Origin of the sequence: Streptomyces sp. NPDC004134 (assembly GCF_042874195.1) — a bacterium.
Classification (GTDB): domain Bacteria; phylum Actinomycetota; class Actinomycetes; order Streptomycetales; family Streptomycetaceae; genus Streptomyces.
On sequence record NZ_JBIAMS010000002.1, the window covers coordinates 225,696 to 340,152 of the forward strand.

At 74.5% G+C, this 114,457-nt stretch carries 90 protein-coding genes and 1 pseudogene (2 of these 91 only partly in view); 40 read left to right on the forward strand and 51 right to left on the reverse strand.

The genetic code is table 11. The features are described from left to right. Positions 1 to 615: the 3' portion of an HAD family hydrolase gene (locus tag ACFYVJ_RS04265; RefSeq protein ID WP_388886471.1), read on the forward strand. The gene continues 72 nt to the left of window position 1, outside the view; the window shows 615 of its 687 coding nt (coding positions 73-687); the start codon falls outside the window, past its left edge; its stop codon occupies positions 613 to 615. Positions 616 to 728: 113 nt separating this feature from the next. On the opposite strand, the gene ACFYVJ_RS04270 is transcribed toward ACFYVJ_RS04265, so the two are convergent. The 5 genes from ACFYVJ_RS04270 to ACFYVJ_RS04290 form a co-directional block, all read right to left on the reverse strand. Further along, positions 729 to 2,294: a DUF6851 domain-containing protein gene (locus ACFYVJ_RS04270; protein WP_388886473.1), complete on the reverse strand. Its 1,566-nt coding sequence runs from the start codon at positions 2,292 to 2,294 to the stop codon at positions 729 to 731. A 251-nt stretch (positions 2,295 to 2,545) separates the two neighbouring features. After that, positions 2,546 to 3,433: a hypothetical protein gene (locus ACFYVJ_RS04275; protein ID WP_388886475.1), complete on the reverse strand. Its 888-nt coding sequence runs from the start codon at positions 3,431 to 3,433 to the stop codon at positions 2,546 to 2,548. 67 nt (positions 3,434 to 3,500) lie between these two features. Continuing rightward, complete coding sequence (locus ACFYVJ_RS04280; RefSeq protein ID WP_388886477.1) at positions 3,501 to 5,747, reverse strand: PEP/pyruvate-binding domain-containing protein; 2,247 nt, start codon at positions 5,745 to 5,747, stop codon at positions 3,501 to 3,503. Between the two features lie 226 nt (positions 5,748 to 5,973). Continuing rightward, positions 5,974 to 7,029 carry an endonuclease/exonuclease/phosphatase family protein gene (locus tag ACFYVJ_RS04285; RefSeq protein WP_388886479.1) on the reverse strand — a complete coding sequence of 352 codons (1,056 nt, stop codon included), beginning with the start codon at positions 7,027 to 7,029 and terminating at the stop codon, positions 5,974 to 5,976. Positions 7,030 to 7,178: 149 nt separating this feature from the next. Further along, positions 7,179 to 7,601 carry a secondary thiamine-phosphate synthase enzyme YjbQ gene (locus tag ACFYVJ_RS04290; RefSeq protein ID WP_388886481.1) on the reverse strand — a complete coding sequence of 141 codons (423 nt, stop codon included), beginning with the start codon at positions 7,599 to 7,601 and terminating at the stop codon, positions 7,179 to 7,181. Between the two features lie 55 nt (positions 7,602 to 7,656). Here ACFYVJ_RS04290 and ACFYVJ_RS04295 point away from each other — a divergent pair, with 55 nt between their 5' ends. Continuing rightward, positions 7,657 to 8,811, forward strand: a complete 1,155-nt coding sequence (locus ACFYVJ_RS04295) for an NAD(P)-binding domain-containing protein (RefSeq protein WP_388886482.1) — start codon at positions 7,657 to 7,659, stop codon at positions 8,809 to 8,811. Here the strand turns inward: ACFYVJ_RS04295 and ACFYVJ_RS04300 are convergent. The 8 genes from ACFYVJ_RS04300 to ACFYVJ_RS04335 all read right to left on the reverse strand — a co-directional run bounded on the left by ACFYVJ_RS04300 (position 8,795) and on the right by ACFYVJ_RS04335 (position 17,868). Beyond that, positions 8,795 to 9,808, reverse strand: coding sequence for a LacI family DNA-binding transcriptional regulator (locus ACFYVJ_RS04300; RefSeq protein ID WP_388886805.1), 1,014 nt, complete (start codon positions 9,806 to 9,808; stop codon positions 8,795 to 8,797). The two genes, ACFYVJ_RS04295 and ACFYVJ_RS04300, sit on opposite strands and share 17 nt — an antisense overlap. A gap of 76 nt (positions 9,809 to 9,884) precedes the next feature. Continuing rightward, the gene (locus tag ACFYVJ_RS04305) at positions 9,885 to 11,330 is read right to left on the reverse strand and encodes an arabinose isomerase (RefSeq protein WP_388886484.1); all 1,446 of its coding nucleotides are present in this window, start codon (positions 11,328 to 11,330) and stop codon (positions 9,885 to 9,887) included. A 21-nt stretch (positions 11,331 to 11,351) separates the two neighbouring features. Continuing rightward, a complete protein-coding gene (locus tag ACFYVJ_RS04310) occupies positions 11,352 to 12,818 on the reverse strand; it encodes a BNR repeat-containing protein (RefSeq protein ID WP_388886486.1) in 1,467 nt (488 codons plus the stop codon). A gap of 12 nt (positions 12,819 to 12,830) precedes the next feature. Continuing rightward, positions 12,831 to 13,166, reverse strand: coding sequence for an L-rhamnose mutarotase (locus ACFYVJ_RS04315; protein WP_388886488.1), 336 nt, complete (start codon positions 13,164 to 13,166; stop codon positions 12,831 to 12,833). Beyond that, positions 13,166 to 14,239, reverse strand: coding sequence for a rhamnose ABC transporter substrate-binding protein (rhaS, locus tag ACFYVJ_RS04320; RefSeq protein ID WP_388886489.1), 1,074 nt, complete (start codon positions 14,237 to 14,239; stop codon positions 13,166 to 13,168). The genes ACFYVJ_RS04315 and rhaS overlap by 1 nt, the downstream gene beginning before the upstream one ends. 100 nt (positions 14,240 to 14,339) lie before the next feature. Continuing rightward, positions 14,340 to 15,323 (reverse strand): ABC transporter permease, encoded by a 984-nt coding sequence (locus ACFYVJ_RS04325; RefSeq protein WP_388886491.1) that lies wholly within the window; start codon positions 15,321 to 15,323, stop codon positions 14,340 to 14,342. Further along, complete coding sequence (locus tag ACFYVJ_RS04330) at positions 15,320 to 16,360, reverse strand: ABC transporter permease (protein WP_388886493.1); 1,041 nt, start codon at positions 16,358 to 16,360, stop codon at positions 15,320 to 15,322. The genes ACFYVJ_RS04325 and ACFYVJ_RS04330 overlap by 4 nt, the downstream gene beginning before the upstream one ends. After that, the gene (locus tag ACFYVJ_RS04335) at positions 16,357 to 17,868 is read right to left on the reverse strand and encodes a sugar ABC transporter ATP-binding protein (protein WP_388886495.1); all 1,512 of its coding nucleotides are present in this window, start codon (positions 17,866 to 17,868) and stop codon (positions 16,357 to 16,359) included. The genes ACFYVJ_RS04330 and ACFYVJ_RS04335 overlap by 4 nt, the downstream gene beginning before the upstream one ends. Positions 17,869 to 18,077: 209 nt before the next feature. Here ACFYVJ_RS04335 and ACFYVJ_RS04340 point away from each other — a divergent pair, with 209 nt between their 5' ends. The 10 genes from ACFYVJ_RS04340 (at position 18,078) to ACFYVJ_RS04385 (ending at position 31,567) form a co-directional block, all read left to right on the forward strand. Further along, entirely contained in the window at positions 18,078 to 21,263 is a 3,186-nt protein-coding gene (locus tag ACFYVJ_RS04340) for an alpha-L-rhamnosidase (protein WP_388886496.1), read from the forward strand. 45 nt (positions 21,264 to 21,308) lie between these two features. Continuing rightward, complete coding sequence (rhaI, locus tag ACFYVJ_RS04345; protein WP_388886498.1) at positions 21,309 to 22,466, forward strand: L-rhamnose isomerase; 1,158 nt, start codon at positions 21,309 to 21,311, stop codon at positions 22,464 to 22,466. Then, entirely contained in the window at positions 22,454 to 24,532 is a 2,079-nt protein-coding gene (locus ACFYVJ_RS04350; RefSeq protein ID WP_388886499.1) for a bifunctional aldolase/short-chain dehydrogenase, read from the forward strand. Before rhaI ends, ACFYVJ_RS04350 begins: the two co-directional genes overlap by 13 nt. Further along, positions 24,529 to 26,046, forward strand: coding sequence for a rhamnulokinase family protein (locus ACFYVJ_RS04355; protein ID WP_388886501.1), 1,518 nt, complete (start codon positions 24,529 to 24,531; stop codon positions 26,044 to 26,046). Before ACFYVJ_RS04350 ends, ACFYVJ_RS04355 begins: the two co-directional genes overlap by 4 nt. Further along, entirely contained in the window at positions 26,025 to 26,741 is a 717-nt protein-coding gene (locus ACFYVJ_RS04360; RefSeq protein ID WP_388886502.1) for a (Fe-S)-binding protein, read from the forward strand. Before ACFYVJ_RS04355 ends, ACFYVJ_RS04360 begins: the two co-directional genes overlap by 22 nt. Before the next feature lie 32 nt (positions 26,742 to 26,773). After that, complete coding sequence (locus tag ACFYVJ_RS04365) at positions 26,774 to 28,237, forward strand: lactate utilization protein B (RefSeq protein ID WP_388886806.1); 1,464 nt, start codon at positions 26,774 to 26,776, stop codon at positions 28,235 to 28,237. Between the two features lie 52 nt (positions 28,238 to 28,289). After that, the gene (locus tag ACFYVJ_RS04370) at positions 28,290 to 28,928 is read left to right on the forward strand and encodes a lactate utilization protein C (RefSeq protein WP_388886504.1); all 639 of its coding nucleotides are present in this window, start codon (positions 28,290 to 28,292) and stop codon (positions 28,926 to 28,928) included. Between the two features lie 96 nt (positions 28,929 to 29,024). Further along, complete coding sequence (locus ACFYVJ_RS04375; RefSeq protein WP_388886506.1) at positions 29,025 to 30,326, forward strand: exo-beta-N-acetylmuramidase NamZ domain-containing protein; 1,302 nt, start codon at positions 29,025 to 29,027, stop codon at positions 30,324 to 30,326. Positions 30,327 to 30,401: 75 nt separating this feature from the next. After that, the gene (locus ACFYVJ_RS04380) at positions 30,402 to 30,755 is read left to right on the forward strand and encodes a VOC family protein (protein WP_388886508.1); all 354 of its coding nucleotides are present in this window, start codon (positions 30,402 to 30,404) and stop codon (positions 30,753 to 30,755) included. Further along, a complete protein-coding gene (locus ACFYVJ_RS04385) occupies positions 30,752 to 31,567 on the forward strand; it encodes an APH(3') family aminoglycoside O-phosphotransferase (protein WP_388886509.1) in 816 nt (271 codons plus the stop codon). The genes ACFYVJ_RS04380 and ACFYVJ_RS04385 overlap by 4 nt, the downstream gene beginning before the upstream one ends. 16 nt (positions 31,568 to 31,583) lie before the next feature. Here ACFYVJ_RS04385 and ACFYVJ_RS04390 read toward each other — a convergent pair whose 3' ends face one another. Beyond that, positions 31,584 to 32,066: a hypothetical protein gene (locus ACFYVJ_RS04390; RefSeq protein ID WP_388886511.1), complete on the reverse strand. Its 483-nt coding sequence runs from the start codon at positions 32,064 to 32,066 to the stop codon at positions 31,584 to 31,586. A 17-nt stretch (positions 32,067 to 32,083) separates the two neighbouring features. Further along, positions 32,084 to 32,245 carry a hypothetical protein gene (locus ACFYVJ_RS04395; RefSeq protein ID WP_388886513.1) on the reverse strand — a complete coding sequence of 54 codons (162 nt, stop codon included), beginning with the start codon at positions 32,243 to 32,245 and terminating at the stop codon, positions 32,084 to 32,086. Positions 32,246 to 32,348: 103 nt separating this feature from the next. On the opposite strand from ACFYVJ_RS04395, the gene ACFYVJ_RS04400 reads away from it, so the two are divergent. Beyond that, the gene (locus ACFYVJ_RS04400) at positions 32,349 to 32,999 is read left to right on the forward strand and encodes a TetR/AcrR family transcriptional regulator (RefSeq protein ID WP_388886515.1); all 651 of its coding nucleotides are present in this window, start codon (positions 32,349 to 32,351) and stop codon (positions 32,997 to 32,999) included. On the opposite strand, the gene ACFYVJ_RS04405 is transcribed toward ACFYVJ_RS04400, so the two are convergent. Both ACFYVJ_RS04405 and ACFYVJ_RS04410 read right to left on the reverse strand, forming a co-directional pair. Next, the gene (locus ACFYVJ_RS04405; protein ID WP_388886516.1) at positions 32,973 to 33,839 is read right to left on the reverse strand and encodes an alpha/beta hydrolase; all 867 of its coding nucleotides are present in this window, start codon (positions 33,837 to 33,839) and stop codon (positions 32,973 to 32,975) included. The two genes, ACFYVJ_RS04400 and ACFYVJ_RS04405, sit on opposite strands and share 27 nt — an antisense overlap. A gap of 115 nt (positions 33,840 to 33,954) precedes the next feature. Beyond that, positions 33,955 to 37,350, reverse strand: coding sequence for a S8 family serine peptidase (locus ACFYVJ_RS04410; protein WP_388886518.1), 3,396 nt, complete (start codon positions 37,348 to 37,350; stop codon positions 33,955 to 33,957). 89 nt (positions 37,351 to 37,439) lie between these two features. Between ACFYVJ_RS04410 and ACFYVJ_RS04415 the strand changes: the two genes are divergently transcribed. Beyond that, positions 37,440 to 38,414, forward strand: a complete 975-nt coding sequence (locus tag ACFYVJ_RS04415; RefSeq protein ID WP_388886519.1) for a helix-turn-helix domain-containing protein — start codon at positions 37,440 to 37,442, stop codon at positions 38,412 to 38,414. 250 nt (positions 38,415 to 38,664) lie between these two features. Further along, positions 38,665 to 39,420, forward strand: a complete 756-nt coding sequence (locus ACFYVJ_RS04420; RefSeq protein ID WP_388886521.1) for a S1 family peptidase — start codon at positions 38,665 to 38,667, stop codon at positions 39,418 to 39,420. On the opposite strand, the gene ACFYVJ_RS04425 is transcribed toward ACFYVJ_RS04420, so the two are convergent. Genes ACFYVJ_RS04425 through ACFYVJ_RS04435 form a run of 3 tightly spaced genes read right to left on the reverse strand, consistent with a single transcriptional unit; the run spans position 39,404 to position 42,657 of the window. Beyond that, positions 39,404 to 40,180: a YqjF family protein gene (locus ACFYVJ_RS04425; RefSeq protein ID WP_388886523.1), complete on the reverse strand. Its 777-nt coding sequence runs from the start codon at positions 40,178 to 40,180 to the stop codon at positions 39,404 to 39,406. The two genes, ACFYVJ_RS04420 and ACFYVJ_RS04425, sit on opposite strands and share 17 nt — an antisense overlap. Positions 40,181 to 40,237: 57 nt before the next feature. Then, on the reverse strand, positions 40,238 to 40,753 hold the full coding sequence (locus ACFYVJ_RS04430) for an O-acetyl-ADP-ribose deacetylase (RefSeq protein WP_388886524.1): 516 nt from the start codon (positions 40,751 to 40,753) through the stop codon (positions 40,238 to 40,240). 59 nt (positions 40,754 to 40,812) lie between these two features. After that, a complete protein-coding gene (locus ACFYVJ_RS04435) occupies positions 40,813 to 42,657 on the reverse strand; it encodes an ABC transporter ATP-binding protein (protein WP_388886526.1) in 1,845 nt (614 codons plus the stop codon). Positions 42,658 to 42,747: 90 nt separating this feature from the next. On the opposite strand from ACFYVJ_RS04435, the gene ACFYVJ_RS04440 reads away from it, so the two are divergent. From ACFYVJ_RS04440 to ACFYVJ_RS04450, 3 genes are all read left to right on the forward strand, one after another. After that, positions 42,748 to 43,203 carry a MarR family transcriptional regulator gene (locus ACFYVJ_RS04440; RefSeq protein ID WP_326794680.1) on the forward strand — a complete coding sequence of 152 codons (456 nt, stop codon included), beginning with the start codon at positions 42,748 to 42,750 and terminating at the stop codon, positions 43,201 to 43,203. Positions 43,204 to 43,215: 12 nt separating this feature from the next. Next, positions 43,216 to 46,176: an FAD-binding and (Fe-S)-binding domain-containing protein gene (locus ACFYVJ_RS04445; protein ID WP_388886528.1), complete on the forward strand. Its 2,961-nt coding sequence runs from the start codon at positions 43,216 to 43,218 to the stop codon at positions 46,174 to 46,176. A 113-nt stretch (positions 46,177 to 46,289) separates the two neighbouring features. Continuing rightward, positions 46,290 to 47,726 carry a Gfo/Idh/MocA family protein gene (locus ACFYVJ_RS04450; protein WP_388886530.1) on the forward strand — a complete coding sequence of 479 codons (1,437 nt, stop codon included), beginning with the start codon at positions 46,290 to 46,292 and terminating at the stop codon, positions 47,724 to 47,726. Between the two features lie 26 nt (positions 47,727 to 47,752). Here the strand turns inward: ACFYVJ_RS04450 and ACFYVJ_RS04455 are convergent, their stop codons facing one another. Further along, on the reverse strand, positions 47,753 to 48,511 hold the full coding sequence (locus ACFYVJ_RS04455) for a L,D-transpeptidase family protein (protein ID WP_388886532.1): 759 nt from the start codon (positions 48,509 to 48,511) through the stop codon (positions 47,753 to 47,755). 160 nt (positions 48,512 to 48,671) lie between these two features. Between ACFYVJ_RS04455 and ACFYVJ_RS04460 the strand changes: the two genes are divergently transcribed. Next, the gene (locus tag ACFYVJ_RS04460) at positions 48,672 to 50,510 is read left to right on the forward strand and encodes an ABC transporter transmembrane domain-containing protein (protein WP_388886534.1); all 1,839 of its coding nucleotides are present in this window, start codon (positions 48,672 to 48,674) and stop codon (positions 50,508 to 50,510) included. Beyond that, positions 50,507 to 52,288: an ABC transporter ATP-binding protein gene (locus tag ACFYVJ_RS04465; RefSeq protein WP_388886536.1), complete on the forward strand. Its 1,782-nt coding sequence runs from the start codon at positions 50,507 to 50,509 to the stop codon at positions 52,286 to 52,288. Before ACFYVJ_RS04460 ends, ACFYVJ_RS04465 begins: the two co-directional genes overlap by 4 nt. A 97-nt stretch (positions 52,289 to 52,385) precedes the next feature. Here ACFYVJ_RS04465 and ACFYVJ_RS04470 read toward each other — a convergent pair whose 3' ends face one another. Continuing rightward, positions 52,386 to 53,180 (reverse strand): metal-dependent hydrolase, encoded by a 795-nt coding sequence (locus ACFYVJ_RS04470; protein ID WP_388886538.1) that lies wholly within the window; start codon positions 53,178 to 53,180, stop codon positions 52,386 to 52,388. Between the two features lie 148 nt (positions 53,181 to 53,328). Here ACFYVJ_RS04470 and ACFYVJ_RS04475 point away from each other — a divergent pair, with 148 nt between their 5' ends. After that, positions 53,329 to 55,857: a DEAD/DEAH box helicase gene (locus tag ACFYVJ_RS04475; protein WP_388886539.1), complete on the forward strand. Its 2,529-nt coding sequence runs from the start codon at positions 53,329 to 53,331 to the stop codon at positions 55,855 to 55,857. 36 nt (positions 55,858 to 55,893) lie between these two features. Here ACFYVJ_RS04475 and ACFYVJ_RS04480 read toward each other — a convergent pair whose 3' ends face one another. Next, positions 55,894 to 56,931, reverse strand: coding sequence for a DUF6397 family protein (locus tag ACFYVJ_RS04480; protein ID WP_388886540.1), 1,038 nt, complete (start codon positions 56,929 to 56,931; stop codon positions 55,894 to 55,896). A gap of 106 nt (positions 56,932 to 57,037) precedes the next feature. Here ACFYVJ_RS04480 and ACFYVJ_RS04485 point away from each other — a divergent pair, with 106 nt between their 5' ends. Further along, positions 57,038 to 57,466, forward strand: coding sequence for a PPOX class F420-dependent oxidoreductase (locus tag ACFYVJ_RS04485; RefSeq protein ID WP_388886541.1), 429 nt, complete (start codon positions 57,038 to 57,040; stop codon positions 57,464 to 57,466). A gap of 22 nt (positions 57,467 to 57,488) precedes the next feature. Here the strand turns inward: ACFYVJ_RS04485 and ACFYVJ_RS04490 are convergent, their stop codons facing one another. From ACFYVJ_RS04490 to ACFYVJ_RS04520, 7 genes are all read right to left on the reverse strand, one after another. Next, positions 57,489 to 58,103 carry an ATP/GTP-binding protein gene (locus ACFYVJ_RS04490; protein WP_101425706.1) on the reverse strand — a complete coding sequence of 205 codons (615 nt, stop codon included), beginning with the start codon at positions 58,101 to 58,103 and terminating at the stop codon, positions 57,489 to 57,491. Next, positions 58,084 to 58,503, reverse strand: a complete 420-nt coding sequence (locus tag ACFYVJ_RS04495; RefSeq protein WP_388886543.1) for a DUF742 domain-containing protein — start codon at positions 58,501 to 58,503, stop codon at positions 58,084 to 58,086. Before ACFYVJ_RS04495 ends, ACFYVJ_RS04490 begins: the two co-directional genes overlap by 20 nt. Positions 58,504 to 58,521: 18 nt before the next feature. Next, positions 58,522 to 58,959 (reverse strand): roadblock/LC7 domain-containing protein, encoded by a 438-nt coding sequence (locus ACFYVJ_RS04500; RefSeq protein ID WP_388886545.1) that lies wholly within the window; start codon positions 58,957 to 58,959, stop codon positions 58,522 to 58,524. Beyond that, positions 58,956 to 62,153 (reverse strand): nitrate- and nitrite sensing domain-containing protein, encoded by a 3,198-nt coding sequence (locus tag ACFYVJ_RS04505; RefSeq protein WP_388886547.1) that lies wholly within the window; start codon positions 62,151 to 62,153, stop codon positions 58,956 to 58,958. Before ACFYVJ_RS04505 ends, ACFYVJ_RS04500 begins: the two co-directional genes overlap by 4 nt. Positions 62,154 to 62,231: 78 nt before the next feature. After that, a complete protein-coding gene (locus ACFYVJ_RS04510) occupies positions 62,232 to 63,011 on the reverse strand; it encodes an MHYT domain-containing protein (RefSeq protein ID WP_388886549.1) in 780 nt (259 codons plus the stop codon). 178 nt (positions 63,012 to 63,189) lie between these two features. After that, entirely contained in the window at positions 63,190 to 63,372 is a 183-nt protein-coding gene (locus tag ACFYVJ_RS04515) for a hypothetical protein (RefSeq protein WP_101425701.1), read from the reverse strand. Between the two features lie 242 nt (positions 63,373 to 63,614). Next, positions 63,615 to 64,667 carry a fatty acid desaturase family protein gene (locus tag ACFYVJ_RS04520; RefSeq protein ID WP_388886551.1) on the reverse strand — a complete coding sequence of 351 codons (1,053 nt, stop codon included), beginning with the start codon at positions 64,665 to 64,667 and terminating at the stop codon, positions 63,615 to 63,617. A 241-nt stretch (positions 64,668 to 64,908) separates the two neighbouring features. Between ACFYVJ_RS04520 and ACFYVJ_RS04525 the strand changes: the two genes are divergently transcribed. Continuing rightward, positions 64,909 to 67,803 carry a DEAD/DEAH box helicase gene (locus ACFYVJ_RS04525; protein WP_388886553.1) on the forward strand — a complete coding sequence of 965 codons (2,895 nt, stop codon included), beginning with the start codon at positions 64,909 to 64,911 and terminating at the stop codon, positions 67,801 to 67,803. Next, positions 67,800 to 69,095 (forward strand): SWF or SNF family helicase, encoded by a 1,296-nt coding sequence (locus ACFYVJ_RS04530; RefSeq protein WP_388886555.1) that lies wholly within the window; start codon positions 67,800 to 67,802, stop codon positions 69,093 to 69,095. The genes ACFYVJ_RS04525 and ACFYVJ_RS04530 overlap by 4 nt, the downstream gene beginning before the upstream one ends. Before the next feature lie 195 nt (positions 69,096 to 69,290). Here ACFYVJ_RS04530 and ACFYVJ_RS04535 read toward each other — a convergent pair whose 3' ends face one another. Next, a complete protein-coding gene (locus tag ACFYVJ_RS04535) occupies positions 69,291 to 70,454 on the reverse strand; it encodes a citrate synthase (RefSeq protein WP_388886556.1) in 1,164 nt (387 codons plus the stop codon). Between the two features lie 95 nt (positions 70,455 to 70,549). Between ACFYVJ_RS04535 and ACFYVJ_RS04540 the strand changes: the two genes are divergently transcribed. The 4 genes from ACFYVJ_RS04540 (at position 70,550) to ACFYVJ_RS04555 (ending at position 74,367) form a co-directional block, all read left to right on the forward strand. Continuing rightward, positions 70,550 to 71,818, forward strand: coding sequence for a citrate synthase (locus tag ACFYVJ_RS04540; protein WP_388886558.1), 1,269 nt, complete (start codon positions 70,550 to 70,552; stop codon positions 71,816 to 71,818). Between the two features lie 133 nt (positions 71,819 to 71,951). Further along, positions 71,952 to 72,746, forward strand: a complete 795-nt coding sequence (locus tag ACFYVJ_RS04545) for a basic amino acid ABC transporter substrate-binding protein (RefSeq protein ID WP_388886559.1) — start codon at positions 71,952 to 71,954, stop codon at positions 72,744 to 72,746. Positions 72,747 to 72,808: 62 nt separating this feature from the next. After that, positions 72,809 to 73,570, forward strand: a complete 762-nt coding sequence (locus ACFYVJ_RS04550) for an amino acid ABC transporter permease (RefSeq protein ID WP_388886807.1) — start codon at positions 72,809 to 72,811, stop codon at positions 73,568 to 73,570. 5 nt (positions 73,571 to 73,575) lie between these two features. After that, positions 73,576 to 74,367 (forward strand): amino acid ABC transporter ATP-binding protein, encoded by a 792-nt coding sequence (locus ACFYVJ_RS04555; protein WP_388886809.1) that lies wholly within the window; start codon positions 73,576 to 73,578, stop codon positions 74,365 to 74,367. Between the two features lie 127 nt (positions 74,368 to 74,494). Here the strand turns inward: ACFYVJ_RS04555 and ACFYVJ_RS04560 are convergent, their stop codons facing one another. The 3 genes from ACFYVJ_RS04560 to xylA form a co-directional block, all read right to left on the reverse strand. Then, positions 74,495 to 75,388, reverse strand: coding sequence for an alpha/beta hydrolase family esterase (locus ACFYVJ_RS04560; protein ID WP_388886561.1), 894 nt, complete (start codon positions 75,386 to 75,388; stop codon positions 74,495 to 74,497). A 55-nt stretch (positions 75,389 to 75,443) separates the two neighbouring features. Continuing rightward, on the reverse strand, positions 75,444 to 75,893 hold the full coding sequence (locus tag ACFYVJ_RS04565) for a hypothetical protein (RefSeq protein ID WP_388886563.1): 450 nt from the start codon (positions 75,891 to 75,893) through the stop codon (positions 75,444 to 75,446). Positions 75,894 to 76,146: 253 nt separating this feature from the next. After that, positions 76,147 to 77,310: a xylose isomerase gene (gene xylA, locus ACFYVJ_RS04570; RefSeq protein WP_388886564.1), complete on the reverse strand. Its 1,164-nt coding sequence runs from the start codon at positions 77,308 to 77,310 to the stop codon at positions 76,147 to 76,149. Positions 77,311 to 77,412: 102 nt separating this feature from the next. Between xylA and xylB the strand changes: the two genes are divergently transcribed. Continuing rightward, positions 77,413 to 78,834, forward strand: coding sequence for a xylulokinase (gene xylB / locus ACFYVJ_RS04575; RefSeq protein WP_388886566.1), 1,422 nt, complete (start codon positions 77,413 to 77,415; stop codon positions 78,832 to 78,834). Positions 78,835 to 78,940: 106 nt separating this feature from the next. Here the strand turns inward: xylB and ACFYVJ_RS04580 are convergent, their stop codons facing one another. From ACFYVJ_RS04580 to ACFYVJ_RS04595, 4 genes are all read right to left on the reverse strand, one after another. After that, positions 78,941 to 79,732 carry a DeoR/GlpR family DNA-binding transcription regulator gene (locus ACFYVJ_RS04580; RefSeq protein ID WP_388886567.1) on the reverse strand — a complete coding sequence of 264 codons (792 nt, stop codon included), beginning with the start codon at positions 79,730 to 79,732 and terminating at the stop codon, positions 78,941 to 78,943. Between the two features lie 59 nt (positions 79,733 to 79,791). Beyond that, entirely contained in the window at positions 79,792 to 80,829 is a 1,038-nt protein-coding gene (gene pdxA / locus ACFYVJ_RS04585; protein ID WP_326794705.1) for a 4-hydroxythreonine-4-phosphate dehydrogenase PdxA, read from the reverse strand. 139 nt (positions 80,830 to 80,968) lie between these two features. Further along, positions 80,969 to 82,318, reverse strand: coding sequence for a four-carbon acid sugar kinase family protein (locus ACFYVJ_RS04590; RefSeq protein ID WP_388886569.1), 1,350 nt, complete (start codon positions 82,316 to 82,318; stop codon positions 80,969 to 80,971). Then, positions 82,315 to 83,808, reverse strand: coding sequence for a GntP family permease (locus tag ACFYVJ_RS04595; RefSeq protein WP_388886570.1), 1,494 nt, complete (start codon positions 83,806 to 83,808; stop codon positions 82,315 to 82,317). The genes ACFYVJ_RS04590 and ACFYVJ_RS04595 overlap by 4 nt, the downstream gene beginning before the upstream one ends. A 241-nt stretch (positions 83,809 to 84,049) precedes the next feature. Here ACFYVJ_RS04595 and ACFYVJ_RS04600 point away from each other — a divergent pair, with 241 nt between their 5' ends. The 5 genes from ACFYVJ_RS04600 to ACFYVJ_RS04620 all read left to right on the forward strand — a co-directional run bounded on the left by ACFYVJ_RS04600 (position 84,050) and on the right by ACFYVJ_RS04620 (position 89,317). Further along, complete coding sequence (locus tag ACFYVJ_RS04600; RefSeq protein ID WP_388886571.1) at positions 84,050 to 85,390, forward strand: ROK family protein; 1,341 nt, start codon at positions 84,050 to 84,052, stop codon at positions 85,388 to 85,390. A gap of 164 nt (positions 85,391 to 85,554) precedes the next feature. After that, entirely contained in the window at positions 85,555 to 86,142 is a 588-nt protein-coding gene (locus ACFYVJ_RS04605; RefSeq protein WP_388886572.1) for an N-acetylmuramoyl-L-alanine amidase, read from the forward strand. 161 nt (positions 86,143 to 86,303) lie between these two features. After that, positions 86,304 to 87,485: a mandelate racemase/muconate lactonizing enzyme family protein gene (locus tag ACFYVJ_RS04610; protein ID WP_388886573.1), complete on the forward strand. Its 1,182-nt coding sequence runs from the start codon at positions 86,304 to 86,306 to the stop codon at positions 87,483 to 87,485. A gap of 141 nt (positions 87,486 to 87,626) precedes the next feature. Continuing rightward, on the forward strand, positions 87,627 to 88,541 hold the full coding sequence (locus ACFYVJ_RS04615) for a dihydrodipicolinate synthase family protein (RefSeq protein ID WP_388886574.1): 915 nt from the start codon (positions 87,627 to 87,629) through the stop codon (positions 88,539 to 88,541). After that, the gene (locus ACFYVJ_RS04620; protein WP_388886576.1) at positions 88,538 to 89,317 is read left to right on the forward strand and encodes an SDR family NAD(P)-dependent oxidoreductase; all 780 of its coding nucleotides are present in this window, start codon (positions 88,538 to 88,540) and stop codon (positions 89,315 to 89,317) included. The genes ACFYVJ_RS04615 and ACFYVJ_RS04620 overlap by 4 nt, the downstream gene beginning before the upstream one ends. Positions 89,318 to 89,407: 90 nt before the next feature. On the opposite strand, the gene ACFYVJ_RS04625 is transcribed toward ACFYVJ_RS04620, so the two are convergent. The 3 genes from ACFYVJ_RS04625 to ACFYVJ_RS04635 are packed head-to-tail and all read right to left on the reverse strand — an operon-like array spanning position 89,408 to position 93,530. Beyond that, on the reverse strand, positions 89,408 to 89,740 hold the full coding sequence (locus ACFYVJ_RS04625; RefSeq protein WP_388886577.1) for a hypothetical protein: 333 nt from the start codon (positions 89,738 to 89,740) through the stop codon (positions 89,408 to 89,410). Continuing rightward, a complete protein-coding gene (locus tag ACFYVJ_RS04630; RefSeq protein ID WP_388886578.1) occupies positions 89,737 to 90,969 on the reverse strand; it encodes a family 16 glycosylhydrolase in 1,233 nt (410 codons plus the stop codon). Before ACFYVJ_RS04630 ends, ACFYVJ_RS04625 begins: the two co-directional genes overlap by 4 nt. A 32-nt stretch (positions 90,970 to 91,001) precedes the next feature. Then, a complete protein-coding gene (locus ACFYVJ_RS04635; protein ID WP_388886579.1) occupies positions 91,002 to 93,530 on the reverse strand; it encodes a hypothetical protein in 2,529 nt (842 codons plus the stop codon). 263 nt (positions 93,531 to 93,793) lie between these two features. Here ACFYVJ_RS04635 and ACFYVJ_RS04640 point away from each other — a divergent pair, with 263 nt between their 5' ends. Genes ACFYVJ_RS04640 through ACFYVJ_RS04660 form a run of 5 tightly spaced genes read left to right on the forward strand, consistent with a single transcriptional unit; the run spans position 93,794 to position 100,386 of the window. Further along, positions 93,794 to 94,663, forward strand: a complete 870-nt coding sequence (locus tag ACFYVJ_RS04640; RefSeq protein ID WP_388886581.1) for an IclR family transcriptional regulator — start codon at positions 93,794 to 93,796, stop codon at positions 94,661 to 94,663. Then, positions 94,660 to 95,631 carry a carbohydrate ABC transporter permease gene (locus ACFYVJ_RS04645; RefSeq protein WP_388886583.1) on the forward strand — a complete coding sequence of 324 codons (972 nt, stop codon included), beginning with the start codon at positions 94,660 to 94,662 and terminating at the stop codon, positions 95,629 to 95,631. The genes ACFYVJ_RS04640 and ACFYVJ_RS04645 overlap by 4 nt, the downstream gene beginning before the upstream one ends. Further along, positions 95,628 to 96,569 (forward strand): carbohydrate ABC transporter permease, encoded by a 942-nt coding sequence (locus ACFYVJ_RS04650; protein WP_388886585.1) that lies wholly within the window; start codon positions 95,628 to 95,630, stop codon positions 96,567 to 96,569. The genes ACFYVJ_RS04645 and ACFYVJ_RS04650 overlap by 4 nt, the downstream gene beginning before the upstream one ends. Before the next feature lie 47 nt (positions 96,570 to 96,616). Next, a complete protein-coding gene (locus ACFYVJ_RS04655; protein WP_388886587.1) occupies positions 96,617 to 97,915 on the forward strand; it encodes an extracellular solute-binding protein in 1,299 nt (432 codons plus the stop codon). Positions 97,916 to 97,917: 2 nt separating this feature from the next. Beyond that, entirely contained in the window at positions 97,918 to 100,386 is a 2,469-nt protein-coding gene (locus tag ACFYVJ_RS04660) for a hypothetical protein (protein ID WP_388886589.1), read from the forward strand. Between the two features lie 147 nt (positions 100,387 to 100,533). On the opposite strand, the gene ACFYVJ_RS04665 is transcribed toward ACFYVJ_RS04660, so the two are convergent. The 8 genes and pseudogenes from ACFYVJ_RS04665 to ACFYVJ_RS04700 form a co-directional block, all read right to left on the reverse strand. After that, a complete protein-coding gene (locus tag ACFYVJ_RS04665; RefSeq protein ID WP_388886591.1) occupies positions 100,534 to 101,334 on the reverse strand; it encodes an IclR family transcriptional regulator in 801 nt (266 codons plus the stop codon). A gap of 105 nt (positions 101,335 to 101,439) precedes the next feature. Then, positions 101,440 to 102,495, reverse strand: a complete 1,056-nt coding sequence (locus ACFYVJ_RS04670) for a LacI family DNA-binding transcriptional regulator (RefSeq protein WP_388886592.1) — start codon at positions 102,493 to 102,495, stop codon at positions 101,440 to 101,442. A 410-nt stretch (positions 102,496 to 102,905) separates the two neighbouring features. After that, positions 102,906 to 103,856: pseudogene (locus tag ACFYVJ_RS04675) on the reverse strand (ROK family protein); the annotation flags it as partial. After that, positions 103,853 to 105,565, reverse strand: coding sequence for a class I mannose-6-phosphate isomerase (locus ACFYVJ_RS04680; RefSeq protein ID WP_388886593.1), 1,713 nt, complete (start codon positions 105,563 to 105,565; stop codon positions 103,853 to 103,855). The pseudogene ACFYVJ_RS04675 and the gene ACFYVJ_RS04680, both read right to left, overlap by 4 nt. A 21-nt stretch (positions 105,566 to 105,586) precedes the next feature. Then, positions 105,587 to 108,826 carry an alpha-mannosidase gene (locus ACFYVJ_RS04685; protein ID WP_388886594.1) on the reverse strand — a complete coding sequence of 1,080 codons (3,240 nt, stop codon included), beginning with the start codon at positions 108,824 to 108,826 and terminating at the stop codon, positions 105,587 to 105,589. 106 nt (positions 108,827 to 108,932) lie between these two features. Further along, positions 108,933 to 109,745, reverse strand: a complete 813-nt coding sequence (locus ACFYVJ_RS04690) for a carbohydrate ABC transporter permease (RefSeq protein WP_101425670.1) — start codon at positions 109,743 to 109,745, stop codon at positions 108,933 to 108,935. Positions 109,746 to 109,759: 14 nt separating this feature from the next. Beyond that, complete coding sequence (locus ACFYVJ_RS04695) at positions 109,760 to 110,728, reverse strand: carbohydrate ABC transporter permease (RefSeq protein WP_388886595.1); 969 nt, start codon at positions 110,726 to 110,728, stop codon at positions 109,760 to 109,762. Continuing rightward, positions 110,725 to 112,089 carry an ABC transporter substrate-binding protein gene (locus tag ACFYVJ_RS04700; protein ID WP_388886597.1) on the reverse strand — a complete coding sequence of 455 codons (1,365 nt, stop codon included), beginning with the start codon at positions 112,087 to 112,089 and terminating at the stop codon, positions 110,725 to 110,727. Before ACFYVJ_RS04700 ends, ACFYVJ_RS04695 begins: the two co-directional genes overlap by 4 nt. 296 nt (positions 112,090 to 112,385) lie before the next feature. On the opposite strand from ACFYVJ_RS04700, the gene ACFYVJ_RS04705 reads away from it, so the two are divergent. Further along, positions 112,386 to 113,588, forward strand: a complete 1,203-nt coding sequence (locus tag ACFYVJ_RS04705; RefSeq protein ID WP_388886598.1) for an anhydro-N-acetylmuramic acid kinase — start codon at positions 112,386 to 112,388, stop codon at positions 113,586 to 113,588. A 59-nt stretch (positions 113,589 to 113,647) separates the two neighbouring features. On the opposite strand, the gene ACFYVJ_RS04710 is transcribed toward ACFYVJ_RS04705, so the two are convergent. Together ACFYVJ_RS04710 and ACFYVJ_RS04715 are read right to left on the reverse strand one after the other, a co-directional pair. Continuing rightward, positions 113,648 to 114,319 carry an ABC transporter gene (locus ACFYVJ_RS04710; protein ID WP_388886600.1) on the reverse strand — a complete coding sequence of 224 codons (672 nt, stop codon included), beginning with the start codon at positions 114,317 to 114,319 and terminating at the stop codon, positions 113,648 to 113,650. Beyond that, positions 114,316 to 114,457: the 3' end of an ATP-binding cassette domain-containing protein gene (locus tag ACFYVJ_RS04715; protein WP_388886602.1), read on the reverse strand. The gene runs 707 nt beyond the window's last position; the window shows 142 of its 849 coding nt (coding positions 708-849); its start codon lies off the right edge, out of view; it ends in the stop codon at positions 114,316 to 114,318. Before ACFYVJ_RS04715 ends, ACFYVJ_RS04710 begins: the two co-directional genes overlap by 4 nt.

The following is a 114,457-nucleotide window of genomic DNA, read 5'->3' on the forward strand; positions in this document are numbered from 1 at the left end:
TACGAGGCCGGGCGCCGTGTTCTCGAACAGCACGGCGTCACCGGCTTCACCTGGGAGGAGCACGCCGGCTTCCTGGGCGTCGGCACCCTGGAGACGATGCGCACGCTGCGCGAGCGGTACGCGCTGGCGGCGCCGGTGGCGGAGCTGATGGCGGAGAAGAACGCCGCGTACCTGCAACTGGCGCGGGCGTCGACCGAGGCGTATCCGCAGATGCGGGCGTTCGCCGAGATGCTGCGCACGGCCGGGTGCCCGATCGCCGTCGCGTCCGGCTCCTCCCGGACCGCCATCGAGGCGGTGCTGCCCGCGGCCGGGCTCGACGGGCTGTTCCCCACGCTGGTCTCGGCGGAGGAGGTCGAGCGCGGCAAGCCGGAGCCCGACGTGTTCCTGGAGGCGGCCCGGCGGCTGGGCGTACGGCCGGAGGACTGCGCGGTGGTGGAGGACGCGCCGCCGGGGTGGGAGGCCGCGCGCCGGGCGGGGATGCGGTGCGTGGCGGTGCCGTATCTGCTGGAGCAGGCGGACGAGGCCGTCGCGTCGGGCGCCGGGCTGGTGTTCCGGGGCGGGCAGCGGGAGTTCTCGGCGGAGCGCGCGTTCGCGTGGGTGACGGGCGGGTCGTGACCCGCGGCCGGGCCCCGGTGCGTACGGGCCGGGCGTGCCGCGCGGGCGGGGCACGGGGCGGTGCCGTGGATGCGCACCGCCCCGCTCCCCCGCGTCCCGGCGGACCGGGCCGGTCAGTCCTCCGCGACCTCACCCCTGACGTGCCGCTGCACGAACTCGTAGGCCAGATCGCCGAACTGCTCGCCGAACGGGATGGACCGCTCCGCGGTCTTCGAGAAGTGCACGCCGCCCCACAACCGGCTGTACGCGCAGTCCCTGACGAACTCCGTCCAGGTGTCCCAGTGCACCGCCAGGTCGGCGCCCGGGGTGACCCCCGGCTCGACCATCGTCGACCCGGCCGGTGCCCGGAACGTCCAGTCCAGCACGTCGTCGTCGAAGAACCGCCGCGTCGCCTGCGCCTGGGCCGCGCAGACGCCCCCGGATCCCGAGGGGTACTCGGGGTGGTCGCCGACGTTGAGGTAGCTCGTCCACTCGTCGGCCGGCATGTCGCGCACCCTGCCCTTGCCCACGCCGCCCCAGGAGGTGACCCGGCGGCTGCCGTAGACGTGCCGGACGGCGCTGAACGGCCGGACGGCGTCGTACGTGGCCTTGTAGTGCCAGATCGCCACGAGCGAGTCGTAGATCGCGACGGTGCTGCCGAAGAGCAGGTGGACGAGGTCGTCCAGGTCCAGCTCGGCGTGCGCCTGCGCCGCGGCGCCCACGGAGATGCCGACGCCGAGGAACTTGTTGTCGAAGATCTCCGCCTTGACCTTCTGCTCGTCGGTCAGGGCGGCCGACGCCTCCAGGATCTCGTCCACGGAGCGCTTGTAGTCCCGGGGCCTGGTGTGGTCGCTGAACTCGGGCGGCGCGAGCCCGAAGGCGCCGGGGTCGCGGAAGGTGTGCGCCCTGACCAGGCGCTGCTGCGGGGTGACGAACGACTGGACGGTGAAGATCCCCTTGTCGCCCGCGTTCCCGGCGAGGCGGCGGTTGTGGGTGCCGTGCTTGGGCTGCCAGCGGGAGGGGTTCGTCAGCTCGTACGCGGAGTTGGCCGGGCGGTAGCCGGTGTAGTCCTGGTACGGGCGGCCGTTGTAGGTGCGGCCGACGTCGCCGAGCTGGTTCATGCCGTCGTGTGCGGTACGGGCCAGGACGGCCTTGCCCGCCAGGTTGCCGATGCCGACGGGGCTGGTCGGGTTCTCCGACTCGTCGTCGGGGTCGAGACCGATCGCGGTCATGAGGTCGCGGAAGGCCGTGCCGCGGCCCGGCTCCACGCCCTTGATCACCCGGTAATTGGCGTACAGCGCGGCGATGTTCTTGTTCCGGTTGGTGGTGGACTCGCTCGAAGGGCGGCGGCGGATACGGGAGTAAACGCCCACGGCCGTCGGGTGATAGGGCGCCATGGCGTCGAACCAGGCGGCGGTCGACAAATGGATGAACCGGTGGAGCACGGTCACGTCCATGGGACCGTAGACGTCCTCCGCGGGACGGAAGGTGGCGATCAGATCGCGTACGAAGTTGCCCGTGTCGAAGTCGAAGTCGGCGGCCGCCGCCGGCGCCTGACCGGCCGGCTCGGCGGCGGTCGCGGAACCGCTGTGGCCCAGCGCGGCCAGGGCGGCGGTCGAGGCGCCGCCGATCCCGCCGAGCAGCACCGACCTGCGCCGGGGCGCGGATCCGGGGGCTTGAGGGCGTCTTCGGATCGTCATGCTGCGCATCCTCCCTCTTTCAAGTTTCTTTAAAGCTTCCGTCAATTCGAGGGAAAATGCGAAGCGCGTACGGGCCGCACGAATCCCCGTGAAAAGGCTACTGAGTTCGGCCGTGAGAGCCACCGCGCGACCGAGTAGTCCGCACTACTCGGATTGGAGCCTTCAAGGGAGTTGACCGCGACCTTTCCCCGGTATTCGGGGAGGGAAAAGCGGAAGCTGGGGGGCGGTTTCCTGAAATCACCCGCGTGTATTCAGCCGCCGACTTGGCCGTCGCCCAGAACCTTCGCCGTCGTGCGCTCGGCGGTGGCGTCGTCCAGACAGCCGCGCAGCCGCATGCGGTCGTGGTCGCCGAGCGCCGGGCGCACGCTGCCCACCCAGATGTCGCCCTCCAGCCGGCTCAGCGGGGCGTGGTGCGCGGGCACGCGGGTCGCGCGGCGGCAGCTCTCCCACAGGTCACGCGCGGCCATCCGGCCCGCCGCCGCGTCGCCGGAGCCGCGCACCGCGACCTCGAAGACGACCGACGTCGCCACCGCGGCGGGGCGCTCCTGCGGCCGGGTCTGGGTGGCGTCCGCGAGCCGGCCGAGGCCGAACACCAGGGCGGCCAGGGCCAGTACGGCGACGACGAGGGTACGGACCCGGGGCGGGCGCCGCACCGGGGGGCGGGACTCCAGCGGCTCCGCGCGCCCCACGCCGCCTGGCGGCGCCGCCAGGCCGGCGAGGCGGGCGGCCGTGCGGCGGTCCGCGGGCCGGCCGGTGGCGGAGGCGAGCTTCTGCACCGCCCAGGCGGCGGCCGACATCACCGCCCCCGCGGCCAGCAGCACGGGCACGAAGACGTACGTGCGGTGCGTGCCGTCCGGACGCCCGGCCTCCAGCCAGCGGAACCGCGGCGACGGCTCGGTCCTGATGCGCTCCAGGCCGCGCAGGATCTCCGCGGTGCGGTCGCGTCCCTCCGCGACCTCGCGGCGGAGCCGGGAGACGCGGGCGTGCAGCACGAAGCCGACGAGCAGCACCTCGACGGCCAGCAGCAGCACGCCGCTGATGAGCGCACGCTGCCACTCCCAGCGGTAGAGGTAGAGCACGAAGTAGCCCCCGGCGGCGGCGCCGGAGAGCCCGCCGAAGACGTAGCCCGCGTACTTCACGCCGCCTCCCCCGCCGCGCCCGCCGTGCGGTCCCGTACATGGCCGGCCGGGCACCCGCGCCCGCCGGTCACGCCGCTGCCTCGCGGCTGTCCCCGTGGGCCGCGTCGCCGCCGGTACGGGCCTCGCCCCCGGCGGCCGTCACCGCACCCGTCGTGCCGTCCACCGCCAGCGCCGTACCCGGCGGGAAGCGCTCCACCGCCCCCGGTACGCCCACGGCCGTCGGCACCCCGAACTCCCGGGCCAGCACCGCCAGGTGCGACAGCGCGCTGCCGGTCTCCGCGACCAGCCCGGCGAGCCCGGCGAGCTGCGGCGCGAGGCCCGGGTCGAGCACGGGCACCACCAGCACCGCGGCCCGCGGCCGCACCCCCGCGCCGTCCCACGCCACCCCCGCGCCGCTGCCGCCCCCGGCGCCCTGCCCGCCGCCCGCCGCAGAACCGGCGCGCACCGGACCCCGCGGCTCCGCCACCGGCCGCCCGCCGGCCAGCCGGAACGCCGCGGGCAGCCCCAGCCGCTCCGGCCGCGGCCGCCGCTCCGCGAAGTCCCGCGGCAGCCCACCGCCGTGCGCGAGCGCGAGCAACTCCGGCCACCGGAGCAGCGCCACCCGCGCCGCCCCGTCCAGCGCCCCCGCCGCCGTCAGCCGCTCCGCCAGCTCCGCGACGACCCGGCTCTGCATCTCCTGCACCCACCGGATCCGCAGCCGCAGCCCCTCCCGTACCGGCAACGCGCCCACCCCGCGCGGCACCCCGCTCCACCGCGTGCGTACGGGCAGCGCCGGCGCCGCGCCGAGCGCCGGGGGCAGCAGCGCCAGCAGCACCGGGTGCCGGGCGATCAACCCGGCGTCGTCGTACGCCGCGTCCTGCCGCGGCACCTCCGCCAGCACGGCCAGCGCCTCCCCCGCCGCGGTGGCCCCGGTGCCCGCGCCGGGCAGCGCACCGGCCAGCGACTCCTGGGCGTGCAGCGCGGAGAGCACGGTACGGCCCCAGCCCGCGGCGTCGAGCAGCCTGCCGCTGACCATCGCGGCCGGCTCGGGCAGCCCGGCGAGCTGCTCGTCGACCTCGGCCATCAGGTCGAGCGCGAGCACGGGCAGCGCGGTGCGCAGCCGCCCCGTGCGCCAGGCCGCGCCGAGCAGCCGGGCGCCGCGCAGCGGATTGACGAAGTCCCGTACCGGATGGGCCGACTTGACCGCGCCGAGCAGCCGCAGGTCGGCGGCGGCCCGGCCGTCGACGGTGGTGACGGCGGGCAGCGCGCGCAGGTGCCGCCGCGGCGCGGTGCCGGCGATGTCGAGGGCAACGGTCAGGCCGTGCGACATGGGCGCGACCCACAGGTCCTCCTCCAGCGGCTGGAGCACCGCGGGGAAGGTCTCGGCGACCGGCCCGGGGCCCAGCAGCCGGGCGGTACGCGGCGGGCGCGGCGGCATCGCCGTGATCGGCCGGGACTGGAAGAGCCACAGCCGCCCGTCGGCGTCGAAGCCGAACTCGACGTCCTGCGGCCCGCCTAAGACCCGCTCCGCGCGCCGGGCCAGCGACGCCAGCCGGGCCAGCCGCTCGCGGCCGAGCAGCCCCGCGCCGGGCGGCTCCGCGGGCTCGACGGCGACGCGCCGGCCGCGCCGGGTGAGCTGGTAGCGGACGCCCTGCGCGGTGCCGTCGACGAGGGTGTCGGGGCCGCCCTCGACGGCGCTGACCAGCAGCCGGTCGTGCCGTCCGGCGACGGGGTCGGCGCCGAACATCACCCCGCCGGCCGCGGCCCGCAGCATGGGCTGCACCAGGACGGCCATGCGTCCGGGCGCCCCGGCGCGCAGCGGCGCCTCGCGGTGCGCGGCGGTGGGGCCGACGAGCCCGCGGGCGGCGGAGTCGAGGACGCGGCGGACGGCGGCGGCGAAGTCGTCCCAGCCGCGGGCGTCCGGCACGGTCTCGAACCAGCCGGCCATCGAGGAGTCGGCGGCGTCCTCGTACGCGGAGGAGGACCGTACGATCAGCGGCCGCCGCCCGCCCTCGGAGAGGTCCCGCCAGGCGGCGCGCAGCGCGTCCGGCCCGGCGGGGGCGCCCGGGGCCAGAGCGGGGTCGGTGAGCACGAAGCCCGGGAGGACGGGCAGTCCCGCGGCGGCGGCGCGGGCCAGGCCGGCGGCCTTGGCCCCGGCGCGGCCGGGGTCCCGGGCATGTCCTGTGTGCAGCGGGAGCACCGCCGGCCACGCCCCGCCCGCGGCCCGTTCCGTACGCGCGCCGCGCGCCGGCCTTTCCGCATCCGCCGCGCGCGCCGCCCGTTCCGCGGGCGGCGCGTCCGCCGCGCCCGCCGTCCGCTCCGCTTCGGTCGCCATCAGCGGCTCCACCTCCGCCCCTCGTGCACGCGACCCTCGCGGGGGCCGCACGCCCGACTCGGTCCCGGGTAGCGGAGGGAGCCGGCCGGGCCGTCGCGGGGCAGTCTCAACGGGGAACCGCCGCGGCGACCCGGCGGGTTCGACCGGGTTGCTTACGAATCAGTATGCCGCGCGCGGCCGGAGGTATTCCTCAGGGATGTCCCCGAGTGGACCCCGGCCGCGCGGGCTACCGCTGCTCGTCGTTGTCGTCGTCCTGCCTGACCGTGGCGGAGCCCACGAGGGCGTAGTGGTCCGAGATCTCGCTGTCGCGCGGCAGCGCGTCGCCCCTGACGTTCCCGAAGTGGTCCTCGTCCACGAAGACGTAGTCGAGCTTCGCCTCCTTCACCTCCGCCGACTGGCGGACGTGCGTGGGCTCTCCCGACCGGCACGCGCGGGGCCGCGGCGTGGCGGCCTTGCAGGTGGCGTCGAAGCGGGCCGCGTCGGTCTCGTCGACCTCCATGAGCCGGCCGGTGCCGCCCAGCGCGGGCCGGTAGAACGGGTCGAGGTCGGTGGACCGCGGGCTGGTGTTGCGGTCGGGGATCGTGTCCGTGCGGTGCAGCGGGTTGAAGTCGCCGCCCAGGACCACGGGGGTGCCGGCGTTCAGCCACGGGTCGGCGGCCAGGTTGGCGGCCTGCCGGGCGTTGATGTCCGGCGGCTTGCCGTCGTACTGCGGGTAGAGGTGGACCGAGCAGCCGCGGGTCTTCCGGCCCCGGATCTCCGCCTCGACGCACGCCGCGTGCCAGGCTTCCGGGCCGGAGTACTTCCGGGTGTAGTCGTCGTCGGGGTCGATCGTGACGGCCTCGCCGGGGGTGATCGGCCCCTTGGCGTAGACGGCGATGCCGTACACGCCCTTGGTGACCGTGCCGTCCAGCCCCTTCACGTCGCAGACGCCGGGCCGCTGGAAGGTCTCGACGAAGTGCCCGTCGTAGCCGTCCCCCTTCAGGGCCCGGCCTATCGTCTCGAACTGCTGCGAGCAGACCTCCTGGAGGAAGACGAAGTCGCTCTTCCCCGCGCGGGCGTGCGCGACGACCGCGTCGCGTCTCTTCTCCACCTCGCGCGTCGCGGAGCAGTCCTCGGTGCTGGGGCTGTTGCCGCAGATGTTGTACGTCAGGAATCCGACGGGTGCGCCGGAGGTGGTCGCCGAAGGGGTCTCCGCCGGTGCGGGACCGGCGGCGGCGGGCGCCGCGGCGGCCACGGTGAGCAGCAGTGCCGGCAAGACGGCGTAAGCCCTGCGTCGCAGCATGGGAGCGTCCTTCCTTCTCGGCCGCGAACAGCCTTGCGGCGCGCGGCAGATGGGAGAGATGTAGCGCAGGTGATCGCTGGGAATGGTGTCATCGGAAGTGGATCAGCACCAGACGACCTCCGTGCCGTGCCCCCGGGCGGGAACCGCGGTCAGCCGAGAAACGAGAGCCGTACGCTGCGGTGCGGGTTGTCGCGGTTGGTGTCGACCAGCACCACCGACTGCCAGGTGCCCAGCTCCAGCCGGCCGCCGATCACCGGCAGCGTGGCGTGCGGCGGCACCAGCGCGGGCAGCACGTGGTCGCGGCCGTGTCCCGGGCTGCCGTGCCGGTGGTTCCAGCGGTCGTCGGCGGGCAGCAGGTCGTGCAGCGCGGCGAGGAGGTCGTCGTCGCTGCCCGCGCCCGTCTCGATGATCGCGATGCCCGCGGTGGCGTGCGGGACGAACACGTTCAGCAGCCCGTCGCGGCCGTCGGCCGCCTCGCGCAGGAAGGCGTCGCACTCGGCGGTGAGGTCGTGCACGGACTCGCCGGACCCCGTGGTGATCCGGAGCGCGTGGGTCGTGAAGACGTCGGTCATGGGGCCAGCATCGCGCATGGGGAAGATCGGTGCCGCCACGGGCGTTGGCGCACACATGAGCGGCATCGTACGGACGCAGGTGGTGGTGATCGGCTCGGGCCAGGCCGGGCTGTCGGCGGCGTACTTCCTGCGCCGCGCGGGCCTGGACTCCGTGGTCCTGGACCACTCCCCCGGGCCGGGCGGCGCCTGGCAGTTCCGGTGGCCCACGCTGACGTACGGCAAGGCGCACCGCGTGCACGACCTGCCGGGCATGCCGCTGGCCGCCGCGGAGGCGGACGGGACCCGGCCGGCCGCGGAGGTCGTCGCGGAGTACTTCGGCGCGTACGAACGCGCTTTCGAGCTACCGGTGCGCCGGCCGGTGAACGTCGCCGAGGTGCGCGAGGGCGCCGGGGCGGAGGCCGGGCGGCTCCAGGTGGTCACGGACGCGGGCACGTGGTCGGCGCGCGCGCTGGTCAACGCCACGGGCACCTGGGACCGGCCGTTCTGGCCGCGCTACCCGGGCCAGGAGACGTTCCGCGGCCGGCAGCTCCACACGGCGCAGTACCGCGGCCCGCAGGACTTCGCCGGGCAGCGCGTCGTGGTCGTCGGCGGCGGCGCCTCCGGCACCCAGCACCTGCTGGAGCTGACGGGGACCGCTGCGGAGACCGCGTGGGTGACCCGCCGGCCACCGGTGTGGCGGGAGGGCCCGTTCACCGAGGACTGGGGCCGCGCGGTGGTCGCCAGGGTCGACGAGCGGGTACGGGCCGGGCTGCCGCCGAAGAGCGTGGTCGGCGAGACCGGTCTGGCGCTGACGGACGAGGTACGGGCCGCGCAGGCAGCGGGCGTGCTGGCGCGGCGGCCGATGTTCGAGCGCATCACGCCGGACGGCGTGGCCTGGGCGGACGGGACGGTCTTCCGCGCGGACGCGATCCTGTGGGCCACCGGCTTCCGCGCGGCCGTCGACCACCTGGCGCCGCTGCGGCTCCGCGAGCCGGGCGGCGGCATCCGCATGGAGGGCACCCGCGCGGCCCGGGACCCGCGGATCCACCTCGTGGGCTACGGCCCGTCGGCGAGCACCATCGGCGCCAACCGCGCCGGCCGCGCGGCGGTCCGCGAGCTGACCCGCCTCGTGGCCGACACGCCCGGCCCTGAGCCCCGTCCGGATTCCGGCCCGGACGCCGGCCCAGGGCCCGTACCCGCGGAGCCGGGCGCCGTCAGCGCTGCTGTCTGAGGCTGGAGCTGCGGACCACCAGCTCGGGCTGGAGCACGATCCGCTGGTGGTCGTGGTCCTCCACACCCCGTTCCGTCTCCTCGATCAGCAGTTCCGCGGCCTCCCGGCCCATCCGGTGCGCCGGCTGCCGCACCGAGGTCAGGGGCACCGCCGCCGCGGCGGCGAACTCGATGTCGTCGTAGCCGACGAGCGCGATGTCGCCGGGCACCGAGACGCCCGCCGCGAAGAGGGTCTGGAGCACGCCGAGGGCGAGGAGGTCGTTGGCGCAGAAGACCGCCGACGGACGCGGCGACATGCCCAGCAGCCGGGCCCCGGCGTCGCGGCCCGCGGCGACGTCCATCTGCTCGGTCTCGACGTGCAGCAGCGCCTCCGGCCCGAGCCCCTCCTCGGCGAGGGCGGCCAGGGCGCCGGTGTGGCGGTCCTGGCACTGCGGGAGCTGCATGGGGCCGCTGACGTAGACCAGGGAGCCGTGGCCTGCGCCGATCAGGTGACGGGCGGCGAGCACGCCGCCCTGGACGTCGTCCAGGGAGACCGAGCAGGCGTCGGCGCTGGCGACGGTGCGGTCCACGAAGACGTACGGGATGCCGTGCCGGCCGAAGGACTCCAGGGTCCGACCGCTGGTGTCGGCGGGCGTGACGAGCACGCCGCGCACCCGCTGCTCGGCGAAGAGGCCCAGGTACTCGGCCTCCTCGGCGGGGCTCTGCGCGCTGTTGCACAGCATCACGCCGAGTCCCGCCTCGCGCGCGGCGCGCTCGGCGCCGGTGGCGACGTCGACGAAGAACGGGTTGGTCATGTCGAGGACGAGCAGCGCGATGATGCGGCTGCGTCCGGCGCGCAGTTGCCGCGCGGACTCGCTGCGCACGTAGCCGAGCCGGTCGATGGCCGCCTGCACCCGCTCGCGGGTGGCCGCGGCCACGCTGTCGGGCCGGTTGATGACGTTCGACACGGTGCCGACGGAGACGCCCGCGTGCCGCGCGACGTCCTTGATGCCCACCATGCGCCCCACGCGCGTTCCCCTTCAGCCGTCCAGCCGGTCGTACGCGGCGCGCCCCGGCCGCGGCCCGTCGCTCATGCTACGCATCGCCTTCGCCACTCCCCGCAACCTCCACCAGGTCGAGCCCCGCGAGGTCCGCGAGCGCCCGCAGCTCCGGCAGCAGGTTGCCGGTGGCCAGCGCCCAGTGGTGGCCGACGCCGCTGGCGCTCCACTCGTCGCACCACTCGCCCGGATCCCGGCCGAAGTCGACACGGGAGGTGGTGTTGCCGATGGCCAGCAGCGGTCCCCCGGTGACGGTGCCGGTGGAGGCGATGAGCCGGTAGCGGCCGTCGCGGGTCTGGCCGAGGCCGACGGCGGTGACGGGACCGTGCCGTACGTCGAACTCCACGGACACCCCCCAGCCGCGCTTGCCGTGGTAGACGCCGAGGCCGCGCAGCAGCGGCCGGCCCTCGCTGATCGCCAGGTGCCCGGGACCGTCGTGGCCCATCTCCACCACGCCGTCGCGGAAGTTGAGCGCCTGCATCTCGGTGAAGGAGCCGCCGGCGCCGAAGCGGTCGGCGACGAGCATGGCGAGCGAGGTGCGCAGCTCGTACTCGCCCGCGGCGGGGATGCCGCGGGCGGTGAGCAGGGAGGCGCCGAGGATCATGCCGGCGCCCAGCCGCTCGTGCGTCTCGCCGTCGAGGCCGCGGTGGTAGTACGCGAGGGAGTCGAGGTCGAAGTCGGCGGCGAGCCGGTCGAGCCCGACCGACACCCGCGCCGCCCAGGCCAGGTCGTCGGGGTCGACGGTCGCGTCGAGGTCGAAGACCTCGCGGGTCTCGGCGAGCTTCGCCGTCACCTCGGCGTCGCCCGCCTTCTCGGCCCGTACCCGCAGGTCGTCGAACTCCAGCACCTCGACGTGGCCGCCGAGGTTCGCGGTGACCATGGTGAGGTCGGTGGAGACGTCGTACATGCCCGGGTAGAGGTGGCCCATCAGCCCGTGCCGGCCGCCGCGCAGCACGGCGCGCACCCCCGCCGCCCGGATCCAGCGGCCGATCCGGGCCCACGCCCGCTCGTCCTCCAGATGGCCGGAGACCGAGCGGAAGGGGACGCCGCAGCGCTCGAAGGCGTTGGCCATCTCGGGCAGCGGGCAGGCGCCGCAGTAGGCGAGCCACTGGCCGGTGTCGAAGCTCGCGTGGTCCATCGCCTCGGTGGGCTGCAGGTTGATCAGCAGCACGGGCGCGCCGCTGCGCTGGGCGACGGGGACGAGCATCGTCGCGGTCATGTACGTGGTGAGGAAGCCGACGATCAGGTCGCAGTCGGCGGCGCGCAGCTTCTCCGCGGCGGCGGCGCCCTCGGGGGCGTCGGAGATGAAGCCGACGTCGACGACCTCGGCGTCGAACCCCGCCATCCGCTCGGCCACCCGGGCGGCGGAGCGCTTGAGCTGCGGCAGCAGGTCGGGGAACTGCGGCCAGTACGCGCCGAGTCCGCCGGCGACCAGGCCGATGCGCGGGCGGCGGGCGGTGGCGGGGGTGCGTGCGGTCGTCATGGTGGCTCCTTGCGGTCGCGCCTAGCGGGGCAGGGCGAAGTCCACGGTGCGCAGCGCCGAGGGCGTGGTGCCGGTGGACTTCTGCTGGTACATGAAGGACAGGACGCCGTCCTGGGCGAGCCGGGTCTCGTCGAGGTTCACCTCGCCGAAGGCGTCGAGGTCCGCGCCGTCGAAGAGGACCTTCCAGTCGGTCCAGCCGGAGGCGGCGGAGGCGGCGGCGATCCGGCCGTAGGGCAGCACGGCGTAGGCGTTGTCGTAGCGGTCGAAGGCGAGCTTGGAGCGCTGGGTGGACGCCAGGGGCACGGGGAGCTCGGTCTTGTGCCAGCGGCCGGCGTCGTCGCGGTGGACGTGGAAGGTACGGGCGTTGGCCTTGCGGTCGGCGACGTAGTTCGTCGAGCACTGGCCGAAGCGGCCGGGGACGTAGCTGATGAGGGCGTGCGGGCGGCCGGCGGAGTCGGTGGCCTGGTGCTCCTGGTTCATCAGCGCGTGGTCGGCGTTCAGCGGGTCGGCGACGGTGCCGGGGTCGTCGAAGGCGACGAGGTCGGGGCCGCCGGTGGTGCCGACGACCCGGCCCGCGGCGTTGGTCCAGGTGCGGCCGTCGTCGGTGGAGCGGACGTAGCCGGTGTCGTGGTTGCTGAGGCCGCCGGGGGCGCACATGACGGCGGTGTTCTGCTCGCGCCAGGTGTAGAAGGCGTGCAGGGTGCCGTCGGGCCCGTAGTCGATGCCGTGCAGGTACATGTTGCGGGCGGAGCTGCTGCCGTGTTCCGTGGTGTACGTGCCGGTGGAGCCCGACCACTGGCCGAGCGCCCGCCACCGCTTCCCGTCGTACGCGGCCAGCGCGTTGCGGCCGTTGCCGGAGACGCCGTCGCGGTAGCTGAGCAGCAGCCCGCCGGCGGGGGTGGCGACGAACTGGGGGTAGGTGAAGCGGTCGGTGAGCGGGAGTCCGTCGAGCGAGGTCTGCACGGGCCCGAAGGCGGCCGCCGTCCAGTCGTGCGCCTCCGGCCGGTTCATCAGCCCGGGCGCGGACTTGAGGTAGAAGAACCCGTCGGCGTGCGAGTCCATGTTGACGTGCAGCCGGCCGTCGGCTGCGGAGACGCCGAGGGAGATCACGTTGTGGGAGTCGTCGTACTTCAGCCGGTGGTCCAGCGTGACGGTCTCCCACTGCCGTTCGCCGAGCGCGCGGCGGGCGACGACGGCGCTGCGGTCGGCGGTGTACCAGGCCGCGTACTGGTGCCGCTTGTGGGTGAGGATGCCGTTCTTCGTGAAGGAGCTGTTGTTGACCAGGCCGTCGAAGGAGACGAAGTAGACCGCCTCCGGGTCGAGTTCGGTGTCGGCGACCCGGGTCAGCGACGGCGCGGGCGCCGGCGGCGGACCCGCCGCCGCGGCGGGGGCGGGGTCCGCCGCGGCGGCCGGGAGGGCGGTCGCCGTCAGCAGCAGGGCGGCGGCGAGCAGCGCGGGCTTCACGAACGTGCGGGAGGGCAGTCTCATGTGGGGGTGTCCTCAGTCGAGGTGGAAGACCTCTGTCAGGGGGCGCACGGCCTCGTCCGGCGCGGCGCCGTCGAGCGCCTCGAAGAACGGGGCCATCTCGGCCTGCCAGCGCGCGTTGACGTCGCTCGCGGCCATCGCGGCCTGCGCGGCGGCGAAGTCCGGGGTCTCCAGATAGCCGACGAGGAGCCCGTCGTCGCGCAGGAAGAGCGAGTAGTTGCGCCAGCCGGCGGCGGAGAGCGCGGCGAGCATGTCCGGCCAGACGGCCGCGTGCCGCTCGCGGTACTCCGCCAGCCGGTCGGCGCGCACCTTCAGCAGGAAGCAGACGCGCCGCGGTTCGGCGCCGGCCATCAGAAGTCGTACTCGTCGATGTTCTTCTCGTCGAACACGGTCGGCGGGCCGAGGATGACCTCGCCGTCCTTGCCGACGGTGTACTCGCCGAGCCGGCCGGCCTCGAACGTCTCGCCCTCCTTGCCGGTGATCTGTCCCGAGGCCAGCGCGGCGGCGGCGTAGGCGCCGAGGTAGCCGAGGTCCTTGGGGTCCCAGAGGGAGAACTCCTCGACGGTGCCGTCCTTGATGAACTTGCGCATCTGGTTCGGCGTGCCGAGGCCGTTGAGCACGACGTCGCCCTTGTAGTCGGAGGTGCTGATGTAGCGGGCGGCGGCGGCGATGCCGACGGTGGTGGGCGAGATGATGCCCTTCAGGTCCGGGTACGCCTTGAGCAGGCCCTGGGTCTCCTGGAAGGACTTCTGGTCGTCGTCGTCCCCGTAGGCGACCTTGACCAGCTTCATGTCCTTGTACTCGGGCTTCTTCAGCTCGTCCTTCATGAAGTCGATCCAGGTGTTCTGGTTCGTGGCGTTCTGTGTCGCCGACAGGATGGCGATCTCGCCCTTGTAGTCGAGCTGTTCCGCGATGCGCTGCACCTGGCTGCGGCCGATCTCCTCGGAGCTGGCCTGGTTGATGAAGAGCTGGCGGCAGTCCTTGGCGGTGTCCGAGTCGTAGGCGACGACCTTGATGTCCTGCTGCATGGCCGTCTTCAGCGGGCCGCAGACCGCGTTGGGGTCGTTGGCGGCGATGAGGATGGCGTCCTGGCGCTGCTGGACGAGGGTGTTGATGTACGAGACCTGCGAGGACGCCTTGGCGTCCGAGGGCCCGACCTCCTTGGCCTCGGCGTCGAACTCGGCGCTCGCCTCGATGCCCGCCTCGTCGACGATCTGCTCGTACGGGTTGTTGATCTGCTTGGGCAGGAACGCGATCTTCAGCCCCTTCTTCAGGGGCGCGTCCGGGTTCGCGGTGGCGTCGGACGCCTGCTCCTTGGCGTCGTTCTCCGCGTCGTCCTTCGTGGTGCCCGAGCAGGCGCCAACCGCCAGGGTGAGGGCGCACAGCGCGGCTGTCGCGGCGAGGGTGCGGCTCTTGTTACGCATGCGGGTGAACCTTTCGCGTTCGGTTCCGCGGATCCGCGGAGCAGAGGCAGATCGGGGGACGAGGGTCGGGGGGCCGAGGGTCGGGGGTCGGGGGACGAGGTCAGGGGGCCGCCGCGAGGCGGCGGCCGCGGCGCTCCGCGAGCGCGGAGATGGCGCGCGGGGCGAGCACGGAGGCGATGAGCAGCAGCCCGGTGACGATCACGCGGATCTCGTTCGCGACGTCGTTGAGCGTGAGCAGGTTGTTGAGCAGGCCGATGAGGAGCACGCCGGCCACGGCGCCGCCGAGGGTGCCCTTGCCGCCGTTGAAGTCGACGCCGCCGAGGAGCACGGAGGCGATGACGACGAGTTCGAGGCCGAGGCCGTTGTCGGCGCGGGCGCTGCCGTAGCGCAGGGTGTAGACGATGCCGGCGAAGGACGCCATCAGGCCGGAGACGACGAACAGCGCGAGCTTGATGCGCTTGACCCGGATGCCGGCGAACCAGGCGGCGTCCTCCTGGGCGCCGATGGCGTACAGCGAGCGGCCGAAGCCGGTCATGTGCAGCAGCACCGCGGCGAGCACGGCGAGCACCGCGAAGAGCGCGATGGGGTACGGCACGAAGGTGCCCGGCACGGTCTCGGTGGAGGAGGCCCACTGGGAGTAGGTGTCGGGGAAGCCCGCGACGGCCTTGTCGCCGAGGACCACCGAGGCCAGGCCCCGGTAGAGCGTGAGCGTGCCGATGGTGACGGCCAGCGGCGGCAGCCCGACGCGGGTGACGAGCCAGCCGTTGAGCAGCCCGCCGGCCGCGCCGGCGAGCAGGCAGACGGGCACGATCAGCTCGAAGGCGTACCCCGCGTCCCACAGGGAGCCCGCGAGCGCGCTGGACAGCCCGAGCATGGAGGCGACCGACAGGTCGACCTGGCCGGCGACGACGAGCAGCGTCATCGGCAGCGCGATGAGGGCGATCTCGGCGGTGTCGTTCAGCGCGGCGGACATGTTGCCGGTGGAGGCGAAGCCGTCGGTGGACGAGGTGCCGGCCAGGAACACCGCGATCAGCAGGATGCCGACGGCGGTGTCCCACCGCAGGTAGGTGCCGAGCGACTTCACTGCCGCCTCCTCTTCCGCAGCGCGCTGGTGGTGCGCCGCTGCACGATGCGGTCGGTGGTGATGGCGGCGAGCAGCAGCACGCCGGTGATGGCCTGCTGCCAGAAGGAGCTGACCTTGAGCACGACCAGCGCGCTGCCGATGGTGGTGAGCAGCGCGGCGCCGAGCGCGGCGCCCCACACGGAGCCGACGCCGCCGGTGATGGCGACGCCGCCGACGACGACGGCGCTGACGACGGTCAGCTCCCAGCCGTTGGCGGCGTCGGCGACGACGGTGCCGAAGCGGGCCAGCCAGAGCGCGCCGGCGAAGCCGGCGATGGCACCCGAGAAGGCGTACGCGCCGAGCACCCGGCGGCGGATGGGGATGCCGGCGAGGCGGGCGGCCTCGGGGTTGGAGCCGATGGCGTACAGCTCCCGGCCGCCGGTGTAGGCGCGCAGGTAGTACGCGGTGCCGGCCAGCACGGCGGCGGTGATCAGCGGCAGGTACGGGATGCCGAGGACGCTGCCGGTGCCGAGGGAGAGGACGTCGTCGGGGAGGTTGGCGGCGTTGATCTGCTCGCCGCCCGCCCACCAGTAGTCCAGGCCCTGGATGACGTAGAGCATGCCGAGGGTCACGACCAGCGCGGGCACCTTGCCGAAGCTCACCAGCAGCCCGCTGACCAGTCCGCACGCGGTGCCCAGCGCGATGCCGAGGAGGACGACGACGAACGCGCTGTGGTCGGTGCCGGAGACGAAGTCGCCGCAGGCGAAGGCGGTCAGGCCGACGACGGAGCCGACCGAGAGGTCGATGTTGCGGGTGATGACGACGACGGACTGGCCGACGGCGAGCAGCACCAGGATGGAGGAGTTGAGCAGCAGGTCCTTGACGCCCTGGTCGTCCAGGAAGCTGGGGTTGGCGATCCAGGTGCAGAGGATCAGCAGGACGAGGGCGCCGCCGATGGAGAGTTCGCGGGCGCGGAAGAGGGTGTCGGTCAGCGAGCGCGCGGACCGCTCGTCGCCGCCCGCGGGGGCGGGTTCCGTCTTCTGTACGGTCGCGCTCATGCCGCCGCCTCCCTGGCGCCGCGGCCGGTCGCGGCGGTCATCACCGACTCCTCGGTGGCCTCGGCCCGCGGGATCTCGGCGACGAGGCGGCCCTCGTGCATGACGAGCACGCGGTCGGCCATGCCGAGGACCTCCGGCAGGTCGGAGGAGACCATGAGGACGGCCAGGCCGCCGGCGGCCAGTTCGGAGAGCAGCCGGTGCACCTCGGCCTTGGTGCCGACGTCGATGCCGCGGGTCGGCTCGTCGACGATGAGCACCGAGGGCTCGGTGGCGAGCCACTTGGCGAGGACGACCTTCTGCTGGTTGCCGCCGGAGAGCACGCCGACGTCGTCGGAGAGGCGGCCGTACTTCAGCCGCAGCTTCGCCGCCCAGTCGGCGGCCCGGCCGCGCTCGAGCGACCGCTTGACGAGCCCGGCGGAGCCGAGGCGGCCGAGTCCGGTGAGGCCGATGTTGCGCTCGATGGACATCTCCATGACCAGGCCGCGCTGCCGCCGGTCCTCGGGGACGAGGGCGACGCCCGCGTCCATCGCGGCGGTCGGCGATCCGCGGCGCAGCGGGCGGCCTGCCACGTGCACCTCGCCGGCGTCGGGGGTGTCGACGCCGAACACGGCCTGGACGACCTCGCTGCGGCCGGCGCCGACGAGTCCGGCGAGCGCGACGATCTCGCCGCGGCGGACGTCGAAGGAGACGTCGTGGAACACGCCTTCGCGGGTGAGGCGCCGTACGGACAGCGCGGTCTCGCCCAGTTCCGCGTCCTGCTTGGGGTACAGCTCGTCCAGGTCGCGGCCGACCATGCGGCGTACCAGGTCGTCCTCGGTGAGCCCGGCGACCTCGTCGGTGGCGATCCAGCGGCCGTCGCGCAGCGTCGTGACGCGGCGGCAGAGCCGGAAGATCTCCTCCAGCCGGTGGGAGATGAACAGCACCGCGGCGCCCTCGGCGCGCAGCGCCTCGACGACGGCGAAGAGGCGGGCGGTCTCGCTGCCGGTGAGGGCGGCGGTGGGCTCGTCCATGATCAGGACGCGGGCGTCGAACGACAGCGCCTTGGCGATCTCCACGATCTGCTGGTCGGCGATGGACAGGCCGCGCGCCGGGCGGTCGGGGTCGAGGTCGACGCCGAGGCGGCGCATCAGCGCGGCGGTGGCGTCGTCGACCGAGGCGCGGTCGATGCGGCGCAGGGTGCGGCGGGGCTGGCGGCCCATGAAGATGTTCTCGGCGATGGACAGGTCGGGGAAGAGCGTGGGTTCCTGGTAGATCACGGCGATGCCCGCGTCGCGGGCGTCGGCCGGGCCGTGGAAGGCCACCGGGGCGTCATCGAGGAGCAGTCGGCCGGCGTCGGGGCGGTACACCCCGGCGAGGGTCTTGATGAGGGTGGACTTCCCCGCGCCGTTCTCGCCGGCGAGGGCGTGCGCCTCACCGGCGTGCAGCGTGAGGGAGACGTCCTGCAAGGCGCGTACGGCCCCGAAGGACTTGCTCAGGCCGCGCGCGGCCAGGACGGGCACTTCTGTCATGGTCAGCACCGTTGCGGTCGGCAGTTCATGAAAGGTTTCAATGAGTTTTCACGGAAGCTAGACCTCCCCCAACAGGCACGTCAATGGGTCGGACATGGAAACTTTCCGGGCAACGTCAAGTTCACCGCGGCCCCTTGACACCCCCTCAGCACCTACCTAACTTCGTGATCTGAAACGATTCATGCTCGCGCCGTCCCCCGGAGGACCCCGTGATCAGCAGACGTCGACTCCTCGGCACCGCCACCGCCCTGGGCACCGCCGCCGCCACCGGCGCCGCCCCCGCCGCCCGCGCTGCCACGGCTGCCGGGAGTGATGCGGTCCGGGCGGCGGAGGTGACCCGGCCGACCGTCGAGTACGCCGGCCGGCCCCTCGGTCTCGACGTCGACCGCCCGCGGCTGAGCTGGCCCGTGGAGTCCGGCCCGGCGGGCGGGGCGCAGAGCGCGTACCAGATCAGGGTGGCCACCGCGCAGAACAAGCTGAGCGACCCCGACGTGTGGGACAGCGGCAAGGTCGCCTCCGGCGACTCCGTCCTCGTGCCGTACGGCGGTCCCGAGTTGCGGCCCCGTACCCGCTACCACTGGACGGTCCGCGTCTGGGACCAGGACGGCACCGCCTCCGACTGGAGCGAGCCCACCTGGTGGGAGACCGGGCTGCGCGGCGAGGAGTGGGACGCGAGCTGGATCTCCGCGCCCGACCTGCCGACCGACGCGCCCGACATCACCGGCTCCTCGTGGATCTGGTTCCCCGAGGGCGACCCGGCGAGCAGCGCCCCCGCCGAGACCCGCTGGTTCCGCGCCCGGCTCGCCATCCCTGAAGGCGTCACCCGGGCCCGGCTCGCCGTGGCCGCGGACGACCGCCACACCACCTACGTCGACGGCACCGAGGTCTCCTCCGGCACCGCCTGGAACCGCCCCGACGTCGTGGACGTGACCGGGCTGCTCACCGCCGGCACCGCCGTGATCGCGGTCTCCGCCACCAACGGCGCCGTCGGCCCCGCCGGGCTGCTCGGCGCCCTCGAACTCACCACCGCCGACGGCGTGACCACCCTGGTCACCGACGGCGCCTGGAAGTCCGCGGACGCCGAGCCGGCCGCCGGCTGGACCGCGCCGGACTTCGACGACTCCGGCTGGGCGGCCGCCAAGGTCCTCGCCCCGTGGGGCGCGGGCCCGTGGGGCAAGGTCACCGTCCCCGTCTCGCTGCCCGCCGCCCAACTCCGGCACGAGTTCCGGCTGCCCGCGCGGCGCATCGTCCGCGCGCGGCTGTACGCCACGGCCCTCGGGCTGTACGAGGCGCACCTCAACGGCCGCCGGGTCGGCGAGGACGTGCTCGCGCCCGGCTGGACCGACTACCACAAGCGGGTGCAGTACCAGACGTACGACGTCACGAGCCTGCTGCGGCCCGGCGCCAACGCCATCGGCGTCGACCTGGCCGCCGGCTGGTACGCGGGCAACCTCGGCTGGTTCGGCCCGCACCACTACGGCGAGCGCCCCGCGCTGCTGGCGCAGTTGGAGGTCGCGTACGCCGACGGCAGCGTCGAGCGGATCCTGTCGGACACCGGCTGGCGCGGCACCGGCGGCCCCGTCACCGCCGCGGACCTGATGGCGGGCGAGGACCACGACGCCCGGCTGGAGACCCGCGGCTGGACCTCGCCCGGCTTCGACGACTCCGGCTGGCGGCCCGCCGAGGCCGCGGACTCCGGCGGCACGGCGATCGTCGCGCAGGTCGACGCGCCGACCCGGGTGGAGAGCGAGCTGCCCGCGCGGACGGTCACCGAGCCCGCGCCCGGGGTGTTCGTCTTCGACCTCGGCCAGAACATGGTCGGCGCCGTCCGGCTGCGCGTGCAGGGCAAGGCCGGCACGGTCGTCACGCTGCGCCACGCCGAGGTCCTCAACCCCGACGGCACCCTGTACACCGCCAACCTGCGCACCGCCCGCGCCACCGACACCTACACCCTGCGCGGCACGGACGGCGGCGAGGTCTACGAGCCGAAGTTCACCTTCCACGGCTTCCGCTACGTCGAGGTCACCGGCTACCCGGGCCGGCCGCCGAAGACCGCGGTCACCGGCCGGGTCATGCACACCGCCGCACCGTTCACGATGGACTTCGAGACCAACGTGCCGACGCTGAACCAACTGCACTCCAACATCACCTGGGGCCAGCGCGGCAACTTCCTGTCCGTGCCCACCGACACCCCCGCACGCGACGAACGCCTCGGCTGGACCGGCGACATCAACGTCTTCGCCCCCACCGCGGCGTACACGATGGAGTCCGCCCGCTTCCTCACCAAGTGGCTGTACGACCTGCGCGACGACCAGGCGGACGACGGCGCGTACCCCGACGTCGCCCCGTGGATCGGGCCCGTCGGCAAGGGCGTCGCCGGCTGGGGGGACGCCGGTACCACGGTGCCGTGGGCGCTGTACCAGGCGTACGGCGACACCCGGGTGCTGGAGCAGTCGTGGGACTCGATGCTGGAGTGGCTGGAGTACCTGAAGCGCAACAGCAACGGCTACCTGCGCCCCGCCGCGGGCTACGGCGACTGGCTCAACACGCAGGACGAGACCCCCAAGGACGTCATCGGCACCGCGTACTTCGCGCACAGCGCCGACCTCGTCGCCCGGATCGCCCGCGTCCTCGGCCGCGACCCGGCCCCGTACGACACGCTCTTCCGCGCCGTGCGCGAGGCGTTCACCGCCGCGTACGTCTCCCAGGGCGGCGCCCGGATCAAGGGCGACACGCAGACCGCCTACGTGCTGGCGCTGTCGATGGACCTGCTGCCCGAGGACGCCCGCAAGCCCGCCGCCGACCGCCTCGTCGCGCTCGTCGACGCCCGCGACTGGCACCTGTCCACCGGCTTCCTCGGCACCCCCCGGCTGCTGCCCGTGCTGACGGCCACCGGCCACACCGACGTCGCGTACCGGCTGCTGCACCAGGACACGTTCCCCGGCTGGGGTTACCAGATCGCCAACGGCGCGACCACGATGTGGGAGCGCTGGGACTCCATCAAGCCCGACGGCTCGTTCCAGGACGCGGGCATGAACTCCTTCAACCACTACGCCTACGGCTGCGTCGGCGAGTGGATGTACCGCCACATCACCGGGATCGCCCCGGCAGAGCCGGGCTTCGGCAAGCTGCTGATCCGGCCCCGCCCCGGCGGCAAGGTCGACCGGGCGCGCGGCCGGCTCAGCACGCTCTACGGCCCCGTCACCACCGACTGGCGGGTGACCGACGGCCGGCTGCGGCTGGACGTGACGCTCCCCTTCAACACCTCCGCCGAGGTCTGGGTCCCGGCCCGGGCCGAGGCGGAGGTCTCCCACGGCCGGGCCCGCTTCCTGCGGATGGAGGACGGCTGCGCCGTCTTCGCCGCGGACGCGGGCACGCACCGCTTCGCCAACTGACCACACCCCACACGACAGCGACACCCCGCGCGGAAAGGCTTCGCGATGACCGTGAAAGCGGCACTCAAGTCCCAGGCAATCGAGACACCCTCCTGGGCGTACGGCAATTCAGGCACACGCTTCAAGGTCTTCGCGCAGCCGGGGGTGCCGCGCACGCCCCAGGAGAAGCTGGACGACGCCGCCCGGGTGCACGAGCACACCGGGGTGGCGCCGACCGTGGCGCTGCACATCCCGTGGGACCGGGTGGAGGGCGCAGAAGGCTACGCGGCGCTCGCGGCGTACGCCAAGGAGCGCGGGCTCAGGCTCGGCGCCATCAACGCGAACGTCTTCCAGGACGACGACTACAAGCTGGGCTCGGTCACCCACCCGGACCCCGCGGTGCGGCGCAAGGCGCTGGCGCACCTGATGGAGTGCGTCGACATCATGGACGCCACCGGCTCGCGGGACCTGAAGCTGTGGTTCTCCGACGGCACCAACTACCCCGGCCAGGACGACGTGCGCGAGCGCCAGGACCGGCTCGCCGAGGCGCTGGCCGCGGTCTACGAGCGACTGGGCGAGGGGCAGCGGATGCTGCTGGAGTACAAGCTCTTCGAGCCGGCGTTCTACCACATGGACGTGCCGGACTGGGGCACGGCGTACGCGCACTGCCTGCGCCTGGGCGACCGGGCGCAGGTGGTCGTGGACACCGGGCACCACGCCCCGGGCACCAACATCGAGTTCATCGTCGCGGTGCTGCTGCGGGAGGGGAAGCTCGGCGGCTTCGACTTCAACTCCCGCTTCTACGCCGACGACGACCTGATGGTCGGCGCGGCCGACCCGTTCCAGTTGTTCCGCCTCATGTACGAGGTGGTACGCGGCGGCGGGCTCGGCCCCGGCGTGGCCTTCATGCTCGACCAGTGCCACAACATCGAGCCGAAGATCCCGGCGATCATCCGCTCGGTGATGAACGTCCAGGAGGCCACCGCCAAGGCGCTGCTCGTCGACCGCGAGGCGCTCACCGCCGCGCAGCGCGAGGGCGACGTGCTGGCGGCCAACGCCGTGCTGATGGACGCCTACAACACCGACGTGCGGCCGCTGCTGGCCGAGGTGCGCGAGGAGATGGGGCTCGACCGGGACCCGATGGCCGCGTACCGGCGCTCGGGGTGGGCCGAGCGGATCGTCGCGGAGCGGGTCGGCGGCACGCAGGCCGGGTGGGGCGCGTGAGCGGGGGGCCCGGCGCGTACGACCCGGTGGCCGGCCTGCTGGCGCGGGCGCACAAGCTGGGGGCGGACCCGCGCAACACCAACTACGCGGGCGGCAACGCCTCCGCGAAGGGCACCGCGAAGGACCCGGTGACCGGGGGCGACGTGGAGCTGATGTGGGTCAAGGGCTCCGGCGGCGACCTCGGCACGCTGACCGCCGCGGGCCTGGCGGTGCTGCGTCTCGACCGGCTGCGGGCGCTGACCGGCACGTACCCGGGGGTGGACCGCGAGGACGAGATGGTGGGCGCGTTCGACTACTGCCTGCACGGGCGCGGATGGCTCCCGGGGGGAGAAGGCACCTCACCCTCGATCGACACCGCCATGCACGCCCTGGTCGGCGCCCCGCACGTCGACCACCTCCACCCCGACTCGGGCATCGCCCTGGCCTGCGCCGCCGACGGCGAGGAGCTGACCCGGCGGTGCTTCGGCGAGCGGGTGGTGTGGGTGCCGTGGCGGCGGCCGGGCTTCCAACTGGGCCTGGACATCGCCGCGGTGCACGAGGCGCACCCCGAGGCGATCGGCGTGGTCCTCGGCGGCCACGGCATCACGGCGTGGGGCGCGGACTCCGCCGAGTGCGAGCGCAACTCGCTGGAGATCATCCGCACCGCCGAGCGGTTCCTCGCCGAGCAGGGGCGGCCCGAGCCCTTCGGTCCGCTGATCGAGGGCTACGGGCCGCTGCCGGACGCCGAACGCCGGGCGCGGGCCGCCGCGCTGGCGCCGGCCGTCCGCGGGCTGGCCGCCGCCGACCGGCCGCAGGTCGGGCACTTCACCGACAGCGACGCGGTGCTGGACTTCCTGGCGCGCGAGGCCCACCCGCGGCTGGCCGCCCTGGGCACCTCCTGCCCCGACCACTTCCTGCGCACCAAGGTCCGCCCGCTGGTCCTCGACCTGCCGCCGGACGCGCCGCTGGAGGAGACGGTCGCCCGGCTGAAGGAGCTGCACGCGGCGTACCGCGAGGACTACCGCGCCTACTACGAGCGCCACGCCGTCCCCGACTCGCCGGCCATGCGCGGCGCCGACCCGGCGATCGTCCTGGTGCCAGGTGTGGGGATGTTCAGCTTCGGCAAGGACAAGCAGACCGCCCGGGTGGCGGGCGAGTTCTACGTCAACGCGATCAACGTGATGCGCGGCGCCGAGGCCGTCTCGTCGTACGCCCCCATCGCCGAGACGGAGAAGTTCCGTATCGAGTACTGGGAGCTGGAGGAGGCCAAGCTGCGCCGCATGCCGCCGCCGAAGCCGCTGGCGACCCGGGTGGCGCTGGTCACGGGCGGGGGCTCGGGCATCGGGCGGGCCATCGCCCGGCGGCTGGCGGCGGAGGGCGCGTGCGTCGTCGTCGCCGACCGGGACGCGGCGGGCGCGGAGGCGGTCGCCGCCGAACTGGGCGGCCCCGACAAGGCGGTCGCGGTGCCGGTGGACGTCACGGACGAGGAGCAGATCGCGGCGGCGTTCCGGGCCGCGGTGCTCGCGTTCGGCGGCGTGGACCTCGTCGTCAACAACGCCGGCATCTCGGTCTCCAAGCCGCTGGCGGAGACGACCGCGGCGGACTGGGACACCCAGCACGCCATCATGGCGCGCGGCTCGTTCCTCGTCTCCCGCGAGGCGGCGCGGGTGCTCGCCGCGCAGGGCATGGGCGGCGACATCGTCTACATCGCGTCCAAGAACGGAGTCTTCGCCGGGCCGAACAACATCGCGTACGGGGCCGCCAAGGCCGACCAGGCGCACCAGGTGCGGCTGCTGGCCGCGGAGCTGGGCGAGCTGGGCGTACGCGTCAACGGCATCAACCCCGACGGCGTCGTGCGCGGCTCCGGCATCTTCGCCGGCGGCTGGGGCGCCAAGCGGGCGGCGGTGTACGGGGTGCCGGAGGAGAAGCTCGGCGAGTTCTACGCGCAGCGGACGCTGCTGAAGCGCGAGGTGCTGCCGGAGCACGTGGCGAACGCGGTGTTCGCGCTGACCGCGGGCGAGCTGAGCCACACGACCGGGCTGCACATCCCGGTGGACGCGGGCGTCGCCGCCGCGTTCCTGCGGTGAGCGGGGCGTACGGGCCGAGCGCGGGCGGCGGCGGGGCCGACGGGACCTCGCTGCCGTTCGCGGCCGTCGACCTCGGCGCCGCCAGCGGGCGCGTGATGCTCGGCCGGGCCGGCGGCGGCGAGCTGCACATCGAGGAGGTGCACCGGTTCCCCAACCGCCCGGTCCGGCTGGCCGGCACGCTCCACTGGGACGTCCTGGCGCTCTACGCGGGCGTGCTGGACGGCCTGCGCGCGGCGGGCCGGCGTTCCGGCGGCCGGCTGGCCGGCGTGGGCGTCGACTCCTGGGCCGTCGACTACGGCCTGCTCGACGCCTCCGGCGCGCTGATCGGCAACCCGGTGCACTACCGCGACGCCCGCACCGAGGGCATGGCGGCGAAGCTGGCCGCGGTGCTGCCCGCGGCGGAGCTGTACCGGGCGACGGGCCTGCAGCACCTGCCCTTCAACACCGTCTACCAGCTCCTCGCCGCCCGCGGCACGCCCGCGCTGGCCGCGGCCAGCCAACTGCTGCTCGTCCCCGACCTCGTCGCGTACTGGCTGACCGGCGAGGCCGGCACCGAGCTGACCAACGCCTCCACCACGGCGCTGGTCGACCCGCGCACCGGCGCGTTCTCCCGCCGCGTCGCCGAGGCCGCGGGCGTCGACCTCGGGCTCTTCCCGCCGCTGCGCCGCCCCGGCGACCCGGCGGGCGAACTGCTGCCCGCGGTGCTGGAGGAGACGGGCCTGACCGGTCCGGTGCCGGTGACCGCGGTCGGCTCGCACGACACCGCCTCGGCGGTCGTCGGCGTGCCGGCGCGGGACGAGGACTTCGCGTACATCGCCACCGGCACCTGGTCGCTGGCGGGCGTCGAACTGGCCGCGCCCGTGCTCACCGAGGAGAGCCGCGCCGCCAACTTCACCAACGAGCTGGGCGTGGACGGCACGGTCCGCTACCTGCGCAACATCATGGGCCTGTGGCTGCTCCAGGAGTGCCTGCGCGCCTGGGACGCCGAGGGGCACACCTACGAGCTGGACGCCCTGCTCGCCGGCGCCGCCGCGGCGCCCCCGCTGCGCTCGTACGTGGACGCCGGCGACCCGGCGTTCCTCGCCCCCGGCCGGATGCCGGAGCGGATCGCGGCCGCGTGCCGGCGGGCGGGGCTGCCGGAGCCGCGCTCCGCGGCGGAGACCGTGCGCTGCGTGCTGGACTCCCTCGCCCTGGCGCACCGCCGCGCGGTGGCCGACGCGCAGCGGCTCTCGGGGCGTACGGTACGGGTGGTGCACGTCGTCGGCGGCGGCGCGCGCAACGGGCTGCTGTGCCGGCTGACGGCGGACGCCTGCGGGCTGCCGGTGGTCGCGGGGCCGGTGGAGGCGGCGGCCCTCGGCAACGTCCTCGTCCAGGCGCGGGCGGCCGGCGTGATCGACGGCACCCTGTCAGACCTCCGATCTCTGCTTCACAGAACGCAGCCGCTGCGGGAGTATGAACCCGGCGGCGGCGGATCGGCCTGGGAGGAAGCGGAATGCGCGTTGCGCTCTTCGTGACATGCGTCAACGACACGCTCTACCCGCGCACCGGGCGCGCGGTCGTGACCCTGCTGGAGCGGCTGGGGGTGACGGTCGACTTCCCGCTCGCGCAGTCCTGCTGCGGGCAGGCCCAGTTCAACACCGGTTACCTGCGCGAGACGCGGCCGCTCGCCCGCCGCTACGCGGACGTGTTCGCGGACTACGAGTACGTCGTCTCGCCGTCCGGCTCGTGCGCCGCGATGGTCCGCGACAACTACCCGCGGATCGGCGATCCCGCCGCGGCGGCCGTCGCCCCGCGCACGTACGAGCTGACCGAGTTCCTCACCGATGTCCTCGAAGTGACCGATGTCGGGGCGTACTACCCGCACACGGTCACCTATCATCCGACCTGTCACGGGCTGCGCGTGCTTCGCCTCGGCGACCGGCCGCGGCACCTGCTGGAGCAGGTGAAGGGGCTGACACTGCACGAACTGGAGGGCGCGGACGAGTGCTGCGGGTTCGGCGGTACGTTCGCGCTGAAGAACCCGGCGGTCTCGGCGGCGATGGGCGCCGACAAGGCGCGGCACGTGGAGGAGTCGGGCGCGCAGACGGTGTGCGCGGCGGACAATTCCTGTCTGATGCACATCGGCGGCACGCTGGCGCGCCGCGGGTCGCCGGTACGGCCGGTGCACCTCGCGGAGATCCTGGCGAGCACGGAAGGGGACGTCTGGTGAGCGAGACCCGAGCGGCCCGTACGTTCCTGGGCATGCCCCGTACCCGCCCGGCGGCCTTCCCGCAGTCCGCCGCCGCGGCCACCGCCGACGCCACCCTGCGCGCCAACCTCACCCACGCGACGCGCACCATCCGCGGCAAGCGCGCGGCGGCCGTCGCCGAACTCGCCGACTGGGACCGGCTGCGCGCCGCGGGCGCCGCCATCAAGGACGACACGCTGCGCCACCTGGACCGCTATCTGGAGCAGTTGGAGGCGGCGGTGACCGCCGCGGGCGGGCACGTGCACTGGGCCGTGGACGCCGCGGAGGCCAACGCGATCGTCACCCGGCTGGTCCGGGAGACCGGCGCCGACGAGGTCGTCAAGGTCAAGTCGATGGCCACGCAGGAGATCGGGCTGACCGAGGCGCTGGCGGCGGCCGGCATCCGCGCGTACGAGACGGACCTCGCCGAGCTGATCGTGCAGCTCGGCGAGGACCTGCCGTCGCACATCCTGGTCCCCGCCATCCACAAGAACCGCGGCGAGATCCGCGACATCTTCCGCGACCGCATGGCCGACTGGGGCCGTCCCGCGCCGGACGGGCTCGGCGACCGGCCAGCGGAGCTGGCCGAGGCGGCGCGGCTGCACCTGCGGGAGAAGTTCCTCGACGCCAGGGTCGCCGTCTCCGGTGCGAACTTCATGGTCGCCGAGACCGGCACGATGGTGGTGCTGGAGTCCGAGGGCAACGGCAGGATGTGCCTGACGCTGCCGGAGACGCTGATCTCCGTCGTCGGCATCGAGAAGATCGTGCCGAACTGGCGGGACCTGGAGGTCTTCCTCCAACTGCTGCCCCGCTCCTCGACGGCCGAGCGGATGAACCCGTACACGAGCACCTGGACCGGCCCGGCGGAGGGCGACGGACCGCGCGAGTTCCATCTCGTGCTGCTGGACAACGGACGCACCGACACGCTGTCCGACCAGGTGGGACGCCAGGCGCTGCGGTGCATCAGGTGCTCGGCGTGTCTCAACGTCTGCCCGGTCTACGAGCGCGCCGGCGGGCACGCCTACGGTTCCGCCTACCCGGGCCCGATCGGGGCGATCCTCACCCCCCAACTCCGCGGCACCGCAAGCGCGCTGGACGCCTCGCTGCCGTACGCCTCGACGCTGTGCGGCGCGTGCTACGAGGTGTGCCCGGTCGCCATCGACATCCCCGAGGTGCTCGTGCACCTGCGCACGCGGGTCGCCGAGGGCGGCGCGTACACGGTGCGCGGGACGAAGGCCGTGATCAAGCCGGCGAAGGGACACGCCGCGGAGCGGGCGGCGATGCGCGCGGCGCGCTGGACGCTGGACCACCCGCGCGTCTACGGCGCCGCGCTGCGCGCCACGACCGGCACCCGGCGGCTGCACCCGCGCCGGCTGCCGGGTCCCGGGAAGGCGTGGTCGGCGACCCGGGACCTGCCGCCGGTGCCGAAGGAGTCGTTCCGCGCCTGGTGGCAGCGCACCCGCGGAGCGGGATCGTGACGGGCCGTGCCGTACGGGCGGGCCGTGGGACGCAGAGCGTGAGGGGTACGCGGTGAGCAGCAGCAGGGAGACGATCCTCGCGCGGGTACGGGCCGCCACCCGCGACACCGCGGGCACGCCGGAGCCCGAGGTGCCGCGCGACTACCTGCGCGTCCACGGCGACCGCTCCCCCGCCGAGTCCGCGGACCTGCTCGCGGAGAACCTCGCCGACTACCGTGCGCTCGTGCACCGTTCGGACGCCGACGGGCTGCCGGCGCTGCTGGCGCGGCTGTTCGCCGAGCGCGGCACCCGCACGCTGCTCGTACCGGACGGGCTGCCGCCCGCCTGGACCGCGGCGGTCGACGCCGCCCGCGTCCCCGACGTGGCCGCGAGCACCGCCCGGGACCTGGACGCGGTCGACAGCGTGCTGACGGGCTGCGCGCTGGCCGTCGCGGAGACCGGCACGATCGTGCTGGACGCCGGTGCCGGGCAGGGCCGGCGGCGCATCACGCTGATCCCTGACCACCACGTGTGCGTGGTGCGGGTCCCGGAGCAGGTGGTGGACTCGCTGCCGCAGGCCATGGAGCGGCTGGACCCGGCCCGGCCGCAGACCTGGATCTCGGGTCCCTCGGCGACCAGCGACATCGAGCTGGACCGGGTGGAGGGCGTGCACGGGCCGCGGACGCTCGAGGTCGTGCTCGTCACGGGCTGACGCCCCCACCGTCGCCTCCCGCCACCAGAGTTGTACACCACTGGCAACCGGCCGGGCCCCTGTTCCCCTCCCCCGCGGTCGGTTAGCTTCTGCGCCATGCCGAGACCTTCCGCACCGTCCCGCCGTACGCTCCTGACGGGCACCGCCGCCGGCGCGGCCGTCCCCCTGCTCGCCGGTGCCGCACCGGCCACCGCGCGCGCCCGCGCGGGCGGTGGCCCCGCCGCGCCGCAGACCGGCGCCGACGCCGCCGCCGCACAGGACTGGTCCGTGCTGCGCGGCCGCCGGCTGGGCATCGTCAGCAACCCGACCGGCATCCTGCGCGACACCCGCCACGTCGTCGACTCCATGCACGCCTCCGGCACCCTCGACATCGCCGGCGTCTTCGGCCCGGAACACGGCTTCCGCGGCAGCGCGCAGGCCGGTGAGGCAGAGCCGGAGACCATCGACCCGCGCACCGGGCTGACGGTCTACGACGCGTACGGCGCGAACGCCGCGAAGATGGCCGAGCTGTTCGCCAAGGCGGGCGCGGACACCGTCGTCTTCGACATCCAGGACGTCGGCGCGCGCTTCTACACCTACATCTGGACGATGTACAACGCGATGGTCGCCGCCCGCGACACCGGCGCCGCCTTCGTCGTACTCGACCGCCCCAACCCGATCGGCCGTCGCGCCGACGGCGCGATGATGACCCCGGGCTTCACCTCGGGCGTGGGCCTCAAGCCGATCGTCCAGCAGCACGGCATGACCGTGGGCGAGCTGGCCCGCTACTTCAACGGCGAACTGCTGCCCGACGAGGGCGCGGGCGGCCCGGTGGAACTGGAGGTCGTACGGGTACGGGGCTGGGACCCCGAGTCGTACGCCCAGGACGGCGACCTGCCCTGGGTGCCGCCCTCCCCGAACATGCCGACCGCCGACACGGCGCTGGCGTACGCCGGCACCTGCTTCTTCGAGGGCACCAACCTCTCCGAGGGCCGCGGCACCACGCGCCCGTTCGAGTGGATCGGCGCGCCCTACCTGGACTACCACTACAGCGACCGGCTCAACGCCCGCGGGCTGCCGGGGGTGGAGTTCCGCGAGGCGTACTTCGTGCCGACGTTCGGCAAGCACGTGGGCGCGACCTGCGCGGGCGTGCAGGTGCACGTCGCCGACCGGCGCCGCTACGAGCCGGTGACGGCCGCGGTGGCGATGCTCGTCGAGGCCGCGCGCTACCCGGAGTTCGCCTGGCGGCAGGACAGTTGGGACCCGCAGCGGCCCTTCTGGATCGACAAGCTGTCCGGCTCGCCGCGGATGCGCACGATGATCGACGAGGGCCGGGACGTGGCCGAGGTCGTCGCCGCCTGGAAGGACGAACTCGCCGACTTCACCCGCCGCCGCCGGCGCTACCTGCTCTACCGCTGACGTGCGCGCCTGCTCCCGGGTCCCGCGCCGCGGCGGGCCCGGGCGGCCCGCCGGGCGCGGGTTAGGATCGCCCGTATGCCCGCACGCTTCAAGGACCTCGCGCTGGACGCCCGGGACCACCAGGCGCTCGCCGACTGGTGGTGCACCGCCCTGGGGTACGCCCGCCGGCAGGACACCACCGAGGAGTGGCCCGCCGAGTGGCCGGTGCCCATCCACGACCCGGCCGGGCAGGGCCCGCTGATCTGGATCAACCCGGTCCCGGAGGCGAAGACCGTCAAGAACCGGATGCACCTCGACGTCTGGGGGGTGCCGGCGGAGATGGAGGCGCTGGGCGCGACGCTGGTCCGCCGGCGTGACGACGAAATCGAGTGGACCGTCATGGCCGACCCCGAGGGCAACGAGTTCTGCGTCTTCGAAGAGGAACGGTGACGGCCGAACTGCGGGCCCGCTATGCGGCGTACGACTGGCGGCCGGTGACCGACGGCATGTCGGGTGCGGGCGTGTGGCGGCTCAGCGGGCCCGGCGAGCTGTTCGTGAAGACCGCGGCGGCCCGGGACGGGCACCCCGAGCCCGGGTCCGACCTGCGGCACGAGGCGGCGTGCACCCGGTGGCTGCACGCCCAGGGGCTGCCCGCGCCCGAGGTGGTCGACGTCGGGGCGGCGGACGGGACCACGTGGCTGGTGACGCGGGCGCGGCCCGGGCGGTCGCTGGCCGAGCCGTGGCCGGCGGAGCTGCGGGCGGGGGCGGTCGGGGCGCTGGCCCGGTTCACCCGGCGGCTGCACGAACTGCCCCTCGCCGGCTGCCCGTTCGTACGGGACCTGTCGGTGACGGTGTCGCTGGCCGGAGCGGCGGTCGCCGCCGGGCTGGTGGACGAGGAGGACTTCGACGACGGCCGGCGGGGCATGAGCGCCGCCGGTCTCCTCGCCGAGCTGGAGCGCACCCGGCCCGCCGGGGAGGACCTCGTGGTCTGCCACGGCGACCTGTGCGCGCCGAACGTGCTGGTCGACCCGGTGACGCTGGAGGTCTCCGGCGTCATCGACCTGGGCCGCCTCGGCGTCGCCGACCGGCACCTGGACCTCGCCCTGGCGGTCCGCAGCTTCACCGACGAGGACCTCAACCCGCAGCACGGCCCGGCGGCCGCCGAGCTGTTCCTGAACGCGTACCTGGCGGCCGGCGAGGGGGACGTGCGCGTCGACCCGGCGCGGACGGCGTTCTACACCCTGCTGGACGAGTTCTTCTGACGCCCCGTCACACCCGTCACGGCTCCTCCGGCGCCCCGGTGGGTCCCGGCGGGTCCGGCGGCTCGCCCGCCAGCTCGACGCCGTGCGGCGCCCACTCCCGCGGCACCGCGAAGACGGCGAGCACGTCGAAGGGCTCCGCGCACTTCCGGTACGCCGTGGTCTCCGCCGGCTCCGCGAACAGGCCCTGCTCCTTGGAGCTGCGCAGGTCGGCGGAGCCGGCTCGGGTGCACCCGGTGCTCCACGCGAAGGCGACCAGCGCCTCGGTCCCGAAGTCCCGCCGGGCCCGCCCGGCGGCGCCCTTGGCGTCCTCCGCCGCCCCCGGGTACCGCCGCGCGAAGTCGGCGACGTCCGCGCGCGAGCGCAGCACCGTACGCACCGGCTCGTACCCGTGACCGGACTCGAAGTGCACCAGGTCCGCGCCCGGCACCGGCACCCCTAAGCTCCGCTGCGAGTCCCCCAGCACCGCCCACACCCCGCTGACCAGCAGCAGCCCGGACACGACGGCGCCAGCCAGGATCAGCCGCGGACCCCGCGGACCCCGCGGACCGCGGGGCTTCCGCTCGCGCGGGGCCCCCTCCCGCCCTGCCCGGTCGCGCGCGTGGGTATCGGCCCGTCCTCGTCGCCGCTGGAGAACCACAGCCCCGTCAGCTCCTCGATCGCGGTTCGCGTCTCACCCATACCGACCAGTGTGCCGCCCGCGGGCGGCAACGGACCCTGCCCTTTCCGCCGGGGGCGTGGACGGCGCCGGTCAGTAGACTGGCCGGTAGGTAAAGGAGGCGGAGTGGCCGGTACGCGGGTGGACGGGCGGGTCGAGCGCGGCAATCAGACGCGCAGGCTCGTGCTGCGGCGGACGATGGACATCGCCTCGGTGGAGGGCCTGGAGGGCCTGTCGCTGGGCCGGATCGCGAGCGAGCTGGGGCTGAGCAAGAGCGGCGTCTTCGCGCTCTTCGGCTCCAAGGAGGAACTGCAGCTCGCGACCGTGCGGGCCGCGGGCGCCGTGTTCGCCAAGACCGTGGTGGGGCCCGTACAGGACCAGCCGCCGGGGGTCGGCAGGCTGCTGTCCCTCTGCTCCCACTGGCTGCGCTACTCGCGCGAGCGCGTCTTCCCCGGCGGCTGCTTCTTCTACGGCGCGGCGGCCGAGTTCGCCTCCCGCAGCGGCGCCGTGCACGACGCGGTGGCGGCGGCGCACCGCGACTGGGCGGCGTACGTGGAGCGGACGGTCGAGGAGGCCCGCGCCGCCGGGGAGCTGCGGGCGGACACCGCCCCGGGCCGGCTCGCGTTCGAGCTGATCGCGCTCCTGGAGCACGCCAACCTGCTGTCGCTGCTGCACGGCGCGCAGGACGCGTACGACCTGGCCGCCGCCGCCGTCGTGGCGCGGCTGCGCGAGGTGGCCGCGGAGCCGGACTCAGTCCCGGACGCGCTCCCCTGCTGAGACGAACTCCAGCGCCGTGCGCACCACGCCCGGGTCCGCGAGGATCCGCCGGTGCCCGAGGCCGCTGGTGCGGTGCTGCCTGACCTGCCCGCCGTAGGCCGCCGCGGTCTTGTCCGCCTGCGCGGCCGCGACCATGCGGTCCTTCTCGTCGTGGACGAGCAGGATCGGGAGCGTGACCTCGGCCGGCCGGTACGTGACGTCGAAGCGCCGCCACAGGTCGTGCTCGCCGGGGAACATGTCGATCTCGACGCGCCGCCGCAGCGCGGTCCTCACCCGGGGCCCGAGGCCGAGTCCCGCGCAGAACACGTCGACGACGTGGTCGAAGTCGGCGACGCCGGAGATCACCACGAGGCGGTCCGCCGCGGCGGCGCCGCGCAGCGCGAGGAAGGCCGCGGAGCCGCCGAGGGAGTGCGCGACGACGGCCTCGAACCTGCCGTGCTCCTCGTACAGCCGGGCGATGATCTCGCGGTACTCCAGCACGGTGGTGCGGCGGCCCTCCGAGGCACCGTGGGCGGGGGCGTCGAACGCGACGGGCGTGTAGCCGGCGGCGCGCAGCGCGGCGATGTACGGCGCGAAGTGCGCGGCCCGCGAACGCCAGCCGTGCACGAGCAGCACAGGCCGCTCGCCGTCGCCCCAGCAGTACGTGACCACGTTCTTGCCGGCCACGGTGAGGCTGCCGGTGAACGCACCCGCGAGGAGCCGGCGTTCGGCGTCGTCGAAGGCGCGGTCGGCGCGCGGGTGGCGGTAGAGGACGAGGGCGCCGCGGCCCGCGAGACCCGGGGAGACGGCGGCGGTGGCGTTGAGGACCTTGCCTATGAGCGCGGTGACGACAGGCTTCATGGTCAGAAGATAGCACGACCGTTCGCTCAGTTTTGAGCCCGGTGAACGGGTCCGGGTGAGACGCGGGCGGCAGCGCGCGCCGGCCCCGGCGGTCCGCCGGGGCCGGCGCGGCGGCTCAGCCGGCGCGGTAGGCGTCGATGATCGTCTGCTCGATCGCCCGGCCCTCGGCGGCCGTGCCGCGTACCCGTACGGACACCTCCTGACCAGGACGCGGCCACACCTGCGGTGCCAGCGCGGTCAGTTCACCGTCCCGCCCGGGGACCACCAGCGCCTCGTGCCAGCGCTCGCCGCCGTCGGTGGAGGCCCAGAACCGCACGCTGCCGCGCTCGGTCCTGATCGCGTCCTCCGGGCCCGCGGTGGACGTCAGCCGCAGCCCTACGGTGAGCGGCCGGTGCGCGGGGACGGCTCCGTCGCGGTCGGTGCGCGGCGCGTAGTCGACGCCCAGCAGCCGCACCCGCTCCTGCCCCACCAGCGGATCCGCGGGACCGCGGGCCGGGAAGGTCCAGCTCGTGCGGGTCTCGCTGCCGATGGGCAGCGCCTCGCGGTCGGGCCGCGAGGTGTGCTCCAGCCGGTACGTGGCGGGTTCCGGCGTGACGGGGAAGAAGCTGGTGTCGGGGCGGGCCGGGATCTCCTTGCCGTCGCGGAAGAGCCGCAGGCTCTCGTTCCCGGCGGACGCGACGTTCCAGACCGGGCCCTGGTGTTCGCCGTCGCTCAGCGACACCGGCAGGTCGAGCTGGTCGCCGTAGTGCAGCCCGGCGATGACCGCCGGGGCCGGGGCGCCGTACCAGACCGGATCCGCGCTCTCCCCCGGCTCGTACGGGAGCGTGGGCGCGCACAGCCGCGGGAACGCCGGCTCGGGGCCGAGGACGCAGTGGCGCCACGCCACGTCCGGCCGCGCGGTGACCATCTCGACGCGGCGCCGCGGCACGTCGAGCGGGTACTCGTGGACGATGGTGGACAGGATGCCGTCCGGGCGCGCCTCGCGCGATTCGGTGTACGTGTCGTCGCGGCCGTGCAGCGAGCGGTAGTCGGCCTCGACGCGGGCCAGTTCCCGGGCCTCCGCGCGGGTGACGCGGTAGCGCGGCGGGTCGGGGATCGTCTTGCCCTGGCCGAGCACCAGCTCGTAGACGTCGGCCTGCCGCCCGTGCGGCCTGCCGTCGGCCTCCAGCCGCCAGCGGGTCGCGAACGCCGAGGTGCCGTGCCGTACCGGCTCGGTGGGCTGGAGGAAGACCCGGCCCTGCTCGACCTCCTCGCCGGAGGCGTAGATGCCCTCGTCCATCCCGCCGGTGCCGGACTCGTCGCGGCGGGCGTAGTGGACGGAGGCGTCCCGCACCCTGGTGTCCGCGCCCTCGACGGTCGCGGGGCGCAGCGGCAGCGCCTTGCGGGCGTCGATGGTGTACGCGATGTCGCCGTCGAGCATGACCTCGGGCGAGCCGGCGAACGCGACGGAGGCGGGCTCGCCGCCCGCGGCGGGCGTCTCCACCTTGGCCAGCATCGACAGCGGTCCCGGCAGCATCCGGGCGGTGGCGCGGCCGTTCTCGTCCAGGTGGACGGTGCGGAAGCCGCCGCCGGTCTCGGGGTACGTCTCCCGCATGTTGAGCACCCACAGGCTGCCGCCCGCCCAGGGGCGGCCGTTCCGGTCCAGGACGGTCAGGTCCACGTCGTGGCGGGGCGGTTCGAGGTAGAAGCTGAGCGGCAGGGTGACGGTGTCGTGCCCGCTCTCGGTGAGGACGACGGCGCCGGAGTAGACGCCGGGTGCGACGCCCTCGGGCGTCAGCGTGACCGTCACCCGCTCGGTGGCGCCGGGTGCGACGGTCACGGCGGCGGGCGTCACGGTCACGGCGTCGTCGGCGAGCGGGGCGCCGGCGCGCTCGGTGGCGAGGTCGGTGAGGGAGATCGCGCGCGGCTCGGTGCCGTTGTTGGTCAGGGTCAGCTCGATCGACGCCGGGCGCTCTCCCTCCGGGTAGCGCAGGTAGCCGAAGTCGACGTTGCCGCGGTCGAGTTGCAGGGTCTCGTTCGCCGCGCCCGGCAGGTCGAGGACGCCGGCCCCGGCCGCGTGCGGCCGGGGTGCCGCGGCGTCGCCGTCCGCGGTGGTCATGAGCGCGGTCTTCAGCCGCCGCCAGTCCCAGTCGGGGTGCTTCTGCAGCAGCAGCGCGGCGGCGCCTGCAACGTGCGGGGTGGCCTGCGAGGTGCCGCTCATCTCCGTGTACGGATCGGCCGTACCGCCGCCCGCGCGGGCGCCGGTGACGGCGACGCCCGGGGCGATCAGGTCGGGCTTGGAGAGGAACGCGCCGGTCGTCGGGCCGACACTGGTGAACCGGGGCGTACCGCCGTCGGCGCCCGCGGCCCCCACGGTCAGCGCGCTCTCCGCCACGCCCGGGGTGCCGATGGTGCCGCCGTAGGGTCCCGAGTTGCCCGCGGCGACGACGAAGAGGGTGCCGGTGTCGGCGGCCAGGGCGTCGAGCGCGCGGGCGACGGGGTCGTTCCCGGGGTTCTCGGGCGCGGTGCCGCCCAGGCTGAGGTTGACCACGTCGGCACCCTGCTCGGTGGCCCACTGCATGCCGGCGATGATCCAGGAAGCCCGGCCCACGCCCTCGCCGTCGAGGACCCGGCCGGACAGCAGCCGGGCGCCGTACGCGACGCCCTTGCGGGCGCCGCCGGACGCGGCGCCGCTGCCCGCGACGAGGGAGGCGACGTGGGTGCCGTGGCCGTTGCTGTCCTCGGTGGTGCCCTCGCCGGTGAAGTCGGCGGCGCCGGCGACCCTGCCGCGCAGGTCGGGGTGGTCGGCGTCGACGCCGGTGTCGAGCACGGCGACGTCCACGCCGGCGCCGCTCAGCCCGGCGTCCCACACCTCGGGGGCGCCGATCTGGCTGAGGTTGCCGTCGAGTTCCGCGGCCTCCAGGCTGCGGTCCAGCCACACCCGGCGCACCCCGGCCGCGGCCGGGCCCGCCGGCCGGGCGAGGGTCGCGGCGAAGGTGCCGGCGCTCTTCTTGGGCAGTTCGACGGCGACGGCGTCGAGGGCGGGCAGCGGCAGGGCGTCCTCGCGGGCCGCCGCGCCGGCCGCGGCCAGCGGGCGGGGGCCCTGCACGATCAGCGGGAGCGCGCCGGTGGAGGCGTCGTCGTAGCCCATCTCGACGAGGGCGGTGACGTTGAAGAGTTCGAGGTCGAGCACTTCTGGGACGAGCCCGGCGGCGTCGTCCGGGACGACGTAGACGTCGCCGCCGTCGCGCAGGGTGGTGAAGGAGCGGGTGCCGGAGCCGGACCGCGGGGTGACGGTGACGGCGGGGGGACCGTCCGCGGCGGGGGCGTCGATGGTGACCTCGTCGCCGGTGACGAGGGTGACGGTGGCGGAGTCGGACGCGGGGGCGGAGGCGCCGCCCGCGGGCGGCGCGGCGAGGGGCGGGGGGCCGGCCGCGGCCGGCGTGGCCGACAGGGCCGGGAGCGTGAGCCCGCCGAGGAGGAAGGCTGTCACGGCGGCGCGGACGTGCTGAGGGAGCCGTCTGGAGGACATGATCCCGGTCTTACCCCGGCGGACCTGCGCGGCGGAACGAATCTTCGTGGCGTCTTGTCGCCACGTCCACAAGTAGCCACCATGGCCGGATGCTTGAGGCCCTGGGGATACCGCCGTACGCCGAGTCCGTCTACCGCGCGCTGCTCGCGGCGCCCGGCCGCACCGTCGCCCAGCTCGCCGGGGAGCTGCGGCGCTCCGAGCGCGCCACCCGGCGCAGCGTCACGGAACTGGAGGAATGCGGCCTGGTCAGCCGGCTGCCCGGGCGTCCGGTGCGGCTGCTGGCCACCCGCCCGGACACCGCCGTCGACCTGCTCGTCGCACGGCGCCGCCGGGAGCTGGGCGAACTGCAGCGCAACGCGCGGACGCTGGCGGCGACGCTCAGCGCGGGCCGGCAGCCGGACGAGTTGCTGGAGGTCCTCACCGGCCGGCAGGCCATCGCGGAGCGCTTCGGCCAGCTCGTCCGGGGCTGCGAGCGGGAGTTGCTGGTCTTCGACCGGCCGCCGTACGCGACGGACGTGACGCCCTCGGAGGAGGGCGTGACGGCGCGGCTGCACGAGCAGGTGGTGGTGCGCGGCATCTACGCCCCGGAGTCGCTGGAGTACCCAGGCGCGCTGGCCGCGGCGCGGCGGGCGGCGGCCAACGGCGAGCAGTCGCGCGTCCATCCGCAGGTGCCGATGAAGCTGGCGCTCGCGGACCGCGCGGTGGCGCTGCTGCCGATCGCGCTCGACGACCAGGTGGACAGCGCCCTGGTGATCCGCCCGTGCGCGCTGCTGGACGCGCTGGTCAGCCTCTTCGAGCTGCTGTGGCAGCAGGCCGCCCCGCTGCTGCCGCGGCCGGTGCCGGACCGTCCCTCGTGCTCGGACCTGGGGCTGCTGACGCTGCTGGCGGCGGGGGTCAAGGACGAGGCGATCGCGCGGCAGTTGGGCGTCAGCCCGCGGACGGTCACCCGGCGGGTGGCGGAGCTGCTGGACGAGCTGGGCGCCCGTACCCGCTTCCAGGCGGGCATCCTGGCACAGCGGCGCGGCTGGCTTCCCGACCCCGAACCACCCGGCCGGCAGGGGTAATTCACGCCGCTCCCCTGCGCCTTGCATTGTTCCATGGCCATATCGCCGCGTTATGTAAGCGATTTCTCCGCCCGAACCCCGGAACCTTGATTTCCGGATGGCGAACTCCCAGCTCAGACCCGTGATTTCCGGGGAGATGAATTCCCGTTTCGCCCGGTGCCCTGTTTACCTCCCGCTGAACTCGTGTTTACGCTCTGGCGATTCCCCTTCGACGTACACGCGCCGAAGTCCCCATGGGAGGAAAACGCGAATGAACGGACGAATGCGCACCATCATGCGGCTCGGCGGGTTAACGACCGCCGTCGTGGCCGTTCTGTCGATGTCGGGCGCGGCCGCGGCCGCCGGCGGCCCGGAGCCCACGCCCCCGCCGGCCACGCAGATCGTCGGCGGCCAGCCCGCCTCCGAGACGTACTCCTTCATGGCCTCACTGCAGAGTGCCTCGGGCAGCCACACCTGCGGCGGCAGCCTGGTCGACCCGAGCTGGGTCGTCACCGCCGCGCACTGCGGCACCCCTTACCAGGTGCGGATCGGCACCACCGACCGCACCGCGGGCGGCGAGGTCCGCCGCGTCGTCGAACGCCGCCAGCTCGCCGCCGACATGACCCTGCTGCGGCTAGGCACCCCCTCGACCAAGACCCCCGTCCCCATCGCCGCCGCCGCGCCTGCCGGTTCGGCGACCCGGCTGATCGGCTGGGGGCAGACCTGCCCGACCCGCGGCTGCGGCGCCCCGCCGGTGGGGCTGCGGCAGCTCGACACCACGGTCCTCGCCGACTCCTCCTGCGCGGGCATCCAGGGCGCGTACGAGCTGTGCGTGAACGGCGGCGGCGGCCGGGGGGCGTGCTACGGCGACTCCGGCGGCCCGGCGGTCGTCGGCGGGCCCGGCGACTGGCGGCTCGTCGGCGCCACGAGCCGCGGCACGGCGGGCACCTGCGCCGTCTCCCCCGCGATCTACGGGGACGTGACGTCGGTGAAGTCCCGGATCGACGCCATCATCGGCGGCGCCTGACCGGGCGGTCACGGGCCGGCCGCCACGAGGCGCGCCGCGGACGGCCGAGGCGTACCGGGACGCCCGGCGAGTACAGGACGCTGACCGGGTCGCCGGCGGGCGCGGGCAGGCCCGCCGCCGCGACCAGGTTCTCCTCGCACCGCACCAGCTCCGCGCGGTGCAGCGGCCAGCGGGGGTGCTCGTTGGGCAGGTAGGCCGTCCCGCCGAAGAAGGCGGTGTGCAGCCCCCAGCGCGCGGTGAGGAAGTGCTCCAGCTCGCTCGGCTCGCCGACCCGTGCGCCCGGACGCACGGTCAGGCGGCTGTACGCGCCGCGCGGGCCCGGCCGGCGGCGCGAGCTGGTGTAGACGACGGTGTCACCGGCCCGGCGGACGGCCATCCGCGACCACACGTACGGGAGCCCGAAGCCGAGCCGGCCCAGCACCACGGGGACCAGCCGGGCGGCGTCCAGCGAGCGGAAGACGACACCGCGCCGCCCGCGGCCGTCGACCGAGTACAGGCGCACGTTGGTCTCCGGGAAGGAGCCGAGGTACGGCACCGCGGGCAGCCGCAGCCACCCGACGCGGTGCATCCGGAAGGCGATGAGCCCGACGTACGCGACCCCGTCGTGCGTGTCCGGCACGGTCCCGCGGGGCAGCAGCCGCGCCACGGCGTCCGGCTCGGCGGCCCAGTGGACGAACGTCAGGTCCAGCCACTGCTGGGTGAGCAGCGGGAACCGTACGGCGTGCGGGGCGTCGGGGGTGACGGGCTCGGGCGTGTGCACGGTGCCAGCATCGCAGCGCCGGCGCTGCGCGGCCCGGCGGGCCCCGCCGCGGCCGCGTCAGCCGAGGTGCCGGGCGAACGCCTCGTGGGCCCGGGTGTCGAAGAGGACGAAGCGCACCTCGTCGAAGGCCCGCTTGTCGACGGCCTCCTGGACGGCGGCCACCGCGATCCCGGCCGCGTCGTCCAGCGGCCAGCCGTACGCGCCGGTGGACACGGCGGGGAGCGCCAGCGTGCGGGCGCCCAGTTCGCGGGCGACGGCCAGCGACTCGCGGTAGCAGGAGGCCAGTTGCGCCGAGCGGTCCTCGCTCCGCGACCACACCGGGCCGACGGTGTGGATCACCCAGCGGGCCGGCAGCAGTCCCGCGGCGGTGGCCACCGCGCTACCCGCGGGCAGGCCGTCCGGGTAGGCGGCGGCGCGCAGTTCGCGGCACTCCGCCACGATGCTCTTGCCGCCCCTGCGGTGGATGGCGCCGTCGACGCCCCCGCCCCCCAGCAGCGAGGAGTTGGCGGCGTTGACCACCGCGTCGACCTGCTGCTCGGTGATGTCGCCGCGCACGGCCGTGAGCACACCCATGGCGCCACCGTAGTACGGGCACGGGGCCGGCGCCGGGCGAGCCCGCCCCGTACGGCGGCTCAGACGGTGACCGACGCGCCCTCCGCCACCGGCTCGCCCCCGGCCACCGCGCTCGCGTCGGCGTCGAGGTCGCGGCGGACCAGCGCCGCGTACCTGCCGCCGGCGGCCATCAGCTTCTCGTGCGGGCCGAGTTCGGCGATCCGGCCGTCGTGCAGGACCGCGATCTGGTCGGCGTCGCGGATCGTGGAGAGCCGGTGCGCGATGGTGATCGTCGTACGGCCCGCGGCCAGCGCGTCGACCGCCTCCTGCACCGCGCGCTCGGTGCGGGTGTCCAGGGCGCTGGTGGCCTCGTCGAGGATGAGCACCGGCGGGTCGCGCAGGATGGTGCGGGCGAGGGCCAGGCGCTGCTTCTCGCCGCCGGAGAAGCGGTAGCCGCGCTCGCCGACCAGGGTGTCGTAGCCGTCGGGCAGGGCGGCGATGTGGTCGTGGATCTGCGCGGCGCGGGCGGCGGCCTCGATCTCGGCGTCGGTGGCGTCCGGGCGGGCGAAGCGCAGGTTGTCGGCGACGGAGGCGTGGAAGAGGTACGTCTCCTGGGCGACGACGCCGACCGCCCGGGCGAGCGAGTCGAAGTCCAGCTCGCGCACGTCGGTGCCGTCGAGGGTGACCCGGCCGCCGGTGACGTCGTACAGCCGCGGCACCAGGTAGCCCAGGGTGGACTTGCCGGCGCCGGTGGGGCCGACGATCGCCAGGCTGGTGCCGGCCGGCACGGTGAGATCGACGTCGCGCAGCGTCGGCTGACCCGCCTCGTACGCGAAGTCGACGCCCTCGAAGCGCACCTCGCCGCGGGGCTTCGCCAGCCGCACCGGGCGCTCGGGCTCGGCGATGTCGACGGGCAGGTCGAGGTACTCGAAGATGCGCTGGAAGAGGGCGAGCGAGGTCTGCATCTGCACGCCGGTGGAGAGCAGGCTGACGGTGGGCCGGAAGAGGCCCTGCTGGAGCGAGACGAAGGCGACGACGGTGCCGATGGACACGGCCTGCCCGCCGCTGCCGGAGGCCAGGCCCGCGGTCCAGTAGATGACGGCCGGCATGGCGGCCATGACGACCCCGATGGTGGCCATCCGCCAGCGGCCCGCCATGTTGGCCCGTACCTCCAGGTCCACCAGGCTCTCGGACTCGTCGGCGAAACCGCGGGTGAGGCTGTCGGAGCGGCCCATGGTGCGGCCGAGCATGATGCCGCTGACCGACAGCGACTCGGTCACGCCCGCGGCCATGGCGGCCATCTGCTTCTGCCGCTGTGAGGTGATCTTCTTGCGCTCGCGGCCGACCCGGCGGGCGATCCAGACGAAGAGCGGCAGCAGGAGCAGCGAGACGACGGTCAGCCGCCAGTCGAGCGCGAGCATCGCGACGACGGTGGCGATCACGCTGGTGAGGTTGGAGACCAGCGAGGTGGCGGTGGTGGTGACGGTGGCCTGCATGCCGCCGATGTCGTTGGCGATGCGGGACTGCACCTCGCCGGTGCGGGTGCGGGTGAAGAACGCCAGCGGCATGCGCTGCAACTGGGCGTAGACGGCGGTGCGCAGGTCGTGCATGACGCGCTGGCCGACGGTGGTGGAGATGAGGGTCTGGAGCACGCCGAAGACGCCGCCGAGCACGGCGACGCCGACCATGCCGAGCGCGAGCAGGCTGAGCAGTCCGGTGCGGCCCTCGGGCAGGGCGGTGTCGACGACCTCGCGGAGCAGGAACGGCGAGGCGACCGAGACCAGCGAGGACGCGGCCACCAGCAGCCCGACCACGGCGAGGCGGCCGCGGTACGGGCGGAAGAGCGCGAGGATCCGGCGCACCTGGGCAGGCTGCTCCGGATCGGAGGGCGCGGGTGACCACCCGTCGAGTGGATCGTGCGGCATGGGCCTCCTAGAAGAGTGTGACGACCTTATGGGAGGGTAGCTCATTGTTACCTATATGCACAATGAATATGCTCCTGCTACCCTCGGAGCGTGTCCCAGTCGCCCCCGCCCCCCGCAGACGTGACCGGCCAGTTGGCGGAGCAGCTCCTGCTGCTCACCCGCCGGATCCACTACGCGCAGAAGCACCACTTCAAGCCGCTGGGCATCACGCCCGCCCAGTCCCGGCTGCTGCGCACCCTGGAGCGCCACGAGGAGCCGCCGCGGATGGCCGACCTCGCCGAGCACCTCGGCGTCGTGCCCCGCGCGGTCACCACCCACGTCGACGCACTGGAGGCGGGCGGCCTGGTGCGGCGCGTACCCGACCCGGCGAACCGCCGGGTGATCCGGATCGAGACCACCGCGGCCGGCCGCACGGCGCTCGCCGAGCTGCACCGGGCCCGCCTCGCGGCGGCCGCGGACGTACTGGAGCCGCTGTCGGAACAGCAGCGTGAAAAACTGCTGGGGCTCATCGCCCCCCTGGTCGACACGCACGGCCACGCCTGCTGAGGAGTCCGTTCCATGCCGTTGCTCCAGCCCAAGCCCTCGGCCCTGCGCCCCGGCCGCGGAGCGGCGGCGCCCGCGCCCGACCGGGTCGCCGACGACCTCGCCGCGGGCACGCCGGAGCCGCTGCGCGGGGAGCTGACGGCGCTGCTGGGCGCGGCGAAGGTGCTGACGGGCGCCTCGGACCTGGTGCGGTACGCCTCGGACGCCAGCCCGTACCGCTTCGTGCCGCAGGCGGTAGCCGTCGCCGAGACGGTCGCGGACGTCTCGGCGCTCTTCCGGTTCGCCCGCGAGCACGGCCGGAAGCTGGTCTTCCGGGCAGCGGGCACGTCGCTGAACGGCCAGGCGCAGGGCGAGGACATCCTCGTCGACGTACGCCGGCACTGGGCGGGCGTCGAGGTGCTCGACGACGCGGCGCGCGCCCGCGTCGGCCCCGGCACCACCGTCGTACGGGCCAACGCCACCCTCGCCCGGCACGGCCGCGTCCTCGGCCCCGACCCGGCCAGCGCCATCGCCTGCACCCTCGGCGGCGTCGTCGCCAACAACGCCTCGGGCATGACGGCGGGCACCACGCGCAACTCGTACCGCACGCTTGCTTCGCTGACCTTCGTGCTGCCCTCCGGCACCGTCGTGGACACCGCCGCGCCGGACGCCGACGAGCGGCTGGCCGCCGCCGAGCCGGAGCTGTGCCGCGGGCTGCTCGCGCTCAGGGCGGAGGTCGAGGCGGACGCGGAGCTGACGGCCAGGATCCGCGCCAAGTACGAGATCAAGAACACCAACGGCTACCGGCTCGACGCCTTCCTCGACGGCACCACCCCCGTGCAGATCCTGCGCGGGCTGATGGTCGGCTCCGAGGGCACGCTCGGCTTCATCGCCGACACCGTCTTCGACACCCTGCCGCTGGACCGGTACACCTCCACCGCGCTGCTGTTCTTCCCCACCCTCCAGGCCGCCGCGACCGCGGTGCCGGCGTTCAACGCCGCCGGGGCGCGGGCCGTGGAGCTGATGGACGGCAACACCCTGCGCGCCTCGGTGAGCGTCGCCGGGGTGCCCGCCGACTGGGCGGAGCTGCCGAAGGAGACGGCGGCGCTGCTGGTGGAGTTCCGGGCGCCGGACGAGGCGGCGCGGGAGGCGTACGAGGAGGCGGCGGCCGGGGTGCTGGCGGGGCTCGACCTCGTGGCCCCGGTCGGCTCCGTCGCCGCGGAAGCCAACGCGTTCACCCGCGACCCGGGCCGTATCGGCGGCTACTGGAAGGCGCGGAAGGCGTTCGTCACCGCCGTGGGCGGCTCCCGCCCGGCCGGTACGACCCTCATCACCGAGGACTTCGCCGTCCCGCCCGGCCGGCTCGCCGAAGCCTGCGAGGCGCTGCTCGGACTCCAGGCGCGGCACGGCTTCGACGCCGCCGTCGCCGGCCACGCCGCCCACGGCAACCTGCACTTCCTGCTCGCCTTCGACGCCGCCGAGCCCGCCGACGTCGAGCGGTACGCGTCGTTCATGGACGACTTCTGCCGGCTGACCGTCGAGCGCTTCGACGGCTCGCTGAAGGCCGAGCACGCCACCGGCCGCAATATCGCCCCGTTCCTCGCGCTGGAGTGGGGCGAGCGGGCCACCGGGCTGATGTGGCGGATCAAGGAGCTGATCGACCCGCAGGGCATCCTCGCCCCGCGGGTGCTGCTCGACCGCGACCCGCAGGCGCACCTGCGCGGGCTGAAGACCATCCCGCGGATCGAGGACGTCGCCGACCCGTGCATCGAGTGCGGCTTCTGCGAACCCACCTGCCCCAGCGGCGACCTGACCACCACCCCGCGGCAACGCATCGTGCTGCGCCGGGAGATGCTGCGCCAGCCGCCGGACGCGCCGGTCACCGGGAGCCTTCTCCAGGCGTACGGGTACGACGCCGTCGACACTTGCGCCGGCGACTCGACGTGCAGCCTGGACTGCCCCGTCGGCATCGACACCGGGCAGATGATGAAGGACTTCCGGCACGCCCGGCACTCCGCCCGCGAGGAGCGCGCCGCCGCCGTCACCGCCCGCCGCTTCCGCCAGGTCGAACGGGCCGCCCGGCTGGCCGTCGCCGTCGCGCACCGGCTCGGCGACCGGGTGCCGGGCGCCGCGACCCGGCTCGCGCGCCGCGCGGTGCGCCCCGACCTCGTACCCGAGTGGCTGCCGGAGATCCCCGCCCCCGCCGCGCGCCGGCTGCCCGCCACCGTCCGCGAGGGCGCCGCCGCCGTCTACTTCCCGGCGTGCGTCAACCGCATCTTCGGCGGCCCGGACGACGCCCGCGGACCGAACCTCGCGGAGGCCGTCGTCGCCGTCTCCGCCCGCGCCGGACGGCCGGTGTGGATCCCCGGCGACGTCACCGGCACCTGCTGTGCCACCATCTGGCACTCCAAGGGCTACGACGACGGCACCCGGCTGATGGCCAACCGCATCGTCGAGGCCGCCTGGCGCTGGACCGACGGCGCCCGGCTGCCGGTCGTCGTCGACGCCTCGTCCTGCACCCTGGGCCTCGCGCACGAGGTGGTGCCGTATCTGACGGAGGCGAGCCGCAAGCTGCACGCGCAGCTCACCGTCGTGGACTCGCTCGACTGGGCCGCCGACGAACTGCTGCCCCGTCTGACGGTCGAGCGCAAGACGTCCTCCGCCGTGGTCCACCCGACCTGCTCGATGCGCCACCTGGGCAACACCGGCCGGCTCACCGCGCTGGCCGAGGCGGTCGCGGAGGAGGTCGTCGTGCCCGACGACGCGGCCTGCTGCGCCTTCGCCGGCGACCGAGGCATGCTGCACAAGGAGCTGACCGCGTCCGCGACCGCGCGCGAGGCCGCGGAGGTCACCGCCCGCGACTACGGCGCGCACCTGTCGGCGAACCGGATGTGCGAGATCGGCATGGACCGGGCCACCGGCCGCTCGTACCGCTCCGTACTGCTGGAGCTGGAGCGCGCCACCCGCCCCGCGGGGGTCCGGGGGCGCCGCGGATAAGTCCATCCGGCCCGGGCGGTAAGTCCAACGCCTCAGTGGTGCAGACCTCTTGTCGGCGCGCCCGGGTCCGGCGAGGGTGGCGGCGAACCTTCCGCACACCTTCCGGAGGACGCATGCGCGAGGAGAACGCCACCCCGAAACCGGGCGATTCCGACGACGGCTACTCCCGCCGTTCGGTTCTGCGCTCGGCGGGCATCGCCGGTGCAGGGCTCGGCCTGGGCGCCTTCGGCGCCTCCCAGGCCCAGGCGGCAGAGGCGGGGGCCGCCGGAGAAGCCGCCGCACCGGCCGTACCGCCGCGGCGCGGCCGGACGATGATCGGCGTGCCCTTCGAGACCCACACCACCGTACGGGTCGGGATCGTCGGCCTCGGCAACCGCGGCGGCGGCATGATCGACCTGTTCCTGGCCCAGCCGGGCGTCCGGGTGACCGCGCTGTGCGACCCGGTCGTGGACAAGGTGGAGCGGGCCGCGAAGAAGGTCGTCGCGGCCGGCCAGCCGGCGCCCGCCACGTACACCAAGGGCGACCACGACTTCGAGCAGCTCTGCGCCCGCGGCGACATCGACTTCGTCTACGTCGCCACCCCCTGGGACTGGCACTTCGAGATGGCCAGGGCGGCCATGACGAACGGCAAGCACGTCGGTGTCGAGTGCCCCATCGCGATGACCGTGAAGGAGCTGTGGGATCTCGTCGACCTGTCCGAGCGCACCCGCAGGCACTGCATGCAGTTGGAGAACTGCGCGTACGGCAAGAACGAGATGCGGGTGCTCCGCATGGCGCACGCCGGGCTCTTCGGCGAACTGCTGCACGCCGCCGGCGCGTACAACCACGACCTGCGCGGGCTGATGTTCGACCCCGACTACTACGAGGGCCCGTGGCGCCGGCTGTGGCACACCCGGCTGCGCGGCGACCTCTACCCCAACCACGGCTTCGGCCCGACGGCCAACTACATGGACGTCAACCGCGGCGACCGCGTCACGCAGATCTCCAGCTTCGGCACGCCGGCCCTGGGCCTCGCGGAGTACCGCGAGGAGCACATGCCCGCCGGCGACCCGAGCTGGAAGGAGACGTACATCGGCAGCGACCGCACCTTCAGCGTGCTGCAGACGGCCAAGGGCCGCGTCATCCGGCTGGAGCACGACGTCTCCACCCCGCACCCGTACAGCCGGATCAACTCCCTCGGCGGCACGAAGGGCGTCTTCGAGGACTACGAGCCGCGCATCTACCTGGAGCCGATGCACACCGACGACCGGTGGCACAGCTTCGGGGACTTCGCGGAGTACGACCACTGGCTGTGGAAGGAGCACTCCAACCCGCCCGGCGGCCACGGCGGCATGGACTACATCATGATCTTCCGGCTGATGCAGTGCATGCGCCTCGGCCTGGTCCCGGACTTCGACGTCTACGACGCCGTGACCTGGACCGCGCCCGTGCCGCTCAGCCACCAGTCGATCAAGGCGGGCGGCAAGCCGCAGCAGATCCCCGACTTCACCCGCGGCGGGTGGAAGGACAAGCGCTCCGGCGTCGACTCGGAGAAGCCCGACGGGGCGTGAGCACCGTCTGACGGCGCGCGGCGCCGCTAGCCGGACAGGGAGGCCCGGTCGCCCATCACGGCGACCGGGTCCTTCCGCGGGTCCAGGGTGCGCAGCAGCTCCGTCATCCCGGACTTGGAGATGCTGACGCAGCCCGACGTGCCGCTGCCGTGGTCCATGTGGAACCAGATCGAGCCGCCCTTCCCCTGCCCCTGCGGCCGGGTCGGGTCGAGCGGCGAGGTGCCCCGCACGCGGTTGTAGTCGATGGCGATGACGAGGTCGAAGTCGTTCCAGTGCGTCTTTGGCCAGTAGTGGGGCGCGGCGAAGGCCGGGCTCCGGAGGTACGGGAGCTTCGCGCCCGGGTCGGCGAGGACGCCGCCGGCGTCGGAGAGCGTGAACACCCCCACGGGGCTGCGCTTGTCACCCTCGCGGTGGTCGGGGGTCCAGCCCTTCTTGCCGTTGTGCCCGGGCCAGCTCTCCCGGCGCTGCCAGTTCCCGCCGCGCTTCTCGTAGAGGACGACGGTGGCGTCGGCGGAGTCGGGGCCCTTGCCGTAGACGGCGACGGCCTGGCGGGAGTCCGCGGGCACCTTCCCGTTCAACCGGGCGCCGACGCCGGGGATGTCGCCGGGCGGGGTGCTGGGCGACGCGCTCGCGCCGCCGGTGGCCGCGCCCTTGCCCGTACCGCCCGTGCCGCCCGTACCGCCGCCGTCGCCGCCGGAACCGCCGCAGCCCGCCAGCAGAAGCAGCCCCACCGCCGCGGCGGCCGTCCGGCGCGGCAGCCGCCCGCTCGTCCCGTACGCACGCATACACCCATCGTCACACGCCGCGTCCCGCGCTCCGCCGGGTGGTCCCCCGCGGGCCGTGGCGCAATGGTCACGGCGCGGGGGAAAACCGGTTGAAAACCTGCCCGCGAACCGCCAGCCTTGCACGGCTCACCCACACCCGAGACGACCATTTTGGGATGCCATGCAGTTGCGCGACCTGCCGCATACGGACCCCGGGGAACCCGACGTCCGATCCGGCCGCCACTTCCTCGTCTGGCTCGGCCGCATGCAGCTCGGCGGCCAGGTGGCCGCGCTGCTCTGGGGCCTGGTGTGGATGCTGCCCCTCGGTGCGATGCCGCTGGCCGTCGGCATGGCCGTGCAGGCGGTCGTGGACCGCAACGGCGGGCGGCTCGCGGTCGCCGGCGCGCTGCTGATCGCGTTCGGCGCGCTGATGGCGCTCGGCGACAGCATGCTGCACCGCGCGGCGGTCACCAACTGGATCACCGCCGCCTCCCGCGTCCAGCAGTTGCTGGCCCGCAAGGCGGCCGACCTGGGCTCGGTCCTCACCCGGCGGGTGGCGGCCGGCGAGGTGGTCGCGGTGAGCACGGGCGACGTGGAGAAGATCGGCTGGTTCGTCGAGTCGTTCTCGCGGTTCACCGCCGCGCTGTTCACCGCGCTCGCCGTCACCGCGGGCCTCGTCGTCTACGCGCCGGAGCTGGGCCTCGTCGTCGCCGTCGCGCTGCCCGTGCTGGCGCTCGCGCCGCTGCCGCTGCTGCCGTACGCCACCCGCCGCGCCGACGACCAGCGGGCCAAGGCCGGCCGGGCGACCGAGCTGGCCGCGGACACCGTGGCGGGGCTGCGGGTGCTGCGCGGCATCGGCGGCGAGGAGCTGTTCCTCGACCGGTACCGGGAGGCGTCGCAGAAGGTGCGGACCGCGGCGGTGCGCAGCGCGCGGATGTGGGCGCTCATCCACGCCGTGCAGGTGGCGCTGCCGGGGGTGCTGCTGGTGATCGTCGTCGGGCACGGGGTGGGGCTCGCCAGGAACGGGACGATCACGGTCGGCGAGCTGGTCACGGTCTACGGGGCCGTGACGTTCCTGCTCTTCCCGATGCACCACTTCGCCGAGCTGGCGATGGCGTACTCCTTCTCCCGGCCGTCCGCCAAGCGCGCCGCCCGCGTCCTCGGGCTCGCCCGCACCACGACCGGCGGCACCGGCACCGACCACGGCCCCCTCGGCGGCGAGCTGCACGACCCGGCGACCGGGCTGCGGGCCGCGGAGGGCCGGCTGACCGCCGTGGTGTGCGGCGACCCGGACGCCGCGGGGCGGCTGGCCGACCGGCTCGGCGGGCACCCGACGGAGCCGGGCGAGCTGCCGTCGGTGCGGCTCGGCGGCGTGGAACTGGACGACGTGCCGCTGGCGGGGGCGCGGGCGGCGGTGCTGGTGCAGGACAAGGACCCGATGCTGCTGTCCGGGACGCTGGCCGACCTGCTGGACGTACCCGCGTCCGGCTCGGTCAAGCCCGCCGCCGCGCTGGCCGCCGCGCAGTGCGGCGACGTGCTGACCGCGCTGGCGCAGGCGGCGGCCGCGGCGCCGGACGGCGACGGGGCGCCGATGGGCGCGCCGATCACCGAGCGCGGCCGGTCGCTCTCCGGCGGCCAGCGCCAGCGGCTGGCGCTGGCGCGGTCGCTGGTGACCGACCCCGAGGTGCTGGTGCTCGACGAGCCGACGTCGGCGGTCGACTCGCACACCGAGGCGCGCGTCGCCGAGGGGCTGCGGGAGATCCGCGCGGGCCGTACGACGGTGGTGTTCACCTCCAGCCCGCTGCTGCTGGACCGGGCGGACACGGTGGTGTTCGTGCAGGACGGCGCGGTGGTCGCCGTGGGGCCGCACCGCGAACTGCTGCACGGCGACACCGGGTACCGCGCCGTGGTCACCCGGGAGACGGACGAGGAGACGCAGGGGGCCGGCCGCGTACCGGAAGGCGATCCCGCCGTGCGCGACGAGGGCGGCGTACCGCAGATGATGGAGGAGACCGCATGATCGGCGTGCGACCGCCGGAGTACGACCCGGCCGCGCCGCGCACCGCGACCACCCTGCCGGTGGGCGCGCCCGCGACCGTGCGCGGCTACGTGGCGGAGCTGCTGCGCCGGCACCGGACGGCGTTCCTGCTGCTGATCGCGGTCAACGCGGTCGCCGTCATCGCCTCCATGACCGGCCCGTACCTGCTGGGCGGGCTGGTCGAGGACCTGTCCGCGGGGGTCGAGGAGCTCCATCTGACGCGCGCCGTGGTGCTGTTCTCGATCGCGCTGGCGGTGCAGGCGGTCTTCATCCGGCTGGTGCGGCTGCGCGGCGCGATGCTGGGCGAGCGGATGCTCGCGGACCTGCGCGAGGACTTCCTCGTGCGGTCCGTGGGCCTGCCCCCGGGCGTGCTGGAGCGGGCCGGGACCGGCGATCTGCTGTCCCGTATCACCACGGACATCGACCGGCTGGCGAACGCGATGCGCGAGGCCGTGCCGCAGTTGACGATCGCGGTGGTGTGGGTCGGGCTGGTACTCGGCGGCATGGTGGTGATGGCGCCGCCGCTGGCGGTGGCGGTGGTGCTGGCCGCGCCGGTGCTGCTCGTGGGCTGCCGCTGGTACTTCAAGCGGGCGCCGAGCGCGTACCGCTCGGAGGCCGCGGGGTACGCCGCCGTGGCCGCGGCGCTCTCCGAGACGGTGGACGCCGGGCGCACGGTGGAGGCCCACCGGCTGGGCGCACGCCGCGTCGCGCTGTCGGACCGGCGGGTCAAGGAGTGGGTGGCGTGGGAGCGTTACACGCTCTACCTGCGCTGCATGTTCTTCCCCGTCTTCAACGCCACGCACGTGGTCGTGGTCGGCTCGGTGCTGCTGCTCGGCGGCGCGTTCGTCTTCCAGGGCTGGATGAGCGTCGGCGAGCTGACGACGGGCGCGCTGCTCGCGCAGATGCTCACCGAGCCGGTCGGCATGATCCTGCGCTGGTACGACGAACTCCAGGTGGCCCAGGTGTCGCTGGCCCGGCTGGTGGGCGTACGGGACATCGAGGAGGAGCCCGGCGACGCGGCCGTGCGGCCGGGCGGCCGGGACGTGCACGCCGACGAGGTCCGCTTCGGCTACCGCGCGGGGGCGGACGTGCTGCACGGCGTCTCGCTGCGGTTGCGGCCGGGCAGCCGGCTGGCGCTGGTCGGGCCCTCGGGTGCGGGCAAGTCGACGCTGGGGCGGCTGCTGGCCGGGATCTACTCGCCGCGGCGCGGCGAGATCCGGCTCGGCGGCGCGGAGCTGGCCCGGATGCCGGCCGAGCGGATCCGCGAGCACGTGGCGCTGGTCAACCAGGAGCACCACGTCTTCGTCGGCTCGCTGCGCGACAACCTGCGCCTGGCGCGTACCGAGGCGAGCGACGCGGAGCTGTGGGCGGCGCTGGGCGCGGTCGACGCGGGCGAGTGGTCCCGGGCGCTGGACGACGGCCTGGACACGGAGGTCGGCTCGGGCGGCACGGCCCTCACCCCGGCGCAGGCGCAGCAGATTGCGCTCGCCCGGCTGGTGCTGGCGGACCCGCACACGCTGGTCCTCGACGAGGCGACGTCGCTGCTCGACCCGCGGGCGGCGCGGCATCTGGAGCGGTCGCTGGCGAAGGTCCTGGACGGGCGCACGGTCGTGGCCATCGCCCACCGTCTGCACACCGCACACGACGCGGACGTGATCGCGGTGGTCGAGGAGGGCCGCATCAGCGAACTCGGCAGCCACGACGAACTGGTCGCGGCAGACGGCGCGTACGCCGCCCTCTGGCGCTCCTGGCACGGCTGACGGGCCCGGCCCGGCGGCGGGCCCGGCCCCTGACCGGTCCGCCGCCCCTCGTGCGCGCCCCGGCCGGGAACCCTTCCGTGCCCCGGCCGGGGCGTCGTCAGCCGATGACGCCCATCGCGGTGAGGCCGCCTGCGGTGCCGGCGAGCATGAAGAACGGCATCAGTATCTTCAGCTCGATCCAGCTTCCGGCGCGGAAGCGCATGAAGTCCGGCGGGCCGATCGGGTACCAGCGCCGGCGGCCCACCGGGATCGGCCACAGGACCGGGCAGCCGGAGACGGTGAGGGCGTCGCCGAGGTCGTGGACGAGGGCGCCGAGGACGATGGGCAGGCCCAGCCACAGGTACTCCTGGCCGGGGTCGGTGAAGAGCCAGTCGGAGCCGTTGCCGGGCTTGTCGAGGACGGCGGCGAGGATCCAGGCGCTGGTGGCGCCGAGGAGCCATACGAGGACGTCGCTGGAGACCCGGGCGGCCCGCCACAGCAGACCCTCGATGGCCAGCACCATGTGGACGAAGAGGATCCCGAGGACCGCCCACCGGCCGCCGAGGACCGCGAGCGCCGAAAAGCCGGCGCCGATCAGGACCGCCCACAGCCAGGTGTGCGTCAGGGTGCGGTGGCCGCCGGAGCGGCGCGGGTCGCCGCGTTTCTTCGTCGCCTTGTAGACGCGGGCGGAGAGCTTGTCGATGACCCCGCAGAGAATGCGGGACAGCGGGCCGAAGGCGCGGGAGATGGTCGCGGACTTGTGGTCCAGGTCGGGCGCGAGGGCCGCGCCGGCGCAGATGAGAGCGCCGACGACCAGCACCGGCCAGGGCATCTCGTGGCCCGCCGCGGTGGCCGCCGCGCCCACCCCCAGCCACGCCGCCGCCCCCGAAAGCGAGTGCGCTGGACCCATCATGAAAAGCTCCCCCACCCCTCGTCCGCCCGTGTGGTGAACGGCCGTTGGCCCCACAGGCTCCGCCCGTCGGCGGCACAGCCTAGCGCGGGTGATCTTCACACGTACCGGGGGTTCACACTTCCGGGGCGGCGGAGGGCAGTATGGTCGGGTGACCCTAATCGATCAGATGCCGCCCACCGCCGACCCCGACGACCTCTTCGAGGCGTTCTCCTCCTGGACCGAGGAGCGGGGCATCTCCCTCTATCCGGCGCAGGAAGAGGCTCTGATCGAGGTCGTCTCCGGCTCGAACCTGATTCTGTCCACCCCCACCGGCTCCGGGAAGTCGCTGGTCGCGGCCGGTGCGCACTTCGCGGCGCTGGCCCGGGACGAGGTCTCGTTCTACACCGCGCCGATCAAGGCGCTGGTGTCGGAGAAGTTCTTCGACCTCTGCAAGATCTTCGGCACGGAGAACGTCGGCATGCTCACCGGCGACGCCTCCGTCAACGCCGACGCGCCCGTCATCTGCTGCACCGCGGAGGTGCTGGCGTCCATCGCGCTGCGCGACGGCAAGGACGCCGACATCGGCCAGGTGGTGATGGACGAGTTCCACTTCTACGCCGAGCCGGACCGCGGCTGGGCGTGGCAGATCCCGCTGCTGGAGCTGCCGCAGGCGCAGTTCGTGCTGATGTCCGCGACGCTGGGCGACGTCTCCCGCTTCGAGGAGGACCTGGCCCGGCGCACCGGCCGGTCGACCTCGGTGGTCCGCTCGGCGACCCGGCCCGTCCCGCTGTCGTACGAGTACCGCACCACCCCGCTCACCGAGACCCTCACCGAGCTGCTGGAGACCCGCCAGGCGCCCGTCTACATCGTGCACTTCACCCAGGCGCAGGCGGTGGAGCGGGCGCAGGCGCTGATGAGCATCAACATGTCCACCCGCGCCGAGAAGGACGAGATCGCCGCCCTCATCGGCAACTTCCGCTTCACCACCCGGTTCGGCAAGCAGCTCTCCCGTTACGTCCGGCACGGCATCGGCGTCCACCACGCCGGGATGCTGCCCAAGTACCGGCGGCTGGTGGAGAAGCTGGCGCAGGCCGGGCTGCTGAAGGTCATCTGCGGCACCGACACCCTTGGCGTCGGCGTCAACGTGCCCATCCGCACGGTGCTGTTCACCGCGCTGACCAAGTACGACGGCAGCCGGGTGCGCACCCTGCGGGCCCGCGAGTTCCACCAGATCGCGGGCCGCGCCGGGCGGGCCGGCTTCGACACCTCCGGGCTGGTGGTGGCGCAGGCGCCGGAGCACGTCGTGGAGAACGAGAAGGCGCTCGCCAAGGCCGGCGACGATCCGAAGAAGCGCCGCAAGGTGGTGCGCAAGAAGCCCCCGGAGGGCTTCGTCAACTGGTCGCAGAACACCTTCGAGAAGCTCATCGCCGCCGATCCCGAGCCGCTCACCTCCCGGTTCCGCGTCACCCACGCCATGCTGCTGTCCGTCATCGCCCGCCCCGGCAACGCCTTCACCGCCATGCGCCGATTGCTGGAGGACAACCACGAGCCGCGCAAGAAGCAGCTCCGGCACATCCGCCGCGCCATCGCGATCTACCGCTCCCTCCTCGACGGCGGCGTGGTCGAGCAGCTCGACGAGCCGGACGCGCAGGGCCGCATCGTGCGGCTGACCGTCGACCTGCAGCAGGACTTCGCCCTCCAGCAGCCGCTGTCGACCTTCGCGCTGGCGTCGTTCGACCTCCTCGACCCCGAATCCCCCTCCTACGCGCTCGACATGGTCTCCGTCGTGGAGTCCACCCTCGACGACCCCCGGCAGATCCTCGCCGCCCAGCAGAACAAGGCGCGCGGCGAGGCGGTCGCGGAGATGAAGGCCGACGGCGTCGAGTACGAGGAGCGGATGGAGCGGCTGATGGACGTCGGCTACCCCAAGCCCCTGGAGGAGCTGCTGTCCCACGCCTACGGCCTGTACCGCAAGAGCCACCCGTGGGTCGGCGACCACCCCCTCTCCCCCAAGTCGGTCATCCGTGACATGTACGAACGGGCCATGACCTTCGGCGAGTTCGTCTCCTTCTACGAACTGGCCCGCACCGAGGGCATCGTGCTGCGCTATCTGGCCGGCGCGTACAAGGCGCTGGACCACACCGTGCCGGACGAGCGGAAGTCCGAGGACTTCGAGGACATCGTCGCCTGGCTCGGCGAGATGGTCCGCCAGGTCGACTCCAGCCTGCTGGACGAGTGGGAGCAACTGGCCAACCCGGCGGAGGAGACCGCCGAGCAGGCCATGGAGCACGCCGACCAGGTGCGCCCGGTGACCGCCAACGCGCGCGCCTTCCGCGTCCTCGTACGCAACGCGCTGTTCCGCCGGGTGGAGCTGGCGGCGCTCGACGACGCGGACGAGCTGGGCACGCTGGACGAGGAGTCCGGCTGGGACGCCGAGCGCTGGGGCGAGGCGCTGGACGCGTACTGGGAGGAGTACGAGGACATCGGCACCGGTCCCGACGCCCGCGGGCCGCGGCTGCTGCGGATCGAGGAGGACCCGGAGCACGCCCTCTGGCGCGTCCGCCAGACCTTCGCCGACCCGGAGGGCGACCACGACTGGGGCATCTCCGCGGAGGTGGACCTCACCGCCTCCGACGCCGAGGCCCGCGCCGTCCTCCGCGTCACCGACGTCGGCCCGCTGAGCCGGCCGGCCGGCTGAGCGGCCCCCTGAGCCGGCCGCGCGGCTGACCTCCCGTCAGCGCGGCAGGCCCGTGCGGCGCCGGCGGCCCCTGCGCAGCCAGTTGAGGCTGCCGCGGCGTGGTCGGGCGGCTCCCGCCGGGCGCGCCGGCGGGGCGCCGCCCGGAGGCGCCGGCGGAGCCGGGAGCGGGACGGGGAGCGGCGCCGGGAACGTGGACAGGGACGCATCCGGGGACGGAGCCGCAACCGGGGGCGGGGAAGCGACCGGCAACGAGGGCGGGGCCGCGTAGTCGACCCGCGCGGCGTGGAGCTCGACCGCCAGGCCCAGCCGGTAGCCCAGGGCCTCCGCGTCGGAGTCCGCCAGCAGCACGTCCTCCGCCGCCCGGCGGGCCGTCTCGCTGCCGCCCCGCGCCGGGGCGACCAGCTCCGCCCGGTGCTCCACGACGTGCCCCCGCTCCGCGGCGTCGGGCACCTCCTCCGCCAGCTCCGCGTCGCTCAGCACCGCCGCATACGCGCCCGCCCGCTCCCACGGGTCCACCCGCTCCGACAGCAACTGCTCCACCCGCCGCTGCCGCCAGCCGCGGGCCCGGGCGTCCGCGCCCCCGGCCAGCTCCCCCCGCATCGCCGGCGGCAGCGGTCCGCGCAGCAGGCCCGGCTCCCGCTCCCCGAACCGCTCCACCTCCGTCGCGAGATAGAGCCAGACCACGACCCGGTACCTGTTCACATAGAACCGCGCGGGCGCGAAGCACCCCGCGCGCGCCAGCCGCGTGAAGCGGACGGACGAGATGCCCAGCTCCTCCGCCCCCGCGGCCGTCCCCACCAGCCGCAGCCGCTCAGGCAGCGCAGCCGCCGCCCCGGCGCCCCCGGTGCCGTCCTCCGCCCGCAGCCGCGCCACCTCGGCCCGGGCCACCCGGCGCCGGCCGCCGGCCCGCTGCGGCGGCTCCGTCGGCACCAGCCCGAGCTGCGCCGCCAGCTCCAACTCGCGTGGCAGCAGCCCCAGCTCCGCGGCCGCCCGGCCGAACGTCAGCAGCTCCGCCCGCTCGCCCGCCGCGCCGGCCGTCCGCGCACCCGTGCCCGCCCCGGTCCGTACCACCATGGCCATCTCCCCCGTCGTCGCTCGAAAAGCGCCATCTCGATTACTCTCAGTGACGACCCTAGCGCGTCGTTCCCCGACTCGCCTCCCCTGTGGATAACGTGCTCGCATGGGCGAGAAGATGACCGGCGAAGAGTGGCGCACCTTCGTCTCCGCAGGCACCCGCACCGGCAAGCTGGCTACCGTCCGCGCCGACGGCAGCCCCCACGTGGCCCCGATCTGGTTCGTGCTCGACGGCGGTGACTTCGTGTTCAACACCGGCGCCGGCACCGTCAAGGGCCGGAACCTCGCGCGCGACGGCCGCGCCAGCCTCTGCGTCGACGACGACCGCTATCCGTACTCGTTCGCCGTGCTCTCCGGCCGCGCCCGGCTCAGCGACGACCTGGACGAGATGCGCCACTGGGCCACGGTCATCGCCGCACGCTACGTGGACAGGGAACTCGCCGAGACCTACGGCGCGCGCAACGCCGTCGCCGGCGAACTCCTCGTCCGCGTCGGCATCGACAAGGTGGTCTCCGAGGCCCGCGTCGCCGAGTGACTCCCGGCACGCCGGGCCCCGCTCACCCCACCGGCTCCGAGCCCACGGTGTCGAGCAGCCGGGCGGTGTGCACCCGCCCGGCGTACTCGACCAGCCTGATCAGCACCTCCTTCCCCGAGTCGCGGTCGCGGGCGTCGCACAGCACGACGGGAGTGCCCTGGTCGAGGTCGAGGGCACGGGCGACCTCGTGGGCGCCGTAACTGCGCGACTCGGGAAAGCAGTTCACCGCGACGATGAACGGGATGCTGCGGTGCTCGAAGTAGTCCACCGCCGGGAAGCAGTCCTGCAGCCTGCGCGTGTCGGCCAGCACGACCGCGCCCAGCGCGCCGGTGGCCAGCTCGTCCCAGAGGAACCAGAAGCGGTCCTGCCCCGGCGTGCCGAACAGGTAGACCGCGAGCCCGGCGCGGATGGTGATCCTGCCGAAGTCCATCGCCACGGTCGTCGTGGTCTTCTCGTCCACGCCGCCGGTGTCGTCGACGGCGGTGCCGACCTCGCTCAACTGCTCCTCGGTGCGCAGCGGACGGATCTCGCTGACGGAACCGACCAGGGTGGTCTTGCCCACCCCGAAGCCGCCGGCGATGAGGATCTTCAGCGCCAGCGCGTCGTCGACCCTGCGGTCAGAGGGCGCGGAGTCCATCGATCACTTCTCTCAGGATCATCTCGTCGGGAAGCTGCGCCGGCGGTACGGGCCTGCTGACCCGTACGCAGCCGAGTTCGACCAGATCGCCGAGGAGCACCCGTACCACCCCGACCGGCAGATCGGTCTCCGCCGCCAGTTCGGCGACGGACTGGGTCTCGATCCGGCAGAGGTCGATCAGCGCCCGGTGCTCGGGCCCGAACGCCTCGGCCTCCTTCCCCGCGGCCTCCAGCGCCTCTTCCTCCAGGTCGATGAGCGCGATGAGGTCGAACCGCACCGTGGTCGTCACCGGCCGGGTCCGGCCGCCGGTCATCGCGTACGGGCGGACCAGCGGACCGGCCTCGGCGTCGTACCAGTGACTGCCGTGGTGCGGAGGGGTGCCACTCATATCTTCAGTCATAACGTGTCACCGCCGTGCTCAGCCCGGATTCCGCGGCTTCGCTGCGGCCGTTCGCGGGGCGGTGTATAGATGTTCGCCCACCCGTGCGACCAGGCGGGCCATTTCGTACGCGACGAGGCCCATGTCCGCCGTCGCGGCGCTGAGTACGGCAAGACAGGAGCCGTCCCCGGCCGCGGCCACGAAGAGGAAGCCGTCGTCCATCTCGACCACCGTCTGCCGTACGCCGCCCGCGCGGAAGTGCCGCCCGGCGCCCTTGGCGAGGCTGTGGAAGCCGGAGGCGACCGCCGCCAGGTGCTCGGCGTCCTCGCGGGAGAGCGTTCTGGAGTTGGCGACCGCGAGGCCGTCGCCGGAGAGCACCACGGCGTGGTCCACGTCGGCGATCCGCCCGACGAGGTCGTCCAGCAGCCAGTCGAGTCCCCCGGATCTCTGCGTGTGCACGGTCTCCGGCTCGATCATGGGCTATCCCCTTCCCTCGACGTGTGCGCGGTCTCGTCCGGCTCCGGGCGCCCGCCGCCCGGTTCACCGCCGTACGTGCGGCCGGCGGGCAGGCCGCCGCCGCGTAACCAGCCGCTGCGGTACGCGGCCATGCGGGCGCGCGCCTCTTCCGGCGTGCGCTCCCGCGGTGCGGGGCGGCCCGCGGCGCCGCGCTCCCCGCGCGCTCCGGCGTCCCCGCCGCCGGTGTCCGTGACGTCGGTGTCCGTGCCGTCGTCCGCGCCGGCCCCACCGATGCCGGTGTACCCGGTGTCCCCGGTGTCCGTGCCGTCGTCGCCGGAGCCGGGCTCCAGCCTCAACTGCGGCGCCATGCTCGCTTGCCGTACGCGCCTGGGCAGCTCCGTGACGTCCCCGGGAGCCTGCACGGAGGCCGCCTCCTGCCCGGCCCGCCCCGCGTACGTCCCGAAGGCACCCCCGTCCACCGCCGCCCCGCCCGGCGCCACCCCCGCGCCGTCCCGGCCACCTGCGCCGCCGTCCACCCCGTCCTCCGTACCACCCGCCGGATCCACGCCGAGCCGGGCCCGCAGCAGTACCACGTCCTCCCGCGACGCCAGCACCGGCCGCTCCCCCACCGGCCCGGCGGCCGGCCCCCCGGGCCCCGTGCTCCACGGCCCCGGCAGCGCCCGCCCGGCCCGCCGCTCCGGCAGCCCGTTCTCCGTGACCCGCGCCCCGTTCTCCGCCCCGTGCGCGCCGGAGCCGCCCCCGTCCACGCCGTTCCGCACCGGCACCCCGGGCAACCCCGGCACCCCGGCACCACCCGGCAGCCCCGGCACCGCCGAACCACCCGCCGCCCCCGCCGCCGCGGAACCGCCGGAACCGCCGGAACTGCCGGAACCGCCGGCCCCAACAGGCCCGACAGAACCGAAAGGCCCACGGGACCCGCCAGGCACCAGCCCCCCCGGGAACGGCCGCGCCGCCGCGCCCCGCGCTCCCGTCCCCGGGTCCAACGCCCCCTCGACGGCCGCCTCCAGCAGCGCCGTCGGCAGCAGCACCACCACCGTCGTCCCCCCGTACGCCGACTCCCGCAGGCTGACCTGGATCCCGTGCCGCGCCGCCAGCCGGCTCACCACGAACAGCCCCAGCCGGTCGCTGTCGAACAGGTCCAGCGCCTCCGACTGCCGGATCCGCCGGTTCGCCGCGGCCAGCGCCTCCTTGCCCATGCCCAGGCCGCGGTCCTCGACCTCGATCGCGTAGCCGTTGCCGACCTGCTCGCCGTACACCCGCACCTTGGTGTGCGGCGGCGAGAACTGTGCGGCGTTCTCCACCAACTCCGCCAGCAGATGCGTCAGGTCGGCCACCGCCGCGCCCACCACGGCCACGTCCGACAGCGCCCGCACCTCCACGCGCGCGTAGTCCTCCACCTCCGAGACCGCCGCCCGCACCACGCTCTGCAGCGGCACGGGCATCCGCCACGCCCGGCCGGGGGCCGCGCCGGAGAGGATGATCAGGCTCTCCGCGTGCCGCCGCATGCGGGTCGTGAGGTGGTCGAGCCGGAAGAGGTCGTCCAGTTCCTCCGGGTCCTCGGCACGCCGCTCCATGCTGTCCAGCAGCGCGAGTTGGCGGTGGACGAGCACCTGGCTGCGGCGGGCGAGGTTGACGAACACCCCGGAGATGCCGCTCGCCAGCTCGGCCCGCTCCACGGCGGCGCGCAGCGCCGCCCGGTGCACGGTGGTCAGCGCCTCGCCGACCTGGGCGATCTCGTCGTCGCCCGGGTCGCCCCTGGGGGCCTCGCCGGCGATGTCGATCTCCTGCCCCGCGCGCAGCCGGTGCATCGCGTGCGGCAGCTTGCGGCGGGCGAGTTCGAGCGCGGAGTTGCGCAGGCCGACGAGTTCGACGATCAGCCCGCGGCCTATCCGTACGGAGATGAGGAGTGCCGCGGCCACGGCGGCGAGGCCCAGGATGGCCGCGGCGCCGGAGGGGGTGAGCACGCCGTCGGTGAAGGGGTCGGTGCGGTCGGCCGCCGCGGCGTGCTCCCGTCCGACGGCGCGGACGGCACCGGCCACGTCCTCGTACGGGCCCTCCCAGTCCCGCGCCGGGGCGGCCGCCACGGCGGCGGTGCCGGAGTCCGCGGTGGCCACGGCGTCCTCCAACTCGCCGAGGGTGCGGTACGCCTCGCTCTCGCGGGCCCGCCGCCACAACTCCGCCTCGCCGCCCCCGAGGTCGGCGGCCGAGCCCTCCTCGAGGGCGGCGCGGGCGGACGCGGCGTCGGCGAAGGCGCGGTGGTGCGCGGCGCTGAGCGACCCGCGCAACTGCCCGGCGGCCAGCAGCGCGTCCTCGCGCGCGAGCATCTCGCCGGCCCGGCCGAACTCCTGCAGCACCCGGGCCTCGGACGCCGCCTCCGCGTCCTGGATGCCGGTGAGCGCGCCGGAGACGCCGAAGGCGCGGCCGACGGCCGCGGTGTACTCCTCGTACGCCCGCGACCAGTCCGTCGTGCGGGCCTCCACCTGGGTGCGCAACCGCCCCAGCGACTCCGTGCCCGTGACGAAGCCGTCGAGCCGCCCGGTGACGTCCCGGGGCAGGTCGGCGCCCTCCGCGACGGTGTGGCTGCCGTCGAGCCGCAGCCGGTCGACGGCCCGGTCGGTGCGGACGCCGGCCGCGCCGTAGGCGCCGCGGCGGTCGCCGCCGGGGCCGGCGAGATAGCTCGCGGCGGCGCGCCGTTCGTCCTGGAGCGCCGCGACGGCGGCGGCAAGGGGCCGGCGTACCTCGGTCTCGACCTGTTCGAGCTGGCGCAGCCGGGAGACGTCCTGCGCGGTGCCGACGGTGGCGTGGCCCCAGAGCGCTATCAGGGAGACGACCGGCACGGTCAGCAGGCAGATGACGCGCGCGCGTACGGTACGGGGCCCGAACCGCCGGCGCCGCCCCCGGTGCCCGTACGCCGGCGTCTTCTGTGCACCGCCCGGATGCACGCCTCCGGAGCCCGCCGGTTCCCCGGCGCCCGCCGCGCCCGGTCCGGCCGGCAGATACGCCCGCTCCCAGGCGCTCGGCCCCGGCGGCTCGGGCTCGTCGGCGGGCGGCCCGGCGTGCGCCCGCCGGCCGCGCACCGGCGCGGGCACCGGCGGCGCCGCCCCGCCGGCCCCGCGCCCGGCGGGCCGCTCGGCCGGGGGTGCGGACGGCGTACCGGACGGGCCGCTCGGCGGGGTGCTGTCCGGGGTTCGCATGTCCACCTCGTATCGGTTTGCGGGACCGGCCCGCCCCGCGGGGTCCGTCCGGCCGGTGTGCGGGCGCGGCGCGCCCGGCTAGACGGCGCCGGGCGCCCGGGTCAGACGCTGGGCGGAGACGGTGGCGGCACGCTCCGCGGCGGTCGGCGTGAGGGCGACGAACGCCGAGGTGAGGAAGAGGTACGAGCCGAGTCCTACGGTCAGGGGAAAGACGAACTGGGTGGCGGTGGCCCCGGCCAGCGCCTCGGGCGAGGGCATCACGGACACGGACACGGCGGCCATCCCGGTGTAGTGCATGCTCGTCACCGCCGCCCCCATGACGAGGGCGGCGAGGGTCACGGCAAGCGGGGAGCGGATGGTGAGCGCGGCCCACAGCGCGGCGGTGGCCGTGGCGACCGCGATGAGGACGGAGAGCGCCACGGCCGGGAGGTCGTAGGCGATCGAGCCGTGCAGGCGGACGGCGGACATCCCGATGTAGTGCATGGCGGCCACCCCGAGCCCGGTGGCGAGCCCGGCGACCAGCAGGGCGGGACCGCGGGCGCGGAGGTGGCCGAGGGCGAAGACGCCGGCTCCGGCGACAGCCATGGCGACCACGAGGCTGAGGACCGTGCGCGGGATGTCGTAGCGGATCTCGGTGCCGCTGACGCTGAAGCCCAGCATGGCGATGAAGTGCATCGTCCATATGCCGGTCCCGGTGGCGGACGCGGCGGTGAGCAGCCAGTTGCGCCGGGAGCGGGCGGTGGGGGCCGCCAGCGCCTGGACGGTGCAACGCAGCCCGAGCGCGGCGCCGATGCACGCCATCGCGTACGAGAGGACGGGTGTCAGCCACCCGTAGGCTGCGTGGTCGAGGTGTCCCATGTCTCAGGGACGCTAGTCCGGTTGGGGGCGCACGACCGGGGCGCATGCCAAACCTGACTGAATTTGACAGAGTCATTGCCTCGATCGATCAGGCAAACGCCTGAAGAGGCACATCCCTGGCACTTTTCTTATGGCATATGCCTCGCCGGCCGTGGGCCTCCACGAGAGGGGCGCACGGTCAGCGGTCGAGCTCCTTGCGTGTGACCCTCTTCAGCCTGCGGCGCTGCCCGGGGTCGAGCGCCAGATAGGCGGCCACCGGCACACCGACGATCACCAGCACGGCGATCCAGAACGAGGTCAACCACCACAGCAGCAAGCCGACCGCCACCCCGCCGGCCGCGACCTTCCCTCGATTCGACATCTTCCTGCCTCCTACAGCGGCGGCACACCGCCCTCGACTGGGGAACGGCCGCGCCGCTCCCCCGGTTCCTTTATCCCATGACCGGAGCCGGAGGGCGTCATACATGTGGATGAGGGACCCATTACGGGACGGGCTCCCCGTTACGGGCGGGAGGTGCGCCGCTACGGGGCGGGAGGCGGGCCCGCCCCGGGGCAGGAGGTGGTGCCGCCCCTTCCGGGGCGGCGGGCGGAGGCGTGCGCCCCCTACGGGGCCTCGGGGGTGCGCAGCGGCTCGCCGACCTCGTGCATGTGCTCCAGCGCCAGCCGGTACGACTCGACCGCGCTGGTCTGCGCGTACGGCAGCCCGAGCGCCGCGCAGTGGGCGCGTACCAGCGGCTGGACGCGGCGCAGGTGGGGGCGGGGCATGTTGGGGAAGAGGTGGTGCTCGATCTGGTAGTTCAGGCCGCCCATGAGCCAGTCGGTGACGACCCCGCCGCGGACGTTGCGGGAGGTGAGCACCTGGCGGCGCAGGTGGCCCCAGTCGTCGTCACCGGCCTCGGGCATCTCCATGCCCTTGTGGTTGGGCGCGAAGCACATGCCGAGGTGCAGGCCGAAGACCGCGTGCTGCACGAGCGCGAAGACCACGGCCTTGCCGGGCGACATGGCGGTCAGCAGCACGGCGGCGTAGCCGATCACGTGGAGGCCGAGGAGCAGGGCTTCGAGGCGGCGCTCCCCCTTGTCCTGCTTGCGCAGGTCCTGCCAGCTCGACACCTTCAGCGCGATGCCTTCGAGGAGCAGCATCGGGAAGAACAGGGCGGCCTGGTGGCGGGTGAGCCAGCGGGCGAAGCCCTCGCGCTGCGCGGCCTGGCGCTGGGTCCACACCAGGGCGCCGACGCCGACGTCGGGGTCCTTGTCGATGTGGTTGGGGTTGGCGTGGTGGCGGTTGTGCTTGTCCGTCCACCAGTGGTAGCTCATGCCGATCAGCAGGTTGCCGTGGAAGAGCCCGAGCGCGCGGTTGGCCTTGCGGGTGCCGGCGATCTGCGCGTGGCCGGAGTCGTGGCCGATGAAGGCGGTGCGGGTGGTGAACACCGCGGCCGGCACCGCGAGGAAGAGCGTCCACCAGGTGTTGCCGAGGAGGTGGATGCCGACGCCGGTGGCGGCGAGCGACAGCAGCGTGACCGCGATGCTGAACCCGTACCAGCCGCGCCGCCTGCGCAGCAGCCCGGCGGCCTTCACCTCCCGCAACAGGGGCGTGAACTCCGAACTCCTGGCGGACGCCGACCCCTTGGAAGTCGGCGTGACAGTGGCCTGCGGCATGGCGCCTCCGGTCTCTCGGTGCGAGGACCTCGACGCTACGGAACCGGAGAGCTCGGCGCGGTGACGTCAGCACCCGGAACGCCCGGGTGCAATCCACCCGGCACAAGGTAGTGCCAGATACACCCCCTGCGGCACCGCGTACGCGAAAGTGAAGTTGATCACTCCGCGGCGACGTCCGGCGCCGCGACGCCTGGGGTACCCTCGACCGCCCGGTAGTCAAACTTGAGGAGTGCGTCCGTACGTGACCGCCCTTCCCCCGCTCGCCCGCTGCGCCGCCCTTTTCCTCCCCGCCGACCCCGCCCGCACCGGCCGGATGGCCTTCTGGCTCCCGGACGACGGCCTGGCCGCCGGCCGGGGGGACGATCCCGCCGCAGGCCCGCCCGACCACCCCCGCGGCACCCGCGAGGCGCTGACCGTCGCGGGACCCGGCGGCGGCACCCGCGAGGTGCCGGCGCTGCTGCTGCCCGCCGCGGACGCGGTGCCCGTGCTCACCCGCGCCCGGGCGGCGCACGCCGCCGGCGCGGACGGCGTGCACCCCGCCGCCGTCTTCTGGGGCACCGCCGCGCTGCTGGCGCTGCGGCTCGCCGCGCGCGGCAAGCTGCTGCCGGGGCTGAGCGAGGGCGCGTACGACGCCTGGCGCTGCGGGCCGCTCGGCGAGCACGACGTACGGGACCTGCGGCAACTGGCGGCCGCGATGCCGCCGGAGGCGCACGCAGCGCCGCAGCCGCAGGACGGCGACCCGGGCCCCGTGCTCCTCCCGGGCCCCGAGCACCTGCTCCGCGCCTTCCTCGACGCCGTCGCCGACGGCCTCCCCCGCTCCCCCGCCGCCGTACTGGCCGCCGGCGGGCGGGCGTTCGCCGCGCCCGAGCCGCGGCACGTCCCCGAGCAGCGCGCCTGGGCCGACGACGTCGCCGCCGGGCACGACGCGGGCGTACGGGTCTCGCTCCGCGTCGACATGGACACCACCGGCGACCGCCCCGCGTTCCGCGCCGTCGTCCAACTGCACGGCACCGCCGACCCCACCCTCCTCGCCGACGCCGCCGACGTGTGGGCCGGGACCGCGGCCCACTTCGGCCCCGGCGCCCGCATGCAGGCCCTGCTCACCCTGCGCCGCGCCGCCCACGCGTGGGACGCGCTCACCCCGCTGCTCTCGGCCGCCGTGCCCGACGCCGTCGACCTCGGCGACGACGACCTCGGCGCCCTCCTCGGCCCCGGCGCCCGCGACCTGGCCGCCGCCGGCGTCGAGATCCACTGGCCCCGCGACCTGACCCGCCACCTCACCGCCCGCGCCGTCGTCGGCCCCGCCGACGACCCGGAAGGACGCCGCCCGGGCCCGTCCTACCTCTCGGCCGACGCACTCGTCGCGTTCGGCTGGCGCTACGCGGTCGGCGACGTGGAGCTGAGCCGCGCCGAGCTGGACCGGCTCGCCGAGGCGGCCCGCCCGGTGGTGCGGCTGCGCGACCGCTGGGTGCTGGTCGACCCCGAGTCCGTACGCCGCGCGCTGGACCGCAAGGACGCCGACCTGACCCCCGTCGACGCCCTCGGCGCGGCGCTCACCGGCGAGATCGACGACCCGGCCGTGCCCGGCGGACGGGTCGAGGTCGCCGCGAGCGGCTGGCTCGACACCCTGCGCAAGCGCATCGCGGAACCCGAGGAGCAGAGCGAGCCGACCGCCCCGCCCGCGGCCCTCGCCGCGACCCTGCGCGACTACCAGTTGCGCGGGCTCGGCTGGCTGCGCCGCATGACCTCGCTCGGCCTCGGCGGCTGCCTCGCCGACGACATGGGCCTGGGCAAGACCATCACGCTCATCTCCCTGCACCTCGACCGGCAGGAGCAGGAGGAGACCGCGGGCCCGACGCTGGTGGTCTGCCCGGCCTCGCTGCTCGGCAACTGGCAGCGCGAGATCGAGCGCTTCGCGCCCGGCACGCCCGTGCGCCGCTTCCACGGCGGCGGGCGGTCGCTGGCGGCGCTGGCGGACGGCGAGTTCGTGCTCACGACGTACGGGACGATGCGGCTCGACGCCGTGCGGCTGGCGGAGGCGGGCTGGTCCCTCGTCGTCGCCGACGAGGCGCAGCACGTCAAGAACCCCTTCTCCGCGACGGCGAAGGCGCTGCGCACCATCCCGTCCCGGGCGCGGGTCGCGCTGACCGGCACACCGGTGGAGAACAACCTCTCCGAGCTGTGGGCGATCCTCGACTGGACGACGCCGGGGCTGCTGGGCCCGCTGCGGAGGTTCCGTACCCGCTACGCGGACGCCGCGGAATCGAGCGCGGGGTGGCAGGGCGGGAGCGAAGGGGACGACGGCGCCGCCGACCGGCTCGCCCGGCTCGTACGCCCCTTCCTGCTGCGCCGCCGCAAGTCCGACCCGGGCATCGCGCCGGAGCTGCCGCGCAAGACGGAGACCGACCGGGCCGTGGCGCTGACCGTGGAACAGGCCGGGCTGTACGAGGCGGTGGTGCGCGAGACGCTCGCCGCGATCGCCGAGGCGGACGCGATGGCCAGACGCGGCCTGATCCTGAAGCTGATGACCGCGCTGAAGCAGATCTGCAACCACCCCGCGCAGTACCTGAAGGAGGACGCCCCGCGCATCCCCGGCCGCTCGGGAAAGCTCGAACTCCTCGACGAGCTGCTGGAGGTGATCCTCGCCGAGGGCGGCAGCGCGCTGGTCTTCACCCAGTACGTGCAGATGGCCCGGCTGCTCGGGACCCATCTCGCGGCCCGCGGCGTCCCCGCCCAACTGCTGCACGGCGGCACGCCGGTGCCCGAGCGCGAGGAGCTGGTACGGCGCTTCCAGGACGGCGAGGTGCCGGTCTTCCTGCTCTCGCTGAAGGCCGCCGGCACGGGCCTCAACCTCACCCGGGCCGGACACGTCGTGCACTACGACCGCTGGTGGAACCCCGCCGTCGAGGCGCAGGCCACCGACCGTGCGTACCGCATCGGGCAGACGCAGCCCGTGCAGGTCCACCGGCTGGTCGCCGAGGGCACGATCGAGGACCGCATCGCGCAGATGCTGCAGCACAAGCAGGGCCTCGCGGACGCCGTCCTCGGCGGCGGCGGCGAGGCGGCGATCACCGAACTGTCCGACGGGCAACTGGCGGAGCTGGTCCGGCTGGCCGGGCCGCGAGGGGGCGAGTGATGACGGAGCAGGAGGAGCTGACCTTCGAGGCGCTGCCGCCGAGCCAGGGCCGCGGGTTCGCCCACACGTGGTGGGGGCGGGCCTGGCAGAAGGCGCTGGAGGACACGGTGCTTGACGGCACGCTGCTGCGCCGCGGGCGCAAGCACGCGCGCGCGGGCGCGGTGGGCGCGGTCGCGGTGCGGCCGGGGCGGCTCACGGCGCGGGTGCTGGGCGCGGACCGTACGGCGTACCGCACGGACGTGCTGGTGCAGCAGCTCGACGACGCCGACTGGGAACGGCTGCTGGACACGATCGCCGACCGCGCGGGACACATCGCGGCGCTGCTGGACCGGGACATGCCGCCGGAGCTGGACGAGGACGCGGCGGCGGCCGGGGTGTCGCTGCTGCCGGGGATCGGCGACCTGCAGCCGGAGTGCGGGTGCGGGGAGTGGGACCACTGCGAGCACACGGCGGCGCTGAGTTATCTGGTGGCGCGGCTGCTGGACGCGGACCCGTTCGTGCTGCTGCTGATGCGGGGGCGGGGCGAGGCGCGGCTGCTGGCGGACCTCCAGGAGCGCAGCGCGGCGCGGGCGGAGCAGGAGACCGGGCCGGCGGTCGCCGCAGGGGTTCGGGCGGACGAGGCGTACGCCGCGCCGCCGTCCCCCTTGCCGCCCGCCGCGGGCCCGGTCGCGGAGGCGGGGACGCCCCCGGTGCTGACCGGCGGCACGGAGCCGGCGGCCGGACTGGACGTGGCGGCGCTGGAGTTCCTGGTCGCGGACACGGCGGTACGGGCCCGCCGGCTGCTGGCCGACGCCCTGGCGCCGGACCACGCGGGCGCGCCGCTGCCGCGGGAGCTGACGGAGTCGCAGGACGCGGTGCGGATGGCGGCGACGGCGAAGTCCGCGGGCCCGGGAGGCGGTACGGAAGCCGACCCGGACGGCTCGGCGGCGCGGATCGCCGTACGGCTGGCCCGCGGCACCGGGCGGGACCGGGGCGGGATGGAGCGTGCGGTACGGGCCTGGCGCCACGGCGGCGCCGCGGGTCTCGCGGTGCTGGAGGACGACTGGACCCCGGACCCGGCGGCCCTGGCCCGCGCCACGGACCAGTTGGCCGCCGCCTGGGACCCGGACACCCGCCCCCGCCTCCGCGCCACGGGCACCCGCTGGACGGCGGTGGGCCGCGGCGCCCAGCTCCGCTACGGCCCGGACGGCCGCTGGTGGCCGTACCGCAAGGAGGGCACCACCTGGACCCCGGCGGGCCCCCCGGCCCCCGATCCGGCGGCAGCCTTGGCCACGGTCCTGGAGGACGCCTGACCGCAGGCGGGCACCGCCGCAGACGGGCCTCTGCCCGGCGGGTCCCGTTACCTCCGCCTGGAGCGGCCCGGCTTCGGCCGGGGCGGCTCCTGGCGGACGTACGGGCCTTCCTCTCCGGCCGGCACCCGCCGCATGGCACACCCGCGGCGGCCGCCCTCCGCAGCCGGGCCCCGACCGCGCGGGGGTGCCCCGCGCTCAGGCCGCCCGCGGGATCGGCTGCGGCGGCGGGGGCCCCACGTAACGGGCCGCCGGGCGGATGATCTTGGGATCCTCCGCCTGCTCCAGCACGTTCGCGCTCCAGCCCACCACCCGCGCCGCCGCGAACGTCGGCGTGAACATGTCCCGCGGCAGCCCGCACTGCTCCATCACCACGCCCGCGTAGAACTCCACGTTCGTGTGCAGCTCCCGCCCCGGCTTCAGCTCCGCGAGTATCTCCACCACCCGCCGCTCGACCTCGACCGCGAACTCCGCCAGCGGCCCGCCGAACGACTCCGCGAACCCCCGCAGCAGCCGCGAGCGCGGGTCCTCCGTGCGGTAGACCGCGTGCCCGAAGCCCATGATCCGCTCGCCCGCCAGCACCCGTTCGCGGATCCACGGGTCGATGCGGTCCGGCGTGCCGATGGCGTCGAGCGCGTCCAGCGCGCGGCTCGGCGCGCCGCCGTGCAGCGGTCCGGAGAGCGCGCCGATCGCGCCGACGAGGCACGCCGCCAGGTCCGCGCCGGTGGACGCGATCGTACGGGCGGTGAAGGTCGAGGCGTTGAAGCCGTGGTCGACGGTGGAGATCAGGTACGCCTCGATCGCCCGCGCGCGGGCGGGTTCCGGTTCCTCCCCGGTGAGCATGTACAGGTAGTTGGCCGCGTACGGCAGGTCGTCGCGCGGCTCGACGGGCTCCTGCCCCTGCCCGATGCGGTGCAGCGCGGTCAGCAGCGTGGGCACCATCGCGCACGCGGCGAGCGCGTTCTCGCGGCGCTGCGCAGGCGTCAGGTCGTACAGCGGCCGGAAGTCCGCGGCCGCGCCCGCCTGGGAGAGCGCGGTGCGCAGCCCGGCGAGCGGGCCCGCGAGCACGCTGGAGCGGGCGATGCCCGGCAGCGCGTCGCGCAGTTCCGGCGGCAGGTGGCGCAGCGCGGCGGTGCGGGCGGTGAACGCGGCGCGCTGCGCGGCGTCCGGCAGTTCACCCTCGAACATCAGGTGCCAGACGTCCTCGAAGGTGCGCTCGCGGGCGAGGTCCACCGCGGAGTACTGGCGGTAGTGGTAGAAGCCCTCGCGTCCGCGTACGTCGCCCAGCCGGGTCTCGGTGACGACGACGCCGCTGAGCCCCCGCGGGACGGGGGCCGGGGCGTCGGCCCTGGTTGTGGCCATGCCGGTCTTCCTCTCTGCTCTATTGATTCGACTGTCCACCCTTGATTCAATGGCTGTCAATCTTGATTGGATCAATATGGGAGGGCGAGGGGACGATGGCCGGGGAGACGAGGGACGAGCTGACCACGCGCGAGGCCGCCGAGCGGCTGGGTGTGAAGCCCGAGACCGTCTACGCCTACGTCAGCCGCGGCCTGCTCGGCAGCCGCAAGGCTCCGGGGGGCCGCGGCAGTCTGTTCGACGCCCGCGAGGTCGACGCCCTCGCGCGCCGCCACCGCCGTCCGCACGCCGCCGTCGCCGCTGCCCCTGCTTCCGCCGCCGGGGAGGACGGCGAGACGCCGGCCGGCACCCTGGTCCGTACCAGCATCACGCTCATCGAGCGCGACCGCTACTTCTTCCGCGGCGTCGACGCCACCGCCCTGGCCGCGGCTTACGGTTACGAGGAGGTCGCCGACTGGCTGTGGACCGGCCGGCTCACCCCCGGTGTCCGCTTCACCGCACCGCCCGAGCTGCTGGCCGCCGCCACCGCCGCCGTCGCCGCGCTCCCCGGCCACGCCGGGCCCGTCGACCGGCTGCGCGCCGCCGTGGTCGCCGCCGCCGCGGCCGACCCGCTGCGCTTCGACCTCGCCGGCGACGCCGTCCGCGCCACCGCCCGCGGCCTGGTCGCCACCATGGCCACCGCTCTCCCCCCGGCCGGCCCCGCGCACGGCCCGGACGCCCCCGCGGCCCGCCGGCTGTGGGCCCGGCTGACGGCGCTGCCGCCCGACGCCGCCTCCGTACGCTGCCTGGACACCGCGCTCACCCTGCTCATCGACCACGACCTGGCGGCCTCCACCCTCGCCACCCGCGTCGCCGCCTCCGCCCGCGCGCACCCGTACGCCGTCGTCACCACCGGGCTCGGCGCCCTCGACGGCCCGCTGCACGGCGCCGCGAGCGGCCTCGCGCACCGCATGCTCGCCGAGGCGCTGGCCCGCGGCAGCGCCGCCGCCGTGGTCTCCGACCACCTGCGCGCGGGCCGGCGCGTGCCGGGCCTGGGACACCGGCTGTACGCGGGCGAAGACCCGCGCGCCGAGGTGCTGTTCGCGCTGCTGGACGGGATCCCGCGGGCCGCCGCGGCGCTGGCCGCCGCGCGGGAGGTCGCCGAGATCACCGCGCGGCACGTGTCCGTGCGGCCGAACGTCGATCTGGCGCTGGCGGTGCTGACGGTGGCGGCGGACATGCCGGCGGAGGCGGGCGAGACGGTGTTCGCGGTGGCGCGTACGGCAGGGTGGGTCGCGCACGCGCTGGAGGAGTACGCCGAGCGCCCCCTGCGCATGCGTCCGAGCGGCCGCTACACCGGTCCGCCCCCCGAACAACCCCTCCCATAGGGAGCGTTACGGATCATGTGAACGGCTCCGTTACATGCTCGCAATGACCGGGGCGGCGACACGCGCGTAGACCGGTGGCAGGATGCGCAGTTCCAGCAGCACCTCACTTGCGCCGACCTGCCCAGGAGGCATCGTGTCGTACCGCCCCCCGCTGCCGCTCATAGCCATCGGCGCGGCGGCCGTGCTCCTCGCCGGGTGCAGCAGCACCGAGAAGTCCGGGCAGAGCGGCGAGGTATCACTCGTCGAGAACGGTAAGTTGCTCAACTGCACCGGCCTGCCGTACGAGCCCTTCGAGTACCAGGACAAGAAGAGCGGCGACATCGTCGGCTTCGACATCGAGCTGATCGACCTGGTCGCGAAAGAGCTCGACGTCGAGCAGGAAGTCATCGACACCCCCTTCGAAGGCATCGAGTCCGGTGCGGTGTTCGCCTCCAACAAGTGCGACCTCTCCGCCGCCGGCATGACCATCACGGACGAGCGGAAGAAGAAGTTCGCCTTCTCCGACCCGTACTTCGACGCCACCCAGGCGTTGGTGGTGAAGAAGGGCTCCGGCATCGACTCGCTGGAGGCGCTGAAGGGCAAGAAGCTCGGCGCGCAGATGGACACCACGGGCCAGTTGTACGCGCAGGAGAACGCCGACGGCGCCGAGATCAAGGACTACGAGGACCTCGGGCTGCAGTTGCAGGCGCTGGAGGGGGGCCAGATCCCGGCCGCGATCAACGACAACGGCGTGCTCTACGACTGGGTGAAGGACCGGCCGGACTTCGAGGTCTCCACCGAGTTCGACACCGGCGAGCAGTACGGCATCGGCGTCGGCAAGGACAACGAAGAACTGCTGAAGGTGATCAACGACGTTCTCGCCAAGGCGAAGGACGACGGCACGTACGACAAGATCTACCAGAAGTGGTTCGGTGAGGCGCCCCAGTGAAAGAGTCCGACAATCCCGGCAGCACGGTCGCGGGGCGCCGGTCCCTGACGCGGCGTCAGCGGATGAAGGTGGCGCGCGGCGCGCAGTACGGGGTGCTGCTCGCCGCGGCCGTCGCGGTCGGCCTGCTCGCCGACTGGGGCGAGGTCAAGGACGCGTTCTTCAACCTCGACGTCGCGGAGAACCAGTTCCCCGACGTCATCACCACCGCGCTCGTCAACACGGTCACGTACACGGCGCTCGGCTTCGCCTTCGGGCTGGCGCTCGGGCTGCTGCTGGCGCTGATGAAGCTGTCGTCGGTAGCGCCCAACCGGTGGCTGGCGACCGCGTACATCGAGCTCTTCCGCGGCGTGCCCGCGCTGCTGGTGTTCATCGCCCTGGGCTACGGCGTGCCGCTGGCCTTCAAGGTGAACATCAACCTGCTGCTCACCACGATGCTCGCGCTCGGCCTGGTCGGCGCCGCGTACATGGCGGAGACCATCCGCGCGGGCATCCAGGCCGTGCCGAAGGGGCAGGTGGAGGCGGCCAGGTCGCTGGGCATGTCGCAGACGCGGGCGATGATCACGATCGTCATCCCGCAGGCGTTCCGCATCGTGCTGCCGCCGCTGACGAACGAGCTGATCCTGCTCACCAAGGACTCCTCGCTCGTCTACGTGCTGGGGCTGACCGTGGACGAGCAGGAGCTGACGAAGTTCGGCCGCGACGCGCTCAACGACAATCTGAGCCTGACGCCGATCCTCGTCGCGGGGCTGTGCTACCTGATCATCACCATCCCCCTCGGGCACCTCGTCCGGCGGCTAGAGGCGAAGGCGGCGAAGGCCCGGTGACCACGTTGGACAAGGCGGGGGACAAGGCCGCCCCGGGGGCACCGGCCATCAGCGTCGACGGGCTGCACAAGTCCTTCGGCGACCTGGAGGTGCTCGGCGGCATCGACCTGACGGTCGGGCGCGGCGAGGTGGTGTGCGTCATCGGCCCCTCGGGCTCGGGCAAGTCGACGCTGCTGCGCTGCGTGAACATGCTGGAGGAGCCGAGCGCCGGGCGGATCACCGTGGCCGGCGCCGAAGTCACCGACCCGGACGTGGACATCGACCGGGTGCGGCGCCGGATCGGCATGGTCTTCCAGTCGTTCAACCTCTTCCCGCATCTCACGGTGCTGGACAACCTGACCATCGCGCAGCGGCGGGTGCTCGGCCGCAGCCGGTCGGCCGCGGAAGAGGTCGCGCGGGCCAACCTGGTGCGGGTGGGGCTGACGGACAAGGAGTCGTCGTACCCGGCGCAGTTGTCCGGCGGGCAGCAGCAGCGGGTGGCGATCGCGCGGGCGCTGTCGATGGAGCCGGAGCTGATGCTCTTCGACGAGCCGACGTCCGCGCTCGACCCGGAACTGGTCGGCGACGTGCTCGCGGTGATGCGGCACCTCGCGGACGAGGGCATGACGATGCTGGTGGTCACGCACGAGATGAGCTTCGCGCGGGAAGTGGCGGACCGGGTGGTGTTCATGGACGAGGGCGCCATCGTGGAGCAGGGGGTGCCGGAGCAGGTGATCGGCAACCCGCAGCACCGGCGGACCCGGACGTTCCTGGCGCGGGTACTGGACCCGGCGGCGGCGGAGGTCGCGGAGCTGTAGGGGCGTGCTTCTGCGGGTGTCCGGGGCCGGTCTGCCGCGGTCCCGGAGGCCGTGCCGCCGGGGGCCGGGTGCCGGGTGCCGCTGCGTCCGGGGTGCCGCCGGGGTGCTGCTGCCGAGTCCTGTCCGGTCAGGGCGCGGGAGGTTCGCCGCCGGCCCTTTCGCCGCCGAACTCGTCGAAGAAGCCGCGTACGGCCGCCGAGGCGTCGTACGCGTCGCTGCCCGTACCGCTGACGTGCCCGCCGAGCAGCGGGTCGGGGGTGCCCGGCCAGGCGTGGCCCAGCGATGCGACGGCGACGAGGCGTACGGGCTCGCGGCCCGCGGCGTCGCGGTGGCGGAACTCCGTGACGCCGGGCGCGGGTTCGGTCCGTACCGGCTCCGCCGCGCAGCCCGCCGCCCCGGCCCAGCGGGCGACCGCCTCGGGCACGGGCTCGTCCCAGCGGGGTCCCGCCGCGCCGCGGTACGGATTGGTGTCGTCCCGCAGCCCGTGGACGGCGAGCAGCGGCGGTGCGGTGTCGCCCGGGCCGCCCGGGCGGCGTACGCCCCCGACGCAGGCGACCGACGCGAGGCGGTCGCCGAAGGCGACGGCCGCGTGGCTCGCGAGGCGGGCGCCGCCGGAGAAACCGGAGAGGTGGCGGCGGGCGGGGTCGAGCGGGAGCATGCCGTCGAGGGTGTCGAGCAGCGCGGCGAGGAAGACGACGTCGTCGACGCCGGCGGCCTCGTCCCGTATCCGCTCCTCCCCCGCCAGCGGCACCCCGGGCAGCGACCAGGCCCAGCCGCCCTGGTAGGACAGCGCGCCCTGGGGCGCCGCGACGGCGTATCCGCGCGCGGCCAGCTCGCCGAGGCCGCTGCCGCGGAGCTGGGCGGCGGGGCCGAGGCCGCTGGGGTGCAGGTCGACGACGAGCGGCACGGGGCGGTCGACCGGGCCGGAGTCCGGCCGTAGCAGCAGGAAGCGCCGGCGGCGCCCCTCGAACGTCAACTCGTGCCGCTCGGCTCGCCGTACGGTCTCCGCCCGGGTCGTCATGATGATCGATCCTACGGCGGCCGGCGGCGCACCCCCGCGGCCGCCCGCGGCGGACCTAGGAGATCCCCTCCGGCAGCAGCTCCGTGGGGATGTCCTCGGGGCTCAGACCGCTGGGCAGGTCGTCGAGGTCGAGGCCGCTGGGCAGCAGCTCGGTGGGGATGTCCTCCGGGTTCAGGCCGCTGGGCAGGTCCTCGGGGTCCAGACCGCTGGGCAGCAGCTCGGTCGGGATGTCGTCGGGGAGCTTGGGGTCGTCGGCACTGGCGGACGGGGCCTCGCTCGGCGGCGGCTTGCAGGCGCACGTCCCCTGGTCCTCGTCACCGCCGCTGACGAGCGCGTACGTCAGGCCGATGCCCCCGGCGAGCACCACGACCGCGCCGGCCGCCGCGAGCCACCGCTTCCTGCTGCCGTCGGGGGGCGGGGGCGGGGCGGGCCAGTGCTGGGTGCTGCTGCCGAGCGGGGGTGTGTGGTCCGGCGGCGGGGCGTCTGCGGGCGGCGGGTAACTCATGGCCCCAGCTTCGCCCGCGGTGGCGGCGGAAGGGATGGCTCCGCCGGGCTCGTGACAGGGTTGCGACACTCCGCCGCCGGTCAGAGGCCCGCGGCCGGCCCACGGGCGCCCGCCGTTGTCGGAGGGGCGGCCTACCCTGGGGCGGGTGCGCGGGGGAAGTACGGCGACTTACTTGGATTCGGGGGACGTACGGGCCGGCCGCCGGGAGCCGCGGGGCTCCCGGCGGCGCGGCCCGTACGCCGCCCTCCGCGGGTCAGACGCCCAGGAGGTGGTCCATCGCCAACTGGTCCAGGTGCTCGAAGGCCATCCCGCGCCGCGCCGCCGCCTCCGGGTCGAAGTCCTCGTACGCGGACCGGTCCGCGAGCAGCCCGGCGAGGCCGGAGTCGTCCGCGGTGGGCTGCGTCAGCTCGTCCAGGCGCGAGGCGCGCAGCGCCTCCTGCACCGCGGGGTCGGCGCGGAACGCCGCGGCGCGCTCCTTGAGGATGAGGTAGTTGCGCATGCAGCCCGCGGCCGACGCCCACACCCCTTCCTTGTCCTCGGTGCGCGGCGGCTTGAAGTCGAAGTGCCGCGGGCCGGTGTAGCCGCCGGTCTCCAGCAGGTCCACGAGCCAGAACGCCGCGCGCAGGTCGCCCGCGCCGAAGCGCAAATCCTGGTCGTACTTGATGCCGTTCTGCCCGTTGAGGTCCAGGTGGAACAGCTTGTCCGACCACAGCGCCTGGGCGATGGCGTGCGGGTAGTTGAGCCCGGCCATCTGCTCGTGGCCGACCTCGGGGTTGACGCCGTACAGCTCCGGGCGCTCCAGCCGCTCGATGAAGGCCAGCGCGTGCCCGACGGTGGGGAGCAGGATGTCGCCGCGCGGCTCGTTGGGCTTCGGCTCGATGGCGAACTTCAGGTCGTAGCCCTGGCCGGTGACGTACTCGCCGAGGAGGTCGAACGCCTCCTTCATCCGGTCGAGCGCGGCGCGCACGTCCTTGGCGCCGCCGGACTCGGCGCCCTCGCGCCCGCCCCACGCGACGTAGATCCGCGCGCCCAGCTCCACCGCGAGGTCGATGTTGCGGATGGTCTTGCGCAGCGCGTAGCGGCGCACGTCGCGGTCGTTGGCGGTGAAGCCGCCGTCCTTGAAGACGGGGTGGGTGAAGAGGTTGGTGGTGGCCATCGGGACGGCCATGCCGGTGGCGTCGAGCGCCTGGCGGAAGCGCTTGACGTGCGACTCGCGCTCCGTCTCCGAGGCGCCGAAGGGGATGAGGTCGTCGTCGTGGAACGTGACGCCGTACGCTCCGAGCTCCGCCAGCCGGCGGACGCTCTCGACCGGGTCGAGCGGCTCGCGGGTCGCCTCGCCGAAGGGGTCTCGGCCCTGCCAGCCGACGGTCCACAGGCCGAAGCTGAACTTGTCCTCGGGGGTCGGGGTATACGACATGACGGCTCCTTCGGCGGATCTATTTCGTAAGGCCGCTTTACAAAATAGGATGCCGACCGGGTCGGAGGGAAGAGCCGGCCCACGAGTCGCGGAGGACACAGCATGGGGCCCCTCGTCATCGGCGTCGACAGCTCGACGCAGTCCACCAAGGCGCTGGTCGTCGACAGCGAGACCGGCCAGGTGGTGGCGCACGGCCAGGCCGCGCACGTCGTCAGCACCGGCGGCCGGCGGGAGAGCGATCCGGAGCAGTGGTGGGAGGCGCTCGGCGCCGCGCTGGCCGCCTGCGGCCCGCCCGCCCGCGAGGCGGCGGCCATCGCAGTGGGCGCGCAGCAGCACGGGCTGGTGACGCTGGACGCCGGCGGGCGTCCGGTACGCCCCGCGCTGCTCTGGAACGACGTGCGCTCCGCCGCCCAGCGCGACCGGCTGGTCACGGAGCTGGGCGGGCCGAAGGGCTGGGCGGAGCGCACCGGCAGCGTGCCGGTCGCCTCCTTCACCGTCACCAAGTGGGCCTGGCTCACCGAGGAGGAGCCGGACTCCGCCGCCGCCACCGCGGCCGTCCGGCTGCCGCACGACTACCTGACCGAACGGCTCACCGGCGAGGCCGTCACCGACCGCGGCGACGCCTCGGGCACCGGCTGGTGGGACGCCGCGACGGAGACGTACGACAGCGCGACGCTGGAGCACGTCGGCCTCTCCCCCGACCGGCTGCCGCGGGTGCTGCGGCCCGGCGAGGCGGCCGGCACGGTACGCGCCGACGGCCTGCCCGTACCCCGCGGCGCCCTCGTCGCCCCCGGCACCGGCGACAACATGGCCGCCGCCCTGGGCCTGGGCCTCAGCGCCGGGCAGCCGGTGCTCAGCCTCGGCACCTCGGGCACCGTCTACGCCGTCTCCGCGCACCGCCCGGCCGACCCCACCGGCACCGTCGCCGGCTTCGCCGACGCGCGCGGCGACTGGCTGCCGCTGGCCTGCACCCTCAACTGCACGCAGGCCGTGGACCGGATCGCCGCGCTGCTCGGCCGCTACCGCGAGGAGGTACGGCCCGGCGGCACGGCCGTCGTGCTGCCCTTCCTCGACGGCGAGCGCACCCCCGACCTGCCGCACGCCTCCGGCCTCGTCCACGGACTGCGCCACGACACCACCCCGGGGCAGGTGCTCCAGGCCGCGTACGACGGCGCGGTGCACGCGCTGCTGACGGCGCTGGCGGAGGTCTCGGGGCCCGACGCCGACCCCGGCGCGCCGCTGCTGCTCATCGGCGGCGGGGCGCAGGGCGCGGCCTGGCGGGAGACGGTGCGGCGGCTGTCGGGCCGGGCGGTGCAGGTGCCGCGGGCGCAGGAGCTGGTCGCCCTCGGCGCGGCGGCGCAGGCGGCGGGGCTGCTGCTGGACGAGGACCCGGCGGCGGTGGCCAGGCGCTGGTCCACGGCGGAGGGGCGCACGTACGAGCCGCTGGAGCGGGACGACGCGACGCTGGAGCGGATCGGCGCGGTGCTCGCGGACGCGGGCGCGCTGCTGCGCCGCGCGGGCTGAGGACCGTAAGGACGGGAGAGGCGGGGCGGCGGCCCGGGCCTGACGTGCCCGCGCACCGGCCCGCCTCGCGTGCGCGGGGACCGCGGCCGCGTACCGGCGCGGCGGATCAGCCCGCGCGCACGAGCGTCACGCCCGCCGCCGCACAGCGTTCCGCCAGGCCCTCCGGCGCCTCCGCGTCGGTCACCAGCGTCCAGCCGCGGGGCAGCCGGGTCCAGGCAGGGGCGTCGTCGACGGCCAGCTTCGTCGCGTCGGCCAGGACCACGACGCGCTGCGCCCGCGCGGCGACGCGCTCCTTGACCGCCGTCTCCTCCAGCGTCGGCTCGCCGACCCCGCGTGCGGGGTCGACCGCGTCGGCGCCGAGGAACGCCACCGAGAACGACAGCCGGTCAAGCGCCAGGTCCGTGAGCGGGCCGACCAGGCCGTGGCTGAGCGGGCGCACGCTGCCGCCGAGCATCACCACGTCGATGTCGGGTGCCCCGGCGAGCAGTTGCGCGGTCTCCAGGCCGCGGGTGACCACGACGCTGCCGCCCGCGTGCGCGTCCGCGTCGAGCAACTGGCGGGCCAGCGCCGCGCACGTGGTGCCCGCGTCGACGAACACCGCGCCGCTCTCCGGCACCAGCGCGACCGCGGCCTCGGCGATCGCGGCCTTCGCGTGCAGCCGGACCAGCGCGCTCTCCCCCACCGGCCGCTCGGGGAACGCCTCGGGCACCACCGCGCCGCCGTACGTGCGCGTCACCCGGCCGCCCTCGGTGAGCCGGCCCAGGTCGCGCCGTACGGTCGACGGCGACACGGCGAGCGCCGCGGCCAGCTCCTCCACCTGCGTGGTGCCTTCGCGGAGCAGCCGCAGCAGGGCTTCGTGCCGCTCACGCGTGCCGCGTCGCGCCGTCGGGTGGGCCACACGTGCCTCCGTCTGTCGTGTCCGCCCGCCGCGGCGGATCCCGCGGCGGGCGGGGTGGGTCAGCCGTACGTCCGGCGGATCCGGTCCGCGAACGGGCTGTAGTCCACGCCCGCGAGATACGCCGAGAGCATTGTGCCGTGATCGGCGCGGCCGGTGCCCGCGATATCGAAGGCCGTGCCGTGGTCGACGGACGTGCGCAGGATCGGCAGCCCGACGGTGACGGAGATGGTGCCGTCGAAGTCGTAGGTCTTGGCGGGGATGTGGCCCTGGTCGTGGAAGTGGGACAGCACGCCGTCGTAGCGGCCGACGAGGCCCTGGTGGAAGACCGAGTCCGCGGGGACGGGACCGCTGACGTCCAGGCCCTCGGCGCGGGCCGCCTCGACGGCGGGGGCGATGTGCACGATCTCCTCGTCGCCGAACGCGCCGTTCTCGCCGCCGTGCGGGTTGATCGCGGCGACGGCCAGCCGGGGCGCCTCGGTGCCGAAGACCTGCAGCGCGGTGACGGCCTCGCGGATCGACTTGCCGACGCGCTCCGCGGTGATCTGGTCGAGCGCGGTGCGCAGCGCGACGTGCCGGGTGGTGAAGAAGATGCGCAGGTGGTGGCCTTCTGCCGCGGTGTTGCGCACGACGAACATGGTGTCCTGGCGGGTCACGCCGGTCAGCTCGCCGAGCATCTCGGTGTGGCCGAGGTGCTTCGAGCCGGCCTTCCAGATGGCCTCCTTGTTGATGGGGCCCGTGACGATCCCGGAGACCTTGCCGTCGAGCGCGGCGCGGGTGGCGACCTCGATGGCGGTGACGGCGGCGCGGCCCGCGCGGGCGTCGACCTTCCCCCACTCCGGCACGTCCGCGCCGAGTTCGCCGGTGTCGAAGACGTCGATGACGCCGGGGCCCGCGGGCTCGGCGTCGAAGCCGCTCACCGCGCGCACCTCGGTGTCCAGCCCGGCGGCGCGGGCGCCGCGGCGCAGCGCCTCGGCGTCGCCGACGGCGATGCCGTGGTGCCCGGGCTGCCCGGCGACCTCGGCGAGGGTGCGCGCCGTGATCTCCGGGCCGATCCCGACGGGGTCGCCCAGGGTGACGGCGAGGACGGGGCGGGTCATCGGTGGTTCCTCCTCGTGGTGCGGCGGCGCGGTGCGCTCGCCGTCCGGTGGGGTGCGGTCGGCCCGAACTCCTCGGGCCGGTCGGTGTGCTCGGGGTTCAGGGGTTCACAGTCTGCTCGGGGTGGCCGGGTTCACGGGGTCAACGTCTTCCGGCGGCCGGAACGTGCCGCCGGGCGGCGGCCGCGGCGCGGCGCAGATGGGCGACGCAGGCGACGGTGGTGTCGGCGCCGCCGATCAGGCCGCCCTTGGTGACGACCGGCAGCCCGGCCCAGTCGCCGCCGACGAAGCTGCCGGCGACCGCCAGCGGCTCCAGCTCCTCCTCGACGTCGAGCCCGGCCGCGCCGAGCGCGGCGAAGAGGGCGGCGGAGACGTCGCCGCCGGTGGCGAAGAGGCCGTCGACGGGCTGCCGTTCCAGGGCGGTACGGACCGTGCGGGCCAGCTCCGCCGGGAGCCGGGCCGCGTCCGCGGGGTCGAGGGCGACGACGTCGGCGTCCTCCAGCACGGTCGCGAGCAGCACGACCTCGCCGGGGCCCGCGGCGGCCAGCTCCGCCGCCAGCGCCCCGGCGGTGGCGGCGGGCTCGGGGACGGGCGAGCCGGGTGCGGTGACGGGGCGGACGACGCGCACCGGCTCGACGGCACGCAGCCGGGCGAGCTGGGTACGGGTCAGCGCGGTGGCGGAGCCGGAGACGGCGAGCACCGGGGCGCCCGCGGCGCGGCCGGTGATGCCGAGCGCGCGGGCCAGCGCCACCGAGCCGGGCCCGGAGTCGACGCCGGTCCACACGATCTCGTCGCCGCCGGCGGCGACGGCCGCCGCGGCCGTGCGCTCCAGGTGCTCGACGGTCAGCGCGTCCGCGACGACCACCTCGGCGCCCTCGGCGACGACCTTGTCGAGATGGGCCTGGAGCGTCCCGGGCTCGGCGGTGACCACCGACAGCGGCACGCGGGCGATCCGCAGGTCCGCCTGGCGGCGCAGCAGCTCCGCGATGTCGGAGGTGGGCACGGGCGAGCGCGGGTCGCGGGCCAGCTCGGTCTCCTCCAGCCGGACGCCGTCGAGGAGCTGGGTGCCCTGCACGGTGTGCCGGCGCGCCTCGGGGTGGGCCGGCGCGCACAGGGCCACGGTCCGCCGGCCGGAGGCCGCGTGCACGGCCGCCAGCAGGGCTTCCGTGGAGGCACCGACGTTGCCGCGGAGGGTGGAGTCGACGCGGTTGCTGACCAGTTCGGCCGGCCAGCCGGCCCGTACGGCGTCGGTCACCCGGCGTGCCGCCTCGGCCGGCGCGCAGTGCCGGCTGTCGGTGCTGACCACCACGGCGTCGAACCGCTCCGCGAGCCCGGCGAGGACGTCGGGACCCTGGTCGGCGCCGACGGTCACGGCGCGCAGCCCGGCCCGGGCGAAGCCCGCCGCCGTGGCGTTCGCGCCCGTCAGGTCGTCCGCGGCCACCAGCACGGCCGCCCGCCGGCCGCCGGGACGTACGCTCGCCGGCCCGCTCATATGAACGTGCTCGCGATGAGCAGCAGCGGCAGCGAGCCGAGCCACACGGCCGTGGTGATGCCCGACCAGCCGCGGATGGCGGCGACGCCGTCCAGGCCGGTGAAGCGGGTGACGACCCAGAAGTACGAGTCGTTGAAGTAGCTGAAGACCATCGATCCCGCGCAGCAGGCGAGCGCCGCGAGCAGCGGGGAGACCCCGAGACCGCCGATGAGTGGTGCGGTGACGGACGCGGCGGTGATCATCGCCACCGTGCCGGAGCCCTGGGCGACCCGCACCAGCGAGGCTATGAGGAACGGCACCAGCACACCCGGCAGGCTCCAGGACGAGATGGCCTCGGCCAGCTCGTCGCCCACGCCGGTGTCGCGCAGGACCTGGCCGAGCGCGCCACCCGCGCCGGTGATGAGGATGATGAGTCCGGCGGACGCGGCGGCCTCGGAGAGCCAGCCGCCGACCTGGGAACGGGTCGTCCAGCGGGGCAGCAGCACGTAGACCGCGAGCACGATGCCGATGAGGAGCGCCACGACGGGGCTGCCGATGAAGGCCAGGGCCTTCGGCAGGGCCGAGGGCTCGTAGTCGTCGGAGCCGACCGCGCCCTGGCGGTTCTGGTCGATGGCGGAGGCCACCGTGTTGGCGACGATGAGCAGCAGCGGCACCAGCAGCGGCAGGGTGGCCAGGCCGGGGCTCATCCGGTGCGGCTTGGCGCCGGGCGGCGGGGTGCCGAGGGCGGCGGCCGGGTCGCGCTCGGGCTCCGGGTCGTCCGCGCCGTCGTCCGTGGCCAGGTCGGCCGGGGCTCCGGCGGAGCCCGGTCCCGCGTCGGCGCCGGCGGTGACCGCGGCCTTGCCGTAGACGGCCTCGCGGACCTCGTCCGAGATCTCGCTCTCCAGCTTCGGGCCCATCCAGCGCGCGTACCCGATCACGATGGGCAGCAGCACGACGGAGAAGGCGAGGCCCGCCAGTACCAGCGCGCCCAGCTCGGCGTCGAGGATGCCGGCCACGCCCAGCGGTCCCGGGGTCGGGGGCACCAGGTGGTGGGTGAGGGTCATGCCGCAGCCCAGCGCGAGCGCGAGCGTCACGTAACCTGCGCGTTTCACGCGGGCTATGGAGCGCGCCAGCGGGTTCATGATCACGTAGCCGGAGTCGCAGAACACGGGGATCGAGACGACCGCGCCGGTGGTGCCCATCGCCCAGGGCTCCCGGCCCTTGCCGAACGCCCGGACGAACATCCTGGCCAGCGCGTCCGCGGCGCCGGAGACCTCCAGGATCTTGCCCAGGCCCACGCCCAGGCCGATCACGATGCCGATGGATCCGAGCGTCGTGCCGAATCCGGCGGTGATCGAATCCAGTATCTCCGTGGCGGGCGCACCCGCGACGAAGCCCGTCACCAGTGAGGCGACTAGCAGTGCGACGAAGGCGTCGAGCCTGGTGCGCAGCACGATGACGATGATCGTGGCGATACCGAGCACGAGCGCCGCCAAGAGCTGAAGATCCACGCCGATCCTCCTCCGACTTTGCTGTGGACGTCCGTTCGGACAGGCACATCATGCACGCGCAACCTGCGCGAAACAAGCAGTCCAACCAAGATTTTCTGCGCAGTCCGCGCAACTAGCCGTTTTGAGCCTGTCTGACATGCTCCGGTACCCCGCCGCCAGGCCGTAGGGTCGTCGTGCCCGAGACCGGCGTGACGGTCGTCACCGCCGCCCACCACCCGTTCACCGCCGGAAGGAGTCGCCCGTGTCGGCGCCCTCTCCCCGCACGCAGCAGGCGCTGCGGCAGCGGAACCTGTCCCTGGCCCTGCGCGCCGTGGCCGCCGGGGGCCCGCTGTCGCGCGCGGCCGTGGCGGCGCGGATCGGGATGACGCGGGCGGGGGTCGCCGCCGTGGTGGACGAGTTGCTGCGGGCGGGGCTGCTGGTGGAGCTGGGCCCCGGCCGCCCGGGCACGGTGGGCAGGCCCGGCAGCGCGCTCGCGCTCAACGACCGCGGGCCGTGCGGCCTCGGCGCCGAGATCGGCGTGGACCACCTCGCGGTCTGCGCGGTGGACCTGAGCGGCCGGGTGAGGGCACGGGTCGCCGCCGACGCCGCGAACCGGCACCACCCGCCGGGTCCTGTGCTGGCGCGGCTCGCCGGGCTGATCGAGGAGGTCGTGGCGGAGGTGCGGGGCGAGGGCCTGACGCCGACCGGGCTGACGGTCGCCGTCCCCGGCCTGATCGCGCGCGACGAGTCGACCGTCGTACGGGCCCCCAACCTCGGCTGGCAGGGCGTCGACCTCGGCCCCCTCCTCCCGGCCGCCCCGCCCGCCCGCGTCGGCAACGAGGCCAACCTCGGCGCGCTGGCGGAACAGCGCCTGGAGGGCACCGCGGCGGAGCCGCCCGTCACCGGGGAGGACGGCGAGCCGGGCACGGTGGATCAGCCGGGCACGGCGGAGCAGCCGGCCACCGCGCTCCCGGCCGGGGACGGCGGCTCCCCCGCTCCCGGAGACCGCCGTTCCCCCGGTCCCGGGCGGAACTTCCTCTTCGTCTCCGCCGAGATCGGCATCGGCGCCGCCGTCGTCATGGACGGCGAACTGCTGCGCGGGGCGCACGGGTTCGCCGGGGAGCTGGGCCATGTGCCCGTACGCCCCCAGGGCCGGCCGTGCGCCTGCGGCGGGCGCGGCTGCCTGGAGCAGTACGCCGGCGAGGAGGCCGTGCTGCGGGCCTCCGGCATCGACCCGGCGCGGGCCCGCGCCGAGCACCCGGGCCCCGGCGGGCGGATCGCCATGCTCGCCGCCCGCGCCGCCGAGGGCGACGCCCTGGTCCGCACGGCACTGCGCGAGGCGGGCGGCGCGCTGGGCATCGCGCTCGCCGGGGCCGTGAACCTCCTCGACCCGGAGACCGTCGTGCTGGGCGGCGCGCTCGCAGGGCTCGGGCCCTGGGTGGTGCCCGCGGTCGAGCGCGAGCTGGGCCGCCGGCTCGCCGACCCGGCCCGTACCGTACGGCTGACCGTCTCGGCGCTCGGCGCGGAGGGGCCGCTGCTCGGCGCCGCGCTGAGCGAGGTCGACGCCGTGATGGAGGCGCCGGGCGCGGTCGCCGCCGGCTGACCCGTGCGCACCGGGCGCCTCCCGCGTACCGCCGCCCCCGACCACCGCCTTTGGTGCGCCCATTGGCATATCCGGCCATGTCTTGGCAGCGGGCCTGACGTGTCCTCATGATGGATTCCGGACTGTCATGTACGCGCAAATGTCCCTCCGCTGTCAGGAGCCCCATGGACTTCGCGAACCTCCCCCGCAGGCGGCTCATCCAGGGCGCCGCCGCCACCGCCGCCGCGGCCGGCCTCGGCGGCCTCGCCGCCACCCCCGCACAGGCGGCGCAGTACCCCCCGACGCACTGGATACCGGCGGACCGGTCCAACTACACGGTCTCCAGCCGCCCGACCGCGTACCCGCTGGACTTCGTGGTCGTGCACGTGACCCAGGAGTACTTCCAGGACGCCGTGGACATCTTCCAGAACCCCAGCCGCGACGTCTCCTCGCACTACCTCATCGCCTCGGCCGACGGCTACATCGCCCAGCTCGTCCGGGAGAAGGACGTCGCCTGGCACGCCGGCAACTGGAACTACAACACCCGCAGCATCGGCATCGAGCACGAGGGCTGGGTGGACAAGCCGGCCTGGTTCACGGACGTGATGTACCGGCAGTCGGCGCAACTGACCGCCGCCATCTGCACCCGCTACGGCATCCCGCGCACCCGCGACCACATCATCGGCCACAACGAGGTCCCCGGCGCCACCCACACCGACCCCGGCCCCAACTGGAACTGGACGAAGTACATGGGGCTGGTACGGGCCGCCTGACGCGCGGCGCCGGGCCCACGAGCACCCGGTGGGCGGCTCAGGGGTGTTGCCGCTCACCGGGTCCCCTTTTCCGTAAAGGCCAATGCACTTCTTGCATACCGCTTGCATGATGTGGGAATCTGCCATCGCCTGAGCCCGTTGCCGAAGCAGGGATGGTGAGCATGGCCCGCATCGCCGATGTCCGCGTCTACGCGCTCAAGTTGCCGCACGACGAGGCGTATCTGGGCCGGCTCGACGACGGCAGCGACCTCACCGAGGACCGCGGGTACGTGGTGCGCGAGCCCTGGCGCAGCCTGTACTCCGCCCGCTTCGAGACCCTGCTCGTCCGCATCGCCGCCGACGACGGCGCCGAGGGCTGGGGCGAGGCGCTCGCGCCGGTCGGCCCCGAGGTGCCGGGCCAGGCCGTCGCCACGCTGCTGCGCCCCGCACTGCTCGGCGCCCCCGCCGGCGCCGTACGCCCCGCCTGGCACCGGCTGCGCGACCTGATGCGCGAGCGCGGCCACCTGACGGGCCATCAGGCCGACGCGCTCGCCGCGGTCGACATCGCCCTGTGGGACCTCGCCGGACGCCGCGCCGGCCTGCCCGTCGCCGAGCTGCTGGGCGGCGCCTTCCGCGCCGTCCAGCCCGCCTACGTCTCCGGGCTGCCCCGCGACACCGACGCCGAGCGCGCGAAGCTCGCCGCCGAGTGGGCCGGGCGCGGCGCGTACCGGATCAAGCTGCACCTCGGCCGCGGCGTCGAGGCCGACCTCGCCACCGTCGACGCCGTACTAGCCGCCGACGAGCGGCTGCGCGTCGCCGTCGACGCGCACTGGGCGTACGGGCCCGCGGAAGCCGCACGCCTCGGCCGGGAGTTGCAGCGCCGCCGCCGGGTGCTGTTCCTGGAGGCGCCGCTGGCCCCCGAGGACGTCGAGGGCCACCGCGACCTGCAGCGCCGCCTCGACCTCCCGGTCGCGGTCGGCGAAGCCCTGCGCAACCGCTACGAGTTCGCCCACTGGCTCGGCCGCCGCGCCCTGGCCCTGGCCCAGCCCGACGCCGGCCGCACGGGCCTCACCGAGGCGATGGCGATCGCCGAGCTGGCCGCCGCCCACCACGTCCCCGTCGCCCCGCACCACTCCACGGGCCTCGGCGTCGCCACCGCCGCGGGGCTGCACTTCGCCGCCGCGGTCGCCGCCATGCCGTACTTCGAGTACCAGCCCACCACCTGGCAGGTCGCGAGCCGCATCCTGCGCACCCCGCTCGCCGGCGGCCCGGATACCGGCATCCCGTTGCCCGCGGGGCCGGGGCTGGGCGTGGAGGTGGACGCGGAGTCCGTCGTACGGCACGCGCAGGAGATCACCGGGTGAGGGACGCCGGGACCGGCCCGCCCGGCCGCCTCCCGGCAGCCCCCGCCCCGCATACCCACCCCGATCCGGCCCGCCCCGGCAAGGCGGCACCCGCCGCCCCACCGCGCGGCGCGGCGGCCGGGCGAACGAAAGGACCCCAGCATGAGCCGGCCCGTACGAGGTCTCGTCCCCGTCCTCGCGACCCCCTTCCACCCGGACGGGAGCCTCGACCGCCCCTCGCTGCGCCGGCTCACCGCGTTCCAACTGCTGGCCGGCGCCGACGGGGTGGCGGTCTTCGGCATGGCCAGCGAGGGCTTCGCGCTCACCGCCGCGGACCGGGACGCGGTCCTCGCGGACGTACGGGACGTGGTCGCCGGCGCCGTGCCGGTGGTGGCCGGGGTCAGCCCGACGAGCCTGGCGACGGCGCTGGAGCAGTGCGGGCAGGCCGTCGCGGGCGGCGCGGACGCGCTGATGGTGCTGCCGCCCTATCTCGCGAAGCCCGGCCCGCAGCAGCTCGTCGACTTCTACGGCGCGCTCGGCGAGCGCGGCGGGGCGCCGGTCATGGTGCAGGACGCCGCCGCGACGACGGGGGTGGCGATGCCGGTGCCGCTGATCACGGAGTTCGGCAAGCTCGAAGGGGTCGACTCGGTGAAGGTCGAGTCGGCGCCGACCGTGCCGAAGATCGCGGAGACGGTGGCGGCGGCCCCGGCCGGGTTCGACGTGCTCGGCGGGCAGAACGCCTTCTTCCTGCCGGAGGAGCTGGCCGCGGGAGCGGTGGGGACGATGCCGGCGTGCGAGTTCACCGACGCGCTGCGGCCGGTGCTGGACGCGTGGGCGGCGGGGCGGACCGCGGAGGCGCACGGGGCGTACGAACGGCTGCTGCCGCTGATCCGGTTCGGCATGCAGGCGGGGTTCGCCTGGGCGGTGCACAAGGAGGTGCTGGTGCGGCGCGGGCTGATCGACTCCGCGGCGGTGCGGCTGCCGGCGAAGGGGCTGCCGGAGGCGCTGCGGGGGCAGTTGGACGGGATCCTGGAGCGGCTGGCGCTGCCGCCGGTGGCTGCGGGCGGGGCCCGGTGAGCGGGGTCCAGGACGGGGGCGGGGGCGGGGGCTCGGCAGCGCCCGGCGGCAGCGGGCCGGCGCGCGGGGTGCTCGTCGTCGGGGGCGACTCGGCGATCGGGCGCGCGGTGGCCGACGCCTTCGCGGCGGGCGGCGACCGGGTCGCCGGCTGCGGTCTCACGGACTGCGCGCACCCGGCGTACGCGGCGTACGTCGCCGCCGACTGCGCGGACCCCGCCGGGGCCGCCAGGTGCGTGGCGTCGGCGGCCCAGGCGCTGGGGCGACTGGACGTCGTGGTACTGGCCGCGGCGGCGCAGCCGGTGGCGCGGGCCGCCGAGACCACCGACGCGCAGTGGCGGCTGGCCCAGTCCGCCACGCTGGACACGGCGTTCTACGTCGCCCGCGCGGCGCTCCCCCGGCTCCGGTCGGGCTCCGCGATCGTCGCCGTCACCTCGGTGAACGCCTTCCTCGCCGCGCCCGGGCTGCCCGGCTACGCGGCGGCGAAGGCCGGCGTCGAGGGCCTGGTGCGCCAACTCGCCCTGGATTACGGCCCGCGGGGCGTCCGCGTCAACGCGGTGGCGCCCGGCATGATCGGCACCCCGCCGCTGGCGCACGTCGCCGAGGGCTACCCCCTGGGCCGTACGGGCACCCCGCGGGAGGTCGCGGCGGCCGTGCACTTCCTGGCCTCCGCCGCGGCCTCGTTCATCACGGGCGCGGTGCTGCCGGTGGACGGCGGCCTCAGCATCTCCTCCCCCGCCGCCTGGCTCCGCCCGGACCTCCGGGAGCGCTTCCTGTAGCCGGGATCCCGCATGCGCGTCGCCCGCTCCGGGGGTCCCGGCCCGTCCCCTCCAGGCACCGGGCCGGGACACCGCAACGGGTCTCCCCGTTCAGCCCGTCGACACCTCCGTCCCCGCCGAGGCCGTCTCGCCCGCCCCGCGCACCGCCACCGCACGCACCCGGTGCGCCGTGCCGTCGGCCGGCCCGGTGACATCGCCGAGGCTCACGGACAGCCGCAGGGCGCCGTCGTCGTGCCGCTCCAGCGTGGCGCCGACCCGGCCGCCGGGGGCGGTGACCGGCCAGCGTCCTGCCACCGGGGACGACCCCGTCCCGGCGGGACCCGCGGGCGCAGCGGGCACGGCGGGAGCCGGCGCCGCCGGGACGAGGAGCACGAAGGCGAGGAGCGCGACGAGCGCCGTCAGCGGCGCGGCTCCCGGCCTCACCGGCGTACGAACTTCACCGCGTCGGCGTGCGCGCAGCCCGTGCCGCTCGCAGCGAGCGACACCGACGCGCTCTCGCCGGCCTGGTAGGGCTGCGTGCCCAGCGAGACCCAGCCGGGGCTGCCGGAGCGCTCGTCGAGCGTGCGGGTGGTGACGGCGCCGGCGTTGTCCAGGGTCACCTTCGCCGCCGGGTCGCCGCCGGTGGCGGAGACGGACTTGCGGAGGAACACCTCGTACGAACCGGCCGCCCGCAGCCGGGGCCGCCACGTCGCCTCGGCGCCCGCCGCGCAGCCGTAGGAGACGGCCGAGTCCTTCGTCCAGCCGGTGAGTGAACTGGGCTGCCAGGTGCCGGTGGTGGAGTAGCCGTAGGCGGCGGCGCCGTCGTTGTCGACGTAGTAGTCGCGCTGCCAGTAGCGGACGTAGTCGAAGGAGGCGGCCGAGGGCAGCTTGCCCGCGTCGGGCAGCGCGCCGGTGGCGATGCTGGTGAGCCAGACGGCGGTGTAGTCGTGCATCCACTGGCCGGGGGTGTACGGGGCCGTGTACTTCAGGGCGCCGTCGAGGTAGAACCTGGCGCCGGTTTCGGACCAGTCGATGCCGTAGGTGTGCCACTGCCTGAGGTCGAGACCGGTGTCGTACGTCCCGGAGCCGTAGGTGACCGGGCCGTGGACGCCGCTGCCCACCCAGCCGTGCACGTTGTGCGAGGTCCTGGTGGGGTTGACCGAGTCGGTCTCGAAGCCGTCGATCTCGGTGCGCTGTTCGGCGGGGAAGGTGGTGCTGCCGTCGCCGGCCTGGAGCCAGAAGGCGGTGTGCCAGCCCGCGCCGTCATTGATCCTGGCGCGGGTCTCGTAGTAGCCGTAGCGCAGGTGCTTCCTGGAGATGACGCCGCCGCCGGTGAACTGCTTGCCGGCGTGGTCCTCCTTCTTCAGCGCGATGTGCAGGGCGCCGCCGGACTGGGTGACGTTCTGGGGGCGCTGGGCGCTGTTGGCCTTCACGTCGGTGCGGAAGTTCCACTTGGCGGTGTCGACGGCGGCGGCGCCGAACTCGTCGCCGAAGACCTGGGTCCAGCCGGTCCCTGGCGGTTCCGCGGCGGGTGCGGCCGGGGACACCGGGGCGGCGGGGGCCGCCGGGACCACGGCGGCGGGCGGGACCGCGGCGGCGGGCGGGGCGAGCGCGAGCAGGGGCAGGGCGGTGGCGGCGGCGAGCGCCGCCGCGAGGGGGGTGGCGCGGGGCATCTGACGTCCTTCCGGTCACGTCGGCGTACGGGCTACTCGGCGAGGTCGAGCGCGACGACCGCGATGCCGTGGGGCTTCAGCGCCACGGTGAAGCGCGGCGCGTCCGCGGCGGTGAGGCGGCCGGAGACGGCGCGGATGCCGGTGACGGTGCGCGGTCCTTCGGGGTGTGCCAGCGCCGGGTCGACGGTCACGGTCGCGGTCAGCGGCCGGGCGCTGCTGTTCAGCACCAGCGCGAAGAGCCGGCCGCCGTCGGTGGCCAGCGCGCCGAGGGTCTCCGCGTGCGGGGTGTCGGCGGTCAGCAGCCGCGGCGGGATGCGCAGCGTCGCGGGGGTGCCGTGGACGCGGCCGGGGGCGAAGCCGTAGGTGAGCTGGCCGCCGACCTTGGGTGTGAAGTAGCCGCGGGGGAAGCTGATCCGGTCGCCGCTGCGGGTGCGTACCTCCTCCAGGAGGTAGTCCAGGATCCAGCCGATCTGCCACCAGGCGTGGTGCGGGAAGGAGCCGATGCCGCCGGTGAAGCTCACCCAGTAGTACGAGTGCACGCCCGGCGCCTCGGCGACGAAGGCGTCGCGGCCCAGGGCGGCGGCGCGGGCCATGTCGCGGAAGAGCGGGTCGCCGGTCAGGCGGTGGATGCGCAGATAGGTGCCGGCGAAGCTGGAGAGCAGGATGGGGCCGTTGCCCGGGGCGCTGGCGTTCTGCTCCTTCTGCAGGCCGAGTTGGGTGAGCTGCCACGCCTCGTAGGTGGCGCCGGCCCGGGTGCGCGGCTCGGTCGACGGGGCGGGGTGGGTGTAGATCCACGTGGTGTGGAGGCGGGCGGTCTCGATGGCGGCGTCGCGGTAGCGGCGCTCGCCGGTGGCGTCCGCGAGGTCGAGCAGGCCCTGGATGCCCTGGGAGAGGGACAGGTCCATGCGGAAGCCGGAGTCGCCGGTGGAGCCGAGGTAGCGGGCGCGCTCGACGGCGTGGGTGACGTACCAGTCGGCGCCGCGCACCGCGCCGTCGAGGTAGCGCCGGTCGCCGAGGGCGTGGTGGGCGACGAGCAGCCCGTACCAGGTGGGCCGCAGGTCCTCGGTCAGGTGCGGGTACGTGACCGCGTACGGCGGCTCCTTGTCGGTGGCGACCTCCCAGGAGCCGTCCGGCTTCTGGGCGTCGGCGAGGTGGTCGGCGGCGAGCCGGATGCGGCCCTTCAGCTCGGCGTCGCCGGGCTGGAAGAGCAGGATGTGCGCGAGGTCGGTGATGACGTAGTACGCGGTGGCCAGCGGCTCGACGTAGTCGGCGATCTCGGCGTTCGGGTTGCCCTCCTCGACGAAGCGGTCCGACTTGAAGAGGAAGTACTGGCCCTTCAGCGCCCCGCGGTAGTGGCCGTCGGCGGTCTGCTGCTGGGCGAGCTTGAAGTTGCGCACGTACGGCAGCCGGTCGCGTTCCAGCAGCGCGTCGGAGGTGGCGGCGGCCAGGCCCCACATGGCGCCGATGTCGGAGTTCTTCATCGCGTCGTTCTCGGCGCCCTGGACGAAGCCGTTGTACTTCTGCGCGCCGATGGTGGTGCCCTCGTACTCGTCGGTGAGCCACTGGGACAGCACCGGGTCGGCGATGTACGTGCCCTGGATGCGGGCGAGGCGCTCGGTGAGGGCGTGCTTGTTGGCGGCGAGTTCGAGGTACCGGCCGAAGCCGTAGACGTCGGTGGCGGCGTGCCGCAGCGCCTCGAACCAGTCGGCGTCGGTGAGGGTGAAGCGGAAGTCGAGGACCCGGCGGTCGCCCGCGGTGCAGCGGGAGTCGGCGCGGCCGAGGATGGGCCGGGCGAGGTGCGGGGTGAGGCGGCCTTCACGGTCGCGGGTGGACAGGGCCAGGCGTACGTCGCGGTGGGTGACGCGGTCCGCGGCGTACGGGTCGCGGGCCATGCCCGGTTCGGCGACGACGGCGAGGGTGAGCCCTTCGGTGGTGCTGAGGACCGGGGCGAGGGTGGTGGCGAGGTCGTCGTAGAAGAGGTGCGGCACGGCGGGCAGGCCGTGGCCGTACTCGGCGGCCATGCGCAGGTCGGGGTTGGCCTCGTGGCCGTACCAGCCGCCGGGGACGCAGCCGAAGGCGAGGTCCTGCTCGGGCAGGGCGCACAGGGTGGGGGTGCGCAGGCTGACCCAGCCGTCCTGGGCGGCGGTCCAGGTGAGGGTGACGCGGACGTCGCGGGGGTGGCGGCCGTCGATGCGCCAGCGGGCTTCGAGGGTGCCGAGGGGGTGGGTGTGGCGGAAGACGACGGCCTTGTTCCGGGAGGTGCCCTCGACGGCGGCTTCCGCGGGGAGGAAGGCGTGGTGGGTGCCGGCCTCCTCGCGGCGGACCTGCTGGGCGTCGGGCGGTTCCGCGCCGGCGTGGTGGGTGAGGCCGTACTCGCCGAGGGCGCCGGGGAGTTCACGCCAGCCGCGGCGGGTGCGGGCGCGTACCCGGACGGCGCGCCAGCCGGCGTCGGTGCGGCCCCAGGTGAGGCGGACGCGGTCGCCGTCGAGGTGCAGGGTGTCCGGGCCCGCGTCCCGGTCCACGGCGGCGGCAACCGCGCCTGCCTGGGCTGACGTTGCCACGGCGGTGACTCCCGCGGCCTTGACGAAGCTCCGGCGGCTGGGCATCGATGACACGCTCCCCACTGGTGCAACTGACATCCGTAATACAGGAAGAGTGTCCACATGCTGCACGGCCGTCAACCCCCGCCGCACGAGAAAACCGGTCGCCATCGTCCGCCCGGATCGGGGCCGTTGCTGCAGAAGCACGGCCACAAGGGTTGACGCCGTCGCAATATGTGGGCAACGATCCCGCATGTTGCAAAGCAGATTCACTGGAGTCGCGGATGGCATCGGATCAGGGCAACAACCAGAGCGTGGAGCGCGCGGTGGCCGTGCTCGCGGTTTTCCAGAACGGCCACCCGGAGCTGCGGGTCTCCGACGTCGTACGCATCACCGGCCTCGGCACCTCGACCACCTCCCGGCTGCTGGCCACCCTGGAGTCGCTCGACTACGTCGAACGTGACGCCGTCAGCGGCCTGTACCGGCTCGGCACCGCACCCATCACCCTGGGCGGCGTCGCCGTCAACCACCACCCCGTCCACCGCGAGGCACGCCAGCTCGCGCAGGAGCTGGCCGCCCGACTCGGCCTCGGCGCCAACGTCGCCATCCGGCACGGCGCCGCGCTCTTCTACCTGCTCAACTTCGAGGGCAGGCTGGCCCCGAGATCCACCGTGCTCACCGGCCAGCGCAAGCCGCTGCACGCCACCGGGCTCGGCAAGTGCCTGCTGCTGGGCCTGGCCCCGCAGCGCCGCCGCGAACTGCTCCCCGAGGACGCGCTGCCCGGCTACACGCAGGCGACCCTCACCTCGCACGCCGCGCTCGACGCCGAACTGGAGGCCGTCGCCCGCCGCGGCTACGCCACCGAGGTCGAGGAGCTGGCGCACGGCCGCTCCTGCGTGGCCGCGCCGATCCGGGGCCGCTCCGGCGACATCGTCGCCGCCATCTCCATCTCCGGGCCGCTGTCCACCGTCGCGCTCGACCGGCGCGAGGAGGAGCTGTCCCGCGCCGCGGTCGAGGCCGCCGACTCCGTGAGCGTCGGCCTCGGTTACGTCGGCCCGCGCGCCGCGCCGCCGCCGAGAACCGGCGAAGGGCGCGGCCACGGACCCGGGAACGGGAACGGCCATCCGCGCGAGCCCGAGAGGAGCCGGCCGTGACGCCCCCGTCCGCCTCACCGAAGCAGGCCGCCCCCGCGCCCCCCGCCACCCCTGCACCGGCCCGCGCCGCCAGGCCCGCCAAGCGCGAGGGCCAGCGGCTGTCGAACGGCGCCTTCGCCTTCCTCCTCACCGTGCCGGGCCTGGCGCTCTTCGCGGCGATCGTCTTCTACCCGCTCGTCGCCTCCCTCGTCACCGGCTTCTTCGACCAGGATCTGCGGCTGCCGGGGCGGACGTTCGTCGGCCTGGACAACTACGCCGACGTGCTCGACCGCGACTTCTGGCCGGTGCTGGAGAACACCCTCGTCTTCACCGTCGGCGCCACCCTCGCGCCGTTCGCCGTCGGGTTCGCCCTCGCGCTGGCGCTGAACACCGGCCTCAGGGGCAGCGGGTTCCTGCGCGGGCTCTTCCTCTTCCCCTGGGTGATCCCCGGCGTCGTGGTGTCATTCCTCTGGATGTGGATCTTCAATGCGAACTACGGGGTCCTCAACGGCGCGTTGCTGGAGCTGGGCTTCATCGACGAGAGCGTCTCGTGGCTCGGTGAGCCGACCACTGCCATGGTCGCGGTGATCGTCACCAAGACCTGGGCGAGCTTCCCGTGGATGATGGTCATGATGCTGGCCGGTCTGCAGACCGTGCCGCGCGAGCTGCACGAGGCGGCGGCCGTGGACGGGGCGGGGGCCGTGCGCCGGTTCCGCGCCGTCACCTGGCCGGGAGTGCGAGGCGTCGCCGCGATCGTGCTCCTGCTGGAGTTCATCTGGAACTTCCAGCACTTCGACACCATCTACGTCCTCACCGGCGGCGGCCCCGCCGGGGCCACGGAGACCTTCGCGGTCGCCGTCTACCAGGACGCCTTCAAGGGCTTCGACCTCGGCCACGCGGCCGCGCTCGGCGGGTTGTGGATGCTGCTGCTCCTGGTCCTCGTCGGGGTGTACCTCAAGACCTCCGAGCGGGAGGACAAGCACTCGTGACCACCGCCCAGTTCACCACCGCCGACGGCGCCTCCCCCAAGGCACCGCCCGCCGGCCCGCCCGGGACCCCCGCCGGGAGCCGCCGGGCTCCCCGGAAGCCCCGCCGCCGCCCCGACCAGGTCCGCTCCTCCGTCGCCGCATGGGCCGCGGTCGGCGTCATCGGGCTGTTCGGCCTGCTGCCGATGTACTGGATGCTGGTCACCGCGCTCAGCCCGCCGGGCCAGGCGTTCCGCTTCCCGCCGCGGTTCTTCCCCACCGAGATCACGTTCGCGCACTTCCGGGCGTTCGCGGAGAACGACAAGCTCTTCGACTACATGGTCAACAGCGTGATCGTGGCCGGGGTCACCGCGCTGCTGAGCGTGGTGGTCTCCACGTACATGGGCTACTCGTTCTCCAAGTTCCGCTACCGCGGCCGCAAGTCGCTGATGAACTTCGTGCTCGCCTCCCAGATGTTCCCGCAGGCGCTGCTGCTGATCACGCTGTACGCGGTGTTCCGCCAGTTCGACCTGCTCGGCACGTACACGGCGCTGATCCTGTCCTTCACCACGTTCACCATGCCGCTGTGCGTGTGGATGCTGAAGGGCATCTTCGACACCGTGCCCGACGCGCTGCTGGAGGCGGCGGCCATCGACGGCGCGTCCCGCTGGCGCACCCTGCACAGCATCGTCGCGCCGCTGGCCGCGCCCGGGATGGTCGCGGCCGGCCTGTTCGCGTTCGTCCGCGGCTGGAACGACTTCATCTTCGCGCTGACGCTGTCGGGCGACGACACGATGACGCTGCCGCCGGGCCTGGTGAACACCTACATCGGCGAGTTCCAGACGGCCTGGCCGGCGCTGATGGCGGCGTCGCTGATCGTCTCGGTCCCGGTGGTCGTCGCGTTCATGTTCCTGCAGCGGTACCTCGTCGGAGGGCTGACCGCCGGAGCCGTCAAGAGCTGACCGGCGCCGCCCGGTCCCGTACGCTTCCCAACTTCCAAGGAGACGGCATGTCCCGCCACGCACTTCCACGCCGCGACACCCTCAGACTGCTGGGCCTGGGCACCCTCGGGCTCGCCGTGCCCGGCGCCCTGGCCGCCTGCGCCCCCTCCGGGGGCGGCTCGGGCGACGGCGGCGACGCCGACGCCAAGAAGTTCGGCTTCACCTCCTGGGCCCTCAACGAGGAGGCCAGCAAGCCCGTCGTGGAGGGGCTCATCACCGCCTGGGAGAAGGCCGGGAAGGTGGAGGTCTCCACGACGGAGTATCCGTACAACGAGTATCTGAAGCAGTTGACGCTGAAGCTGAGCAGCGGGGAGATCAGCGGCGCGGTGCAGTTGGACATCGCGTGGCTGGCGGCGGTGGCGCAGATGGGCACGCTGCTCGACCTGGGGGACGCGGCGGCCGGGGCGGGCTATACGGACGTGGCGCTGCAGAGCGGGCAGTACGAGGGCGTGCAGTACGGGCTGCCGTGGACGACGGGCTCCATCGGGCTGATCGGCAATCAGAAGCTGCTGGACGAGGCCGGGATCCGCCGGCTGCCGGGCACGATCGCGGAGTTCGAGGACGCGCTGCGGGCGCTGAAGGACCTGGGCGGCGGGGTGACGCCGTACGCGGCGGCGACGAAGGTGGAGCAGCTCAAGGACATCTTCCCGTGGATGCAGACCTTCGGCTGCCCGATCATGGCGGACGGCGAGGTGGCGATAGGCGACGACGCGTCGGTGGACGCCGTGGAGTGGTTCAAGAAGCTCTACGACGAGAAGCTGATCGCCAAGGCGGTGGACCGCTTCGACGCCCGCGCGCTGTTCGCGCAGGGCAAGGTGGGCTTCTACGACGACGCGCTGGTCGGCAAGGGCGCGACGCTGGCGGAGGCGGCGGACGTGTCGCTGGCGGAGGCGATGGTCGCGGTGCCGCGGCCGGTGCTGAAGAAAGGCGACGACCCGCAGGCGCTGCTGTGGGGGCACGTCATCGTGGTGACGAAGGGCGAGGGTTCGGCCGCGGCGACGGACTTCGCCGTGCACACCACCTCCGACCGGGCCACGGTCGTCGACTACTTCGGGAAGCTGGCGCTGCCGCCGACGACGGCGGAGGGCCTCGCGGCGCCGGAGGTGGCGTCGGACACGTTCACCACGGAGTGGACGGAGAAGATCACGGCGACCGCGACGCCCGGCCCGTTCTGGACGTACGCGAACAACGCGCAGATCGAGGAGGCGGTCGCCAAGCAGGTGCAGGCGGTGCTGGTGGGCGACTCCTCGGCGAAGGACGCGATGCGGACGGCCGGCGAGGACGTCGCCCGCCTGATCGAGGAGTGAGCGTGCGCACAGGTGTCAGAGCGCGCGCGGTGCGCCGTACGCTGCTGCCCGCGCTGCCGCTCGCGTTGCTCCCGGCGCTGCTGCCGCCCGCGCAGGCCGCGCAGCCGGCGGACGCGGGGCGGGGCGCCGGGGTCGCGGGGGTGGCGGGTTCCGCGGGGAGCCCGGCGGGGTACCGCGTCACCGAGCGGGGGCGCGGCCTGGTCGTCACGGGCGCGACGTACCGGATGACGATCGCGGAGGACGGCTTCCGCTACGGCTTCGAGCGGCGCGACGGCACGGCCGTGGCACCGCCGCACGCCGTGTCCGGACTGCGGGTGAAGAGCCCGGGGGACGCGGAGTTCGCGGACGCGGAGTCCGCCCGGCTCGTCACGGCGGGCCGGTCGGCGGCGGTGCTGGACCTGCGGCTCGCCGGCGGCGGCTCGGCGCGCGTCGTGCTGCGTCCGCGGGCCCGCTCGGTGGCCGTGGCGGTGACCGGGCTGCCCGCGTCGAGCACCGTAGACCTGCGCACGGGGCACGTCGGCCCGGCGTACGGGCTCGGCGACCACGGCTCGTTCGGGGACGGCCGGCCGGAGACCGGCACGCCGTGCAGCGGCAAGGTGGAGGCACGCCCGCGGGCGGAGCTGACCGGGCTGGTCCTGGACAACCTCACCAACCAGGGCTCGTGCAAGCGCTTCGTCTCCACCTTCGCGGTCTTTCCGAGGCAGAGCTTCGCCGAAGTGCTGTTCGCCGAGGGGCAGAAGCGCGTCGGCCTGACGGAGACGGAGAACCGGCTGGGGGTGGCGGGCGCCGAAGGCGTCGACGGGCTGCACTACTTCCTCGGCACGGACGTCAAGCAGCTCTACGCCGACTACCGCGGGGCCCGGCACGCCGCCGGCTACGCGGACGTACGGCCGCGGCCGCGGATGTTCGAACTCGGCTGGGAGGCGTACGGGGCGCTGGGCTGGAACACGTACCAGTCGTCGGTGGAAGAGACGGTGCGCGACTTCCTCGACCACGGCTATCCGCTGGGCTGGGGCGTGGTCGGCTCCGGCTTCTGGCCGGGTGAGCGCGGCAATCCGGCGGAGGGCACCACGAACTCCTTCGGGATGTGGGACGACACGGCGGAGGAGGGCCGCGACGACGGGCTGCCCAACCCCCGCTATCCGGACCCGGATGCGCTGAAGCGGCTCTTCGCGGGCAACGACGTGGCGCTCCTCCTCGGCGCCCGCAACAACTTCAAGGCCGCGAAGGACGACGGCGGCAACCACAACCCGGTCACCGACGCCGGGTTCATGGAGGAGGCCAGGCGCAAGGGCTACCTGCTGGCCGGCCCGGACGGCGAGCCGGTGAAGGTCACCAGGGCGCAGTTCCCCTCCGGCGCCTCGTACGTGCTGGACGGCCGCAATCCGGAGGCCGTCGACTGGTACGTGGCGCAGACCCGCACGTGGGGCGTGGACGGCTGGAAGGAGGACACCATGCTCTACAGCCCCGACCTGTGGCGCGACGGCAACTGGAACGCGCTGCTGAAGGCGCTGCACGACGCCGGGGACGCGGTGATGGTGCGCAACACCGCCTATTCGCTGCCCGGCGACTGGGCCCGGATCAACGACACGATCTACGGCACCGGCGCGGTCTACCACGAGGACCCCGACCGGATGCCGGTGAACCTGCTGAACATCGCGGCCAGCGGCTACGGCAACCTCTACCCGGACTTCGTCGGCGGCACCCCCGGCAAGGCGGAGCCGACGGACCCGGCGTACCGCGCGTACTTCGCCCGCAACGTGCAGTTCAACGCGCTCACCCCGGTGCTCGGCTTCGGCCAGGGGCCGTGGCGGTTCGGCGACGACGTGGCCGCGGACGCCAGGAAGCTGGCGCTGTGGCACGACTCGCTGCACCCGTACATCTACGACGCGGTTCTCGACGGGCACGCCTCCGGCTTCCCGTACGCGATGACGCCGCTGCACCTGGCGTATCCGGCGGACGAGCGGACGTACGGGCTGGTCGACGAGGCGACCCGGCGCTACGAGTGGATGCTCGGTGAGTCGCTGCTGGCCGCCCCGGTGTGGGGGTCGGACTTCGCGACGGCGACCGGGCGTGACGTGTACCTGCCGGCGGGGACGTGGATCGACGTCAACACCGGTGAGCGGCACGAGGGCCCGGTGACGCTCACGGACCACGAGGTGGCCCGGGGCGACGTGCCGGCGTTCGTGGGCGGGAAGGGCGTGCTGGTGCGCCGCGTGGAGGCGGGTTCCTCGGACCGGCTTGAGGCACAGGTATTCCCGGTGACGCGGGATTCGGTGTACAGCTACGGTGACGGGAAGCGCACGTCCAGGATCGTGAACGCGAACGCCGGCTGGCACGCGAAGTCGCTGAAGGTGCTGGACACGACCACAGGACGCGCGGTCGACTTCTCCGTGGACCCCGTCACCGGCGCGGTCGGGTTCCCGCTGCGCGCGGGGCACGACTACCGGCTGGTGGGCGGGAGGTCGTGAGCGTCCGCGGGTGAAGCGGGCGGTCGTCGCCGTCGAGGGTTCGGCCGACGCCCGCCGGAGCCCGGTCCCGAGGCCCGCACCCCGGGACCGGGCTCACCTGTGTCCCGGGTACGGAACCGGCGTACGGGCCCGGGGGCGTTCCGCGGCTCAGAGCGCGGCGGGGCGGGCGTGGGCGAGGTAGCCGAGTCCGGTGGAGATCTGGTCGGCGTACTCGACGGTCCTGGCGGCGAGCGTGTCCTGGCGGGCGGTCAGGTCCATGGCGGACAGCGAGCCGGAGACGGACAGCGCGGCGACGACCGCGCCCGAGCGGTCGCGTACGGGTGCGGCGAGGCAGGCGCGGCCGAAGGCCAGCTCCTCGACCTCGGTGGCGTAGCCGCGGGCGCGGGTCTCGGCCAGGGCGTCGAGCAGCCCGGGGAGGCCGGTGAGGGTCCTGCGGGTGTACGCGGGGTAGTCGGGGCCCATGAGGTCGCGGACCTCGTCCTCGGCGAGCCCGGAGAGCAGCGCCTTGCCCATGGCGGTGGCGTGCAGCGGGGCGGAGCGGCCGGTGAGGGTGAAGGTCCGCGGGGCGAGGGGGCCTTCGAAGTGGCAGAGGTAGAACATGCGGTCGCCGTGGCGTTCGGCGACGTTGGCGCCGAGGCCGAGTTCGTGGGCGAGGTTCTGGGCGACCTGGCGGGCGGCGCGGTGGACGCTGGACTGGTTCAGCGCGACGCCGGCGAGTTCGACGACCTTGGGGCCGATGCGGTGCAGGCCGCTGCGCTCGTCCCGGACGAGATAGCCGAGCGACTCCAGGGCGGCCACGAGCCGGGAGACCGTGGACTGCCCGAGGCCGCTCAGCTCGACCAGCTCGGCGATGCGGCGCTCGGGCTGCTCGTCGGTGAAGTACGACAGCAGTGACAGGGCGCGCTCCACGCTCTGCGTGCCCGACGCGGTGCCTCCCGTTGCCGCCATCGCGACCTCCGTTCCCGGTCCCGGCCCCCGTTCCCCTGGCGGGAAGATGGCTCATCCAGATAGCGGATGTTACATGGACGGACGGGTCCGGGTGCGCGGAACCCGTTACGGGTCGGGGGTGCCGTAGGAGACGAGGGTGGTCGGGACCATGGTCCGGCGCTCCGGCGGCGCGGGGGTCGCGTCCGTACCGGCGGCCGCGCGCTCGCCGAGGCGGGCGAGGAGCAGGCGTCCGGCCTCGCGGCCGAGTTCGTCGGTGTCGTACGCGACGAGGGTGAGCGGAAGCCCGAGGGTGTCGGCCATCTCGAAGTCGTCGAACCCGGCGAGGGCGGTGGCGGTGCCGGCCTCGCGGATGGCGCGGAAGGCGCCGATGGTGTTGCGGTTGTTGGAGCAGAACAGCGCGGTCGGCGGCTCCGGCAGGGCGAGCAGCGCGGCGGCGGCACGGGCGGCCTCCGCGGTCTGCTGCTGCCCCTGCCGTATGTACGTGCCGTCGGCGGGCAGCCCGGCGGCGGCGAGGGCGGCGGCGTAGCCGCGGAGTCGCTCGGTGCCGGTGTAGACGGCGGGCGGGGAGCCGAGGAAGCCGATGCGCCGGTGCCCGGCGGCCAGCAGCCGTTCGGTCGCCGCGCGGGCGCCGCCGTAGTCGTCGACGAGGACGTGGTCGGCGGCGAACCCGACGGGCGGCCGGCTCGCCAGCACCACGGGCACGCCCTCGGCCGCGGCGGCGGCCAGGTGCCGCTGGTCGCCGCCCGCGGGGACGGCGACGATGCCGTCGACGCGGCGGGCGACGAGGTCCTCGACGAGGCTGCGTTCGGTGCCGGGGTCCTGGCCGGTGTTGCCGATGACGGCTTTCAGCCCGTGCTGGGCGACGACGGCGTCGACGCCGAGGGCGAGCCGGGAGTAGAAGGGGTTGGCGAGGTTGGTGACGACGAGGCCGACGAGCCCGGTGCCGCTGCCGAGGCGGAGGCTGCGGGCGACCTCGTTGCGCCGGTAGCCGAGTTCGGCGACGGCGGCGCGGACGCGGGCGGCGGTGGCGGGCAGCACCTTGGGGTCGTCGCGCAGCACGCGCGAGACCGTCATGGCGCTGACCGCGGCGCGCTCCGCGACGTCGCGCAGCGTGGGCTGCGCGTCCCGCGGAGCGGCCCCGCCGGCGGGCCCGGGCGTCATCCGGCACCCCCGGCGGCAGCGGCGGCGCCGATCAGCCCGGCGTCCTCACCGAGGAGGGCCCGCAGCAGCCGGCGGGTGCCCGGGGGCGGGCCGGCGGGGGCCGGTGGAGTCGGCGGACTGGGATCGGCGGGCGTGCGGCCCGTCTCCGGTGCCCCGCCGGGCTCGCCACCGGGCGGCGGCCGGCTTCCGGCCGCCAGGACGGATGGCGCGAAGTGGTCCTGTCCTGCCGGCCGGACGGCTCGCGACGAGTGGCCCGGTTCAGCCGGGTGGCCGGATTCCGCCGGGCGGTCACATCCGTCCGGCCGCCCGGGCCGCGACGGGCCGTCGCGGTCCGCCGGGCCCGGGTCCCCGCCGGCTCGCGTGCCGCGCCGCGGCGCGGCGGCCGCGTTGCCCACCGCGTCCTCCGCGGCCGGCCGCCAGCCGCCCGCCGCGAGTGCCGCGGTCAGAGGTGGGGCGACCAGGTCCCAGGACTCCGCCATGGACCCGCCGACGACCAGCGCCGTGGCACCGAACGCGACGAGCCGCGGGCCCAGTTCGGTGCCGAGCGCACCGAACGCAGCGTCGAGAACCCGGCGCGCCCGCTCCTCCCCCGCCCGCGCCCGTTCCGCGATCTCACGTACGTCGACGGCGACGTCCGCGCCGACGGGGGCGATCACGCCGTCCGCACCCTCCGGGCGGCCGCCGTAGGTCCCCGCCCGTCCCGGTCCGCCCGTGGCGCCCGGCCCTCTTCCGGAGCCCGGTCCTCTCCCGGCGCCGGTCCCCCCGGACACCGACCCGCCGCCGGCGCCCGCGGCGGCCGCGTACGCGGCGAGGATCGCCCGGCGGGACACCACCTCCTCCAGTGGTCTGCCGTCGATCCTGGCGAGGTCCATGCGGCCCTCCGGCGGCAGCCCCGGGCCAGTCGTGTGCAGGGTGCCGTCCGCGAGGAACGCGGAGCCGACGCCCGTGCCCAGGGTGATGCCCACCGCGCGGGTGTGGCCGCGGGCGGCGCCCGCGGCCCGCTCGCCGGCGAGGAAGGCGTGCGCGTCGTTGCGGAAGGCGATGCCCGACGGACTCCCCGGCAGTCCGTCGAGCAGCGCCGCCCGCACGTCCACCCCGTACAGCGACTCGAACTTGCCGACGTCCGCGAAGAGCGCGATGCCCGCCGCGTAGTCGAAGGGACCCGGCACCGCCACCCCCCACCGCGCGCCCGCCGGCGTCGCCGGCAGGGCGCGGGCGCAGCGCAGGACCGCGCCGAGGATGTCCTCGGCGCGGGCCCGCGCGTCCAGCGGACGCCGCACGCGGGTGGCGACGGCGGCGGTCCGCGGGGAGACCAGCGCGGCGGTGACGTGCGTGCCGCCGATCTCCAGGACGGGGATCAACGCTCGGCGGCCTTCCTGACGAGGGCCTTGACGACCCGCACGGGCCCGCCGCCCGCGGTGGCCACGAGCCGGTAGCCGCCGACCGCCGCGGGCACGGTCAGCGTCTCGGCGTAGGACAGCTCGTGGATGTCGCCGGCCGCGGTGTGCACGGTGACGCCGGCGCCCTCGGCCACGTTGAGGACGTGGAAGCGGCCCTCGGTGTCGTCGTCCGCCTCCGCCCCCTCGTCCAGGGTGTACCTCCTGACTTCGTAGAACATCTCGTCGAGCGCGCCGAGGAGTTCCTCGCGCCAGCCGGGGCCCGAGCGCAGTTCGCGCGGGTCCTGAACCAGTTCCTGGGCCACCGCCTCGCCGCGGCGCGCGGTGTCGAGGTTCGCCAGCCCGTGCTCGTACGGCATGGGCCGCGGCTTGCCGTCGGCGCCGGGCCGCAGCCAGTCGTAGAAGCGGAGGCTGTAGAGGTACGGCGTGGCGCTGATCTCCAGGACGAGGTTGCCGGCGCCGCTGGCGTGCGGCGTACCGGCGGGGATCATGAACAACTGCCCCTTCTCGCCCGGGAAGGCCAGCACGTGGTCCTCCGGGTCCATGGGCACCGCGTCGGTGATCGCCTTCTCGATCTCCTTGCGGAACTGCCCGGTGTCGGCGTCCTCGCGCAGCCCGAGGTACACCTTGGTCTCGGCGCTGCCGAGGGTCATGTAGTACGTCTCGTGCTGGGTGTACGGCCAGCCGAACCGCTCGCGCATGTACGCCTCGCGCGGGTGGCAGTGCAGCGACAGGTTGCCGCCGTCGACGGTGTCGAGGTAGTCGAAGCGGATCGGGAACGAGGTGCCGAAAGCCGCGTGCACCTCGGCGCCGAGCACGTCCTCGGGGGCGAGGACGCACATGAGCTGGAACGGCACCTCGGCCTGCGCGTCCGGTCCGGTGCCGATCAGGATGCCGGCCTCGGGGGCGATCAGCTCGTAGCCGAGGGCGGTGTTGGGTGCGTCGGGGGCGAAGCCCAGCTCGCGCTGGGCCCAGTGGCCGCCCCAGGGGGTGGAGTTGAAGTAGGGCCGGGTGCGTACGGGCCGGCGGGCGAGCGCGGCGAGGGTGGTGCGCAGCCCGTCGCCGTCGAGGTGGACGGGGTGGCCCGGGTCCTGGACGTCGAGCCAGCCGTCGATGCGGCGGGCCAGCGCGTCGCGGTGGCGGTCGAGCATGGGCCAGTCGACGTAGAACAGCCGCCGGTGGGCGGGGGCTTCACCGGGCAGGCCCAGGTTGGCGCCGGTGGTGCCGGCGGTGACGGCGGCCTCCGCGTACCGCTTGGGCACGTCGGCGTACCAGAGCAGGTCGTGCGGTACGACGGCGGCGCCGGGGCCGTAGACGAGCAGCAGCCCGGCGTCGGGGCGCCGCACGGCCGGCGGGGTGTCGAAGAGGTCGCCGAGGGGGTTCTCGGCGAGCGTGCAGTAGTGCGGGTCGGCGGCGTCCTCGGGCCGCTCGGTACGGCGTCTGACCTCGTCGGGCGGCGCGTAGTGGCGCCGTACGTCGAGGAGTGCCACGGGGGTGCCGCGGGCGGTGAGCTCGCGCCGGAGGCGGCCGGCGAGGGCGTCCCAGTCCGCGGACGGGGGTCCCTCGACGGCCACTACCGCCGGGCCGTGGGGGAGTTCCGCCGCCACCGCCCGCCAGCCGCTGGTGAGGACGGCCGGCGGGGCGGGTGCGTAGCGCGGGTCGAGCCGGTACACGCAGTCTCCTTCGGATGTGGTTCAGCGGCGCCGGAAGAGCACCGCGGTCGTGCCGAGGGCGGGGAGGTCGACGGTGACCTCTCCGTCCCGTAGCGGCAGGTCGTCTCCCGGGCGGCCGAGGTAGTCGGCGAGCCCGGCCCCGGTGACGGGGAAGAGGGCGCGTACGGGACAGGCCACGGGCTCCTCGGCGAAGGACTGCAGCCGCAGCAGCACGGCGCCTTCGCCGGCCTCGCCACCGGGGGTGGTGGCGCCGACGAGCCGGACCCGCGGGTCGCCGATCTCGGCGAACGCCAGCCCGTCGGTGGCCTCGGGGCCTTCGGCCCGCGGGGCCCGGGCCCGTACGGCGTGCAGCGGGCGGCTGAGTCCCGCGGCGGTGCGGGCGCCGAGGGAGCCGTGCGGGGTGGCGTCGTCCGTACCGCAGGCCAGGCTGTAGCGGAAGGTGAACTCGAAGCCCTGCTCGCTGGGGAAGTTGGTGTCCCACAGGTTGTTGTGGATCCAGGAGAAGACGGTGGCGGGCTCGTCCTGGCCCATCGTCTTGGGGAACGGCGCGTACGGCAGCGCGATGTTCCCGAACTGCACCAGCGGCGCGTCCTGGGTGGCCCAGGCGACGGCGAGCCCGTCGTCGGCGAGCGTCACCCAGCGGCGTACGGCCCGCATGTGCTGCGCGGAGCCGGGGATGACGGACAGGCCGGTGCCGGTGGCGCCGCCGGTGGCCTCCATCCGCACGGTGGGCGTCTCGAAGGCGAAGGGGAACGCGAAGTAGGCGCTCTCCTTGCCGAGGGTGGCGTCCTTGTCGACGCGGTTCTCGATGTCGAGGCGGGCGGCGCCGTACGGCAGCGTGAGCGTCGTACGCACCCGGTTGGCGCCGGCGGGACGGGTCTCGTAGGTGAGGGTCTCGCCGGTGGCGGTGGACGTGCGCGCGATGAGCGCGGCGGGCGGCGCGACGGAGCGGTTGCCGAGGTGCTCCAGGCGCTCGGAGCCGGTGGTGCGGCTGGAGTTGTGGTTGAAGCCGCCGGCGGTGGTGTAGCTGTCGTGGATGTAGGCGTTGAAGCCGGCGACGGCGTCGGCGCGGACGAGTTCGCGTCCCGTGGCCTTGTCGACGACGGAGGCGATGCAGGCGCGGGCGAGGTCGACGCGGACCGCGAGGTGCTCGTTCTCCAGCAGCGTCGGGTCGGCCTGGGCGTGTGCGGCGGCGGCCGTCTCGGCGGGGTCCTCCTTCTCGGTGCCGCCGGTGGGGTTCCAGCCGGTGGCGGCCTTCAGCACGGTGCTCTCGCCGTCGGCGGCCCCGTCCTCCGCGCCTTCCGCGACGACGTCGAGGCGTACGGATCCGGCGGCCGGCACGTCCGCGACGCACACCAGCAGGAACCTGCCCGCGTCCCGGTGGTCCTCGTTGACCTGCGCCTCCTCCTCGTGCCGCAGCTTCTCGCCGGTGCGGGCGTCGCGGACGGCGACGCGCTGCTCCAGCGGCAGGCTGCTCTCCGGCAGGAAGATCCGCACGACGTCGGTGCGCGCCCAGGAGCAGGTGTTGACGACGTGGTACGAGACGGCGTCGGGCGCGGCGGCGAGCCGCTGGCCGAGGCGGGCGCGGGCCCGGTCGAGCAGCGAGTTGCCGTCGTCGTACGCGCGCAGCGCCTGCCCGTACTTCCAGTGCCACTGCTCCTCGCCGCTGTGGCCGCCGTGGTCGCCGTGCGTCCAGGGGTCGCCGGCGCCCCAGGTGTGCTCGTCGAAGAGGGACACGGCCTCGTAGACGGGGGCCGCGTCCCGGCTGTCGTCGGCGGCGCCCGTGGCGCCCAGGATGCCGGCGAAGGTGCCGAGGGTCTGCGCGTCGGCGACGGTGGCCTGCGCGGTGCGGGCCAGGGACAGCGGGCGGGCGCCGGAGCCGACGCCGTCGACCCACCAGTCGGTCCAGTCGCCCTCGAAGGTGCGGATCTCGTCGCCGAGGCGGGCCTCGGCGTCGGTGAAGAAGTCCTCGTTGCGGGAGAGCCGGAGCTGCGGGTAGGCCCAGGTCTCGTTCCAGCGGCGGACGGTGTCGGCGATGATCCGCCGCGGCGGCGCGTTGTCGCCGAACTTGCCCTGCACGCGCAGGTGCAGGATGTCCCACGGGTACGGCTCGCGCTTGACGTCGGCCTGGTCCATGGCCCAGCCGAAGACGCCGCCGCGGTACGGGTACGGGTTGCTGGCCAGCGACGTCAGATACGCGGGCAGCAGGTCGTCGACGCTGTCGTAGTCGGTGTCGAAGCCGAGCAGCGGGCCCTCCATGTAGGCCAGGCCGTGCGGGGTGTCGGTGACCCAGACGAGGATGCTGTTGCCGCTGGGCGCGCGCCACCGGAAGAGCCGGGGCAGCTTCTCGCCGCCGACGAGGTGGGGCACGGACCGGCCGGCCCAGTTGTGCGCCACGGACAGGTACTTGACGCCCGCGGCGGCGAGCGCGTCGACGAGGCCGACGACGGCGCCCGGCACGTCGGTCTGCATCGCGGAGGTGAACTCGACGCCGTGCTCGTCGCGTACCTCGTCGGCGAGCCGCAGCAGTTCGTGCAGCTCGTCGGTGGAGCAGGTCTCGGTGTGCAGGTTGAACGGCATGGCGGTCAGCTCGATGCGGCCCTCGCGCACGCGCCGTACGAACTCCTCGACCTGCTCGGCGGGGCGGGCGTCGGCCCACTGCCGGAAGGACCACAGGGACTCCACGCACCAGCGGAACCGGGACTCGGCCGGCCAGTCGTCGGTGGCGCGGGTCAGCTCCAGACAGGAGTCGAGGAACGACAGGTGCTCGGCGAGGACGCGGCCCTGGGGGTCGGTGTAGCCGATGTCGAGGTGGGAGTGGTGGACCAGGTGCAGGGTCCACTGCCGCTGCGGGGTGAGGGTCAGCTCGATGCCGGCGTCGCCACCGGCGCCGCCACCGGCATCGGCGGTCAGGCCGACGGTGACGCGGGTGGCGGTGTCGACGGCGGGCAGCAGCAGGCGTACGGACCCGCCGGGGCCCGCTTCCGGCACGACGGGCAGCGCCGCGCCGGATGCGGTCCGTACGGCGAAGCCGGTGGCGGGGCCGGTGGCCAGCTCCGCGGGCAGGGCGCCGCCGGTGGCCTCGACGCGCAGGCTCTGCAGCAGCCCCCCGCCCTCGGCGTGCTTGAGCAGCGGCTCCTGGGTCAGGCGCAGGGCGGTGCCGCCGAGGCTGCCCTCGGCGGTGACGACGCTGCTGCGCAGGCTGTCGCGGATGCGGTCGTTGTCCCAGTCGGTGGTCTTGACGAGGGCCCGAGTGGTCATGCGGTGGTCTCCGTACTCTCCCGCGGTGGTGCGGGCGGTGAAGCGGGCGGGTTCGTGGGCCGGGCAGGGGTCGGCGGGCGGATGGGTCGGCGGGCGGGTGGTCGGGTCAGCGGGCGGACGCGGTGATGCCGCGCAGGAACAGGCCGCGGAACACCAGGAACACCAGGAGCGTGGGCAGCGAGACGATGAACGCGCCGGCGAGGATCACCGGCGGACCGGCCGAGCTGTACGCCTGGTTGAGGGAGTTGAGGGCGGCCATCACCGGCTGGATCTCGGGGCTGCGGCTGAGCGTGATGCCGAACAGCAGGTCGTTCCAGACGGCGGTGAACTGGAAGATGAACGCGGCGCCCAGCCCGGAGCGCATCAGCGGCACGTGGATGCGCCAGAAGATGCGGCGCATGGAGGCACCGTCGAGCATCGCGGCCTCGGTGATCTCCGGCGGCATCGTCGTCATCTGGTTGCGGATGAGGAAGAACGCGAAGGGGATGGCCCAGGCGGCGTAGACGAGCATCAGGCCCAGGCGGGAGTCGTAGAGGTTGGCGTCGGCGTACATGCCGAACAGCGGGGCCAGGAACATCTGCAGCGGGAAGAGCGTCCCGGAGAAGATCACCCAGAACCACAGGGCGGGCCTGGGTATCGGCAGCACGATGACGGCGAACGCGGCCATCGCCGCGACCACCACGGCCACCCCGCCGCAGACGACGGCGTACAGCATCGAGCTGGCGAAGCCGTCGCCGATGCCGGCGTCGACCCAGGCGGTCTTGAGGTTGTCGAAGATCGCGAAGCCCTGCGGGGTCCAGTCGACGGATCCCGTGTACTCCTCGACGGGGGTGAGGGCGTTGACGATCAGCAGGTAGAGCGGCAGCAGCCAGAGCAGCACGCAGCCGGCGACGAAGAGGTTGCGCATGTGGCGTCCCATGTCGGTGTCTCCTCTCAGTCCTTGGCACCGGGCATCTGGCGGCGGAGATAAAGCCACGAGGAAGCGACGACGATCACGGAGAGCACGAGCGCGATGGCGGATCCGTACCCGACGTGGAAGAGGCGGAACGCCTCGCGGTACATGGTCAGCGCCAGCGTCTCGGAGCTGCGCGAGGGACCGCCCTGGGTGAGGACCCAGATCATGTCGAACGCCTTGAGGCTGTTGACGATGGCCATGCCGACGACCACGACCGTCACGGCGCGCAACTGCGGCAGCGTGATGTGGCGGAACATCCGCCAGCCGGTGGCACCGTCCAGCTCGGCGGCCTCGACCGTCTCGCGCGGGATGGCGCGCAGACCGATGGCGAAGAGGACCACGTTCAGTCCGGTGGCCTGCCAGGTGCTGGCGACGATCATCGAGAGGGTGTTCTGCGGCCATTCCAGCAGCCAGCTCTGGGCCCAGGAGTCGAGGCCGACGCCGCGCAGGATCTCGTTGACCGCGCCGTCGGTGGTGAGCATGAAGCGCCACAGCGCGGCGGTGGCGGCGCCGGAGATCGCGAACGGCAGCACGATGACGAGCTGGGCGAGGCCGCCGAAGCGGCGCATCCGGTGGGTGGCCACCGCGATGGCGAGGCCGGCGACGACGGGCAGCAGCAGGGTGCCGGCGACCCACATGAAGGTGTTGAGGAGCGAGCGGCCGAAGATCGGGTCCTCGGCGAGCCGGGTGTAGTTGTCGATGCCGGTGAAGCTGCTGGTGAAGCCGTTGTCCTCGAAGAAGCTGCCGTAGATGCTGCGGAGGAAGGGATAGACGAGCAGCACGCCGACGAGGGCGAGCGCGGGCAGCGCCCACGGGACGCCGGCGAACGGGCCTCCCATGCGGCGGGTGGACGTGTTCTTCGCGGCCTGGTGCGGAGTGCGGACGGGTATGCGGCGGCGGGGGCGTACCGGCTTGGCGGCCTCGGCCGTGCCCACGGTGTCGGTCATGACTTCTCCGCCTCCCGCCACACCTTCCACGCCTCGTCGGCGCGCTCCTGCATGGTCCGCAGTCCGCTGCGGTACGAGTGCGGTTCGATGAGCATGCCGGCGAGGTCGTCCACGGTGGACTCGACCAGTTCGGGCGGGCCCTGTTCCCAGAAGCGGTTGAGCAGCCAGAGGTCCTTCGACTGCCGCGTCACACCGTCGATGACCATGTTGGCGGGCTTGACCATCGGATTGGGGCTGCCGTCGGAGAGGCCGTGCGCGAACGCGGTGGCGACCTCGGGGTGCAACCAGCCGCCGGCGGCCTCCAGCGCCTCCTCCTTGTCGGGGCCCTTGACCGTGACGGCGAAGGCGCTGGACTCGAAGATCACGCAGGGGCGCGCGGCCGGGTCGGCCATGGGCAGGACGAAGGCGTCGACGGTCTTGCCGGGCTTGGCGCCGGCGCCGTCGAAGACGCCGCCCAGCCAGGTGCCGCAGGCCACCATCCCGATGTCGCCGTGGACGACGGCGGCGGCCGCGTTGTTGTGGTCCACGTCCATGCTGGTGAACCAGTTCTTGTCGAAGAAGCCGGCGATCGTGCGCAGTGCCCGTTCGGCCCGCGCGTCGGTGTAGCGCTCGCGCCCGTTCATCAGGTCGTCGTAGAACTGGGGATCCTGACGGCTCAGGATCTCCTGGAACCAGATGAACGCGGGCCAGCGGCCGGCCGTGGTGCCGTGCAGCGGGGTGATGCCGTTGTCCTTGAGCCGGGTGCAGGCGGTGAGGAAGTCGTCCCACGTCTCGGGCTTCTCGAGGCGGTGCTCGGCGAAGACCTCGGGGTTGTAGAAGATCACCCAGTAGGCGAGGTTCATCGGCAGCCCGTAGACGCGGCCGCCGTAGGTGAACGCCTCGCGCAGCGAGGGGTCGACCCAGCCCTGGGACTCGGCGGCCTCCCACTGCTTCGACAGGTCCTCGATGCCGCCGGTCCTGGCGAGGTCGCGCAGCCGGTAGCCGGACCAGTACTTGAGCAGGTCGGGGGTCTTGTTGGTACGGAGCGAGGACTTGACGATCTGCTCGAAGGATTCGAGGGACGGGATGACCTCGGGGATGAGCTGCACCCCGGCGGTGGACTCGAGTGCCTGGCCGGCGGCCTGCAGCGGCCCCTCCCAGGTGGCGTTGTCGCCGTGGATGGCGACTTTGCCGGGTCCCTTTCCGGAGGCGCTGCCGCAGGCGGCGGCCAGTCCGCCGGTGGCGGTGGCGGCCGCGCCGGCCGCGGAGACCCGGAGCAGGGTACGGCGGTCGAGGCGGCCTGCGCCGGGGATTGTCGTGCGGGGGGTGGTCGTGCGGGGGTCGGCGGGTGGTGGGGGGATCGGCGGATGACGACCTGACATCGGGCGGCTCCCTTGGTCGCTCGTGTTATCGTTAACACGCAGTGGAGAGAGCTTGACGGCCGATGAAGGCCGACGTCAATGGGCGTGCAGTGAAATTTCAGCGGACGGCCCGACAAGTCGGGCCGCGCTTCTCCTTGCGGCGGAATGCCCGAAATGTATAGTTCTGGCCCAGCGGGGTCGCAGGCCCGTCGCCGCGCCTCTGCGCAAGGACGGCACCCGGCCGCCGGGCCTGCGGCCTCCACGCCACCGCCGTACGCCGCCCGCACCCCGGCGAACGGCCCGACGACAATGGCCCGATGACCCACCCGCACCCCGCCCCCGCGCTCACCGTCGTCGGCCTGCTCAGCGGCACCTCGTACGACGCCGTGGACGCCGCCGTCTGCGACCTGCGCCTGGCCGGCGACGAACTCCTCCTGCATCCCCGCGGCCTGCACAGCGCCCCGTTCCCCGGCGAGCTGCGCCGCGCCGTCGCCGCCGCCCTGCCCCCGGCCGAGACGACGATGGCGGAGGTCTGCCGGCTCGACACGGAGCTGGGCCGGTTCTTCGGCCGGGTGGCCGCCGAGGCGGTCGACACGGTGGCGGGCGGGCGCGCGGACCTCGTCGTCTCGCACGGCCAGACCGTCTACCACTGGGTCGAGGGGCGGCGCGCCCGCGGCACCCTCCAGCTCGGCAACGCCGCGTGGATCGCCGAGGCCACCGGGCTGCCGGTGGTCTCCGACGTCCGCACCCGCGACATCGCCCGCGGCGGCCAGGGCGCCCCACTCGCCTCCACCCTCGACGCGCTGCTCCTCCTCGGCGGGGGACCCGGCCCGCGGCGCGGGGCGCTGAACCTCGGCGGCATCGCCAACATCACGGTCCGCGGCGGTGCCGGCGAGGTCGTCGCGTACGACCTGGGCCCCGCCAACGCGCTCATCGACGCCGCGGTGGCCGACGGCACGGGCGGCGCGGAGACGATGGACACCGACGGCGCACGGGCGCGGCGCGGCACGGTGGACCGGGAGCTGCTGCGCCGGCTGCTGGCGGAGCCGTACTACGCGCTGGCGGCGCCCAAGTCGACGGGCAAGGAGCTGTTCCACGGGGCGTATCTGCGCGAGCAGGTGGCCGCGGCGGGCGCCACGACCGCGCTGGACGACCTGGTGGCCACCGTCACGGAGCTGACCGCGGAGCTGGTCGCGGCGGCGTGCCGGGAGTACGGGGTCGGCGAGCTGGTCGTCTCCGGCGGCGGGGTGCGCAATCCGGCGCTGATGGCGCGGCTGGCGGAGCTGTGCGCGCCCGCGCGCGTGTCGCGCATGGAGGACCACGGGCTGTCGTCGCAGGGCAAGGAGGGGTATCTCTTCGCGCTGCTGGGCTTTCTGACGGTGTGCGGGCTGCCGGCGTCGGTCCCGTCGGCGACGGGCGCGCGCGAGGCGGCGCTGCTGGGCTCGATCACCCCGGGCGCGCGCCCGCTGCGGCTGCCGGAGCCGGCGGCGCAGGCGCCGGTGCGGCTGCGGGTGGTGTGAGAGTCGCCGGCCGGTGAGCGGCTGCGGCCGGTCGGCGCCGGGCGCTCAGCGCCCCCCGGTCAGCGCCGGGCGCTCAGCGCCGCCGCCAGCGCCGCCGTCGCCGCCGCCGCGAGGGCGGCGCCCGTCAGGGGCAGCAGCGGCAGCGGTACGTCCGCCGCGCGGGAGCCGCTGACCAGACCCGTCACCGCGGCGTTCGCCGGGGAGCCGGCCGCCACGAGCACCGCCCCCGCGCCGGCGAGCGTCGCCGGCACCGTCCACGCCCGGCTGCGCAGCAGCGGCCGGTTGCACAGCGCGCCCACGGCCGTCCCCAGCAGCGCGCAGGTCAGCGTCGCCAGCAGCCCCGCGCCCGCGGCCGCCGCGACCGGGACGGCGGTCTCCGAGGCCCGGTCGGAGCCGTGCGCGTCGCTGACGAGCACGACGAAGGCCACGCCCGCCGCGCCCAGCGCGCAGGCCGCCGCGAACGCCGCGGCCAGGCAGGCCAGATGGGCCCGCGCCGGGCCCGCGGCCGCGGCCAGGCAGGCCCGTGCGGCGGGCGGCTCGACTCCGGTGCAGACCCGCACCAGCCACGCGGCGACCGGCAGCACCGCCGCCGCGGCCACCCCGAGCGAGTCCAGCACCGCCTGCCCGGGCTGGACGCCGACGGCCAGGGCCGCCGCGTACACCAGCAGCGGCGGCAGCCAGCGGTGCGACCTGGCGAGCAGGGCGAGTTGGTAGCGCACGAGCGCGGTCACGGCGCCGGGTCCTCCTCCCGCGCGTACGGCAGTTGATGCACGCCGCGGATGTGCCAGCCGGGGCGCGCGCCGAGCAGCGCCCGCAGCAGGGCGTCGGAGTGCGCGGCGAGGACCGTCAGCCGGCAGCCGCCGCCGGGC

Bases quoted from the DNA above. Each gene is read 5' to 3' on its own strand.
- ACFYVJ_RS04270 (WP_388886473.1), bottom strand. From the start codon at position 2,294: ATGACGATCCGAAGACGCCCTCAAGCCCCCGGATCCGCGCCCCGGCGC.
- ACFYVJ_RS04280 (WP_388886477.1), bottom strand. From the start codon at position 5,747: ATGGCGACCGAAGCGGAGCGGACGGCGGGCGCGGCGGACGCGCCGCCC.
- ACFYVJ_RS04285 (WP_388886479.1), bottom strand. From the start codon at position 7,029: ATGCTGCGACGCAGGGCTTACGCCGTCTTGCCGGCACTGCTGCTCACC.
- ACFYVJ_RS04290 (WP_388886481.1), bottom strand. From the start codon at position 7,601: ATGACCGACGTCTTCACGACCCACGCGCTCCGGATCACCACGGGGTCC.
- ACFYVJ_RS04295 (WP_388886482.1), top strand. From the start codon at position 7,657: ATGAGCGGCATCGTACGGACGCAGGTGGTGGTGATCGGCTCGGGCCAG.
- ACFYVJ_RS04300 (WP_388886805.1), bottom strand. From the start codon at position 9,808: ATGGTGGGCATCAAGGACGTCGCGCGGCACGCGGGCGTCTCCGTCGGC.
- ACFYVJ_RS04305 (WP_388886484.1), bottom strand. From the start codon at position 11,330: ATGACGACCGCACGCACCCCCGCCACCGCCCGCCGCCCGCGCATCGGC.
- ACFYVJ_RS04310 (WP_388886486.1), bottom strand. From the start codon at position 12,818: ATGAGACTGCCCTCCCGCACGTTCGTGAAGCCCGCGCTGCTCGCCGCC.
- ACFYVJ_RS04315 (WP_388886488.1), bottom strand. From the start codon at position 13,166: ATGGCCGGCGCCGAACCGCGGCGCGTCTGCTTCCTGCTGAAGGTGCGC.
- rhaS (WP_388886489.1), bottom strand. From the start codon at position 14,239: ATGCGTAACAAGAGCCGCACCCTCGCCGCGACAGCCGCGCTGTGCGCC.
- ACFYVJ_RS04330 (WP_388886493.1), bottom strand. From the start codon at position 16,360: ATGAGCGCGACCGTACAGAAGACGGAACCCGCCCCCGCGGGCGGCGAC.
- ACFYVJ_RS04335 (WP_388886495.1), bottom strand. From the start codon at position 17,868: ATGACAGAAGTGCCCGTCCTGGCCGCGCGCGGCCTGAGCAAGTCCTTC.
- rhaI (WP_388886498.1), top strand. From the start codon at position 21,309: ATGACCGTGAAAGCGGCACTCAAGTCCCAGGCAATCGAGACACCCTCC.
- ACFYVJ_RS04360 (WP_388886502.1), top strand. From the start codon at position 26,025: ATGCGCGTTGCGCTCTTCGTGACATGCGTCAACGACACGCTCTACCCG.
- ACFYVJ_RS04365 (WP_388886806.1), top strand. From the start codon at position 26,774: ATGCCCCGTACCCGCCCGGCGGCCTTCCCGCAGTCCGCCGCCGCGGCC.
- ACFYVJ_RS04375 (WP_388886506.1), top strand. From the start codon at position 29,025: ATGCCGAGACCTTCCGCACCGTCCCGCCGTACGCTCCTGACGGGCACC.
- ACFYVJ_RS04380 (WP_388886508.1), top strand. From the start codon at position 30,402: ATGCCCGCACGCTTCAAGGACCTCGCGCTGGACGCCCGGGACCACCAG.
- ACFYVJ_RS04395 (WP_388886513.1), bottom strand. From the start codon at position 32,245: ATGGGTGAGACGCGAACCGCGATCGAGGAGCTGACGGGGCTGTGGTTC.
- ACFYVJ_RS04405 (WP_388886516.1), bottom strand. From the start codon at position 33,839: ATGAAGCCTGTCGTCACCGCGCTCATAGGCAAGGTCCTCAACGCCACC.
- ACFYVJ_RS04410 (WP_388886518.1), bottom strand. From the start codon at position 37,350: ATGTCCTCCAGACGGCTCCCTCAGCACGTCCGCGCCGCCGTGACAGCC.
- ACFYVJ_RS04415 (WP_388886519.1), top strand. From the start codon at position 37,440: ATGCTTGAGGCCCTGGGGATACCGCCGTACGCCGAGTCCGTCTACCGC.
- ACFYVJ_RS04420 (WP_388886521.1), top strand. From the start codon at position 38,665: ATGAACGGACGAATGCGCACCATCATGCGGCTCGGCGGGTTAACGACC.
- ACFYVJ_RS04430 (WP_388886524.1), bottom strand. From the start codon at position 40,753: ATGGGTGTGCTCACGGCCGTGCGCGGCGACATCACCGAGCAGCAGGTC.
- ACFYVJ_RS04435 (WP_388886526.1), bottom strand. From the start codon at position 42,657: ATGCCGCACGATCCACTCGACGGGTGGTCACCCGCGCCCTCCGATCCG.
- ACFYVJ_RS04445 (WP_388886528.1), top strand. From the start codon at position 43,216: ATGCCGTTGCTCCAGCCCAAGCCCTCGGCCCTGCGCCCCGGCCGCGGA.
- ACFYVJ_RS04450 (WP_388886530.1), top strand. From the start codon at position 46,290: ATGCGCGAGGAGAACGCCACCCCGAAACCGGGCGATTCCGACGACGGC.
- ACFYVJ_RS04455 (WP_388886532.1), bottom strand. From the start codon at position 48,511: ATGCGTGCGTACGGGACGAGCGGGCGGCTGCCGCGCCGGACGGCCGCC.
- ACFYVJ_RS04460 (WP_388886534.1), top strand. From the start codon at position 48,672: ATGCAGTTGCGCGACCTGCCGCATACGGACCCCGGGGAACCCGACGTC.
- ACFYVJ_RS04465 (WP_388886536.1), top strand. From the start codon at position 50,507: ATGATCGGCGTGCGACCGCCGGAGTACGACCCGGCCGCGCCGCGCACC.
- ACFYVJ_RS04470 (WP_388886538.1), bottom strand. From the start codon at position 53,180: ATGATGGGTCCAGCGCACTCGCTTTCGGGGGCGGCGGCGTGGCTGGGG.
- ACFYVJ_RS04480 (WP_388886540.1), bottom strand. From the start codon at position 56,931: ATGGTGGTACGGACCGGGGCGGGCACGGGTGCGCGGACGGCCGGCGCG.
- ACFYVJ_RS04485 (WP_388886541.1), top strand. From the start codon at position 57,038: ATGGGCGAGAAGATGACCGGCGAAGAGTGGCGCACCTTCGTCTCCGCA.
- ACFYVJ_RS04490 (WP_101425706.1), bottom strand. From the start codon at position 58,103: ATGGACTCCGCGCCCTCTGACCGCAGGGTCGACGACGCGCTGGCGCTG.
- ACFYVJ_RS04495 (WP_388886543.1), bottom strand. From the start codon at position 58,503: ATGACTGAAGATATGAGTGGCACCCCTCCGCACCACGGCAGTCACTGG.
- ACFYVJ_RS04500 (WP_388886545.1), bottom strand. From the start codon at position 58,959: ATGATCGAGCCGGAGACCGTGCACACGCAGAGATCCGGGGGACTCGAC.
- ACFYVJ_RS04505 (WP_388886547.1), bottom strand. From the start codon at position 62,153: ATGCGAACCCCGGACAGCACCCCGCCGAGCGGCCCGTCCGGTACGCCG.
- ACFYVJ_RS04510 (WP_388886549.1), bottom strand. From the start codon at position 63,011: ATGGGACACCTCGACCACGCAGCCTACGGGTGGCTGACACCCGTCCTC.
- ACFYVJ_RS04515 (WP_101425701.1), bottom strand. From the start codon at position 63,372: ATGTCGAATCGAGGGAAGGTCGCGGCCGGCGGGGTGGCGGTCGGCTTG.
- ACFYVJ_RS04520 (WP_388886551.1), bottom strand. From the start codon at position 64,667: ATGCCGCAGGCCACTGTCACGCCGACTTCCAAGGGGTCGGCGTCCGCC.
- ACFYVJ_RS04535 (WP_388886556.1), bottom strand. From the start codon at position 70,454: ATGGCCACAACCAGGGCCGACGCCCCGGCCCCCGTCCCGCGGGGGCTC.
- ACFYVJ_RS04540 (WP_388886558.1), top strand. From the start codon at position 70,550: ATGGCCGGGGAGACGAGGGACGAGCTGACCACGCGCGAGGCCGCCGAG.
- ACFYVJ_RS04550 (WP_388886807.1), top strand. From the start codon at position 72,809: ATGAAGGTGGCGCGCGGCGCGCAGTACGGGGTGCTGCTCGCCGCGGCC.
- ACFYVJ_RS04560 (WP_388886561.1), bottom strand. From the start codon at position 75,388: ATGACGACCCGGGCGGAGACCGTACGGCGAGCCGAGCGGCACGAGTTG.
- ACFYVJ_RS04565 (WP_388886563.1), bottom strand. From the start codon at position 75,893: ATGAGTTACCCGCCGCCCGCAGACGCCCCGCCGCCGGACCACACACCC.
- xylA (WP_388886564.1), bottom strand. From the start codon at position 77,310: ATGTCGTATACCCCGACCCCCGAGGACAAGTTCAGCTTCGGCCTGTGG.
- xylB (WP_388886566.1), top strand. From the start codon at position 77,413: ATGGGGCCCCTCGTCATCGGCGTCGACAGCTCGACGCAGTCCACCAAG.
- pdxA (WP_326794705.1), bottom strand. From the start codon at position 80,829: ATGACCCGCCCCGTCCTCGCCGTCACCCTGGGCGACCCCGTCGGGATC.
- ACFYVJ_RS04590 (WP_388886569.1), bottom strand. From the start codon at position 82,318: ATGAGCGGGCCGGCGAGCGTACGTCCCGGCGGCCGGCGGGCGGCCGTG.
- ACFYVJ_RS04605 (WP_388886572.1), top strand. From the start codon at position 85,555: ATGGACTTCGCGAACCTCCCCCGCAGGCGGCTCATCCAGGGCGCCGCC.
- ACFYVJ_RS04610 (WP_388886573.1), top strand. From the start codon at position 86,304: ATGGCCCGCATCGCCGATGTCCGCGTCTACGCGCTCAAGTTGCCGCAC.
- ACFYVJ_RS04615 (WP_388886574.1), top strand. From the start codon at position 87,627: ATGAGCCGGCCCGTACGAGGTCTCGTCCCCGTCCTCGCGACCCCCTTC.
- ACFYVJ_RS04630 (WP_388886578.1), bottom strand. From the start codon at position 90,969: ATGCCCCGCGCCACCCCCCTCGCGGCGGCGCTCGCCGCCGCCACCGCC.
- ACFYVJ_RS04640 (WP_388886581.1), top strand. From the start codon at position 93,794: ATGGCATCGGATCAGGGCAACAACCAGAGCGTGGAGCGCGCGGTGGCC.
- ACFYVJ_RS04655 (WP_388886587.1), top strand. From the start codon at position 96,617: ATGTCCCGCCACGCACTTCCACGCCGCGACACCCTCAGACTGCTGGGC.
- ACFYVJ_RS04665 (WP_388886591.1), bottom strand. From the start codon at position 101,334: ATGGCGGCAACGGGAGGCACCGCGTCGGGCACGCAGAGCGTGGAGCGC.
- ACFYVJ_RS04670 (WP_388886592.1), bottom strand. From the start codon at position 102,495: ATGACGCCCGGGCCCGCCGGCGGGGCCGCTCCGCGGGACGCGCAGCCC.
- ACFYVJ_RS04685 (WP_388886594.1), bottom strand. From the start codon at position 108,826: ATGACCACTCGGGCCCTCGTCAAGACCACCGACTGGGACAACGACCGC.
- ACFYVJ_RS04690 (WP_101425670.1), bottom strand. From the start codon at position 109,745: ATGGGACGCCACATGCGCAACCTCTTCGTCGCCGGCTGCGTGCTGCTC.
- ACFYVJ_RS04695 (WP_388886595.1), bottom strand. From the start codon at position 110,728: ATGACCGACACCGTGGGCACGGCCGAGGCCGCCAAGCCGGTACGCCCC.
- ACFYVJ_RS04700 (WP_388886597.1), bottom strand. From the start codon at position 112,089: ATGTCAGGTCGTCATCCGCCGATCCCCCCACCACCCGCCGACCCCCGC.
- ACFYVJ_RS04705 (WP_388886598.1), top strand. From the start codon at position 112,386: ATGACCCACCCGCACCCCGCCCCCGCGCTCACCGTCGTCGGCCTGCTC.